Annotated in this window: 98 protein-coding genes, 5 tRNA genes, 4 pseudogenes and 1 other annotated feature (1 of these 108 running past the window's edge); of the genes and pseudogenes, 48 read left to right on the forward strand and 59 right to left on the reverse strand. The window is 56.6% G+C overall.

The features are described 5' to 3' along the window. The 7 genes and pseudogenes from ACLH1U_RS00005 to wbdC form a co-directional block, all read left to right on the forward strand. Positions 1-154 (forward strand): annotated as a pseudogene (locus ACLH1U_RS00005) (phosphomannomutase CpsG); the annotation flags it as partial. A 1-nt stretch (position 155) separates the two neighbouring features. Beyond that, positions 156-950: an O8 family O-antigen export ABC transporter permease subunit gene (gene wzm, locus ACLH1U_RS00010; protein WP_008804106.1), complete on the forward strand. Its 795-nt coding sequence runs from the start codon at positions 156-158 to the stop codon at positions 948-950. Further along, on the forward strand, positions 950-2,164 hold the full coding sequence (wzt, locus tag ACLH1U_RS00015) for an O8 family O-antigen export ABC transporter ATP-binding subunit (protein ID WP_064154355.1): 1,215 nt from the start codon (positions 950-952) through the stop codon (positions 2,162-2,164). Before wzm ends, wzt begins: the two co-directional genes overlap by 1 nt. Continuing rightward, positions 2,164-3,441 carry a class I SAM-dependent methyltransferase gene (locus tag ACLH1U_RS00020; RefSeq protein ID WP_411298966.1) on the forward strand — a complete coding sequence of 426 codons (1,278 nt, stop codon included), beginning with the start codon at positions 2,164-2,166 and terminating at the stop codon, positions 3,439-3,441. Before wzt ends, ACLH1U_RS00020 begins: the two co-directional genes overlap by 1 nt. 2 nt (positions 3,442-3,443) lie before the next feature. Next, positions 3,444-7,085, forward strand: a complete 3,642-nt coding sequence (locus tag ACLH1U_RS00025; protein WP_285202882.1) for a glycosyltransferase — start codon at positions 3,444-3,446, stop codon at positions 7,083-7,085. A 67-nt stretch (positions 7,086-7,152) separates the two neighbouring features. Next, on the forward strand, positions 7,153-8,298 hold the full coding sequence (locus tag ACLH1U_RS00030) for a glycosyltransferase family 4 protein (RefSeq protein ID WP_008804110.1): 1,146 nt from the start codon (positions 7,153-7,155) through the stop codon (positions 8,296-8,298). A 9-nt stretch (positions 8,299-8,307) separates the two neighbouring features. Then, positions 8,308-9,423, forward strand: coding sequence for an N-acetyl-alpha-D-glucosaminyl-diphospho-ditrans,octacis-undecaprenol 3-alpha-mannosyltransferase WbdC (gene wbdC / locus ACLH1U_RS00035; RefSeq protein WP_044524108.1), 1,116 nt, complete (start codon positions 8,308-8,310; stop codon positions 9,421-9,423). Positions 9,424-9,461: 38 nt separating this feature from the next. On the opposite strand, the gene hisIE is transcribed toward wbdC, so the two are convergent. The 9 genes from hisIE to hisL all read right to left on the reverse strand — a co-directional run bounded on the left by hisIE (position 9,462) and on the right by hisL (position 16,698). Continuing rightward, on the reverse strand, positions 9,462-10,058 hold the full coding sequence (hisIE, locus tag ACLH1U_RS00040; protein ID WP_023290360.1) for a bifunctional phosphoribosyl-AMP cyclohydrolase/phosphoribosyl-ATP diphosphatase HisIE: 597 nt from the start codon (positions 10,056-10,058) through the stop codon (positions 9,462-9,464). Continuing rightward, positions 10,052-10,828, reverse strand: coding sequence for an imidazole glycerol phosphate synthase subunit HisF (gene hisF / locus ACLH1U_RS00045; protein WP_032453444.1), 777 nt, complete (start codon positions 10,826-10,828; stop codon positions 10,052-10,054). Before hisF ends, hisIE begins: the two co-directional genes overlap by 7 nt. Beyond that, positions 10,810-11,547: a 1-(5-phosphoribosyl)-5-[(5-phosphoribosylamino)methylideneamino]imidazole-4-carboxamide isomerase gene (hisA, locus tag ACLH1U_RS00050; protein WP_004200373.1), complete on the reverse strand. Its 738-nt coding sequence runs from the start codon at positions 11,545-11,547 to the stop codon at positions 10,810-10,812. Before hisA ends, hisF begins: the two co-directional genes overlap by 19 nt. Next, entirely contained in the window at positions 11,547-12,137 is a 591-nt protein-coding gene (gene hisH / locus ACLH1U_RS00055) for an imidazole glycerol phosphate synthase subunit HisH (protein ID WP_002912227.1), read from the reverse strand. The genes hisA and hisH overlap by 1 nt, the downstream gene beginning before the upstream one ends. Next, positions 12,137-13,204 (reverse strand): bifunctional histidinol-phosphatase/imidazoleglycerol-phosphate dehydratase HisB, encoded by a 1,068-nt coding sequence (gene hisB / locus ACLH1U_RS00060; protein WP_017899706.1) that lies wholly within the window; start codon positions 13,202-13,204, stop codon positions 12,137-12,139. The genes hisH and hisB overlap by 1 nt, the downstream gene beginning before the upstream one ends. Then, positions 13,201-14,262, reverse strand: coding sequence for a histidinol-phosphate transaminase (gene hisC, locus ACLH1U_RS00065; RefSeq protein ID WP_411298967.1), 1,062 nt, complete (start codon positions 14,260-14,262; stop codon positions 13,201-13,203). The genes hisB and hisC overlap by 4 nt, the downstream gene beginning before the upstream one ends. Next, on the reverse strand, positions 14,259-15,563 hold the full coding sequence (gene hisD / locus ACLH1U_RS00070; protein WP_411298968.1) for a histidinol dehydrogenase: 1,305 nt from the start codon (positions 15,561-15,563) through the stop codon (positions 14,259-14,261). The genes hisC and hisD overlap by 4 nt, the downstream gene beginning before the upstream one ends. A 39-nt stretch (positions 15,564-15,602) precedes the next feature. Beyond that, positions 15,603-16,502 (reverse strand): ATP phosphoribosyltransferase, encoded by a 900-nt coding sequence (gene hisG, locus ACLH1U_RS00075; RefSeq protein ID WP_023290356.1) that lies wholly within the window; start codon positions 16,500-16,502, stop codon positions 15,603-15,605. Between the two features lie 47 nt (positions 16,503-16,549). Beyond that, positions 16,550-16,672, reverse strand: a sequence feature (His leader region). Further along, complete coding sequence (gene hisL, locus ACLH1U_RS00080) at positions 16,648-16,698, reverse strand: his operon leader peptide (RefSeq protein WP_004899375.1); 51 nt, start codon at positions 16,696-16,698, stop codon at positions 16,648-16,650. It overlaps the preceding feature by 25 nt. A 176-nt stretch (positions 16,699-16,874) precedes the next feature. Between hisL and ACLH1U_RS00085 the strand changes: the two genes are divergently transcribed. The 4 genes from ACLH1U_RS00085 (at position 16,875) to plaP (ending at position 20,275) form a co-directional block, all read left to right on the forward strand. After that, on the forward strand, positions 16,875-17,699 hold the full coding sequence (locus tag ACLH1U_RS00085) for an SDR family oxidoreductase (protein ID WP_004152513.1): 825 nt from the start codon (positions 16,875-16,877) through the stop codon (positions 17,697-17,699). A gap of 38 nt (positions 17,700-17,737) precedes the next feature. Continuing rightward, positions 17,738-18,628, forward strand: coding sequence for a LysR family transcriptional regulator (locus tag ACLH1U_RS00090; RefSeq protein ID WP_080901755.1), 891 nt, complete (start codon positions 17,738-17,740; stop codon positions 18,626-18,628). A 236-nt stretch (positions 18,629-18,864) separates the two neighbouring features. Then, positions 18,865-18,927 carry a membrane protein YoeI gene (gene yoeI, locus ACLH1U_RS00095; protein WP_096335043.1) on the forward strand — a complete coding sequence of 21 codons (63 nt, stop codon included), beginning with the start codon at positions 18,865-18,867 and terminating at the stop codon, positions 18,925-18,927. Further along, on the forward strand, positions 18,917-20,275 hold the full coding sequence (gene plaP, locus ACLH1U_RS00100) for a putrescine/proton symporter PlaP (RefSeq protein WP_004203583.1): 1,359 nt from the start codon (positions 18,917-18,919) through the stop codon (positions 20,273-20,275). Before yoeI ends, plaP begins: the two co-directional genes overlap by 11 nt. 1,297 nt (positions 20,276-21,572) lie before the next feature. Here the strand turns inward: plaP and ACLH1U_RS00105 are convergent. The 4 genes from ACLH1U_RS00105 to nifL form a co-directional block, all read right to left on the reverse strand. Then, the gene (locus ACLH1U_RS00105; protein WP_023290352.1) at positions 21,573-22,088 is read right to left on the reverse strand and encodes a nitrogen fixation protein NifQ; all 516 of its coding nucleotides are present in this window, start codon (positions 22,086-22,088) and stop codon (positions 21,573-21,575) included. Beyond that, positions 22,088-23,494: a nitrogenase cofactor biosynthesis protein NifB gene (nifB, locus tag ACLH1U_RS00110; protein WP_048297859.1), complete on the reverse strand. Its 1,407-nt coding sequence runs from the start codon at positions 23,492-23,494 to the stop codon at positions 22,088-22,090. Before nifB ends, ACLH1U_RS00105 begins: the two co-directional genes overlap by 1 nt. Positions 23,495-23,658: 164 nt before the next feature. After that, positions 23,659-25,233 carry a nif-specific transcriptional activator NifA gene (gene nifA / locus ACLH1U_RS00115; RefSeq protein ID WP_004203574.1) on the reverse strand — a complete coding sequence of 525 codons (1,575 nt, stop codon included), beginning with the start codon at positions 25,231-25,233 and terminating at the stop codon, positions 23,659-23,661. Then, positions 25,230-26,714: a nitrogen fixation negative regulator NifL gene (gene nifL, locus ACLH1U_RS00120; protein ID WP_411298969.1), complete on the reverse strand. Its 1,485-nt coding sequence runs from the start codon at positions 26,712-26,714 to the stop codon at positions 25,230-25,232. Before nifL ends, nifA begins: the two co-directional genes overlap by 4 nt. A 319-nt stretch (positions 26,715-27,033) precedes the next feature. Between nifL and ACLH1U_RS00125 the strand changes: the two genes are divergently transcribed. Next, complete coding sequence (locus ACLH1U_RS00125; RefSeq protein ID WP_023290349.1) at positions 27,034-27,564, forward strand: flavodoxin; 531 nt, start codon at positions 27,034-27,036, stop codon at positions 27,562-27,564. Between the two features lie 22 nt (positions 27,565-27,586). On the opposite strand, the gene nifM is transcribed toward ACLH1U_RS00125, so the two are convergent. The 14 genes from nifM to nifH form a co-directional block, all read right to left on the reverse strand. Further along, on the reverse strand, positions 27,587-28,387 hold the full coding sequence (gene nifM / locus ACLH1U_RS00130; RefSeq protein WP_048336068.1) for a nitrogen fixation protein NifM: 801 nt from the start codon (positions 28,385-28,387) through the stop codon (positions 27,587-27,589). Further along, on the reverse strand, positions 28,387-28,830 hold the full coding sequence (locus ACLH1U_RS00135) for a nitrogen fixation protein NifZ (protein WP_023290347.1): 444 nt from the start codon (positions 28,828-28,830) through the stop codon (positions 28,387-28,389). The genes nifM and ACLH1U_RS00135 overlap by 1 nt, the downstream gene beginning before the upstream one ends. Next, positions 28,827-29,084, reverse strand: a complete 258-nt coding sequence (locus tag ACLH1U_RS00140) for a nitrogenase-stabilizing/protective protein NifW (protein ID WP_023290346.1) — start codon at positions 29,082-29,084, stop codon at positions 28,827-28,829. Before ACLH1U_RS00140 ends, ACLH1U_RS00135 begins: the two co-directional genes overlap by 4 nt. 2 nt (positions 29,085-29,086) lie before the next feature. Further along, positions 29,087-30,229, reverse strand: coding sequence for a homocitrate synthase (gene nifV / locus ACLH1U_RS00145; RefSeq protein ID WP_105490739.1), 1,143 nt, complete (start codon positions 30,227-30,229; stop codon positions 29,087-29,089). Positions 30,230-30,244: 15 nt separating this feature from the next. Next, entirely contained in the window at positions 30,245-31,447 is a 1,203-nt protein-coding gene (gene nifS / locus ACLH1U_RS00150) for a cysteine desulfurase NifS (protein WP_060590484.1), read from the reverse strand. Between the two features lie 15 nt (positions 31,448-31,462). Continuing rightward, on the reverse strand, positions 31,463-32,302 hold the full coding sequence (gene nifU / locus ACLH1U_RS00155; RefSeq protein ID WP_032454927.1) for a Fe-S cluster assembly protein NifU: 840 nt from the start codon (positions 32,300-32,302) through the stop codon (positions 31,463-31,465). A gap of 194 nt (positions 32,303-32,496) precedes the next feature. Then, positions 32,497-32,967 carry a NifB/NifX family molybdenum-iron cluster-binding protein gene (locus ACLH1U_RS00160; RefSeq protein ID WP_023290342.1) on the reverse strand — a complete coding sequence of 157 codons (471 nt, stop codon included), beginning with the start codon at positions 32,965-32,967 and terminating at the stop codon, positions 32,497-32,499. Then, entirely contained in the window at positions 32,954-34,339 is a 1,386-nt protein-coding gene (gene nifN, locus ACLH1U_RS00165; protein ID WP_411298970.1) for a nitrogenase iron-molybdenum cofactor biosynthesis protein NifN, read from the reverse strand. The genes ACLH1U_RS00160 and nifN overlap by 14 nt, the downstream gene beginning before the upstream one ends. Before the next feature lie 9 nt (positions 34,340-34,348). Next, entirely contained in the window at positions 34,349-35,722 is a 1,374-nt protein-coding gene (gene nifE / locus ACLH1U_RS00170) for a nitrogenase iron-molybdenum cofactor biosynthesis protein NifE (protein WP_032454924.1), read from the reverse strand. Positions 35,723-36,347: 625 nt separating this feature from the next. Next, complete coding sequence (locus ACLH1U_RS00175) at positions 36,348-37,010, reverse strand: NifB/NifX family molybdenum-iron cluster-binding protein (RefSeq protein WP_411298971.1); 663 nt, start codon at positions 37,008-37,010, stop codon at positions 36,348-36,350. Positions 37,011-37,020: 10 nt separating this feature from the next. After that, entirely contained in the window at positions 37,021-37,239 is a 219-nt protein-coding gene (gene nifT, locus ACLH1U_RS00180; RefSeq protein ID WP_004203557.1) for a putative nitrogen fixation protein NifT, read from the reverse strand. Positions 37,240-37,278: 39 nt separating this feature from the next. Beyond that, positions 37,279-38,841 carry a nitrogenase molybdenum-iron protein subunit beta gene (nifK, locus tag ACLH1U_RS00185; RefSeq protein WP_023290338.1) on the reverse strand — a complete coding sequence of 521 codons (1,563 nt, stop codon included), beginning with the start codon at positions 38,839-38,841 and terminating at the stop codon, positions 37,279-37,281. Between the two features lie 55 nt (positions 38,842-38,896). Next, positions 38,897-40,345, reverse strand: a complete 1,449-nt coding sequence (nifD, locus tag ACLH1U_RS00190) for a nitrogenase molybdenum-iron protein alpha chain (RefSeq protein ID WP_023290337.1) — start codon at positions 40,343-40,345, stop codon at positions 38,897-38,899. Between the two features lie 16 nt (positions 40,346-40,361). Further along, positions 40,362-41,243: a nitrogenase iron protein gene (nifH, locus tag ACLH1U_RS00195; RefSeq protein ID WP_004203553.1), complete on the reverse strand. Its 882-nt coding sequence runs from the start codon at positions 41,241-41,243 to the stop codon at positions 40,362-40,364. Positions 41,244-41,646: 403 nt separating this feature from the next. Here nifH and nifJ point away from each other — a divergent pair, with 403 nt between their 5' ends. Continuing rightward, on the forward strand, positions 41,647-45,159 hold the full coding sequence (gene nifJ / locus ACLH1U_RS00200) for a pyruvate:ferredoxin (flavodoxin) oxidoreductase (protein WP_411298972.1): 3,513 nt from the start codon (positions 41,647-41,649) through the stop codon (positions 45,157-45,159). A 19-nt stretch (positions 45,160-45,178) separates the two neighbouring features. On the opposite strand, the gene ACLH1U_RS00205 is transcribed toward nifJ, so the two are convergent. After that, complete coding sequence (locus tag ACLH1U_RS00205; protein WP_023290335.1) at positions 45,179-45,487, reverse strand: ArsR/SmtB family transcription factor; 309 nt, start codon at positions 45,485-45,487, stop codon at positions 45,179-45,181. A gap of 240 nt (positions 45,488-45,727) precedes the next feature. On the opposite strand from ACLH1U_RS00205, the gene fusA reads away from it, so the two are divergent. Next, entirely contained in the window at positions 45,728-47,830 is a 2,103-nt protein-coding gene (gene fusA, locus ACLH1U_RS00210; RefSeq protein ID WP_064154367.1) for an elongation factor G, read from the forward strand. A 105-nt stretch (positions 47,831-47,935) separates the two neighbouring features. On the opposite strand, the gene ACLH1U_RS00215 is transcribed toward fusA, so the two are convergent. Both ACLH1U_RS00215 and sbcB read right to left on the reverse strand, forming a co-directional pair. Continuing rightward, positions 47,936-48,064, reverse strand: coding sequence for a hypothetical protein (locus ACLH1U_RS00215; protein WP_021313317.1), 129 nt, complete (start codon positions 48,062-48,064; stop codon positions 47,936-47,938). After that, positions 48,065-49,489 carry an exodeoxyribonuclease I gene (gene sbcB, locus ACLH1U_RS00220; protein WP_411298973.1) on the reverse strand — a complete coding sequence of 475 codons (1,425 nt, stop codon included), beginning with the start codon at positions 49,487-49,489 and terminating at the stop codon, positions 48,065-48,067. 180 nt (positions 49,490-49,669) lie between these two features. On the opposite strand from sbcB, the gene dacD reads away from it, so the two are divergent. From dacD to cobT, 6 genes are all read left to right on the forward strand, one after another. After that, positions 49,670-50,833 carry a serine-type D-Ala-D-Ala carboxypeptidase DacD gene (dacD, locus tag ACLH1U_RS00225; RefSeq protein WP_023290332.1) on the forward strand — a complete coding sequence of 388 codons (1,164 nt, stop codon included), beginning with the start codon at positions 49,670-49,672 and terminating at the stop codon, positions 50,831-50,833. Between the two features lie 185 nt (positions 50,834-51,018). Beyond that, entirely contained in the window at positions 51,019-51,492 is a 474-nt protein-coding gene (gene sbmC / locus ACLH1U_RS00230) for a DNA gyrase inhibitor SbmC (protein WP_064157356.1), read from the forward strand. Positions 51,493-51,590: 98 nt separating this feature from the next. Beyond that, positions 51,591-52,649, forward strand: coding sequence for an FUSC family protein (locus ACLH1U_RS00235; RefSeq protein WP_004203544.1), 1,059 nt, complete (start codon positions 51,591-51,593; stop codon positions 52,647-52,649). Positions 52,650-52,816: 167 nt separating this feature from the next. Next, complete coding sequence (locus tag ACLH1U_RS00240) at positions 52,817-53,140, forward strand: DUF496 family protein (RefSeq protein ID WP_002911883.1); 324 nt, start codon at positions 52,817-52,819, stop codon at positions 53,138-53,140. A gap of 310 nt (positions 53,141-53,450) precedes the next feature. Then, positions 53,451-54,191 (forward strand): adenosylcobinamide-GDP ribazoletransferase, encoded by a 741-nt coding sequence (gene cobS / locus ACLH1U_RS00245; RefSeq protein ID WP_121935894.1) that lies wholly within the window; start codon positions 53,451-53,453, stop codon positions 54,189-54,191. A 27-nt stretch (positions 54,192-54,218) separates the two neighbouring features. Continuing rightward, entirely contained in the window at positions 54,219-55,286 is a 1,068-nt protein-coding gene (gene cobT, locus ACLH1U_RS00250; RefSeq protein ID WP_048336052.1) for a nicotinate-nucleotide--dimethylbenzimidazole phosphoribosyltransferase, read from the forward strand. 44 nt (positions 55,287-55,330) lie between these two features. On the opposite strand, the gene ACLH1U_RS00255 is transcribed toward cobT, so the two are convergent. Next, positions 55,331-56,440: an adenosylhomocysteinase gene (locus ACLH1U_RS00255; RefSeq protein ID WP_004203536.1), complete on the reverse strand. Its 1,110-nt coding sequence runs from the start codon at positions 56,438-56,440 to the stop codon at positions 55,331-55,333. 199 nt (positions 56,441-56,639) lie between these two features. Between ACLH1U_RS00255 and ACLH1U_RS00260 the strand changes: the two genes are divergently transcribed. Further along, positions 56,640-57,371, forward strand: coding sequence for an HPP family protein (locus ACLH1U_RS00260; RefSeq protein ID WP_023290328.1), 732 nt, complete (start codon positions 56,640-56,642; stop codon positions 57,369-57,371). 21 nt (positions 57,372-57,392) lie between these two features. Here ACLH1U_RS00260 and ACLH1U_RS00265 read toward each other — a convergent pair whose 3' ends face one another. Continuing rightward, positions 57,393-57,782, reverse strand: coding sequence for a tautomerase family protein (locus ACLH1U_RS00265; protein ID WP_023290327.1), 390 nt, complete (start codon positions 57,780-57,782; stop codon positions 57,393-57,395). Between the two features lie 116 nt (positions 57,783-57,898). On the opposite strand from ACLH1U_RS00265, the gene ACLH1U_RS00270 reads away from it, so the two are divergent. Then, the gene (locus ACLH1U_RS00270; RefSeq protein WP_048336048.1) at positions 57,899-58,855 is read left to right on the forward strand and encodes a LysR family transcriptional regulator; all 957 of its coding nucleotides are present in this window, start codon (positions 57,899-57,901) and stop codon (positions 58,853-58,855) included. Here the strand turns inward: ACLH1U_RS00270 and ACLH1U_RS00275 are convergent. Both ACLH1U_RS00275 and shiA read right to left on the reverse strand, forming a co-directional pair. After that, positions 58,815-59,555: a lipoyl protein ligase domain-containing protein gene (locus tag ACLH1U_RS00275; protein WP_085550906.1), complete on the reverse strand. Its 741-nt coding sequence runs from the start codon at positions 59,553-59,555 to the stop codon at positions 58,815-58,817. The genes ACLH1U_RS00270 and ACLH1U_RS00275 overlap by 41 nt on opposite strands. Positions 59,556-59,601: 46 nt before the next feature. After that, positions 59,602-60,921 (reverse strand): shikimate transporter, encoded by a 1,320-nt coding sequence (gene shiA, locus ACLH1U_RS00280; protein ID WP_023290324.1) that lies wholly within the window; start codon positions 60,919-60,921, stop codon positions 59,602-59,604. A gap of 305 nt (positions 60,922-61,226) precedes the next feature. On the opposite strand from shiA, the gene ACLH1U_RS00285 reads away from it, so the two are divergent. Both ACLH1U_RS00285 and ACLH1U_RS00290 read left to right on the forward strand, forming a co-directional pair. Then, positions 61,227-61,724 (forward strand): molybdopterin-dependent oxidoreductase, encoded by a 498-nt coding sequence (locus tag ACLH1U_RS00285; RefSeq protein ID WP_032428930.1) that lies wholly within the window; start codon positions 61,227-61,229, stop codon positions 61,722-61,724. 10 nt (positions 61,725-61,734) lie between these two features. Further along, complete coding sequence (locus tag ACLH1U_RS00290; RefSeq protein WP_032428929.1) at positions 61,735-63,645, forward strand: putative bifunctional diguanylate cyclase/phosphodiesterase; 1,911 nt, start codon at positions 61,735-61,737, stop codon at positions 63,643-63,645. Here ACLH1U_RS00290 and ACLH1U_RS00295 read toward each other — a convergent pair. Then, positions 63,616-63,870: a hypothetical protein gene (locus ACLH1U_RS00295; protein WP_085550907.1), complete on the reverse strand. Its 255-nt coding sequence runs from the start codon at positions 63,868-63,870 to the stop codon at positions 63,616-63,618. The two genes, ACLH1U_RS00290 and ACLH1U_RS00295, sit on opposite strands and share 30 nt — an antisense overlap. Between ACLH1U_RS00295 and ACLH1U_RS00300 the strand changes: the two genes are divergently transcribed. Both ACLH1U_RS00300 and ACLH1U_RS00305 read left to right on the forward strand, forming a co-directional pair. Next, on the forward strand, positions 63,869-64,201 hold the full coding sequence (locus tag ACLH1U_RS00300) for a DUF1971 domain-containing protein (RefSeq protein ID WP_002911866.1): 333 nt from the start codon (positions 63,869-63,871) through the stop codon (positions 64,199-64,201). The two genes, ACLH1U_RS00295 and ACLH1U_RS00300, sit on opposite strands and share 2 nt — an antisense overlap. A 4-nt stretch (positions 64,202-64,205) precedes the next feature. Further along, entirely contained in the window at positions 64,206-64,541 is a 336-nt protein-coding gene (locus tag ACLH1U_RS00305) for a DUF1869 domain-containing protein (RefSeq protein ID WP_023290321.1), read from the forward strand. A 5-nt stretch (positions 64,542-64,546) separates the two neighbouring features. Here ACLH1U_RS00305 and ACLH1U_RS00310 read toward each other — a convergent pair whose 3' ends face one another. Then, positions 64,547-65,461, reverse strand: a complete 915-nt coding sequence (locus ACLH1U_RS00310; RefSeq protein WP_085550908.1) for a LysR substrate-binding domain-containing protein — start codon at positions 65,459-65,461, stop codon at positions 64,547-64,549. A gap of 131 nt (positions 65,462-65,592) precedes the next feature. Here ACLH1U_RS00310 and ACLH1U_RS00315 point away from each other — a divergent pair, with 131 nt between their 5' ends. From ACLH1U_RS00315 to ACLH1U_RS00325, 3 genes are all read left to right on the forward strand, one after another. Beyond that, the gene (locus ACLH1U_RS00315) at positions 65,593-66,168 is read left to right on the forward strand and encodes a hypothetical protein (protein WP_285203118.1); all 576 of its coding nucleotides are present in this window, start codon (positions 65,593-65,595) and stop codon (positions 66,166-66,168) included. Between the two features lie 192 nt (positions 66,169-66,360). Beyond that, on the forward strand, positions 66,361-67,197 hold the full coding sequence (locus ACLH1U_RS00320; RefSeq protein ID WP_023290318.1) for an alpha/beta fold hydrolase: 837 nt from the start codon (positions 66,361-66,363) through the stop codon (positions 67,195-67,197). Between the two features lie 204 nt (positions 67,198-67,401). Continuing rightward, positions 67,402-68,373 (forward strand): sensor domain-containing diguanylate cyclase, encoded by a 972-nt coding sequence (locus ACLH1U_RS00325; protein ID WP_023290317.1) that lies wholly within the window; start codon positions 67,402-67,404, stop codon positions 68,371-68,373. Here ACLH1U_RS00325 and ACLH1U_RS00330 read toward each other — a convergent pair. Together ACLH1U_RS00330 and ACLH1U_RS00335 are read right to left on the reverse strand one after the other, a co-directional pair. After that, the gene (locus tag ACLH1U_RS00330) at positions 68,370-69,473 is read right to left on the reverse strand and encodes an AarF/UbiB family protein (RefSeq protein ID WP_023290316.1); all 1,104 of its coding nucleotides are present in this window, start codon (positions 69,471-69,473) and stop codon (positions 68,370-68,372) included. The genes ACLH1U_RS00325 and ACLH1U_RS00330 overlap by 4 nt on opposite strands. A gap of 253 nt (positions 69,474-69,726) precedes the next feature. Beyond that, positions 69,727-69,802, reverse strand: a tRNA-Asn gene (locus ACLH1U_RS00335). Positions 69,803-69,807: 5 nt separating this feature from the next. Between ACLH1U_RS00335 and ACLH1U_RS00340 the strand changes: the two are divergent. The 4 genes and pseudogenes from ACLH1U_RS00340 to ACLH1U_RS00355 form a co-directional block, all read left to right on the forward strand. Continuing rightward, positions 69,808-69,906: pseudogene (locus ACLH1U_RS00340) on the forward strand (DUF5951 family protein); the annotation flags it as partial. A gap of 89 nt (positions 69,907-69,995) precedes the next feature. Continuing rightward, entirely contained in the window at positions 69,996-71,432 is a 1,437-nt protein-coding gene (locus ACLH1U_RS00345) for an EmmdR/YeeO family multidrug/toxin efflux MATE transporter (RefSeq protein WP_023290315.1), read from the forward strand. A 126-nt stretch (positions 71,433-71,558) separates the two neighbouring features. After that, positions 71,559-71,634 (forward strand) — tRNA-Asn (locus tag ACLH1U_RS00350). 161 nt (positions 71,635-71,795) lie between these two features. After that, positions 71,796-72,727: pseudogene (locus ACLH1U_RS00355) on the forward strand (tyrosine-type recombinase/integrase); the annotation flags it as partial. Positions 72,728-73,161: 434 nt separating this feature from the next. Here ACLH1U_RS00355 and ACLH1U_RS00360 read toward each other — a convergent pair. The 4 genes from ACLH1U_RS00360 to ACLH1U_RS00375 all read right to left on the reverse strand — a co-directional run bounded on the left by ACLH1U_RS00360 (position 73,162) and on the right by ACLH1U_RS00375 (position 74,998). Then, entirely contained in the window at positions 73,162-73,464 is a 303-nt protein-coding gene (locus ACLH1U_RS00360; protein WP_072420726.1) for a helix-turn-helix domain-containing protein, read from the reverse strand. Between the two features lie 4 nt (positions 73,465-73,468). Continuing rightward, the gene (locus tag ACLH1U_RS00365) at positions 73,469-73,822 is read right to left on the reverse strand and encodes a type II toxin-antitoxin system RelE/ParE family toxin (RefSeq protein ID WP_000269841.1); all 354 of its coding nucleotides are present in this window, start codon (positions 73,820-73,822) and stop codon (positions 73,469-73,471) included. Positions 73,823-74,318: 496 nt separating this feature from the next. Next, positions 74,319-74,540: a helix-turn-helix domain-containing protein gene (locus tag ACLH1U_RS00370; protein ID WP_411298975.1), complete on the reverse strand. Its 222-nt coding sequence runs from the start codon at positions 74,538-74,540 to the stop codon at positions 74,319-74,321. After that, complete coding sequence (locus ACLH1U_RS00375; RefSeq protein ID WP_411298976.1) at positions 74,537-74,998, reverse strand: hypothetical protein; 462 nt, start codon at positions 74,996-74,998, stop codon at positions 74,537-74,539. Before ACLH1U_RS00375 ends, ACLH1U_RS00370 begins: the two co-directional genes overlap by 4 nt. Positions 74,999-75,412: 414 nt before the next feature. On the opposite strand from ACLH1U_RS00375, the gene ACLH1U_RS00380 reads away from it, so the two are divergent. The 3 genes from ACLH1U_RS00380 (at position 75,413) to ACLH1U_RS00390 (ending at position 83,907) form a co-directional block, all read left to right on the forward strand. Next, a complete protein-coding gene (locus ACLH1U_RS00380) occupies positions 75,413-79,807 on the forward strand; it encodes a hypothetical protein (protein ID WP_411298977.1) in 4,395 nt (1,464 codons plus the stop codon). Between the two features lie 228 nt (positions 79,808-80,035). Beyond that, a complete protein-coding gene (locus ACLH1U_RS00385; protein WP_411298978.1) occupies positions 80,036-82,006 on the forward strand; it encodes an ATP-dependent nuclease in 1,971 nt (656 codons plus the stop codon). Next, entirely contained in the window at positions 82,003-83,907 is a 1,905-nt protein-coding gene (locus ACLH1U_RS00390) for a UvrD-helicase domain-containing protein (RefSeq protein WP_411298979.1), read from the forward strand. Before ACLH1U_RS00385 ends, ACLH1U_RS00390 begins: the two co-directional genes overlap by 4 nt. 172 nt (positions 83,908-84,079) lie before the next feature. Here the strand turns inward: ACLH1U_RS00390 and ACLH1U_RS00395 are convergent, their stop codons facing one another. The 9 genes from ACLH1U_RS00395 to pmrD all read right to left on the reverse strand — a co-directional run bounded on the left by ACLH1U_RS00395 (position 84,080) and on the right by pmrD (position 97,055). Beyond that, positions 84,080-85,882, reverse strand: a complete 1,803-nt coding sequence (locus tag ACLH1U_RS00395) for a hypothetical protein (protein WP_411298980.1) — start codon at positions 85,880-85,882, stop codon at positions 84,080-84,082. 42 nt (positions 85,883-85,924) lie between these two features. Next, positions 85,925-86,932, reverse strand: coding sequence for a hypothetical protein (locus ACLH1U_RS00400; RefSeq protein ID WP_411298981.1), 1,008 nt, complete (start codon positions 86,930-86,932; stop codon positions 85,925-85,927). A 10-nt stretch (positions 86,933-86,942) separates the two neighbouring features. Beyond that, positions 86,943-91,514, reverse strand: coding sequence for a chromosome partition protein MukB (gene mukB, locus ACLH1U_RS00405; protein ID WP_411298982.1), 4,572 nt, complete (start codon positions 91,512-91,514; stop codon positions 86,943-86,945). Further along, on the reverse strand, positions 91,511-92,284 hold the full coding sequence (locus tag ACLH1U_RS00410; protein ID WP_411298983.1) for a chromosome partition protein MukE: 774 nt from the start codon (positions 92,282-92,284) through the stop codon (positions 91,511-91,513). The genes mukB and ACLH1U_RS00410 overlap by 4 nt, the downstream gene beginning before the upstream one ends. Next, complete coding sequence (locus ACLH1U_RS00415) at positions 92,277-93,677, reverse strand: hypothetical protein (protein ID WP_411298984.1); 1,401 nt, start codon at positions 93,675-93,677, stop codon at positions 92,277-92,279. Before ACLH1U_RS00415 ends, ACLH1U_RS00410 begins: the two co-directional genes overlap by 8 nt. A gap of 139 nt (positions 93,678-93,816) precedes the next feature. Beyond that, the gene (locus tag ACLH1U_RS00420; RefSeq protein WP_411299119.1) at positions 93,817-94,812 is read right to left on the reverse strand and encodes a hypothetical protein; all 996 of its coding nucleotides are present in this window, start codon (positions 94,810-94,812) and stop codon (positions 93,817-93,819) included. Positions 94,813-94,855: 43 nt separating this feature from the next. Beyond that, positions 94,856-95,128, reverse strand: a complete 273-nt coding sequence (locus tag ACLH1U_RS00425; protein WP_411299132.1) for a hypothetical protein — start codon at positions 95,126-95,128, stop codon at positions 94,856-94,858. A 97-nt stretch (positions 95,129-95,225) separates the two neighbouring features. Beyond that, a complete protein-coding gene (locus tag ACLH1U_RS00430; RefSeq protein WP_023290306.1) occupies positions 95,226-96,680 on the reverse strand; it encodes an AMP nucleosidase in 1,455 nt (484 codons plus the stop codon). 129 nt (positions 96,681-96,809) lie between these two features. After that, entirely contained in the window at positions 96,810-97,055 is a 246-nt protein-coding gene (gene pmrD / locus ACLH1U_RS00435; protein ID WP_023290305.1) for a signal transduction protein PmrD, read from the reverse strand. Between the two features lie 272 nt (positions 97,056-97,327). On the opposite strand from pmrD, the gene ACLH1U_RS00440 reads away from it, so the two are divergent. After that, positions 97,328-98,950 carry an alpha/beta hydrolase gene (locus ACLH1U_RS00440; RefSeq protein WP_060590218.1) on the forward strand — a complete coding sequence of 541 codons (1,623 nt, stop codon included), beginning with the start codon at positions 97,328-97,330 and terminating at the stop codon, positions 98,948-98,950. Here the strand turns inward: ACLH1U_RS00440 and ACLH1U_RS00445 are convergent. From ACLH1U_RS00445 to ACLH1U_RS00455, 3 genes and pseudogenes are all read right to left on the reverse strand, one after another. Then, complete coding sequence (locus ACLH1U_RS00445) at positions 98,861-99,793, reverse strand: nucleoside recognition domain-containing protein (protein WP_048336040.1); 933 nt, start codon at positions 99,791-99,793, stop codon at positions 98,861-98,863. The genes ACLH1U_RS00440 and ACLH1U_RS00445 overlap by 90 nt on opposite strands. A gap of 118 nt (positions 99,794-99,911) precedes the next feature. Then, positions 99,912-100,826 (reverse strand): MDR family oxidoreductase, encoded by a 915-nt coding sequence (locus tag ACLH1U_RS00450; RefSeq protein ID WP_411299120.1) that lies wholly within the window; start codon positions 100,824-100,826, stop codon positions 99,912-99,914. Beyond that, positions 100,765-101,590, reverse strand: a pseudogene (locus ACLH1U_RS00455) (TetR/AcrR family transcriptional regulator). The gene ACLH1U_RS00450 and the pseudogene ACLH1U_RS00455 overlap by 62 nt, the downstream one beginning before the upstream one ends. A gap of 217 nt (positions 101,591-101,807) precedes the next feature. Between ACLH1U_RS00455 and ACLH1U_RS00460 the strand changes: the two are divergent. Continuing rightward, a complete protein-coding gene (locus tag ACLH1U_RS00460; protein WP_256562781.1) occupies positions 101,808-101,930 on the forward strand; it encodes a hypothetical protein in 123 nt (40 codons plus the stop codon). 139 nt (positions 101,931-102,069) lie between these two features. Further along, positions 102,070-103,704 carry a Na+/H+ antiporter gene (locus tag ACLH1U_RS00465; protein WP_117132508.1) on the forward strand — a complete coding sequence of 545 codons (1,635 nt, stop codon included), beginning with the start codon at positions 102,070-102,072 and terminating at the stop codon, positions 103,702-103,704. 94 nt (positions 103,705-103,798) lie between these two features. Here the strand turns inward: ACLH1U_RS00465 and ACLH1U_RS00470 are convergent. Then, positions 103,799-103,874 (reverse strand) — tRNA-Asn (locus ACLH1U_RS00470). A gap of 330 nt (positions 103,875-104,204) precedes the next feature. Here ACLH1U_RS00470 and nac point away from each other — a divergent pair. From nac to ldtA, 3 genes are all read left to right on the forward strand, one after another. Continuing rightward, positions 104,205-105,122 carry a nitrogen assimilation transcriptional regulator NAC gene (gene nac / locus ACLH1U_RS00475; RefSeq protein WP_004203498.1) on the forward strand — a complete coding sequence of 306 codons (918 nt, stop codon included), beginning with the start codon at positions 104,205-104,207 and terminating at the stop codon, positions 105,120-105,122. 106 nt (positions 105,123-105,228) lie between these two features. Next, a complete protein-coding gene (gene cbl / locus ACLH1U_RS00480) occupies positions 105,229-106,179 on the forward strand; it encodes an HTH-type transcriptional regulator Cbl (protein WP_004180456.1) in 951 nt (316 codons plus the stop codon). 78 nt (positions 106,180-106,257) lie between these two features. After that, positions 106,258-107,199 carry a L,D-transpeptidase gene (ldtA, locus tag ACLH1U_RS00485; protein ID WP_023290298.1) on the forward strand — a complete coding sequence of 314 codons (942 nt, stop codon included), beginning with the start codon at positions 106,258-106,260 and terminating at the stop codon, positions 107,197-107,199. A gap of 384 nt (positions 107,200-107,583) precedes the next feature. On the opposite strand, the gene ACLH1U_RS00490 is transcribed toward ldtA, so the two are convergent. Then, entirely contained in the window at positions 107,584-108,504 is a 921-nt protein-coding gene (locus ACLH1U_RS00490) for a LysR family transcriptional regulator (protein ID WP_032453414.1), read from the reverse strand. 140 nt (positions 108,505-108,644) lie between these two features. On the opposite strand from ACLH1U_RS00490, the gene ACLH1U_RS00495 reads away from it, so the two are divergent. Next, complete coding sequence (locus ACLH1U_RS00495) at positions 108,645-109,034, forward strand: RidA family protein (RefSeq protein ID WP_023290296.1); 390 nt, start codon at positions 108,645-108,647, stop codon at positions 109,032-109,034. A gap of 279 nt (positions 109,035-109,313) precedes the next feature. Here ACLH1U_RS00495 and ACLH1U_RS00500 read toward each other — a convergent pair. Both ACLH1U_RS00500 and mtfA read right to left on the reverse strand, forming a co-directional pair. Beyond that, positions 109,314-109,389, reverse strand: a tRNA-Asn gene (locus tag ACLH1U_RS00500). A gap of 100 nt (positions 109,390-109,489) precedes the next feature. Continuing rightward, positions 109,490-110,290, reverse strand: a complete 801-nt coding sequence (gene mtfA / locus ACLH1U_RS00505; protein WP_411298985.1) for a DgsA anti-repressor MtfA — start codon at positions 110,288-110,290, stop codon at positions 109,490-109,492. A 90-nt stretch (positions 110,291-110,380) separates the two neighbouring features. Here mtfA and ACLH1U_RS00510 point away from each other — a divergent pair. Continuing rightward, positions 110,381-110,470: transfer RNA gene (locus ACLH1U_RS00510), tRNA-Ser, on the forward strand. Between the two features lie 275 nt (positions 110,471-110,745). Here the strand turns inward: ACLH1U_RS00510 and ompC are convergent. Next, positions 110,746-111,891: a porin OmpC gene (ompC, locus tag ACLH1U_RS00515; RefSeq protein ID WP_101861970.1), complete on the reverse strand. Its 1,146-nt coding sequence runs from the start codon at positions 111,889-111,891 to the stop codon at positions 110,746-110,748. 540 nt (positions 111,892-112,431) lie between these two features. Here ompC and drpB point away from each other — a divergent pair. The 4 genes from drpB to ACLH1U_RS00535 all read left to right on the forward strand — a co-directional run. Beyond that, positions 112,432-112,713, forward strand: a complete 282-nt coding sequence (gene drpB, locus ACLH1U_RS00520) for a cell division protein DrpB (protein ID WP_023290293.1) — start codon at positions 112,432-112,434, stop codon at positions 112,711-112,713. A gap of 42 nt (positions 112,714-112,755) precedes the next feature. Then, the gene (locus ACLH1U_RS00525) at positions 112,756-113,466 is read left to right on the forward strand and encodes a phosphohydrolase (protein WP_411298986.1); all 711 of its coding nucleotides are present in this window, start codon (positions 112,756-112,758) and stop codon (positions 113,464-113,466) included. Positions 113,467-113,542: 76 nt separating this feature from the next. Continuing rightward, positions 113,543-114,943 (forward strand): DNA cytosine methyltransferase, encoded by a 1,401-nt coding sequence (locus ACLH1U_RS00530; RefSeq protein ID WP_411298987.1) that lies wholly within the window; start codon positions 113,543-113,545, stop codon positions 114,941-114,943. After that, a protein-coding gene (locus tag ACLH1U_RS00535; protein ID WP_372588445.1) for a very short patch repair endonuclease crosses the window boundary here: on the forward strand, positions 114,924-115,343 show its 5' portion. 135 nt of this gene lie beyond the right edge of the window; only the first 420 of its 555 coding nucleotides appear in the window; it begins with the start codon at positions 114,924-114,926; its stop codon lies off the right edge, out of view. Before ACLH1U_RS00530 ends, ACLH1U_RS00535 begins: the two co-directional genes overlap by 20 nt.

Genomic DNA, 115,343 nt, shown 5'->3' on the forward strand with positions numbered 1-115,343 from the left:
GGACGGTATCAGTATTGAATACCCTGAGTGGCGCTTTAACCTGCGCACATCCAACACGGAGCCGGTGGTGCGCCTGAACGTTGAGTCCAGAGCGGATACGGCGTTGATGAACGAGAAAACGACCGAGCTGTTACACCTGTTAAGCGGGGAATAAGGTGAGAGATTTACTTACGACGATTTATCGTTATCGGGGATTTATCTGGAGCAGTGTTAAGCGTGATTTTCAGGCACGCTATCAAACCAGTATGCTGGGCGCACTATGGCTCGTTTTACAACCGCTCTCTATGATTCTGGTCTATACTCTGGTTTTTTCCGAGGTGATGAAAGCCAGAATGCCCGATAATACCGGGCCGTTTGCCTACAGTATTTATCTCTGCTCCGGGGTGCTGACCTGGGGATTATTTACAGAGATGCTGGATAAAGGGCAGAGCGTATTTATTAACAATGCCAATCTGATCAAAAAGCTGAGTTTTCCGAAAATTTGTCTGCCGATCATCGTGACATTATCGGCAGTGCTTAATTTTGCGATTATCTTCAGCCTGTTCCTTATTTTTATCATTGTCACAGGTAACTTCCCTGGCTGGCTGTTTTTCTCGGTGATACCGGTTCTGCTTTTGCAGATCCTGTTTGCCGGTGGGCTGGGTATGATCCTCGGTGTGATGAACGTCTTTTTCCGGGATGTGGGGCAACTGGTTGGGGTTGCACTGCAATTTTGGTTTTGGTTCACTCCCATTGTTTACGTACTGAATTCATTACCAGCATGGGCAAAAAATCTGCTGCTCTATAACCCAATGACGCGGGTGATGCAATCTTATCAGTCCATCTTCGCCTACCATCAGGCGCCCAACTGGTATTCGCTATGGCCAGTATTGGCTCTTGCCATTATTTTCTGCGTCATCGGTTTCAGGATGTTCCGCAAGCATGCGGCGGATATGGTGGATGAATTATAATGAGTTACATCAGAGTAAAGAATGTCGGTAAGGCATATCGCCAGTATCACTCAAAGACCGGGAGACTGATCGAATGGTTATCCCCTCTGAATACTAAACGCCATAATCTTAAATGGATCCTCAGCGACATTAATTTCGAAGTCGCTCCGGGAGAGGCGGTTGGTATTATTGGTATCAACGGTGCGGGCAAGAGTACCCTGCTTAAACTCATTACCGGTACGTCCAGACCAACGACTGGAGAGATTGAAATCTCAGGCCGTGTCGCTGCATTACTCGAACTGGGTATGGGGTTTCATTCTGATTTCACTGGCCGACAGAACGTCTATATGTCTGGGCAACTGCTGGGGTTATCCTCAGAGAAAATTACTGAGTTGATGCCGCAAATTGAAGAATTTGCGGAGATTGGGGACTATATCGATCAACCTGTGCGCGTCTATTCCAGTGGTATGCAGGTTCGATTAGCTTTTAGCGTAGCGACCGCTATCCGCCCTGATGTGCTGATTATTGATGAAGCGTTATCCGTTGGGGATGCTTATTTCCAGCATAAAAGCTTTGAGCGTATCCGCAAATTTCGTCAGGAAGGGACCACGTTGTTGCTGGTATCCCACGATAAACAGGCGATCCAAAGCATTTGTGACCGGGCCATTTTGTTGAATAAAGGCCACATTGAGATGGAAGGCGAGCCGGAAGCAGTGATGGATTATTACAATGCGCTTCTGGCCGATAAGCAAAATCAGTCCATTAAACAAGTTGAGCACAATGGTAAAACGCAAACTGTTTCAGGCACTGGTGAAGTGACTATCGCTGAGGTTCATCTTCTCGATGAACAGGGCAGTGTGACTGAATTTGCCTCAGTTGGACATCGTGTTAGCTTGCAGGTCAACGTTGAGGTCAAGGACGATATTCCTGAGCTAGTCGTCGGATATATGATTAAGGATCGACTAGGGCAGCCGATTTTTGGGACCAATACGCATCATCTTAAACAGACACTCACCTCCCTGAAAAAAGGAGAAAAGCGCTCGTTCTTATTCTCTTTCGATGCGAGATTGGGGGTTGGCTCCTATTCTGTCGCTGTCGCGTTGCATACTTCCAGTACGCACCTCGGCAAAAACTATGAATGGCGCGATCTGGCCGTGGTATTCAACGTCGTTAACACGGAACAACAAGAGTTTGTCGGCGTGTCCTGGTTGCCACCTGAACTGGAGATTTCTTAATGGGTTCGTCGTTTTATCGTTCATTTGAAGAACGACACAGAGGTTCGGTTGAAGATATCAAGAGCCGCCTGAGTTTTTATTTACCTTTTCTGTCACGTCTGAAGGAAATTTATCCTGATGGCGTGATTGCGGACATTGGTTGCGGGCGTGGCGAATGGCTGGAGATCCTGACGGAAAATGGCATTGCGAACATCGGCGTCGATCTCGATGATGGCATGCTGGCGCGCGCCAAGGAAGCCGGACTGAACGTGCAGAAAATGGATTGTCTGCAGTTTCTGCAAAATCAGGCGGATCAGAGCCTGATAGCGTTGACTGGTTTTCATATTGCTGAGCATTTACCTTTTGAGGTACTGCAGCAGCTCGTCATGCATACCTTGCGGGTGCTGAAACCTGGCGGTTTGCTGATCCTCGAAACGCCGAATCCTGAGAATGTGAGCGTCGGGACCTGTTCATTTTATATGGATCCAACGCATAATCACCCTCTGCCGCCACCACTGCTTGAGTTTTTACCTATTCATTATGGTTTTAACCGGGCAATTACTGTTCGTCTGCAGGAAAAAGAGGCTCTTAAATCCCCGGATGCTGCCGTCAATTTGATCGATGTACTAAAAGGGGTTAGCCCAGACTACAGCATCATTGCTCAGAAAGCCGCGCCTGAAGATATTCTTGAACGCTTTGAACCCCTGTTTACCCAACAGTACGGCCTGACGCTAGATGCCCTGAGCAACCGTTACGATGCGATTTTGCGCCAACAGTTTTCGTCCTTTGCCTCACAGCTGGAGACGTTAAACCGTACCTATACGCGTCAGATAAGCAAAATGTCGGAGACTATTCAGACGTTGCAAGGTCAGGTTGACGAACTGAATCATGTCATCGGTCAGAATCATCAGCTTCATCAGCAAATGGCGGACTTACATAACAGTCGTTCATGGCGTATCACTCAACCACTACGCTGGCTGTCTTTGCAACGTCAATTATTACGTCAGGAAGGGGCAAAGGTGAGAGCCCGTAGGGCGGCGAAAAAAATACTGCGCAAAGGGATGGCGCTCTCGCTGGTCTTTTTCCACCGCTATCCTAAGTCTAAGGTTTATCTGTTTAAGTTTCTGAGAAAAACTGGCTGCTACACACTGCTACAACGCTTGTTCCAGCGTGTCATGCTGGTGCACTCTGACACGATGATGATGCAGTCCAGAAGATATGATGTGGGTACTGAAGAAATGACAAGTCGCTCGTTGAGTATTTATAACGAATTAAAAAATAAAAATACGGAGAAATAACGATGCGTATTGTCATTGATTTACAAGGCGCGCAGACCGAAAGCCGCTTTCGTGGCATCGGTCGTTATAGTATCGCAATCGCCAGAGCCATAATCAGAAATAACAGCCAGCATGATATTTTCATCGCGCTATCGGCCATGCTGTATGAGTCGATTGCGGATGTTAAGGCGCATTTTGCCGATCTCCTGCCGGCTGAAAATATAGTCGTCTGGCATGCCGCAGGCCCGGTGCGTGCGATGGACCAAGGTAATGAATGGCGTCGGGAGAGTGCGGAACTGATTCGGGAAGCTTTTCTTGAATCATTGCGTCCAGATGTCGTTTTCATTACGAGCTTATTTGAAGGTCATGTCGACGATGCGGCCACATCGGTACACAAATTTAGTCGGCAGTATAAAGTAGCCGTACTGCACCACGATCTTATCCCCCTGGTGCAGGCGGAGACCTATCTCCTGGACGATGTATTCAAACCCTACTATTTACAGAAAGTTGAATGGTTAAAAAACGCTGACCTTTTATTGACCAACTCTGCGTATACTGCCCAGGAAGCGATCGAGCATCTGCATTTGCAGGGCGATCATGTACAGAATATTGCAGCCGCAGCCGATCCTCAGTTTTGTATGGCGGAGGTGACTACGAGCGAAAAAGAGACGGTCCTTGGCCATTACGGTATTCAGCGCGAGTTCGTGTTGTATGCGCCTGGAGGATTTGACTCAAGGAAAAACTTTAAGCGGTTAATTGAGGCTTATGCCGGGCTCAGTGATGCCTTACGTCGCACTCATCAACTGGTTATCGTCAGTAAGCTTTCCATTGGTGATCGTCAGTATCTGGAATCCCTGGCGTCAGGTAATGGTTTACAGCAGGGCGAACTGGTACTGACTGGTTATGTGCCGGAACATGAGCTGATCCAGCTCTATCGCCTGTGTAAACTGTTCATCTTTGCTTCGCTACATGAAGGTTTTGGGCTACCTGTTCTGGAAGCAATGTCGTGCGGTGCGCCGGCCATTGGCTCAAATGTCACCAGTATTCCTGAAGTCATCGGTAATCCTGAAGCATTATTCGACCCGTATTCTGTTTCTTCCATTCGGGATAAGATCGCGCAATGTTTGACTGATAATGTATTCCTGGCGCATCTGAAAGAAATGGCGCAGCAGCAAGCGCGTAATTTCTCTTGGGATAAAGCAGCGGTGACTGCTCTGGAAGCTTTCGAGAAGATTGCGACAGAAGACTCCGGCATCGCGCAGGCTTTGCCTGAGGCATTGATTCAGAAGATCCTTGCTATCTCTCATGGGCAACCAGATGAGCGCGATCTACGCTTGTGCGCAACGGCCATTGATTACAATCTGAAGACGGCAGAACTTTATCAAATTGACGATAAGGCGCTGACCTGGCGAGTGGAAGGTCCATTCGATAGCTCATATAGTCTGGCGCTGGTCAACCGGGAATTTGCCCGGGCACTCTCAGCCGATGGCGTAGAGGTGTTATTGCACTCCACTGAAGGACCGGGTGATTTTGCGCCGGATGCCTCGTTTATGGCACAGCCGGAAAATAGCGATCTCTTGGCATTTTATAATCAATGCCGTACTCGCAAGAGTAACGAAAAGATAGATATTCTTAGCAGAAATATCTATCCACCGCGGGTTTCCGAAATGGATGCCAAAGTAAAACTCCTTCACTGTTATGCCTGGGAAGAAACGGGCTTTCCACAACCATGGATCAATGAATTTAACCGGGAACTTGACGGAGTGCTGTGTACTTCGGAACATGTTCGGAAAGTATTGATTGATAACGGGCTGAATGTGCCCGCATTCGTTGTTGGCAATGGCTGCGACCATTGGCTCAATACCCCAGCCGAAACGACAAAAAATGTGGATGACGGAACCTTCCGTTTCCTCCATGTCTCTTCTTGTTTCCCACGCAAAGGGGTACAGGCAATGCTCCAGGCCTGGGGGAGGGCATTCACTCGTCGTGACAATGTCATCTTGATCATTAAGACGTTTAACAATCCGCATAATGAAATTGACGCATGGCTGGCTCACGCTCAGGCTCAATTCGCGGAATATCCCAAAGTTGAAGTGATCAAAGAGGATATGTCTGCCAGCCAGCTTAAGGGGCTTTATGAAAGCTGCGATGTTCTGGTTGCTCCAGGTTGCGCCGAAGGCTTTGGCTTACCTATCGCTGAAGCAATGCTGAGTGGGCTACCGGCCATCGTCACCAACTGGAGCGGGCAACTTGATTTTGTTAATTCACAAAATTCATGGCTGGTTGATTATCAGTTTACCCGGGTAAAAACGCACTTTGGTCTGTTTTCCTCAACCTGGGCCAGTGTGGACATTGACAACTTAACGGATGCGTTAAAAGCGGCAGCCTCGATGGATAAATCAGTGCTGCGTGGCATGGCCGATTCTGGGCGCGAGCTTATTCTGAAGCAGTTTACCTGGAAAGCAGTGGCCGATCGTTCTTGTCAGGCGGTCAAGACTCTGCGTGCGCATATTGATATTGCTCAGCATCGGGCGCGCATTGGCTGGTTGACAACATGGAACACAAAATGTGGAATCGCAACCTATTCCCAGCATCTGGTGGAGAGTGCACCGCATGGCGCGGATGTTGTTTTTGCTCCCCAGGTCAGTGCTGAAGATCTTGTATGTGCAGACGAAGAGTTTGTACTGCGCAACTGGATTGTAGGTAAAGAGAGCAACTATCTGGAAAACCTCCAGCCACAAATTGATGCTCTGCGACTCAATGTCATCGTGATCCAGTTCAATTATGGATTCTTTAATCATCGCGAACTGTCGGCCTTTATTCGTCGCCAGCATGACGCCGGTCGTTCAGTTGTCATGACGATGCACTCAACTGTGGATCCGCTGGAAAAAGAGCCGACCTGGAATTTCCGGCTTGCCGAAATGGCGGAGGCGCTGGCGCTTTGCGACCGGTTGTTGGTGCATTCGATTGCCGATATGAACCGCCTTAAAGATTTAGGCTTAACTGAGAATGTTGCTTTATTCCCGCACGGCGTAATCAACTACTCCGCAGCGAGCGTCGCGCGTCAACCGCAGGCTTTACCGTTAATTGCGAGCTATGGCTTCTGCTTACCGCATAAGGGCCTGATGGAGCTGGTCGAATCCGTCCATCGTCTCAAGCAAGCCGGCAAGCCGGTTCGTTTACGACTGGTTAACGCGGAGTATCCGGTTGGAGAGTCACGCGATCTGGTGGCAGAGCTTAAATCGGCAGCTCAGCGGTTAGGTGTTACCGACCTCATTGAGATGCATAATGATTTCCTTCCGGATGCGGAAAGTTTGCGGCTGCTCTCAGAAGCCGATCTTCTGATTTTTGCTTATCAAAATACCGGGGAGTCAGCTAGCGGGGCGGTACGTTATGGTATGGCGACGCAAAAACCTGTCGCGGTAACGCCTCTGGCGATATTTGATGACTTGGACGATGCAGTCTTTAAATTTGATGGATGCAGCGTCGATGATATCAGTCAGGGGATTGACCGGATCCTGAATGCCATCCGTGAACAGGATGCCTGGGCGACCAGGACTCAACAACGTGCCGATGCATGGCGGGAACAACATGATTATCATGCTGTTTCACGTCGCCTGGTTAATATGTGTCAAGGCTTAGCTAAAGCTAAATATTTTAAATAAAAATATTCCCCCTTGTATTTTTTGCCTTTGAATACAAGGGGAGCTAGATGATGATGTGTCATTTATTATGAAAATTATTTTTGCTACTGAGCCAATTAAATACCCATTAACGGGCATCGGTCGGTATTCCCTGGAGCTGGTTAAGCGGCTGGCGGTCGCTCGCGAAATCGAAGAGCTGAAGCTGTTTCACGGCGCGTCGTTTATCGATCAGATCCCCCAGGTTGAGAATAAAAGCGATACCAAAGCCAGCAATCATGGTCGTCTGTCAGCGTTTCTGCGCCGCCAGCCGCTGCTGATTGAGGCGTATCGCCTGCTGCACCCGCGGCGCCAGGCATGGGCATTGCGCGACTATAAAGATTACATCTACCATGGTCCCAATTTTTATCTGCCGCATCGCCTGGAACGCGCCGTGACCACGTTTCATGACATCTCCATTTTTACCTGCCCGGAATATCATCCAAAAGATCGGGTTCGCTATATGGAGAAGTCCCTGCACGAGAGCCTGGATTCGGCAAAGCTGATCCTGACCGTCTCTGACTTCTCGCGCAGTGAAATCATCCGCCTGTTCAACTATCCGGCGGATCGGATCGTCACCACCAAGCTGGCCTGCAGCAGCGACTATATTCCGCGCAGCCCGGCGGAGTGCCTGCCGGTCCTGCAGAAATATCAGCTGGCGTGGCAGGGCTACGCGTTGTATATCGGCACCATGGAGCCGCGTAAAAATATCCGCGGTTTGCTGCAGGCCTATCAGCTGCTGCCGATGGAGACCCGCATGCGCTACCCGCTGATCCTCAGCGGTTATCGCGGCTGGGAAGACGATGTGCTGTGGCAGTTAGTCGAGCGCGGTACGCGGGAAGGGTGGATCCGTTACCTGGGCTATGTCCCGGATGAAGACCTGCCTTATCTGTACGCGGCGGCCAGAACCTTTGTTTATCCCTCCTTCTATGAGGGATTCGGTTTACCTATTCTTGAAGCGATGTCTTGCGGTGTGCCGGTAGTATGTTCCAATGTCACTTCTTTGCCTGAGGTGGTTGGCGATGCCGGCCTCGTTGCCGATCCTAATGATGTAGACGCGATTAGCGCGCATATTTTGCAGAGCCTGCAGGATGATAGCTGGCGGGAAATCGCCACCGCGCGCGGTCTTGCCCAGGCGAAACAGTTTTCGTGGGAGAACTGTACGACCCAGACCATTAACGCCTATAAATTACTCTAAGGGTGTCAGTTGAGAGTTCTACACGTCTATAAGACCTACTATCCCGATACCTACGGCGGTATTGAGCAGGTCATTTATCAGCTCAGTCAGGGCTGCGCCCGCCGGGGAATCGCAGCCGATGTATTTACTTTTAGCCCGGACAAAGAGACAGGACCTGTCGCCTACGAAGACCATCGGGTCATTTATAATAAGCAGCTTTTTGAAATTGCCTCCACGCCGTTTTCGCTGAGAGCGTTAAAGCGTTTTAAGCAGATTAAAGATGATTACGACATCATCAACTACCATTTTCCGTTTCCATTCATGGACATGTTGCATCTCTCGGCGCGGCCTGACGCCAGAACGGTGGTGACCTATCACTCTGATATTGTGAAACAAAAACGGTTGATGAAGCTGTACCAGCCGCTGCAGGAGCGATTCCTCGCCAGCGTAGACTGCATTGTCGCCTCGTCTCCCAACTACGTGGCCTCCAGCCAGACCCTGAAAAAATATCAGGATAAAACCGTGGTGATCCCGTTTGGTCTGGAGCAGCACGACGTGCAGCACGATCCGCAGCGGGTGGCGCACTGGCGGGAAACCGTCGGCGATAACTTCTTCCTCTTCGTCGGCGCTTTCCGCTACTACAAAGGGTTGCACATTCTGCTGGATGCCGCCGAGCGTAGCCGGCTGCCGGTGGTGATCGTCGGGGGCGGGCCGCTGGAGGCGGAAGTGCGTCGTGAAGCGCAGCAGCGCGGGCTGAGCAATGTGGTATTTACCGGCATGCTCAACGACGAAGATAAATACATTCTCTTCCAGCTCTGCCGTGGCGTGGTCTTCCCCTCGCATCTGCGCTCCGAGGCGTTTGGCATTACGTTACTGGAAGGCGCGCGCTTCGCCAGGCCGCTGATCTCCTGCGAGATCGGCACCGGGACCTCGTTCATTAACCAGGACAAAGTGAATGGCTGCGTGATCCCGCCGAATGACAGCCAGGCGCTGGTGGAGGCGATGAATGAGCTCTGGCATAACGATGAAACCGCCAGCCGCTATGGCGAAAACTCGCGTCGTCGTTTTGAAGAGATGTTTACTGCCGACCATATGATTGACGCTTACGTCAATCTCTACACTACGCTGCTGGAAAGCAAATCCTGAGGCCAGCTACCCCCGCCGTTGCGGCGGGGGTCAACGCGTTAGTGCCGACTTTTCAGATTATCAATCACTTCCCCGAGATCCAGCCCCTGGTCCTGCAGCAGCACCAGCAGGTGATACATCAAATCCGACGCCTCATTCTTCAGCTCGAAGCGGTCGTTCACCGTGGCGGCCAGCGCGGTCTCCACGCCTTCTTCGCCCACTTTCTGCGCAATACGCTTGGTGCCGCTGGCATACAGCTTCGCCGTGTAGGAGCTCTCCGGGTCGGCGTGCTTACGCTCGGCCAGCAGCTGCTCCAGCTGATAGAGGAACAGCCACTGGTGGCCGGCGTCGCCGAAGCAGCTGGTGGTGCCTTTGTGGCAGGTCGGCCCGATCGGATTCACCAGCACCAGCAGCGTATCGTTGTCGCAGTCCGGCGTGATGCTCACTACGTTGAGGACATGGCCCGAGGTTTCACCCTTGGTCCACAGCCGCTGTTTGGTGCGTGAGTAAAAGGTGACCTTGCCGGTGGCTTCGGTTTTCTCCAGCGCCTCCTTGTTCATGTAGCCCAGCATCAGCACTTCGCCGGATACGGCGTGCTGCACGATGGCCGGCATCATGCCGTCCGTTTTTTCCCAGTCCAGCTGTTCAGTCAACATACCCTTATCTCCACGCCCTGTGCCGCCAGGTACGCTTTCAGTTCGCCAATATTAATAATCTGTTTGTGGAATACCGAGGCCGCCAGCGCGCCGTCAACGTTGGCGTCGCGGAAGGCTTCGAGGAAGTGTTCCATGGTGCCCGCGCCGCCGGAGGCGATCAGCGGCACATGACACACCGCGCGAACCTTCGCCAGCTGCTGCAGATCGTAGCCGTTGCGCACCCCGTCCTGGTTCATCATATTGAGGACGATCTCGCCCGCGCCGCGCTTCTGCACTTCCTCCACCCAGTCGAGGGTTTCCCACTGCGTCACCCGGGTGCGGCTCTCGTCGCCGGTGTACTGATTGACGTGATATTTGCCGGTCTCTGCATCAAACCAGGTATCAATCCCCACCACAATGCACTGCACGCCAAAGCGGTCGGCAAGGCGGGTGATCAGCGTCGGGTCGGCGAGGGCAGGGGAGTTAATCGAGATCTTATCGGCGCCAAAGGAGAGGATCTGCGCCGCGTCTTCCAGCGACTTGATCCCGCCCGCCACGCAGAAAGGAATATCAATCACTTCCGCCACCCGCGACACCCAGCTCTTGTCGACCACCCGGCCGTCGCTGGAGGCGGTGATATCATAGAACACCAGCTCGTCGGCGCCTTCGTCGGCATAGCGCTTGGCCAGCGGGACGATATCGCCGATGATCTCGTGATTACGGAACTGCACGCCTTTCACTACCTGGCCGTCGCGGACGTCGAGGCAGGGGATTATCCGTTTTGCCAGCATTGAATGGCCTCCGTTACGTTGAATTTACCTTCCAGCAGCGCGCGACCGACAATCACGCCGCGCACCCCGGTGCCGCGCAGGGCGGCAATATCATTGAGATCGCCGATGCCGCCGGATGACTGAAACGCCACCTGCGGGTAGCGGGCGCAGACTTCCTCATACAGCGAGACGTTGGAGCCCGCCAGCGTGCCGTCACGGGAGATATCGGTGCACAGCACATGCTGCAGGCCGACCGGCAGATAGCTCTCCACCAGCTCCTCCAGGGTCACGCCGGAGTTCTCCTGCCAGCCGCTGACCGCCACCTGCTTATTGCCGTCGGCGTCGATACGCACGTCGAGCGCCAGCACCAGTCGTTCAGGGCCAAAGCGTTTAAACCAGCCTTTCACTTCCTCCGGGGATTTCACCGCGGTGGAGCCGACCACCACGCGGGCGACGCCGGCTTCAAGCAGGGCCGCGACATCCGCCTCGGTCCGCACGCCGCCGCCGACCTGCACCGGGACGTCAACGCCGGCGACCAGCGATTTCAGCAGCGGGATCTGGCGCTTCGCCGGATCCTTCGCCCCGGTCAGGTCGACCAGGTGCAGGACTTCCGCCCCCTGAGCGGCATAGGACTGCAGGCGCGGCAGCGGATCGCTGCCGTAGTCGCGCTGCTGGCCGTAATCGCCCTGGTGGAGACGAACGACGGTGCCGTCGATTAAATCTAACGCAGGAATAATCATCACATCTCCAGGAAGTTTTTCAGCAGCTGCGCCCCGGCGCTCCCGGAGCGCTCCGGGTGGAACTGCACGCCAAAGAAGTTATCTTTCTGCACCGCGGCGGTAAACGCCTCGCCGTAATTGCACTGGGCGATGGTGTACGGGTTGACCGGCATGGCGTAGCTGTGGACGAAGTAGAAATACGCGCCTTCTTCAATGCCGCGGAACAGACGATCGCCCGCTTTGGCATACACCCGGTTCCAGCCCATGTGCGGCAGCGGCAGGCCGTGGTCGGTCATCTTCGGCACCTCTTCCTCGATAATACCCAGCAGATCGACGCCGTTGTTCTCTTCGCTGCGCTTGCCGAGCAGCTGCATGCCCAGGCAGATACCCAGCACCGGCTGGGTACAGGCTTTGATCAGGTCGATCAGCTCGCGGTCGCGCAGCTGGTCCATCGCCGCCTGGGCGGTGCCGACGCCCGGAAGAAACAGTTTATCGGCACGCAATACCACCTCCGGGTCGCGGCTGACCACCGGCTCATAGCCGTGGCGGCCAATCGCCGATTTCACCGAATTGAGGTTGGCGCACCCGGTATCAAGGATCACCACATTCATTACAGCACCCCTTTGGAAGACGGCAGGGCATCGCCCTGGACGCGGATCGCCTGGCGCAGCGTACGGCCAAAGGCTTTGAACAGGCTCTCCACGCGGTGGTGATCGTTCTTGCCCTTGGTTTTCAGGTGCAGCGTCACCGCCATAGTGTAAGAGAGCGAGCGGAAGAAGTGTTCCACCATCTCGGTGCTCAGATCGCCGACGCGCTGGTAGGTGAAGTCCGCCTTATACTCCAGGTGCGGACGGCCGGAGATATCCAGCGCGCAGCGGGCGAGACACTCGTCCATCGGCAGCACGAAGCCGAAGCGGTTGATGCCGCGCTTGTCGCCGAGCGCCAGCTTCAGGGCTTCGCCGAGGGCCAGGCCGGTATCTTCCACCGTGTGGTGATCGTCGATGTACAGATCGCCGCCGACGTTGACCTCCATGCGGAAGCCGCCATGGGTGGCGATTTGGTCGAGCATATGGTCAAAAAAGCCGACGCCGGTGTGGATCTTGCTGCCGCCTTCGCGGTCCAGCCACACTTTCACATCCACCTGGGTCTCTTTGGTGATGCGCTCGACGTGGGCATAGCGGTCGCGGCGGGTCAGCTGCTCGCAGATGGTCGGCCAGTTCAGGGTCTCGCGGTCATAGCGCAGACCGATAATCCCCATGTTATCCGCCAGCTCAAGGTCGGTGGCACGGTCGCCAATCACGTAGCTGTGGGCTTTATCCAGCACGCCTTCTTCCAGCCACGGCAGTACCAGCTGGGTTTTCGGCTTGCGGCAGGCGCAGTTGTCGCCCGGGAAGTGCGGACAAATCAGCACTTCCTCAAAGTTAACGCCCTGCGAGGCGAAGATCTGCATCATCAGGTTGTGTGGGCCATCAAACGCCTCCTGCGGCAGGCTGTCGGTACCCAGACCGTCCTGGTTGGTGATCATCACCAGCTTATAGCCTTCCTGCTGCAGCTTCAGCAGCGCCGGGATCACCTGCGGCTCAAACGCCAGCTTGTCGAAACGGTCCACCTGGAAATCTACCGGCGGTTCGGAAATCAGGGTGCCGTCACGGTCAATAAAGAGATACTTCTGGGTCATACTTTCTCCGCAGTCAAGGCGTCAATCACGCGCTGGCTCTCGGCACGGGTACCGATAGTGATACGCAAACAGCCGCTCAATGAAGGTTGTTTATTCTGGTCACGTAAGATAATGCCCTGATCCCACAAAGATTTAAACACTGCGCTGGAGGCGGTTATTCGCGCCAGGACGTAGTTGGTCTCGGAATCGAAGATCTGCTCCACGCAGGCGATGCCGCGCAGCTGTTCCACCAGGTAGCGGCGCTCGTCGAGGGTCTTCGCCACGCGCTGACGCATCGCGGCGATCCCTTCCGCGCTCAGCGCCTGGGCGGCGATATCGGCCACCGGCGTGGAGAGCGGGTACGGCGCGATCACTTTCAGCAGCACGTTAATCACCTCGGCGTTGGCGAGGGTGAAGCCGCAGCGCAGGCCGGCGAGGGCAAAGGCTTTGGACAGCGTGCGCAGCACCACCAGGTGCGGGTAGTCGCTGAGCCAGCCGGCGAGCGTCGCCTGCGGGCAGAATTCAATATAGGCTTCGTCGGCCACCACGATGGCTTTGCCGCGGGTCATCTCCAGCAGGTCGCGCATCGACTGCGGGTCGATAATCTGCCCGGTCGGGTTGTTCGGGCTGCAGACGAAGACCACTTTCACCCCGTCCAGCTTTGCCTCAATGCCCGGCAGGTCGAGCTGCCAGTCGGCCAGCGTCGGCACGGTGCGGCATTCGACGCCGATGGTCTCGGCGCTGACGCTGTACATGCCGTAGGTGGGCGGGCAGTAGAGCACCGCGTCTTCGCCTGGCTCGCAGAAGGCGCGGATCAGCAGCTCAATGCCTTCGTCGGCGCCGCGGCTGACCAGCACCTGCTCCGGTTTAACCCCGGCGTAGCGGGCGTAGTTCTCAATCACCGCCTTCGGCTGCGGCTCCGGGTAGCGGTTCAGCGTCTGCTCGGTCAGCTGGAAGGCCACGGCGGTGGGGAATTCGTTAGCGTTCAGCCAGACGTCGCCTTTCCCGCCCAGGCGGCGAGCGGATTGATACGGGGTCAGCGCGCGGACGTTGGCGCGGGCTAAATCTTCAATGCTCATGCTTGCTCCTTCAGGGCGGCAACGCGCAGCGTTACGGCGTTTTTGTGGGCGTCAAGGCGCTCGGCGGCGGCCAGAATCTCAATCGTCGAAGCGAGGGCGGCAAAGCCGTCGCGCGACAGCTCCTGCACGGTCATCCGCTTCTGGAAGTCGGCCAGGCCGAGGCTCGAACAGGTGGCGGTATAGCCATAGGTCGGCAGGACGTGGTTGGTGCCCGAGGCGTAGTCGCCCGCGGATTCCGGCGACCAGTCGCCAAGAAAAACCGAACCGGCGCTGGTGATGCTGTCCACCAGCTCACGGGCCTGGCGGGTCTGAATGATCAGGTGCTCCGGGCCGTACTGGTTGGAGATAGCCACGCACTGCGCCAGGTCGCGGGCCACGATGATCCGGCTGGCGGAGAGCGCCACGCGGGCGGTTTCGGCGCGAGGCAGGGCGGCCAGCTGGCGCTCCACGGCCTCGGCGACGCGGCTGCCGAGGTCGGCGTCCGGGGTCAGGAGGATCACCTGCGAGTCCGGGCCGTGTTCCGCCTGGGACAGCAGGTCAGAGGCGACAAAGTCCGGGTTGGCGCCGCTGTCGGCGATCACCAGCACTTCCGACGGGCCGGCCGGCATGTCGATGGCCGCGCCGTCCAGACGCTGGCTGACCTGGCGTTTGGCTTCCGTGACGTAAGCGTTACCCGGGCCAAAGATTTTATCCACCTTCGGCACCGACTCGGTACCGAGGGCGAGGGCGGCGATGGCCTGCGCGCCGCCGACGTTAAAGATGGTTTTCACGCCGCACAGCTGCGCGGCGTAGAGGATCTCATCGGCGATCGGCGGCGGCGAGCAGAGCACCACCTGCTGACAGCCGGCGATGCGCGCCGGCGTCGCCAGCATCAGTACGGTGGAGAACAGCGGCGCCGAGCCGCCCGGAATATACAGCCCGACGGAGGCGATAGGGCGGGTGACCTGCTGGCAGCGCACCCCCGGCAGCGTTTCGACATCCACCGCCTGCAGCTGTTGCGCGTTGTGGAAGGTCTCGATGTTTTGCACCGCCACCGCCATCGCCTGCTTCAGCTCGTCGCTGAGGCGCTCGCCGGCGGCGGCGATCTCCGCCTCGCTCATCTGCAGCGCGGCGACGGTGGTTTTATCAAACTTCGCGCTGTATTCGCGCAGCGCCGCGTCGCCGTTGGCTTTGACGTTATCGAGGATCGCCGCCACCGTTTTACTGATGCTGTCGGAGGCGGAAATCGCCGGGCGCGTTAAGAGTTGTTGCTGTTGGTCTGCGCTACAGCCGTTCCAGTCGATGATTGTGTTGAAGCTCATGATTGTTTTCCCCTGTGTGTCCCGTGACCGGCTGGCCGATTACTCCATCATCTTCTCAATCGGCAGCACCAGAATGGAGCTGGCGCCCAGCGCCTTCAGTTTTTCCATGGTCTCCCAGAACAGGGTTTCGCTGCTGACCATGTGCATCGCCACGCGCTGCTTGTCGCCCGCCAGCGGCAGAATGGTTGGCCGTTCGGCGCCCGGCAGCAGGGCAACCACTTCTTCCAGACGTTCGGTCGGGGCGTGCATCATGATGTATTTCGACTCGCGGGCCTGGATCACGCCCTGAATACGGGTCAGCAGGCGGTCAATCAGCTGCTGTTTGGCGTCGTCCATTTCGCCGTCGCGCTGGATCAGGCAGGCTTTGGAGCGGTAGATCACTTCCACTTCGCGCAGGCCGTTGGCTTCCAGGGTGGCGCCGGTGGAGACGAGGTCGCAGATGGCGTCGGCGAGGCCGGCGCGCGGCGCCACTTCCACGGAGCCGTTCAGCAGACAGGATTTAAAGGAGATACCTTTTTGATCGAGGTAGCGCTTCAGCAGGTGCGGGTAAGAGGTGGCGATACGTTTGCCGTCCAGCGCCGCCGGGCCGTTCCAGGCTTCATCCACCGGGGTCGCCAGCGACAGGCGGCAGCCGCCGAAGTCCAGACGACGCAGGGTGAAATAGCGCGGGTCTTCGCCCTGGGCGCGGCGGCTGAGCAGCTCTTCTTCCAGCACGTTTTCGCCGATAATGCCGAGGTCGACAACACCGTCCATCACCAGGCCCGGGATATCGTCATCACGCACGCGCAGAATGTCGATTGGCATATTTTCCGCCAGCGCAATCAGACGCTGGGTGTGCAAATTGACTTTAATGCCGCAGCGGCTGAGTAATTCGCGTGAATCTTCGCTTAAACGGCCTGATTTCTGAATAGCTATGCGTAAACGGGTGTTGTCTAACATTGTTCTTTTCCTCTGAATACCTGTCTGAATCTGTCCGAATTTGGTCCAAAAAAAAGCCCCCGGAAGTGAATCTTCCGGGGGCTCTCTGCGCGTTCATGCACCACTGGAAGATCCAAATGTCTTCCAGCACACATCGCCTGAAAGACTAGTCAGGATGATGGTGATGATGGTGGTGTTTAAATTGAACGCGGTTCATAAAAATTCTCTGTGAATGACTATGCATTTGATGTCCTTTAACCTAAACCACTTTCGCCGCAGAAAGCAAGGGCTTTTTTCTATCATTAATTCATTTCACATTGAGCGAAGAAATTGTCAGTTGCCGCTGGCTGGCGTAGCCTGTAATCAGCACAGCGAAAGAGTCAGGAGCCTGGGATGAAAAAGGTCGCGATAGTCGGTTTGGGATGGCTGGGGATGCCGCTGGCGCTGTCGTTGACGGCGCGAGGCTGGCAGGTCACCGGCAGTAAAACCACGCAGGATGGTGTGGAGGCGGCGCGGATGTGCGGGATCGACAGCTATCCGCTGCGCCTGGAGCCGCAGCTGGTCTGTGATACCGAGGACCTCGACGCGCTGATGAACGTCGATGCGCTGGTGATCACGCTGCCGGCCCGGCGGACCGGGGCGGGGGAAGGGTTTTATCTGCAGGCGGTGCAAGAGATTGTCGATACCGCGCTGGCGTACCATATTCCGCGGATCGTCTTCACCAGCTCCACCTCGGTGTATGGCAACGTCAACGGTACGGTGAAAGAGAACTCCCCGCGCCTGCCGCAAACCGCCAGCGGGCAGGTGCTCAAGGAGCTGGAGGACTGGCTGCACAATCTGCCGGGGACCTCGGTGGATATTCTGCGCCTGGCCGGGCTGGTGGGGCCGTCCCGCCATCCGGGGCGTTTTTTCGCCGGCAAGTCGGCGCCGGATGGCCAGCACGTGGTCAACCTGGTGCATTTGCAGGATGTGGTGGCCGCCATCGAACTGCTGCTGCAGGCTCCGAAGGGCGGGCACATCTATAATCTATGTGCGCCCCGCCATCCGGCGCGCGGCCTCTTTTATCCGCAGATGGCCCGCGAGCTGGGGCTGCCGCCGCCGGTCTTCAGCGACAGCCCGGACGGCGGCCAGGGTAAGATTGTGGATGGCAATCGTATCTGCAATGAGCTGGGGTTTGAGTACCAGTACCCCGATCCGCTGGTGATGCCGATGGAGTGATCCGCCAGCGGTGATTCGCATACCGTAAGGGGGTAGCGATGAAACCACTGCTGGATGTCCTCGTGATCCTCGACGCGCTGGAAAAAGAGGGGAGCTTTGCCGCGGCGTCGGCAAAGCTCTTTAAAACGCCCTCGGCGCTGAGCTACACCATTCACCGGCTGGAAAGCGATCTCAATATTCAGCTGCTCGACCGCAGCGGCCACCGCGCGCGCTTTACCCCCACCGGACAGATGCTGCTGGAGAAAGGGCGGGAAGTGTTGCACATCGCCCGCGAACTGGAGATCCGGGCGGTTAAGCTGCAGCAGGGGTGGGAACATACCCTCCGCCTGGCGGTGGACAGCACCTTTCCCGTGGCGCAACTCTCGCCGTTGATCGCCGCCTTTTATCAACAGCAGCCACTCACCCGGCTGCGCTTCACGCTGACCCCCTCGCTGCTGGACTGGCGGCCCTTGACGGAAGGGCAGGCCGATCTCCTGCTGGGGGCGCTCGGCGAGCCGCCGCCGCTGAGCGGCTATGATTATCTTCCGCTTGGCGAGCTGGAGCTGCTGCTGGTGGTCTCCCCGCAGCATCCTCTGGCGGCGCGCCGCGCCCCGTTGAGCTGGCGAACCCTGCGGCGTTACCGCGCGGTGGCCACCGGCGAGGGTGGGGCGCTGCTCGCCGATCAGGAGACCCTGACGGTGTGTGACGCCGCGGGGCAGCTGGCGCTGCTGCGCATGGGGCTGGGGTGGGGTTGCCTGCCGCGTTATCAGGTGCAGGGGCTGCTGGAGAGCGGCGAACTGGTCAGCCTGGCCGTGCGCGGGCTGTCGCCTTGTCAGCGCGCGTGGATCGCCTGGAATGACGCCGCCTGCGGTTTGGCCGGGAAATGGTGGCGCGAAGCGCTATTAGCAAATAGTGCTATTTTTACAATTTATCATACGGAAATCGTATAGATATTAGCATCTTAAAAATTATGCTCACGCAATGAACTTCATAACATCTTGTCAACGCCGTTGATATTGTTGCAAAATATGCGGCCTGAAAACCAGAGACTAGCCGACGCTTTTTTTAAAGTGTCGGTTATTTTTTTGGTCGAAAGACACATCATTCAATACCAAGAGGCCGGGCTTCGTACCGGATAGATATTTACTAAAAACCGACAGTCGTTGTCGCTGAGGAATAGAAAGAAATGGGGCAATTTTTTGCTTACGCGCTGGCGTTCACCGTAAAAGGGGATAACTATGTCGCATAACGCTACTCCAAATACCTCTCGCGTGGAATTACGTAAAACACTTACGCTAGTTCCGGTTGTAATGATGGGCCTGGCCTATATGCAGCCGATGACGCTGTTCGATACGTTTGGTATCGTCTCTGGTATGACCGACGGTCACGTGCCGACGGCCTACGCCTTTGCGTTAATCGCTATCCTGTTTACTGCCCTGAGCTATGGCAAGCTGGTACGTCGTTACCCGTCCGCCGGCTCGGCGTATACCTATGCGCAGAAATCCATCAGCCCGACCGTTGGCTTTATGGTGGGTTGGTCCTCGCTGCTCGACTACCTGTTCGCGCCGATGATCAACATTCTGCTGGCGAAAATCTATTTTGAAGCGCTGGTGCCTTCGATTCCGTCGTGGGTGTTTGTTATCGCGCTGGTCGCCTTTATGACCGCCTTTAACCTGCGCAGCATTAAATCCGTAGCCAACTTCAACACCGTGATCGTGGTGCTGCAGGTGGTGCTGATTGCCGTTATCCTCGGCATGGTGATTTATGGCGTGTTTGGCGGCGAAGGCGCCGGTACGCTGGCCAGCAGCCGTCCGTTCTGGTCCGGTGACGCGCACGTGATCCCAATGATTACCGGGGCGACGATCCTGTGCTTCTCGTTTACCGGCTTCGACGGCATCAGCAACCTGTCTGAAGAGACCAAAGATGCAGAGCGCGTCATTCCGCGCGCGATCTTCCTGACCGCGCTGATCGGCGGCCTGATCTTCATCTTTGCCACCTACTTCCTGCAGCTGTACTTCCCGGATATCTCGCGCTTTAAAGATCCGGATGCGTCACAGCCGGAAATTATGCTCTACGTGGCAGGTAAAGCCTTCCAGGTTGGCGCGCTGATCTTCTCCACCATTACCGTACTGGCGTCCGGTATGGCGGCGCACGCTGGCGTGGCGCGTCTGATGTACGTGATGGGCCGTGACGGCGTGTTCCCGAAAAGCTTCTTCGGCTATGTGCACCCGACCTGGCGCACCCCGGCGATGAACATCATCCTGGTCGGCGCTATCGCCCTGCTGGCGATTAACTTCGACCTGGTGATGGCGACGGCGCTGATTAACTTTGGTGCGCTGGTGGCGTTTACCTTCGTTAACCTGTCGGTGATTTCGCAGTTCTGGATCCGTGAGAAACGCAACAAGACGCTGAAAGACCACTTCCAGTATCTGTTCCTGCCGATGTGCGGCGCCCTGACCGTCGGCGCGCTGTGGGTCAACCTGGAAGAGAGCTCGATGATTCTGGGCCTGATCTGGGCCGGTATCGGTCTGGTCTATCTGGCCTGCGTGACCAAAAGCTTCCGCAACCCGGTGCCGCAGTACGAAGACGTGGCGTAAGGCGTAGCGTGATGTGAATGAGAAAAGCCGGAGGGAAACCTCCGGTTTTTTTTCGTCTGCTGTCTGCGTCTGGGGCTGCTTTTTTGCCCGGCGGCGCTGCGCTTGCGCGGGCCTACGGTGATGGTTAACCTTCTGAAATTAAATGGTTATGTAGGCCGGGTAAGCGAAGCGCCACCCGGCAACATATTGGGCTCGGAGCCTGATGTATTGCCCGGCGGCGGTGGAGACTGTTATCGGTTTACCACGTTTTCAGACTCCGTAGGCCGGGTCAGGCGCAGCCGCCACCCGGCAATATGTTGGCCACGGAAACGATGGCCGGACAGTTCCGTCTCCCTTGGGGAGAGGGCCAGGGTGAGGGGAAGCAACGCCGTGTGGTCATTTATGTTATCTGTGGCTTCAGCGCACATTGCGCTCCCGGTTAATTTTTCTGCACTCTGTTTTTTGTGGCGCAGGGAGCGCACAGGGGGCGGCCAGTCGCCGCCGCCCCCTGTACCCCCGGGCTCCGGCCAGCAAAATCGCCGCTACGCGGTCCCTTCGACTTATCTCTGCAGGCTGCGGGTCGGGCCGAGGCAGCGTCCGTGCAAAACACGGCCCTCAGCCCGCATCCATGCGGGCTGCCCCGGCCTTCCGGGAACGTCTCAGCGATTTTGAGGCCGCCAGCACCGGCAGTTTCAGCAAGGCTGGTGAATAAATTAACGACAGGTCGCACGAACTCCAGGCCGGGTAAGGCGTAGCCGCCACCCGGCACACAAGCGGCTCCGCGCCTGCTGCGCTTGCCGGGCGGCGCGGCGCTTGCCGGGTCTGGGGTGTTGAGCAGCCTTCTGATAGGTAAATGGCGTTGTAGGCCGGGTAAGCGAAGCGCCACCCGGCACACAAGCGGCTCCGCGCCCGCTGTCCTTGCCCGGCGGCGCGGCGCTTGCCGGACCTGGGGTGTTGAGTAACCTTCTGATAGGTAGATGGTTTTGTAGGCCGGGTAAGCGAAGCGCCACCCGGCACACAAGCGGCTCCGCGCCCGCTGTCCTTGCCCGGCGGCGCGGCGCTTGCCGGGCCTGGGGTGTAGAGTAACCTTCTGATAGGTAGATGGCGTTGTAGGCCGGGTAAGCGTAGCGCCACCCGGCACACAAGCGGCACTGCGCCCGCTGTCCTTGCCCGGCGGCGCGGCGCTTGCCGGGCCTGGGGTGTTGAGTAACCTTCTGATAGGTAGATGGTTTTGTAGGCCGGGTAAGCGAAGCGCCACCCGGCAGAAATCCGCGTAAAGCGGTAAAACAGGGGCATTTTTGGGGCACCTGCGGGGTGTTTATTGAGGCGGCGGTTCGAAGCAGAGGCTACGCTCCAGACATTCGTCGCAGCTCGGCGAGCGGCAGACGATCTCCCCCTGCGACTGCAGGCAGCGCTGGCGATAAAAGAACTTCTTCCAGCGCATATGGTGGACATTCTGCGCCACCAGCTGCGGAAAGCAGTCGCTCATCAGCCGGCCCAGTTCCGCGCGCGAATCCAGACCCAGATCCTCCCATAGATGATTAAACGCCAGCGCCGCCCCGGCGACGATCGGCGCCATTGGTTCGGCTCCCGGCGCGATCCACTCCGCCAGCCATCGCGCCAGCTGGCGGCGCTCTTCGTCGCGGGTGGCATTCAGCTCCGTCATCAGCCGGCGGCGGCTCAGCGCCTCGCTGTCCAGCGGCGTCGCCACCTCGCCCAGCCGCTGCTGCAGGGCCAGCCACGCCTCGACGCTTAGCCCCATTCGCAGCGGAAAGCAGCCTTTTCCGGCGTGATACCGACGCCACAGGCGGGTCAACCAGTCGACCGGCGCCATCAGGCGACCCCCTGACGCAGGCGCGATGCCGCCAGGCTCTGTCGCCGCCGCTGCCACCAGGCGGGCAGCACCTCGGCGACCGACCGCCACGCGCCGTCCACCTGCGGCTCAATGCCCTGTCGCTCGAGCTGTTGCCATGGCGTATGGCCGATACGCACGCAGAACACCGCTTTCACGTCGGCGAGCAGCGCGAGGAGCGCCGCCAGTCTGGCTTCGTTCTCCTGCGGCTCGCACTCCTCCGCGCCGCGGCAATATTTCGGCGTAAAGCGCTCGCCCACCAGCACCATGCCGGCGGCAGACAGGCTGTAGATCGAGAAGCGGTCGGCATGGCCAAAATGACAATCAATCACCTCGCCGCGGCTGGAGGCCACGGCCACCAGACAGGCATCATCGGCCTCCGACTCTCCCCGGGTGGCGAGGCTGGCATGAAGTTCGGCGCGCTGATGGAGGATTGGCAGCCAGTCGGGGAGGCTGTCCGGGTCCGGCAGCTGGGTAAACTGCTGGCTGCGGTCTTCGCCCAGCATGCCGATGGCGTCGGCGCGGCACTGGTGGCAATGCGTCATCTGCGGCATCGCGGCCCCGCACTGGCTGCGGATCGCGGCGAGCATCCCGGCGTCCGGCTCTGGCTGGCCGTTGAGGCCAAAGACCGTGCCGTGCTCCGGTCTGGCAATCAGCGGCATAATATTGTGAATAAACGCGCCGCTTTCCCGCAAACAACGGCTGACCTCGGCCATGCCGCTGTCGTTGATCCCCGGGATCAGCACCGAGTTTATCTTGACCAGCACCCCGGCGTTGGTCAGCCTGCGGACCCCCTCCAGCTGGCGGGCTATCAGGATCTCCCCGGCTTCCCGCCCGCGGTAGCGTTCGCCGTCGAGCCACAGCCAGGCGTAGATTTGTCCGGCGATGCCGGCATCCAGCGTATTGATGGTCACCGTAACGTGATCCACACCGACCTCCAGCAGGCGATCCACCGCGTCGGGCAGCATCAGCCCGTTGGTCGACAGGCATAATTTCAGGTCCGGAAGCTGATCGCGGACCAGCTCCAGGGTGCGGAAGGTGCGGGTCATATTGGCCAGCGGATCGCCGGGCCCGGCAATGCCGACCACCGACAGCTGCGGGATGGCCTGGGCCACCTGGCGCACTTTCAGCACCGCCTGCTCGGGGGTCAGCAGCGTCGAAGACACCCCGGGGCGGGATTCATTGCTGCAGTCGAATTTACGGTTGCAGTAGTTGCACTGCAGATTGCAGGCCGGAGCGACCGGGAGATGCATCCGGGCGAAACGGTGGTGCCCGCTGCGGGAATAGCAGGGGTGCGCGGCGACCTTATCGGCCACCCGCGGCGCTAACGCGCTGGCGTCCGCCGACTGACAGGCGTTGCCGCCGGAAAAAGAAGAGCAGGAAGTCATGGTCGTACCTTCTTGGTTGGGCGATACCTTCCTGATGCAAAGGGCATACCAGAGAGGGATTTTTTATCATGCTGAAAAGAAAGGTGTTATTCCGCATCCCTGCGGCAAAATATTGTCGCGTTCCCGCCGCGCAGGCGACAATGTCCTGAACCTGACACCGTGGCTTACAGACGCGGCAGGGTGATATCCATGATCTGGATCCGGTAGGCGACCTGGCGCGGCGTCATCCCCAGCAGCCGCGCCGCCTTGGCCTGCACCCAGCCGGCTTTTTCCAGCGCGGCGATCAGCCGCTGGCGTTCGTCCAGGCTGTTGTCCAGCCAGCTGTCTTCCGCCGGCCCGCTGGCGGGCAGGGCTTTGGCCGGACGTTCCTGGTGGGTGAAGAGGATCACGTCGCGATCGATCAGGCCGCTCTCGGACATCACCGCCGATCGTTCGAGGCAGTTCTCCAGTTCGCGAACATTGCCCGGCCAGCTGTACTCCATCAGCAGACGGATCGCCCCCTCGCTGATCCGCAGCGTGCGCCCCTGATGCTGGCCAATTTTGCGCACCAGAAAGTGCGCCAGCTCGGCGATGTCCTCCTGACGTTCGCGCAGGGGGGGCAGGGCGATGGGCATCACGTTCAGGCGATAGTAAAGATCCTCGCGGAAGTGGCCCAACCGGACCTCCTCCTCCAGGTGGCGGTTGGTGGCGGCGATGATGCGGACATTCACCCGCAGGGTCTCATCGCCGCCGACCCGCTCCATCTCTCCCTCCTGCAGGATGCGCAGCAGCTTAGCCTGGAACGAGGCGCTGCTTTCGCCAATCTCGTCGAGGAACAGGGTGCCGCCATCCGCCAGCTCAAAACGCCCCTTACGCTGGCGCACCGCGCCGGTAAAGGCGCCTTTTTCATGGCCGAACAGTTCGCTTTCCAGCAGGTTGTCCGGCAGCGCCGCGCAGTTAAATTTGACGAAGGCGGCGCCAGCCCGCGGGGAATGGTGGTGGATGGCATTGGCGATCAGCTCTTTCCCGGTGCCGCTTTCGCCGCGTACCAGCACAGTGGTGTCCCAGCGCGAAACCTGGCGGATCACCTCCACGATCTGGCGCATCGCCGGGCTCTTGCCGACCATATTGTCAAGGCCCACCCCGCGCGACGACGAGCAGGCAGGCGGCCGTTCCACCTTCGGCGGCTGGCGGCCCGGCAGGGTGGCTGAGGCCGGGAGGATCATCAGCCGGATGGTCTGGGCGATGAGGTTGGCGACGGTTTCGAGAAAGCGGGTGCAGGCCGGCAGCCGCTCTTCCTGGCGCGCCATCGGCTGGGCCGCCAGCACTCCCATGGGCCGGGCGTTGGGCCCCATTAGCGGCACGGCGATAAACGGCAGATCGTAATCGTAGAGGCTCAGGCGGTCGAGAAAACGCTGATCGTCGGCGACCCGGGGCAGCACCAGCGATTGCCCCTGGGCCAGCACCGTCCCCACCAGCCCCTCGCCGGGACGATAGCGGATCTGCGCGCTGCCGGGGAGAGTCTGCTGCTCGGTTTGCTGCAGCGCTTCGATACTGAGGATCTCCTGCTCGCTGTCGTACAGACAGATCATCCCGTGCTGCATAAAGGCATCGTTGTGCAATACGCTGAGCACCTCCTGCAGCGTTTTGCTGGCCTCGGTGGCGCGGCTCAGCACCACGCTTATCCGCTGCATGGCGGTGAACTGCTGAGAGAGGTCGAAGCGTCTGACGGTGGTGTCCGGGTCGGATTCGGGGATCATGCTTCACCTCCGGTCAGGGTGTTAAACAGCGGGAAACGCAGGGTCAGGCAGGTGCCGCCCTGCGGCCGGGAAGTCAGCTCGATGGCCCCGCGATGGTGCGCCACCAGGGTCTGGATCAGCCGCAGCTCCATGCCTTTGCCCGGCGAATTCAGCGCGTCGGGGGAGTGGGCGTAGCGCACCTGCAGCAGCGGCACGTTGTCGGTCAGGTACAGCGCCAGCCAGCCGTCGTTTTCCTCGGCATAGAGCTGCATCGCCAGCGGGACGGAAGGCAGCTCGGCGGCGAGGGCCAGGGTGCGGTCGAACCACAGGCTTAAGCACGCCAGCAGCTGAGTGCGCTGGCCAAAGCCGATCAGATGCGGCGAGGCCATGTCCAGCTGCAGCCCCTCGGCATCGAAGCGGGTGCGGTAGAGGGCGCACAGGTCGTCGAAAAAGGGCTGCAGCGGCCAGACGGCGGGGTTTTCGAGATCCAGCGACGGGCGACAGCGCTGGAGCCGGGCCATCGCCTCTTCCCCTTCGCGCCAGGCGGCCTCCAGCGCCACGTTGCCGCTGCTTTCGCCGTTCAGCCGACGGGCCGCCGCCAGCATGTTAATCGGGCAGTTCAGCTGGATCAGCGCGGCGTCCAGCGACTCGCGGATCGCCGCCAGCAGCTTGCCGGCGGTCATTTGCTGCTTCAGCCGGTCGAGGCGGCCCTGCTCCTGCTGCTGGCGCTGCTGGGTACAGTCGGCGATCACCACCAGGGTTCGCGCCAGGGCGCTGTCGATAAAGTAGCGGCTGGCCTCTTCGCTGACACCGGGCAGCGGCCAGCAGGTCACCGACAGCCAGCGCACGGCCCCGCGGATCGCCACCGGCAGGATCTGCTCCACGCCGGGCGTCATCCGGCCTGGGGAGACCTGCAGCTCGGTGAGCAGCTCCCGGCCGCCGCAGTCGGCGCAGAAGGTTTTATAGGCAAGGTTGTCCATCACCACCCGATCCTGCTCGTCCACTACCACCACGGCGGCGGGAATATTATTCAGCACCGCCTCCATCAGGGTCATATGGTTGCGCAGCCGCTGCTCCAGGGTATAGCTGACGCTGATATCCCGCTGCATTGCCAGATAATGCTCCAGTTCCCCTTGCGGACTGAGCACCGGAGTGATGTCAATCTCCACCAGGTACAGGCCGCCGTCCCGCCGCTGGTTAATCAGCTGGCCGCGCCACGGCTGACGCTGGAGCAGGGTATGCCACATCTCCTGATAGATCTCGCGCGGCGTCTGGCTGCTGGCCAGCAGGCGCGGGTTCTGATTTAACAATTGCGCCAGCGAATAGCCGGTCTGGCGGCAAAACGCCGGGTTGGCGTAGATGATCCTGGCGCTGGCGTCGGTGAGGGAAATCGCCACTGAGGCCTGTTCCACCATGGTAAAAAACAGCCCCGGATGTTGTTGAGTCAGCGCGCCGGCGATGGCTTCCGGCGCGGCGTTATCGAGCATCATATTCAGGGTCATCGCAAACTCCTGTGTCGCAGTTATGACAAATTGTCCGACACCCTGCGCGGATCGCGGCGGGCTGAGCCGAACCCGGATAACCATGCAAACGGTGCGCCCTTATCGAAACGACCGAACGAAACATTGATCCGACAGGGGGAAAATCCGCTGATTTTTACCTTTCGGTCCGCCGGGGGCGCCTTGCGCGGGCGCTGCGGCGGCGGGAAGCGATCCTGATGGGGCAGGGATGAGCCGTCACGGTGCAGGGCAACCTGGCACAGCCTTCGCAATACCCCTGCGGTAATCCCTATTTCCGACACCATTCCGACAGGAGCGTACTATGGCGAACATTGGCATTTTCTTTGGCACCGATACCGGTAAAACCCGCAAGATCGCGAAACTGATCCACAAGCAGCTGGGGGAGGCCGCCGCCGCCCCGGTCAATATTAACCGCGCCACGCTGGCGGACCTGCTGGCCTACCCGGCCCTGCTGCTGGGCACGCCGACGCTGGGCGACGGCCAGCTGCCGGGCCTTGAGGCCGGGGGCGAGAGCGAGTCGTGGGCCGAGTTTATCCGCAACCTCGGCGACGTCAGCCTGCAGGGAAAAACGGTGGCGCTGTTTGGCCTCGGCGATCAGCGCGGCTATCCCGATAACTTCGCCAGCGGGCTGCGACCGCTGTACGACGCCCTGCGCGCCCGCGGGGCGACGATGATCGGCAGCTGGCCGAACGAGGGGTATGAGTTCAGCGCCTCATCGGCGCTGGAGGGGGAGCGGTTTGTCGGGCTGGTGCTGGACCAGGATAACCAGTTCGACGAGACCGAAACGCGTCTGGCGACCTGGCTTGAGGAGATCAAACCGCACCTGCTGTAGACGCTGGCGGGTGGCCTGTCGGCTACCCGCACAGCCCCGGCTGGCGCGCTAACATCTCAGCCAGCCACTGGCGCTGGTGGCGGCGCTGGCTCTGTTGAATGAGGTATTCACGGGCGCTTTCCAGCGCCTGTTCAGGCGTCATCGGCGCGGCGGGGCGGATGGCTTCGCACCATACCAGGTGCCAGCCCAGCTCGCTGGCCACCGGCGCGCTCAGCGCATTTTCCGTCAGCGCAAACAGGGCCTCCTCCAGCTGCGGATAGAGCAACCCCCGCCCGATCCACCCTAGTCGCCCGCCGTCCAGCGCGCTCGGGCAGTGGGAGTGTCGCTGGGCCAGCGGCGCAAACGCCTCGCGGGAGGCCGCGATTTGCCCATGAAGCGCCTGGATGCGCGAGTAAACCGCCTGCTCATCGCCATCGACGGTGAGCAGCAGATGGCGGGTCAACCGCTGTTCCGGGCGCATAAACTGCGCCTGATGCCGCAGATACCACGCCTGCACCGCGGTAGGATCCGGCAGCGGCGCCTGGCTGGCAATCCCGGCGAAGGCGGTTTCCAGCCGGGCATGGTGCAGGACGATCGCCGCCCGCTCCGGCGGCGTAAATCCGCCCTCATCCAGCCAGAGGCGCAGCGAAGCGGCGAGGCCTTCCCGTAGCGCGGCGGGGATCGCCTCCGCCGCGACCTCGGCGACCAGCGCCTGCTCCACGCGGGCCTGACGCTGCCAGGCCGCCTCGAAGGCCTCCCGGTCCGCCGCGGCGATGGCCGCCGGTTCGCAGTTCCAGCGGCTCTGCGCCAGCCGCCGCCGGCCAAATCGTTGCCATGGCTGCATTATTCTTCCTCCTCTGCCAGGGCCAGCGCGGTCACCGGAACCTGGAACCAGCGGCCGCCGAAGTCGACGATATAGCCGTCCCCGCGCTCGCCCCGATCGGTGGCCTCAATACGCCCCTGCTGACCGACGTTGACCACCACTTCGCCCTGCAACGTCAGCGCCGTCTGGCAGGTGACGTTATCGCCATACTGCAGATTCCCCGCCAGCCAGGGACGATCGCCGGCAATCAGCTCCTGTTCGCGGCAGCCGACGATCCGGTCGCTCTCCGGGAAGTGGACCTGGTAGATGACCTGGTCCTGCAAGAATACCCCCCAGTCGCGGACATAGCCGATGCTGCCCCGGCGCACCAGCAGGGCGCCGGACGGCAGGCCCGCATAGGTGCCATCGTTACGGATGGCGCGCACGACGCGGACCGCTTCGCTAAAGGTAAATGTGGGTCTCATGGCGTGTTCTCCTCGAACTGCTGCTGATAACTCTCCGCCAGCAGCCGGCGCGCCAGCAGCCAGTGCGCGCGCGGGTTCTCCTCCAGCTGGTTGAGCAGGGGCACTTCCGCCCGCAGCTTGCGGTGAAAGGCGGCCAGCACCGGCAGGCTGCAATGGGCCAGACGCTCGGGCTGGTAGGGAACGGCGAAAAACTGAAAGAAGGCGTCGGCGGAGCGCAGGTCGTCTACGCCGGGGATCTGATAAAACCACTCCATGCTTACCCCCTGGCCTGCAGCGTTTCGGCGCCGCAGAGCGCGTGATAGATTGCCGCCAGCTCATCATCCCGCGGGCTGCGTTTGCCGGTTTCCGCAAAGTGGCGGAGCGCCGGCAGCAGCTGGTCAATTTGCGCTGACGTCAGGTGATAGCCCATCCGGTCGAAGACGCCGTTAACCGCCTGGCGACCGGAGTGTTTGCCCAGCACCAGCCGATAGCCGCGGCCCAGCAGGCCGGGGTCGATCGCCTGATAGCTCTCGCTGTCGCGCAGTAGCGCCGCGACGTGCACGCCGGACTCATGGGTAAAAACCAGCTCGCCCACCAGCGGCTGCTGGGGATCGACAGGGCGGCGGGTGGCGAGGGCCACCTGTTCGCACAGCGCCGGCAGGGCGGTGAAACGCACCCCGGTCTCGACGCCCAGGCAGCGCTCCAGCCCGAGCGCCACCGTTTCCAGCGCCGCGTTGCCCGCCCGTTCGCCCAGGCCCAGCACGGTGGTGTTTACGCTGGTGGCTCCGGCGCGTACCGCCGCGAGGGTGTTGGCGGTGGCCAGCCCGAGATCGTTATGGGCGTGCATCTCAAGTTCGCCGGGCCAGACGTTACGCAGGGCGGCGATCTGCGCCGCGGTGGTAAACGGGTCGAGGATACCGACGGTGTCGGCATAGCGCAGACGGGCAGCCCCCGCCTCGCCGGCCTGCCGGGCAATATCCCGTAGCGTCGCGTCGCTGGCCCGCGAGGCGTCCTCACAGCCAATGCAGACCTTCAGGCCAAGGGTATGGGCGAGGTGGATCAGACCCGTCAGCCGCTCCAGCAGCAGCGGTAAGCTCTCGCGCAGTTTGTACTGCCGCAGCTTGTCGGAGGCGGGGATGGAGATATCCACCCAGTCCATGCCCAGCTCGGCGCTCAGGCGAATTTCGCCGGCCTGCATCCGGCACCAGGTCATCAGCGTGGCGCCAGGGAGCTGACGGCGCACCAGCCGGATACGGGCGCACTCCTCCTCGCCCATCGCCGGGGTGCCGACCTCCAGCGCCTCTATCCCCGCCGCGTACAGCGCCTCGGCGATGGCGATTTTTTCGCTGGCCTGGAAGGCCACGCCGGGACTCTGTTCGCCATCGCGCAGGGTGGTGTCATTGATCAGTACGCGTCCCATTTTCGTCTCTCCGTCTTAACCGAAGACCGGCGCGAAGGCGCCATCCTGCAGGAGCGGCTGGCCGTTTCGCCAGTAGGGCGACAGGGCGCGCAGCCGGTCGATAACAGGAGGCAGGGCGGCGATGACGTAGTCGATCTCTTTTTCCCGGGTGTAGCGCGAGAGGGAGAAGCGAACGGTGCCGTGGGCCGCGGTGTAAGGAATATTCATCGCCCGCATGACGTGCGACGGCTCCAGCGAGCCGGAGGTGCAGGCGCTGCCGCTGGAGGCGGCGATCCCGGCCTGATTCATCAGCAGCAGGATCGCCTCGCCTTCAATGCACTCGAAGGCCAGATTAAGCGTGCCGGGCACCCGCGGCTGGCTGCCGCCCATCACCGTTACCGCCGGAATGGCGCTCCGGAGTTGATGTTCAAGGCGATCGCGCAGCTGGCTAATCTGCGCCATGCCCGGGAGGTGGACCTGCGCCAGCTCGCTGGCGGCGCCCATGCCGACAATGCCGCTGATATTTTCCGTCCCGGCCCGCCGGCCATGCGCCTGGTGGCCGCCGCGCAGCAGCGGGCGAAAACGCGTTCCCCGCCGCAGCCAGAGGCAGCCCACCCCTTTGGGGCCGTGGAATTTATGCGCCGAGCAGGAGAGCATATCGATCCGCGTCTGGCTGAGCGCCATCGGGATTTTGCCCACCACCTGCACGGCGTCGCAGTGAAACAGCGCGCCCTGCTCATGGGCCAGCTCCGCCAGCTCGGGCACCGGGAACATGACGCCGGTTTCGTTATTGGCCCACATGATGCTGACCAGCGCCACGCGTGGGCTAAGCGCCGCCCGAAACTGCGCCATATCCAGAGCGCCCTGCCGATCCACGGCGATACGGTGGATCAGGTATCCCTGGCGCTCCAGCTGTTCGCACACCGCCAGGGTGGCGGGATGTTCGACCGCGCTGGTGATGATCTCGCGCCGCTCCGGCATCAGGGCCACCGCTGAGGCGATGGCGGTGGTCGTGGCCTCGGTGGCGCAGGAGGTAAAAATGATCTCGCTGGGGTAGTCGGCCCCGAGCAGGGCGGCCACCTGCTGGTGCGCCCGTTCAAGGGCGGCCTGCGCTGGCAGACCAAAATCGTGAATCGACGAGGGATTGCCGTAAAAGTCGGTCAAAAAGGGCATCATCGCGTCGAGAACCATCGGGTCGAGACGGGTGGTGGCGTTGTTATCGAGATAAACAGGTTTCATTGTGTCCCCCTGGGGTTAGTTAACCGCGGCCGGGGCCGCCACCACATCCATGTAACTTCCGGTGCGCTCCATCAGCTTTTGCTGCAGCCAGGCGAGGGTCATGTCGGTCATCATGCAGCCGCTGCAGCTGCCGGAGAGGCTGACGGTGACCTGGCGCGGGGTGACGCTCACCAGCGTCATGTCGCCGCCGTCGGCCTGAATGTGCGGGCGCAGCTCGTTGATGGTATCGACCACGCTTTGCCACTGCGCATCGTGGGCCGTCTCCGCCGGCAGGGGGGCGGGCGGCTGTTGGGCGAGGATCGCCGCCAGCGCCAGCTCTATTTTTTCATGGCAGGCGGTACAGCCCCCGCCGGCCTTGGTGTAGTTGATCACCTCCTCGAGGGTGGTCAGGCCGTTGTTCACCACGGCCCGGCGAATATGTCCTTCGTCGACGCCGAAGCATTTACAGATCAGCTTGCCCTCCTCATGCTCCTCCTCAAGGCTTTCGCCGCGAAAATGGGCGATAGCCGCACGCAGCGCCTCCTGGCCCATCACCGAGCAATGCATTTTCTCCGGCGGCAGGCCGTCGAGGTAGTCGGCGATCTGCTGGTTGGTGATCTGCCCGGCTTCGGTCAGGGTGTGGCCGATAATCAGCTCCGTCAGCGCGGAAGAGGAGGCGATGGCGCTGCCGCAGCCGAAGGTCTGGAAGCCGGCCTCCTCGATGATCTCGGTGTGCGGATCAACCCGCAGCATCAGGCGCAGCGCATCGCCGCAGCTTAATGAACCCACATCGCCCACCGCGTTGGCGTTGTCGACCACGCGCGCGTTGCGGGGATGAAAAAAATGGTCTTTCACTTTCTCGGAGTAGTTCCACATGCTGTCAGCTCCAGGGATGATGACGAAAACGCCGGGGCGCGGTGCACCGCAGACTGGCGGTGGTACTGTTCCCCAAGCAATTGCGGTACCAACGCATAAAAACCTTATTTGTTAATGACCTGGCGGGTTAACCGCCCCCGACAGAGCCGACACTGTTGTGGCGTTTTGTGGGCTTTGTCACATAAACGACAGGCTCAGGGCTGCGGGTCGGGCTCCTCCCGCCACGTCTGCTCCTCCAGCAGGCGGTTAAAGCGCTGCGGATCGCGTTGCCGCGCGCTGCGGCGCTGCGCTTTTTCATACCAGGAGAGCTGGATCTCCTGCAGTAAGCCGAGGATGGTGGTCTGATCGGGAACCCGTTCGGCGCGGACGCCCACCTGCAGCAGCTGGCGAAAAACCGCCTCGCCAATCGCCACGCAGAACAGGGTGACGCAATCCTCCAGGGCGTGGATGCGCTCGGCAATTTTCTCGGTCTGATGGCCGCTGACGACCGGGAACTCCACCACCCGCAGCAGGGTGACCCGATCCGCCTTGACACCGTAGACCACCAGCCGCGGCGTGGCGCCAAAATGCTGATCGACATGGCGGTAATCGGAGCTGGCGAAGGCGACTTTCATCGACCACTCGTCGGCGTGGACCATCTCAAACTGACGGTTAATGGGCGGCATAATCGTCTCCTGAAGCTTGCTGGGGGTCGGCGCCCTGGCGAAGCGGCGATCGGTAGAGGGCGGTGTGGTGATGGCGGTCGCGCAGCAGATTGGCCAGCTCAAACAGCGTGTCGCGCATGCCGGCGTACCCCTGGCGGACCCGGCGAAACTCGCCGAGCCGATCGAAAAGGGGAAAGCCGACGCGGATCAGCGGCAGGGCAAACTGCTCCGCCAGATCGCGGGCGTGAGAGTTAGCCACCAGCAGATCGGCGGGTTGGCGACTCAGCAGCTGCTGGAGATCCTCCAGATCCCCCGGCACCACCCGCTCGACCGGCAGCTGGCGCAGGCTGGGGTGGCTGGTGGGGGCGACCAGCGGGCCGGGCTGTATCCCCTGGCTGCGGGCGAAATCACACCAGGCCGCCAGCAGGTCGCCCTCCGCGGCCATCGCCATGCGCTGGCCCTGCAGCCACATATGGCAGTCGATCATCGCGTCCTGCAGCTGGCCGCGCTGGCGCTCAATCCAGGCCGGTACGCGGCGCCCGGACAGCTTCGCCAGCTGATGAATAAAGGTATCGCAGTGGCCGAGGGTCATCAGGTGCGGCAGGGCGATCACCTCTCCGCGGCTGCGCTGGCTCAGCAGCGATGCCGCCCGCTGCAGCGACACGCCGATGGCGAAGCTGCCCAGACTCTGGCCCATCTGCGCAATCTGGCGCAGCGAGGCGCCGCCCTGGGTCAGGGGCGTAAAATCCCCCTGACCCAGGTGGCCATCCATCGACAGGGAGAGGTCCGGCAGGACCACCGGCTGCAGGCCAAAGGCCTCCACGCAGCGGCTCAGCCATTCGATATCCCCTGGCGAACAGAGGTGGCTGACCAGCAGGTTGACCCGCCGGGGCCGCTGCCCCGGACGCGGCGTCGGCGCCACCCACTGCTCGATGATGCTCTCGATCACCGCGCTGTAGCCGTTCTCCATGGAGCCAAAAAAATCCGGAGTGTTGACGGTGAGGATCGCCACGCCGTTATGGCGGGGATGCGCCTCGCGAAACTGGCGTACCACCCGGGCGATATCGCTGCCCTGCGCCTCCGCCAGCCCGGTGCTGAGCAGCACAATGGCCTGCGGACTGTGGCGCTGGCAGAGGGTGTCGAGCGCGGTGAAGATATTGCCGTCGGCGCCCATGATCGTGGCGGTCGGATCCATGGCCGTCGACTGCAGGGGTACCGGGTCATGAAAATGCTGAATAAAGAAAACTTTGGCGAAGGCGCTGCAGCCCTGGGCGCCGTGGACCAGCGGGATGGCCTGGGCCAGCCCAAGGCTGGCGAGGATCGCCCCGAGCGGTTGCCCGGTTTTAATCGGGCTCACCGCCAGCGGTTTTTCGCTACGGATAAGGTCTGCCATGGTGTTCTCCTAGCGCCACGGGGCGCGGGCATGCGTTTGCGGCCAGACGGGGCTGGCGAGGGTCAGACAGAGCTGGCGGGCGAGGGTGATGATGCCCTGGTAGCCAGCGTAGGCGTGCTCCCGCTCCTGATTGATATCGAGGAACGGCAGCCGGGCTTTCCAGGCGGTGTACATATTGCGTCCGCCGGCGATCATCAGATCCGCCTGATAGCGGTACACCACGTCGAGCAGGGTGCGGGCGTTGCCCTCCTCAAGCATCACCGCCTCGTCGCCCATCAGCTCCCGGATCCGCTGTTTGTCCTCCTCGGTGGATTTCCGCGTGCCGGTGGCCACCACGGTCATGCCGAGATCCTGCAGGGCCGAGACCACCGACCAGGATTTCACGCCGCCGGTGTAGAGCAGCACTTTGCGCCCGCGGAGCTGCTCGCGCCACGGCGCTAGCGCCTGCTCCGCTGCTCGCTCCTCGCGGGCGATCAGTGCCTCGGTGCGGCGGCACAGGTCGTCATCCCCCAGCAGCGCCGCCAGCTGGCGCAAGGCGTCGGAGGTGGCGCGGATCCCGTAGAAGCTGCCTTCAAACCACGGCGTGCCGTAGCGTAGCTCCAGCCCCCGGGCGACGTTGATCAGCGCTCGCGAGCACACCAGCATATTGGCCTGCGCCCGGTGCAGGGTCTGGATCTCGGCAAAGCGGCCGTCGCCGGAGAGGCTGCCGAGGACGCGGATCCCCAGCTCGTCGAGCAGCGGCTGGACCTGCCAGAACTCGCCGGCGATATTGAATTCGCCAATCAGGCCGATATCGTGGCGCTGGGCCGGGGCAAAGGGCGTGTTGTCCGGCCATGGGGCGGGTTCGCGCTGGCCAATCACCTGCCTGAGCATTACGTCGCCCGCCATCCGGTTGCCAAGATTTTTGCTGCCGTAGAAGCCGGCGGCGTCAATGGCGATGACCGGGACGCCGGTGGCGGTCTGCGCGGCCTGGCACACCGCCTCAATGTCATCGCCTTCCATCGCTGGTACGCAGGTGTTGTAGATAAAGACCGCCGCCGGGCGATAGCGGTCGACGATGTGACGCACGGCATGGAACAGGCGGCGTTCGCCGCGGCCCATAATCACATCCTGTTCGTTGAGATCGGTGGTAAAGCCGAGCCGGTTGAGGGCCGGGCCGGCGCTGACGCTGCCGCGGTTATCCCACGAGCTTCCCGCGCAGCCGATAGGGCCGTGCACCAGGTGCGCGACGTCGGCGATGGGCAGGAGCGTTATCTGCGCGCCGTCGAAGGCGCAGCCGCCGGCGGTGGCGCCGGGCTTAGGGGCGCTGCAGCCGGATTTTTGCTTCTGGTTGTGCTCGCAGGCGGGTTCGTCCAGCAGCGCCAGAATTTCCTTTCCCTTCATAGTGACCTCGTTGACGGTGGGAGACCGGGGAGGTGATGCAATTCGCGCTCCAGGGAGAGGGGGGTTGATTTTTAAGGAAAAAGGGTTGTGGGCTTTGCGACAAAGGCAACAATCAGACAGGGGTAAGGCATGATTTATCGCGCTGATAACTGGATTTACCGCGACAGTATTGCCGCATATTGGCGAATGACGGGAAGCGTCGATAAGGTGGAATATTCCGTTCACCAACCTTCCTCTCTATTTCATCGCGCCCTCTGCGGGTGAACGGCATGGGGGGCGTTTCGCCCGCCCCCCATGACCCCCCGCATGGCGCTGAAAATTGCCGCTGCGCGGTCCGCTCCACTCCGGCTTCATCTGGCGGAACGGGCGGACTCGACATCCCTGTCTCGACCGCCCTCTGGCCGCCGTCCTGGCGGCCAGTCCTGGATGCGCGCCTGCGTTCTCGCCAATTTTCCTGATGCGCCTAACCCCCCGCTGTCACTTTTGTCCCTGTCCTGCGGCGCTTGCCTTGCTGAAAGAAAGGATGTCCCTGTCCTCAGGCGCTTGCCTGGCTGAAAGAAAGGATGTCACCTGCAGGGGCAAAAAAAGCCCGCGGGGTCGGCGGGCAACAAGCACAACACAACGATTAAAAAACACGTTCCTCCAGAGGGTTATCCCGGTTGAGGCGCTTCGCCAGCCACGGCGGCAGCCGACCGGCCAGCATCGCGCTCACCGCGGCGCACTGGGCCTGAATCGTCGTGCCCGGCGGCGCTTTCATCGGATGGATCTGATGGCGGATCAACCTCGCGGCGGCAGGCCCGCCAATCTCCTGGCAAAACAGCAAATGGCAATCCTCCAGCAGCCTGGCGCGCATCTCGCTGGCGTCAGACGTCGCCGAAGGGGAGGCATAGCGGCGCAGATCCGCCAGCCAGCCGCCCTGGTCATCGAAGGCATAGATAAAAAACAGCCGGTTCTGGCCAAAATGACCATTGATGACCAGGCCATCCTGTGAACAGAAGGCGATCCGCAGCTGCGGCGTCCGCTGGGGTGACCGGGCGATGCGCAAATGGCCGGGCAGCACCCCCTGCAGGCAGGCGATGACCCGCGCCCAGCGGGCCGGGGACATCACCGCCGTCGCCGAAGGAAAGCTGGCGGCCAGCTGAGGCTGCGTCAGGGTGGTTAACCGTGCCGGGGTCAAGGTTTCGCCGCACTCCTGCGCCAGCCAGTCGACGACTTGCACCGGCTGCAGCTCCGGCAGCGTCTGGAACAGCGCCAGCAGACGCCAGAAAAGGGTATCGTTATCGGACATTTCCAGCTCCTTATAGCAGCGTGCTGCGGGTGGCGCGCAGGCTTATCGGAAAGACCGGCCGCCCCGGCTGCGGATTGACGTAGTAGCGACGTCCCCCTTCAAGGGCAATCGCGCCGCCCCAGCGGTCCGTCTCGTCATGTTCGACCTGAAGCACCCGGGCCTCCAGATCCTGTTTGGCGATATAGGCATACAGCGCCTCGCCGCGCTCACGGAAAATCACGATGGGCATACTCCCTCCTGGCCCCGCCTGCGGCGGGGCGCCTGATGGTTAACGAACGAGGTCGAAGCTGTAATCGGTTTTGCCCAGCTGGCTGGTGTCGTGGTCCAGTTTTTCCAGCACGGCGTTCACCAGCGTCGTGACGATGTTCATCGCGCCTTCATAGCCCCAGGTGGTCTGGCGGTGCAGATGATGGCGGTCGAACAGCGGAAAGCCGAGACGGATCAGCGGCACTTCGAAGGCTTTGCCCTTCGCCAGGGTATCGCGCTGGATAAACTTGCCGTAGGAGTTACCGATCATAAAGTCCGGCTGACGGGTGAACATCAGCGACCGGAAGTGCCACAGGTCGCAGTTGATGAATACTTCGCTGTCCTGGCCGTAGGGCGAGGCGTCGAGCATTTTCTTCATCGCCTTTTGCCAGCGTTTATTGGCGTTATGGCTGAGGATCACCGTCGGCTCGCAGCCCAGCTCCAGCAGGAAGCGCGTCAGGCCCATCACGAAATCCGGATCGCCGTAGAGGCCGAATTTTTTGCCGTGCAGCCAGGTGTGGGAGTCCAGCATCATGTCCACCAGCCGGCCGCGCTCAAGGGTCAGGGCGTCAGCGATCGGTTTGCCGGTCAGTTGACTGACGGTCATCAGCAGCGCGTCGGTAGCGGCCAGACCCAACGGAACGGCCACCTCCGTGGCGGGCTGATTCCACATCTCCTGAACCACCTTTTTGCTTTTCACCAGCTGCCATGGCTGCAGCAGCAGGGTGTCAATGGCGTCCGGCGCGGTTTTGATCTCCTGCTGGCTGGTGCCGCCGGCGTACATCCGGTAATGGCCGTCGGCGGGGGTGTCGAGCACCTCTGAAGGGTCGGAGAGCAGGCTGCAGGGGACATCCATCTGCGCCATCATCCGCTTCAGCACGCGGAAGTTGCCGAGATAGGTCTCAAATCCGGTCACCAGATTGAGCTTTTGCAGTTTGCCCGGCTGCCCGGCGTAGTCAGCGGTAAAGGTCTTCGCGAACCCTTCGAACATATTGTCCCAGCCGGTGACATGGCTGCCGATAAAGCTGGGGGTATGGGCGTAAGGAATGGCGATACTGTCGTCAACAAATCCCTCTTTTTTGGCGTTGGCGATAAACGCCTGCAGATCGTCGCCGATCACCTCGGCCATGCAGGTGGTGGAGACGGCGATAATCTCGGGTTTATACAGCGCGCTGGCATTCTGCAGGCCCAGATTCATGTTGTTGTTGCCGCCGAATACCGCCGCGTCCTCGGTCATCGAGTCGGAGACGCAAGCCACCGGCTCCTTAAAATGGCGGTTAAAGTAGGTGCGGAAATAGGCGACGCAGCCCTGAGAGCCGTGGACGTAGGGCAGGGTGCCGGCGAACCCCAGCGCGCAGAGCACCGCCCCGAGCGGCTGGCAGGCTTTGGCCGGGTCGACGGTCAAAGCCTCGCGCTGGAAGTTGAGCGCTTCATACTCGGCGGTGGTGGTCCAGGCAAATACCTCCTGGACGCGCTGCGCGTCGTGCGCCTCTTCAAGGCTCTTTTTGTTCTGGAACAGGGTCTGGTATTCATCCTGTTCAAACAGCGGATAACAGCTGTGAATTTTATCGATCGTTTGGCTCATGGTGTTCTCCTCCCGCGCCACAAATCGGTGGACTGACGGGACAGTGAAGGGGCAATCACGCAGACTTCAGCCACGGGGCAGTCAGTTCGTTCCACGCCGGATTGTTCAGGGTCATATCCATATCGCGAGCAAAGATGGCGAAGCCGTCATAGCCGTGATAGGGGCCGGAATAGTCCCAGGAGTGCATCTGGCGGAACGGCACCCCCATTTTCTGGAAGATATATTTCTCTTTGATCCCGGAGCCGATGAGGTCGGGTTTCAGCGCTTTGACGAAGGCCTCCAGCTCATAGCTGCTGGCATCGTCAAACAGCAGAGTGCCCTCTTTCAGGTCCGGCAGGGTGCGGTCGTAATCATCGTTATGGGCAAACTCGTAGCCGGCGGCGATGATCTCCATCCCGAGATCCTCATAGGCGCCGATGACGTGGCGCGGCCGCAGCCCCCCCATGTACAGCAGCACTTTGCGCCCCTCCAACCGCGGGCGATATTTGGCGATGATGGCCGCCATCTGCCCCTCATATTTGGCGATCACCGCTTCCGCATTGGCGCGAATGGCGTCATCAAATTGATCGGCGATCTTGCGCAGCGATTCGGCGATTTTGGTCGGGCCGAAGAAGTTATATTCCATCCACGGGATCTGATGTTTCTCCTCCATATGGCGGGCGATATAGTTCATCGAACGGTAGCAGTGGACGAGGTTTAGCTTAACGAACGGGGTGTTCTCCATCTCCACCAGGGTGCCGTCGCCGGACCACTGCGCCACTACGCGCAGCCCCATCTCTTCCAGCAGAATGCGCGAGGCCCAGGCGTCGCCGCCGATGTTGTAATCGCCAATGATGGCGACATCATACGGGGTGCTGGCAAACGGCTGCCCTTCGCGGTTGTTCAGCACCCAGTCGCGCACCACGTCGTTGGCGATATGGTGGCCCAGCGACTGCGAGACGCCGCGAAAGCCTTCGCAGCGCACCGGGATCACCGGTTTATCCAGCGCCTTGCTGCTGGCGTTGGCCACGGCGCTGATGTCATCGCCGATCAGGCCCACCGGGCACTCCGACTGAATAGTGATCCCTTTGGTCAGCGGGAACAGTAGCTCCATCTCTTCAATCAGTTTGCTCAGCTTTTTATCGCCGCCGAAGACAATATCGCGCTCCTGAAAATCAGAGGTGAAGTTCAGGGTGCCGAAGCTGTCGACGCCGCTGACGCCGGTATAGTAATTGCGCCGTCCGGCGCGCGAATACTGGCCGCAGCCGATGGGGCCGTGCGAGATATGGGCCATGTCTTTAATCGGCCCAAACACCACCCCTTTCGAGCCGGCGTAGGCGCAGCCGCGCACGGTCATCACCCCGGGCTGCGATTTACGGTTCGAGATAATGCACTTGCCGACGCTCTCCATCTGCGGATCGCTGATCATCATGTGCTTTCTGCGCTCTTTGCGCGCGGTTTCGGGAAACACCTCCAGGACTTCCTGGATGAGCGCAAGGTTACGTTCGCCTGTTGCGTTGGTCATGGTGAGGATCCTGTGCTCAGGCCGCGTTTTCTTCAGCGGCGGTTTTACCAATGATGCTGGTGTCTTCTTCTTCCATGATGCCGAACTCCATCAGCAGCGACTCCAGCTCGTCCATGGTGCAGGGGGTCGGCACCACTTTTTTGGTGTTATTGACGATCTTCTGCGCCAGCTGACGATATTCGTTGGCCTGCTGACAGGTCGGGTCGTACTCGATCACCGTCATCCGGCGGATCTCTGCGCGCTGCACAATATTGTCGCGGGGAACAAAGTGGATCATCTGGGTGCCGAGCTTCTCCGCCAGGGCGATGATCAGCTCGTCTTCGCGGTCGGTTTTGCGCGAGTTACAGATCAGGCCGCCGAGGCGTACCTTGCCGGATTTGGCGTACTTCACGATCCCCTTGGAGATATTGTTGGCGGCATACATCGCCATCATCTCCCCGGAGCAGACGATGTAGATCTCCTGGGCTTTGTTTTCGCGGATCGGCATGGCGAAGCCGCCGCAGACCACGTCGCCGAGGACGTCATAGAAGACGAAATCCAGATCTTCTTCATAGGCGCCTTCTTCTTCGAGGAAGTTGATGGCGGTGATCACCCCGCGTCCGGCGCAGCCAACGCCTGGCTCCGGGCCGCCGGATTCGGCGCAACGTACATCGCCATAGCCGATTTGCAGTACGTCTTCGAGCTCCAGATCCTCGACCGAGCCCACTTCCGCCGCCATCTCCATAATGGTGTTCTGGGCTTTCGCGTGGAGGATCAGACGGGTGGAGTCCGCCTTCGGATCGCAGCCGACGATCATCACTTTCTTACCCATCTCGGCGAGGGCCGCGACGAGATTCTGGGTGGTGGTGGATTTACCGATACCGCCTTTACCGTAGATAGCGCATTGACGCATGGTCATGGTGACTTCTCCTGTTGTTGAGTGTTTGCCAGCAGAGAAGTGCAGGGAACATACCAGCTGTGATTTTTTATGCAGTTATTTGATAAATAAGTATTTTCCGTAAACCGGCCGCGCCGGGGGCCTGCGCAAACGGCACAATAACGCCACCAAATGTGCGAAACAGAACAATTTCCCGCCACCGGCCCGGCGCGGCGCTTTGTCGCCTGTTCAACAGCTTGTCGCGCCCTGTGTCTTATTCCCCGCAATTCCGCCGGACGGACCTGCGCCTCTCTTCCCTTAACCTGTTGAATTAATAAGCGACAGGCGGCAATCCGCGAGCTGGCACAGGCTGTGCTTGAAGAGGAAACAGGGTTTGCCGCGGGCTGTCGCGGTAAAGAGAACGCTCACCTTCGAGGATTGAACGATGTCCGAAAACATGAAAACAATGGATGGCAACGCGGCGGCGGCCTGGATCTCCTACGCCTTTACCGACGTGGCGGCCATCTATCCCATTACCCCCTCCACGCCGATGGCGGAGAATGTCGATGAATGGGCCGCTAAGGGGAAAAAGAACCTCTTTGGTCGGCCGGTGCGTCTGATGGAGATGCAGTCTGAAGCCGGCGCCGCCGGGGCGGTGCATGGCGCGCTGCAGGCGGGGGCGCTCACCACCACCTACACCGCGTCGCAGGGGCTGCTGCTGATGATCCCCAATTTGTACAAAATTGCCGGGGAGCTGCTGCCGGGCGTCTTTCACGTTAGCGCCCGGGCGCTGGCGACCAATTCGCTGAATATTTTTGGCGACCATCAGGATGTGATGGCGGTGCGCCAGACCGGCTGCGCCATGCTGGTGGAGAATAATGTTCAGCAGGTGATGGACCTGTCGGCGGTGGCGCATCTGGCGGCGATCGCCGGGCGGATACCCTTTATCAACTTCTTCGACGGCTTTCGCACTTCGCACGAAATACAGAAGATCGAGGTGCTGGAGTATGAGCAACTGGCGGCGCTGCTGGACCGCCCGGCGCTGGAGCGCTTTCGTCGTCAGGCGCTGCATCCGGATCACCCGGTGATCCGCGGCACCGCGCAAAACCCGGATATCTACTTCCAGGAGCGGGAGGCCGGTAACCGCTTCTACCTCGCGCTGCCCGATCTGGTGGAAAGCTATATGGCGAAGATCACCGCGCTCACCGGGCGGGAATATCACCTGTTTAATTACCACGGCGCGCCGGACGCCGAGCGGGTGATTATTGCCATGGGCTCAGTGTGCGACACCGTCCAGGAGGTGGTGGATGCGCTGAATGCGGCGGGGGAGAAGGTGGGGCTGCTCAGCGTTCATCTCTATCGGCCGTTCTCGCTGGCGCACTTTTTCGCGCAACTGCCCGCCAGCGTGCAGCGCATTGCCGTCCTTGACCGCACCAAAGAGCCGGGGGCGCAGGCGGAACCGCTGTGCCTCGACGTCAAAAACGCTTTCTATCAACGCGACGATGCGCCGCTGATTGTCGGCGGCCGCTACGCCCTCGGCGGTAAGGATGTACTGCCCAACGATATCGCCGCGGTGTTTGACAATCTTCGGCAGCCGCTGCCGAAGGACGGGTTTACCCTGGGCATTGTCGATGACGTCACCTTTACCTCGCTGCCCGCCCGGCAGGTGCCGCTGGCGGTCTCCCACGCCGGGATCACCGCCTGCAAATTCTGGGGCATGGGCTCGGATGGCACCGTCGGGGCGAACAAAAGCGCCATTAAGATCATCGGCGATAACACGCCGCTCTATGCTCAGGCCTACTTTTCCTACGACTCGAAAAAGTCCGGGGGGATCACCGTCTCGCACCTGCGCTTTGGCGACCGGCCAATCACCTCGCCCTACCTGATCCACCGGGCCGATTTTATCGCCTGCTCTCAGCAATCCTATGTCGACCGCTACGACCTGCTGGAGGGGCTGAAGCCGGGAGGCACCTTTTTGCTCAACTGCAGCTGGTCCGAGGCGGAGCTGGAGCAGCACCTGCCGGTCAGCGTCCGGCACTATCTGGCGCAGGAAAAGATCGACTTTTATACCCTCAACGCTGTGGACATCGCCCGCGAGCTGGGCCTCGGCGGGCGCTTTAACATGCTGATGCAGGCGGCGTTCTTTAAGCTGACGGCGATTATCGATCCGCAAACTGCGGCGGACTATCTCAAGCAGGCGGTGGAGAAAAGCTATGGCAGCAAAGGGGCGAGCGTCATTGAGATGAACCAGCGGGCGATCGAGCTGGGGATGGTGGCGCTGCGTCGGGTGACGGTTCCCGCCCACTGGGCGACCCTCGAGGCGCCGGCGCCGCAGGCGACAACCCTGATGCCGGACTTCATCCGCAATATTCTGCAGCCCATGAACCGCCAGCGTGGCGACCTGCTGCCGGTGAGCGCCTTCGCCGGGATGGAAGACGGCACCTTTCCCTCCGGCACCGCCGCCTGGGAGAAGCGCGGCATTGCCCTGGAGGTGCCGGTCTGGCAGCCCGACGGCTGCACCCAGTGTAACCAGTGCGCCTTCGTCTGCCCGCATGCGGCGATCCGCCCGGCGTTGCTGAACGCGGAAGAGCAGGATACGGCGCCCGCCGGGCTGCTGAGCAAACCGGCCCAGGGGGCCAAAGACTACCACTATCATCTGGCTATCTCGCCGCTGGACTGCTCCGGCTGCGGCAACTGCGTGGAGAGCTGCCCGTCGCGCGGCAAGGCGCTGCAGATGGCCTCCCTCGACAGCCAGCGCGCGATGGCCCCGGTCTGGGACTACGCGCTGGGGCTGGCGCCAAAAGACAACCCGTTTCGCAAAACCACGGTCAAAGGCAGCCAGTTCGAAACGCCGCTGCTGGAGTTTTCCGGCGCCTGCGCGGGCTGTGGCGAAACGCCCTATGCCCGGCTGATCACCCAGCTGTTTGGCGACCGGATGCTGATCGCCAACGCCACCGGCTGCTCTTCGATCTGGGGCGCCAGCGCGCCTTCGATGCCCTATACCACCAACCACCGCGGCCACGGGCCGGCCTGGGCAAACTCGCTGTTTGAGGACAACGCCGAGTTCGGGCTGGGCATGATGCTCGGCGGCCAGGCGATCCGCCAACAGATCGCCGGGGAGATGACTCGCGCCCTGGCGCTGCCGGTCAGCGACGCGCTTCACGCCGCGATGCGGCAATGGCTGGCGCAGCAGGACGAGGGGGAGGGGACCCGCGAACGTGCAGACCGCCTCAGTGCGTTGCTGGCGGCGGAAAAAGAGGGGTTTCCGCTGCTGGAGCAGCTCTGGCAGAACCGTGACTATTTCGTCCGGCGTTCGCAGTGGATCTTCGGCGGCGACGGCTGGGCCTACGATATTGGCTTCGGCGGTCTCGATCATGTGCTGGCCAGCGGGGAAGACGTCAATATTCTGGTGTTCGATACCGAGGTCTACTCCAACACCGGCGGCCAGTCGTCCAAATCGACCCCGGTGGCGGCGATCGCCAAGTTTGCCGCCCAGGGGAAACGCACGCGGAAAAAAGATCTCGGCATGATGGCGATGAGCTACGGTAATGTTTACGTTGCGCAGATCGCCATGGGCGCTGATAAAGATCAGACCCTGCGGGCCATCGCCGAGGCTGAAGCCTGGCCGGGACCGTCGCTGGTGATCGCCTACGCCGCCTGTATCAACCACGGCCTGAAAGCCGGGATGCGCTGCAGTCAGCGCGAGGCGAAGCGGGCGGTGGAGGCGGGATACTGGCACCTGTGGCGCTACCATCCACAGCGCGAAGCCGAGGGCAAAACGCCGTTTATACTGGACTCCGAAGAGCCGGAAGAGAGCTTCCGCGACTTTCTGCTTGGCGAGGTGCGCTATGCCGCGCTGCACAAAACCACCCCGGATCTGGCGGACGCGCTGTTCCGGCAAACGGAGGAGGATGCCCGGGCCCGTTTCAGGCAGTACCAGCGGCTGGCGGGGGAGTAGCAGGCAGCAGGTTAGCGATTCACGACTGCTGCATCACGTTCAGCAGCGTATCCAGCAGGCCGGGAAAACGGGCGTCCAGATCTTCCCGGCGCAGCGAAATCATATTCTCCCGTCCCTGAGGCCGCTGCCAGATCACACCGCTGTCGCGCAGGACGCGCCAGTGGTGGGTCATGGTGGACTTGGCCACCTCTTCCTGACGCAGAGCGTTACAGCTCTGCTCGCTGCCGTCGGCCAGCGTGCGGATGATCTCCAGTCGCAGCGGGTTGCCGAGCGCGGAAAGGACATTTTCCAGGCGAATTTGTTCTCGTTCAGGGTGATTGGCGATCATAATAATCCTGTGTCGGCGGTGGCGCGGCGCATGGCGGTCGCAGTCCGTATCGGCGGCTGGCGGCTACTATACCCAAACTCCTGTTCTCATGCCACGCGCGCCGCCGCATCCTGACCAATCATAATAATAGTGAAAATAGTTCGAATATACTCGTACAATTGTACTATCATAAGCGGCAGTGAAATGAACTGCGGATCATTCCGACCGCAGACTGACAGTCAAAACGACTAAGGACGCATCATGCCCCGACCCATCCCCCTCGAACGTTATCGCAACATCGGTATCTCCGCGCATATCGATGCCGGTAAAACCACCACCACCGAGCGCATCCTGTTTTACACCGGGATGAGCCATAAGCTGGGTGAAGTACACGATGGCGCGGCAACCACCGACTGGATGGCCCAGGAGCAAGAGCGCGGGATCACCATTACCTCGGCGGCGGTGAGCTGCTTCTGGCCGGGTATGGACCGCAGCTTCGAGCCGCACCGGATCAATATCATCGACACCCCGGGGCACGTGGATTTCACCATTGAGGTGGAACGTTCCATGCGCGTGCTCGACGGCGCGGTGATGGTGTATGACTCCGTCGGCGGGGTGCAGCCCCAGTCGGAGACCGTCTGGCGCCAGGCGAATAAATACCATGTCCCGCGGCTGGCCTTCGTCAACAAGATGGACCGCCCCGGCGCGGACTTCTTCCGCGTGGTGCAGATGATGATCGACCGCCTGAAGGCCAACCCGGTGCCGATTGTCATCCCCATTGGCGCCGAAGAGCATTTCACCGGCGTCGTCGACCTGGTGAAAATGCGCGCCATCCTGTGGGATGACGCCACCCAGGGCATGACCTTCAGCTACGGGCCGGTCCCTGACGATCTGCTGGCGACAGCCCACGAGTGGCGGGAGAAAATGGTCTCGGCAGCGGCGGAGGCCAGCGACGCGCTGATGGATAAATACCTCGAAACCGGCGAGCTGGACGAGGCGGAGATCGTCGCCGGTCTGCGCCAGCGCACGGTGAAGGGTGAAATCCAGGCGGTGCTCTGCGGTAGCGCCTTTAAAAACAAAGGCGTGCAGCGCATGCTCGACGCGGTGGTGGAGCTGATGCCGTCGCCGCTGGATATTCCGGCGATACAGGGCGTGGATGAGAAAGGCCAGCCGGCGGAACGCCATCCGAGCGACGATGAGCCGCTGTCGGCGCTGGCGTTCAAACTGATGACCGACCCCTACGTCGGCCAGTTGACCTTTATCCGCGTCTACTCCGGGACGCTGAAGAAAGGCGATGCGGTGTGGAATCCGGTGAAGGGCAAGAAAGAGCGCATCGGGCGTATCGTCCTGATGCAGGCCAACGATCGCCACGAAGTGGACGAACTGCACGCCGGGGATATCGCGGCCTGCGTTGGGCTGAAGGATGTCACTACCGGCGATACGTTATGCGACCCGGATGCGGTGATTACCCTTGAGCGGATGGAGTTTCCGGAGCCGGTGATTTCGCTGGCGATTGAGCCGAAGACCAAAGCGGACCAGGAGAAAATGGGCATCGCGCTGCAGCGGCTGGCGGCGGAAGATCCGTCGTTCCGTCTGCATACCGATGAAGAGTCCGGCCAGACGATTATCTCCGGCATGGGCGAGCTGCATCTGGAGATCATTGTCGACCGGATGAAGCGCGAGTTTAACGTCGAGGCCAACATTGGTCGTCCGCAGGTCACCTACCGCGAAACCCTGCGCAAGAAAGTGACGGACGTGGAGGGCAAATTTGTGCGCCAGTCCGGCGGTAAAGGACAGTACGGGCACGTCGTGCTGACCCTTGAGCCGCTGGAGCCGGGCAGCGGTTTCGTCTTCGAGGACGCCACCAAAGGCGGGGTAGTGCCGCGCGAGTACATCCCTTCCGTGGAGAAAGGGCTGCGCGAAGCGATGGGCACCGGCGTGCTGGCGGGCTATCCGGTGGTTGACGTGAAAGCGACCCTGACCTTCGGATCGTACCACGACGTGGACTCCTCGGAGATGGCGTTCCGCATGGCGGCGATCTTCGGCTTCCGGGAAGGGGCGCGCAAAGCGGACCCGGTGATCCTTGAGCCGGTGATGCACGTGGAGGTGGAAACGCCGGAAGAGTACGCCGGGAATATTATGGGCGATCTCTCTTCCCGTCGCGGGATGGTGCAGGGGATGGAAGAGCGCTTCGGCAGCCAGATCATCCGCGCCGATGTGCCGCTGGCGGAGATGTTTGGTTATTCCACCACGCTGCGCTCGATGTCTCAGGGACGAGCAACCTATAGCATGGAGTTCCACCACTACGCGGAAGCGCCGCGCAACGTAGCGGATGAAATCATCGCCAGCCGCGCGAAAAGTTAAGCAACGTTCCCGGGTGCGACGCGAGGCGTCTTACCCGGGCTACGAGTCCAGCCATCGTTTGTAGCCCGGGTAAGGCGTTAGCCGCAACCCGGGAATTTTAGCCAATCAGACAATATCCTGTGCGTACTGCCACAGCGCCTTCAGCTGCGCCAGCTTCTCTTTATCATCCGCATACTGCTGATACAGTTTGTAGCCCGGGTAAGGCGTTAGCCGCAACCCGGGAATTTCAGCCAATCAGACAATATCCTGCGCGTACTGCCACAGCGCCTTCAGCTGCGCCAGCTTCTCTTTATCATCCGCATACTGCTGATACAGCATCTGCAGTTCATCGGCATAGGCCTGCAAAAACTCAGGCGTAAATACCTGACGACGGTGCTCTAACCAGCGCTGCTGCTCGGCTTCATCGAGCGTGCCGGGGAAGTTGCGCGCCCGGTAGTTAAACAGCAGGCGTTCGATACGCTTGTCGGCGAAGGTGATATCCAGCGCCGGCAGATTGCGCGGTTCCGTTTCCAGCACGATTTTCATCGCCGCGCGGTCGGCATCGCTAAAGAACCCATTGTAAAGCTGGGCGTCGACGTTTTCGGACGGCACGAACGGCTCGGCTTCGGCATACACCGCCACCACTTTCTCCCGCACCTGCGGATTCGCCCGCAGCAGCTGGGCATTCTCCAGACAGCGCTGAATGGAGATCCCCAGCCGGTCGGCATCCTGCGGGCGCAGGGTATTGGCCTGGGCCAGCACCGGACACTTGTTCAAATGCACCAGCTTAATCGGCGCCGCCGGCAGATCGCCAAGCTCGGCGCGCGGGGTGTAAAGCCGCTCGCGCAGGGCGTCCGCATCCAGCTCCAGCAGCGGCGCCATATCCCCCGCCAGATCGACCATAATCACCGCATTGCGGTTTTCCGGATGCCAGGCCAGGGGCGCCACCAGGCTGGTGTTGCCCCGCGCGGCGCCGAACATGCCGGAGACATGCACCAGCGGCTTCATCTGCGGCACGTCGATGAGCGTCGCCAGCTTGCGCTTATTGCGGTGGCTGTAGAGATAGTCAAACAGCCGCGGCTGCCGGGTTTTCACCAGCTTCGCCATGGCCATGGTGGCGTACACGTCGGCCATCGCGTCATGGGCGTTCTGGTGTTCAATACCGTTGGCGGCGGTCAGATGTTCAAGGCGGAAGCTCGGCAGACCCTCGTCATTTTCCGGCCAGGCGATCCCTTCCGGACGCAGGGCATAGCAGGCGCGCATCACGTCGAGCAGATCCCAGCGCGAGTTATCGTGCTGCCAGCTCCAGGCATAAGGGTCATAGAAGTTGCGATAGAAGATATTCCGCGTCACTTCGTCATCAAAGCGCACGTTGTTATAGCCGACGATGCAGGTTTGCGGCACCGTGAACAGATCGTGGATGCGGCGGGCAAACGCGGCCTCGTTATCCCCTTTGGCCAGCGCTTCCTGCGGGGTGATCCCGGTGATCATTACCGCCTGCGGCTGCGGCAGGTAATCGTCAGCGGGCTTGCAGTAAAACACCTCGGGCTCGCCCAGCACGTTCAGCTCCGCGTCGGTACGGATGGCGGCGAACTGCGCCGGCCGGTCAAGGGAAGGGCTGGTGCCGAAGGTTTCATAATCGTGGAATAAAAATCCGGGCTGGTTGACGCTGTCTTGCATAGTCTGTTCATTATCCGTGGTGGCGTGCGACCGGTATGGTAAACGATTTGCCCGGTCATCAGAAGGGTAACGGCAAGCAACATCCTCCGCCGTGTCATATTTTCTTGCAATTAAACCCTGATATGAAACGCGAAGTTCCGTAAAAAGGACGGCGGATCTGTAAATCTAGAGGATATGCCGTTGAAAGGCCGTTTGTTTATTGCTGTATCTTTGCTCGCTTCGAGCGTTTCCTGCGCATTTGCCGTCGACTTACCTGCTACGGTCGCGCCGCCTTCCATTCAGGCTGGCTCCTGGGTGCTGATGGATTACACCACCGGTCAGGTACTGACCGCGGGTAACGAACATCAGCAGCGCAATCCTGCCAGCCTGACCAAATTAATGACCGGCTACGTGGTCGATCGCGCCATCGACAGCCATCGTATCACCTTTGACGATATCGTCACCGTGGGGAAAGACGCCTGGGCGAAGGGCAACCCGGTGTTCGACGGGTCATCCCTGATGTTCTTAAAGCCAGGGGATCGCGTCAGCGTCCGCGACCTCAGCCGCGGGCTGATTGTCGACTCCGGCAACGACGCCTGCGTCGCGCTGGCCGACTATGTCGCCGGCGGTCAGCCGCAGTTTGTCGCCCTGATGAATCAGTATGTCGAAAAACTGCATCTGCAGGATACCCATTTCGAAACCGTCCACGGCCTCGATGCCCCGGGCCAGCACAGTTCGGCCTATGACCTGGCGGTGCTGTCGCGGGCGATAATCCATGGCGAGCCTGACGTCTACCACATGTACAGCCAGAAAAGCCTGACGTGGAACGGCATTACCCAGCAAAACCGTAACGGTCTGCTGTGGGATAAAACCCTGAACGTCGATGGCCTGAAAACCGGACACACGTCGGGCGCCGGGTTCAACCTGATCGCCTCGGCGGTAGATGGCCAGCGTCGGCTGATCGCCGTGGTGATGGGGGCCGACAGCCCGAAAGGCCGCGAGCAGCAGGCCGCGAAACTGCTGCACTGGGGGCAGCAAAACTTCGACACCGTGCAGGTGCTGCAGAAGGGGCAGAAGGTCGGCAGCGAGCGCATCTGGTACGGCGATAAAGAGCAGATTAAGCTCGGCACCGATCAGGATTTCTGGTTAGCGCTGCCGAAGGCGGAAGTGTCGCGCATTAAAGCGAAATATGTGCTGGATAAGAAGGACCTTGAGGCGCCGATCGCCGCCAACCAGCGGGTCGGCGAGATTTCGCTGTATGACGGCGACAAGGTCGTGGGCCACTATCCGTTGGTCACCCTCGAAAGCATTAATAAAGGCGGGGTGTTCTCGCGAATGAGCGATTACCTGCACCACGAGCTGTAACCACGCCAACCGCCTCTTTGCAGGCGGTTTTTTTTCGCCTGCCGCCCGGCAGACGCGGTGACAACATCGCCGTTTTTTTCATCAGCCGCAATGGCGACTCTGTGAATTCGCGCACATACTGAGGGGGGATCTCCTGCTAGATTGGCTGTACATTTATACAGTAATTTGTTCGCGAAGGAGGCAAGATGAACTACAGCGTCACCCCCCTCGGCAAGAAAACCATTGCCGGTTTCCATCTGGTCGGGCCCTGGGATCAAACCGTCAGGCAGGGGTTTGAGCAACTGATGATGTGGGTTGAGGGCCGGCAGGTGCCCGCCCGCGAGTGGCTTGCCGTCTACTACGATAACCCGGAGGACGTGCCGGCGGAAAAACTGCGCTGTGCCACCGTGGTCGCCGTTGACGAGGATTACGTCATTCCCGCCAACAGCGAAGGGGTGATCATAACGGCGATTGCCGGCGGGGATTACGCCTGCGCCCGCGCGCGGGTGTTAGATCACGACTTCGCCACCCCGTGGAGGCAGTTTTTCGACAGCCTGCTGCAGAGCACGGCGTATCGCATCGCCCCCCAGCCCTGCTTTGAGGTCTATCTTAACGACGGCAACCACGACGGCTACTGGGATATCGACATGTATGTTCCTGTCGCCCGCGTCGCGTCGTAGCGATTTACCCCTGTTCCGGACAAGGATTTTTACATTCCCGGCACGCTCCGGGCGAAAAAGCAGTTACAATTGGCCTTTTCGTTTTGCCGGAGAGGGTTGTGCGCGCTGATAAATCACTCAAGCCATTTGAGATCCGCTTGTATCGCCATTATCGGGTGGTGCATGGTGTGCGGATTGCGCTGGCCTTTGTGCTCACCTTTTTGCTGGTGCGGCTGCTGAACGTGCCTGAGGGGACCTGGCCTCTCATCACCCTGGTGGTGGTAATGGGGCCGATCTCCTTCTGGGGCAACGTCGTGCCGCGGGCGTTTCAGCGCATCGGCGGCACGATCCTCGGCTCGGCGCTGGGGCTGGTGGCGCTCAAGCTTGAGCTTATCTCCCTGCCGCTGATGGTCCTCTGGTGCGCGGCGGCGATGTTCCTCTGCGGCTGGCTGGCGCTGGGCAAGAAACCCTATCAGGCGCTGCTGATCGGCATCACGCTGTCGGTGGTAGTCGGGGCGCCGCCGGGCGATATGCATACCGCCCTGTGGCGAAGCGGCGACGTGATCTTCGGCTCGCTGCTGGCGATGCTGTTTACCGGTATCTGGCCGCAGCGGGCGTTTATCCACTGGCGCATCCAGATGGCCAGCTATGTCACTAACTTCAACCGCCTCTACCAGGCCGGCTTCTCGCCAAATCTGGTGGATCGGCCGCGGCTGGAAAAGCATCTCCAACAGGCGCTCAACGACGTCGTCAAAATGCGCGGGCTAATCACCCCCGCCAGCAAAGAGACACACATCCAGAAGGCGATCTTCGAGGCTATCCAGACCGTCAGCCGCAACCTCGTGTGCATGCTGGAGCTGCAGATCAACGCCTGGTGGGCAACCCGTCCGGGCCACTTCGTCATGCTCAATGCGCACACCCTGCGGGAGACGCAGCAGATGACCCAGCAGACGCTGTTGGCCATCGCCCACGCCTTGTATGAAGGGAACCCTCAGCCTGTGCGCGCCAACAATGAAAAGCTGAATGAGATCGTCCTCGAACTGCGCCAGCTGATGAAAGAGCAGGGTGACGATAGCCTGGCGGAAACCCCGATCCATGGCTATGTTTGGCTCTCTATTGAACTGGCGCGCCAGCTGGAGCTGCTGTCGCATCTGATCTGCCGCGCGTTGCGCAAATAAGCACCAGATGCACCGGGTAACTGCATGGGTTGTTTCGATTCAGCAGCGTTTAGGGTTATGATAAACGCAAAGGAAAAAACATTGTCATCAGCGACTGCTAGCAGTTATGTTAGCCCTATAACGCAGTCGCTTTACGAATCCGAATCTCAATTATTAGGGGTGTAAAAATGGAAACAACTAAGCCTTCTTTCCAGGACGTACTGGAGTTTGTTCGTCTGTACCGTCGTAAGAACAAACTGCAGCGTGAAATTCAGGACGTTGAGAAAAAGATCCGTGATAACCAGAAGCGCGTTCTGCTGCTGGACAACCTCAGCGACTACATCAAACCGGGCATGAGCGTGGAAGCTATCCAGGGCATCATCGCCAGCATGAAGAGCGATTACGAAGACCGCGTTGATGACTACATCATCAAGAATGCCGAGCTGTCCAAAGAGCGCCGCGACATCTCTAAAAAACTGAAAGTGATGGGTGAAGCCAAAGTCGAAGGCTAATCCCAGCTGTCCGGCGGCGGTCAGCGTCGCCGGGCTGTTCTGCACCACCCCCTCCCGTCTCTTTTTCTGCGAAAACTTTGTCCCGGCAACTGCCTCTCTGCATCGACTCTTTGCTATACTGCCCCGCGAAAACATATTGATATCGGAAAGGTTTCTCTCATCCTGGCCGGGCATCTGACGCAGCGGCGTCAGGGCGATATCTCAACACCTCTCACCTCTCCGACGATCGATTCGCCAGAAGACAAACTCAGGTGCTGACCGGGCGCGACAGAACTCTTCCGCTGCTTTCGCCGACAGGAGTCAACCCCACGTGATTAAGTCATTCTTTGCCGCACTCTCGTTTATCAGCCGTCTGCCGGTCCCGGCGCGGTTATCTCAGGGCCTGGAGATCGAACAGTACCAGCGCAGTATCGTCACCTTCCCGCTGGTCGGTTTATTGCTCGGCGCCATCGCCGGCGCGGTGGTGTACCTCCTGCAGCCGTGGTGCGGCGTCCCGCTGGCGGCGCTGTTCGGCGCGCTGGCGCTGGCGCTGCTCACCGGCGGATTTCACCTTGACGGGCTGGCCGATACCTGCGACGGCATCTTCTCCGCCCGCACCCGCGATCGAATGCTGGAGATCATGCGCGACAGCCGTCTGGGTACCCACGGCGGGCTGGCGCTGATTTTTGTGCTGGTGGCGAAGGTGCTGGTGGTCGGCGAACTGCTGCTGCGCGATGTCAACCCCATCGCGGCGCTGGCGGCGGCCTGCGCCGTCGGTCGCGGAATGGCGGTGCTGCTGATGTATCGCCATCGCTATGCGCGGGAAAAAGGGCTGGGCAATCTGTTTATTGGCAAAATTAGCCTGCAGCAGACGCTGGTGACGATGGTGCTGGCGATCGCGCTGGCCACCGCCCTGCTGGGGCTGCAGGGGCTGCGCGCCGCGCTGATCGCCCTGGTGCTGATCTGGGGTCTGGGGTGGGCGCTGAAGCGAACCCTCGGCGGGCAGACCGGGGATACCCTCGGAGCGGCGATCGAGCTGGGTGAATTACTCTTTTTACTGGCGCTACTGTAAGGCCTGGCATCAACGGTGAGGAACAGAATGGAAACACTTTCGGCGTTACTGGCTGCCATTCCGCAGCCCGATGTGACGGGCATGGCGCGCGCGCAGCAGCATATTGATGGCCTGTTAAAGCCGCCCGGCAGCCTTGGCCGTCTGGAGAGCCTGGCGGTACAGCTGGCCGGTCTGCCGGGGCTGCAGGGGCAGCTGGCGCTGACTGAAAAAGCCATCGTGGTCATGTGCGCCGACCACGGCGTCTGGCATGAAGGCGTGACCCCTTCCCCGCAGGCGGTGACGGCCATTCATGCCGGCAATATGGTGCGGGGCAACACCGGCGTCTGCGTGCTGGCGGCGCAGGCTGGCGTGAGAGTGGAGGTGGTGGATGTCGGCATCGACGCCGAGCCGCTGCCGGGCCTGATCAACCTCAAGGTGGCCCGCGGTAGCGGGAATATCGCCCGGACGGCGGCGATGAGCCGTCAGCAGGCGGAGACGGTGCTGCTGGCCAGCATGCGTTTCACCCGCCAGCTCGCCGCCGACGGGGTGAACGTCTTTGGCGTGGGGGAGCTGGGGATGGCCAATACCACCCCGGCCGCTGCGACGATCAGCGTCCTGACCGGCAGCGACCCCGACGCGGTGGTGGGCTGCGGGGCCAATCTGCCGCTGGCGCAGCGGGGCCATAAGGTGGCGGTGGTGCGCCAGGCGATCGCTCATAACCAGCCGAACCCGGCGGACGGGCTGGACGTGCTGGCGAAGGTGGGCGGTTTTGATCTGGTGGGTATGACCGGGGTGATCCTCGGGGCGGCCTCCTGCGGCCTGCCGGTGGTGCTGGATGGCTTCCTCTCCTACGCTTCGGCTCTGGCGGCCTGCCGCATGGCCCCGGCGGCGCACCCGTATCTTATCCCTTCGCACCTGTCGGCGGAGAAAGGGGCGCGGATCGCCCTCGATGCGCTGGGTCTGCGCCCGTATCTCGATATGGACATGCGCCTGGGGGAGGGCAGCGGCGCCGCGCTGGCCATGCACCTGCTGGATGCTGCCAGCGCGATGTACCACCAGATGGGGACCCTGGCGCAGAGCAACATTGTGCTGCCCGACAGCGCGCCAGCGTCCTGATGATAAAGCGCATCGTCTCGAGGAAGGGGGACGTTGCGCCGGGTTTACAGCGCCTGCTGCCAGACCGCCTGCGGCAGCAGGTAAACCTGCGCCGGGGCGCGCATACCGTCGCTGACAATATGGCCGATACCGCTGGCCATCACCGCCAGGGTGACGTCAAAGGCGTTAAGGCTGTCGCCGAAGCCGGCGGTCAGGTTGAGCATCGAGCCATTGGCCATCAGGTAGACGGTTTTGTCAGCCATGCGGTAGGCGTTGATATACGGCATCACCTCTTCCTGAGGGTACTGGCGCAGGTACTCGCCGTCGATCTCTTCCGCCACGTGGCCGACGTTAAGGATAAACACGCCCGCTTTCGCCCGGTCCAGCGCCTGGCGATTAACCACGTTTTTACCGCCTGTCGCGGTGGCTACCACGTCCGCCGAGGCGATAGCCTCCTGGAGATCGACCACGTGCCAGCCGTCATAGGCCGCCTGCAGCCGACGGGCAGGATCGATCTCCGCCACCATCACCTGGCCGCCAAAGGCTTTTGCCGCCGCCGCGACGCCCTGGCCAACCAGGCCGTAGCCGATCACCAGCACTTTTTTCTCATGCAGGGTGAGATGAGTGGTCTGGAAGAAGGTGTGCCAGGCGGTGAGTCCGACCATATGGCGGTTATGCAGCCCCTCTTTGACCGGCAGATCGTCCCAGTTAAAGATCGGATAGCCGGGCTGAATATCCCCCAGTCGATTGACGCCGGAGCCGGTGGCTTCCAGACCCGCCACGATGTTGCCGAACTCGCCGCGCTGGTGAAGGAGGGTGGTGATATCGGCCCCCATTTCGCACAGGTGAGTGGGCTGCCAGGCGATCGCTTTTTCCCATGACTGTTGCCAGTCGGCATCGCTCATATTGCGCCAGGCGCAGGCCTCGGCGCCGCGCTCCACCAGCCAGGCCACCACGTCGTCCTGCACGGTGGTGGGGTTACAGGTGGTTAAAAAGACCTGAGCGCCCTTGTCGAGGATCCCCTGCACCAGCGGGATCATTTTCATGTCGAGGTGCATACAGCAGGCAAGGCGGACGCCGCTGAGGTCGGGCAGGGCGGCGACCTGACGCAGGGTACGCGGCATATTCTGGCTGGCCCATGCCACTTCTTTCGCTAAAGAGATTTTATTATTCACTGGGTTATGACCTTCAGTTCGCAAAAGGGGTATCCCCCTGACAGAAAAGGGATTCTATCAGCCCGGGCGAGAATTCACAGCCCTGCGCCGCCCGGAAATCGCCGCCCGCGCGATCCCCTGCTAAATACAGGGTTGTTAATGTAAGGTTAAAAAAAGAAAATAAAATATAAGTAATTCCTATGATCTGAGCGATAAAGCGATGTTGAGTGTTATTCCCGCAGGCCTGTTTTCGCGGCTGCGGATTTTCCTTGGGCGGCTGAAGCCGCACGCGCTGCCGGTGGCTCGTCGGCATATTGTGCTGGGCTCTATCGGCGCCGGTACCGGGCTGGCGGTGACCAGCATGTTCAGCCACTGGCTGCTCGGCGAAGTCAACCTGTGGTTTATTGCCCCCATGGGCGCATCGGCGGTACTCCTGTTTGGCGTGCCGAGCAGTCCGCTGGCGCAGCCGTGGTCGATTGTCGGCGGCAATGTGCTGTCGGCGCTGATCGGCGTCACGGTGGGTATGCTGGTGCCCGACCCGGCGCTGGCCTGCGGGCTGGCGGCGGCGCTGGCCATCGCCGGGATGTATTTTCTGCGCTGCCTGCATCCTCCCGGCGGCGCGGTGGCCCTGACGGCGATCCTCGGCGGCGCCGGGGTGCACAGCGAAGGCTATCACTTTGTGCTGACGCCGGTGCTGCTCAACTCGCTGATGTTGGCGCTGCTGGCCATCGTGTTTAACAATCTGGTTGGCCGCCGCTACCCCCATCCGCTGGCGGCGGAGGAGGTCAAATCCCGTGCGGTGCCGCTGGGCATTTCGGTTACCCGGGAAGATATTCACGCCGCGCTGCTGGAAGGCCAGTTCCTCGACATTGACGAAGACGATGTCCAGGAACTGCTGGAAAATATCGAACAGCAGGCGCGCCAGCGCATCGCGGCGGCTGGCCGCCGCTGACAGCGCCCTCCCGGCCGCGGGTTAGAGATCGCCGGTAAGATACTGCGCGACCCCGCGGCCAAAACTCCAGTCGCCTTTCTGGTTGCTGATAATCGACACCATCACATCATCGCCGCTCAGGCCGCAATGCTCCGCCAGCTCCTCCTGCAGAATGGCGAAGAAACGCTGCTTCTGCGCGTCGCTGCGCGGGCTGGTATAGACCCGCACCACCACCTGATCCCGCGTGCGGGTCAGTCCGAGGCCGGTGTCTTCAATCACCATATGGTGGGCTTTGTTTTCGTGAACAATCTGGTAGCGGTCGCGTTCCGGTACCTCGAAGGCGCGCAGCACGGCGCGATGAGCGGCATCCAGCAGGGTTCTGATCTCCTGTTCCGTACGGCCTTCAATCAGGTCAAATGTCAGTAATGGCATGCAGGTGGTCCTTATCGTTAGGGAATAATCGCTGTCTGATATGGATGCTAGCCGATGCCGTCGCGGGCAAAAACCGCTATAGTTGAATACATTGTTTTTACTGGTGAACAATCAATATGAGCGAGAGTCGTCCGGAGAGTTACTGGGCCCATCTTTACTGGCTGACGGTGCTGGAAGAGCAGAAAAGCTATACCCGGGCCGCGGAAAAGCTGGGGATCAGCAAGTCGGCCATCAGCCAGAAAATCAGCGAGCTGGAGCGGGTGACCGGTAAAACGCTGGTCCATCGCACCACCCGCAGCGTCAGCCTCAGCGACGACGGGCTGCGGCTGGTGGCGGAGCTCAGTGAGCCGTTTGGCCAGCTGCGGGATATTTTCACCGGCGCCTGCGATGAGGGCGGACCGCTGCGGGGGACGTTGCGCCTGACCGCGCCGGTGGCCTTTTCCCGTCAGCAGCTGGTGCCGGCGATCGCGCCCTTTTTACATCAACATCCCCAGCTGCATCTGCAGCTGGAGGTGACCGACCGGCTGGTCTCTCTCGGCAGCGAAGGGTTCGACCTCGCCATCCGCCACTGTCGGCGCGAGGCGCTCCCGGACACCCACGTCGCCTGGCCGCTATGCCACACGGCCACGCTGATCGTCGCATCCGCCGACTATATTCGCCGCCATGGCCGCCCGGAGACGCCCGACGATCTGCGTCAACACCAGTGCCTGACCTATCCCCGTGGGCCCCAGCGCCCGCACTGGACGTTCGCCTCCCGCCAGACGCCCGATGAGCGGGTGACCATCAACGTGCAGGGGCCGTTCGCCACCAACAACAGCGAGTCGCTGCGCGATGCGGTGCTGGCGGGGTTGGGGGTGGCGCTGCTGCCGGATTTTAGCGCCCGGGAGGCTATCGGCCGCGGGCTGGTGCAGGAGCTGCTGCCGGCGTGGCAGCCGGTGGAGGTGTTCGCCGATCGGCTGTACGTCATCCGGCCCTATACTCCGCGGGTGTCGCGCGCGGTGGAGACCTTTAGCCGCTACCTGAAAGCGACCTTCAGCGAGCCGCGTCCAGCTCCCGGGCCAGCGCCTCGCTGAAGCGGGGGAGTAGATGGCGCTCGCCGGGAAGCAACTGCGCCAGGGTGACGGTTTTGTCGGCGCGGTAGACCCGCCCGCTGCCGAGCTGCGCTTCGAAGGCGTTCGCCGCCTGATGCGCCGCGCTAAGGTCGGCGTCAATAAGGATCACCGCATGGGCCAGCACCACATGGCCGCCGCTCGCCGTCTGCGGCCGCCAGTACTGGGCGGTACCGACAATCTTGCGCGCCTCCTCTCCCTCTCCGCAGGCGAGGTTATACCGGCCATCGCAAAAGGAACCGCTCACCGCCCTGGCGTGGCTGGCAACGCCGAAGCGCGCGAGGGTGCGCTGCAGCACAACGCACAGCGAGTGATAGATGGGTTCGGCGGCCTCGCCGAGCGGCTGCTGCACCGGCCAGGCGAGGCTGAGGTTGATAATCCCCGGCCCCTGGGGCACCAGACCGCCCCCGGAGCGGCGGAGCCATACCGGCCAGCCCCGCGCGGCAAAACGCGCACTGACCGCCGGCAGGTCCGCAAACTGACGATAGCTCCCCGGCACCACGAATCCCTGCGGCGCCTGCCAGAGCTGGGCGACGGCCTCGCCGGCGCCGGCTTTGGCAAACAGCGGTTGTTCCGCCTGGGTGGGGTCCTCGCAAAACTGCAGCGCCAGCGAGGCGGGGGTAAAGCGGCGTGGCCAGCAGTCGGCCAGGGGCAACAGAGACATGCGTTCTCCTTACCGGAGGGCGCGGGTCGCGCCCTCCGAAGGCTGGTCAGTCGACGGTATGCTTTTTCATCAACAGCGCGGTGAGCGCTGACAGCAGGCATCCCGCGGTCAGATAGAGGGCCACGCTGTGCCAGGAGCCCCCGGAGAAGGTGACCAGCGCCGCGGCGATAAAGGGCGTAAAGCCGCCGCCGACCACGCTCGCCACCTGGTAGCCGACGCCGGCGCCGCTGTAGCGATAGCTGGCGCCGAACAGCTCGGTAAACATCGGCTGCTGGACGCAGACCACCATATCATGGGCGATATTGGCCAGCATCAGGGCGAAGAACAGGATCCAGAAAACGGACTGACTCTCCAGCGCCATAAAGAACGGAAAACCGCTCAGCGTGCCGATCAGCGCCCCGGTAATATAGATCCGCCGGCGGCCAAAGCGGTCTGCCAGCCAGGCGAAGCAGGGGATAGTCAGACAGCTGAGGCCGCCCACCAGCAGGCCGATGTTGAGGAACAGCTCGCGCGGCAGGCCGAGGTTTTGCGTCGAGTAGTTGAGGGCGAAGGCGGTGACGATGTACATGGTCAGCAGTTCGCACAACCGCAGGGCAATAATCAGTAAAAACGCCCCGGGATGGCGAAGCAGGGCTTCCACCACCGGCAGTCGCTTTTTCACCTGCGGCGCGTTGGCCTGGCTCTGCTGGGCTTCAAACTCCTGCGATTCGGCCATACCGTTACGGATCCACAGCGCAATCAGGACCAGCGCCACGCTGAACAGGAAGGGTAAGCGCCAGCCCCAGCTGAGGAACTGCTCGTCGGTGGTCAGGCTGCTGATCAGCGATACCAGCCCGGTGGAGAGCAGCAGGCCGACGCCGTAGCCCACCTGCACCCCGCTGCTGTAAAAGGCTTTTTTTCCCTTCGGCGCGTTCTCCACCGAGAGCAGCGCCGCGCCGCCCCATTCGCCGCCGACGGCAAAGCCCTGAACCGCCCGCAGAAACACCAGCAGCACCGGCGCCCACCAGCCGATCTGGCTGAATGAGGGGAGCAGGCCGATGCAGGCGGTGGCGATACCCATCATCCAGACGGTCATCATCAGCATCCGCTTGCGCCCGAGACGGTCGCCGAAGTGGCCAAAGATAATCCCGCCCAGCGGGCGAAAAAGAAACCCGACGCCGAAGGTGGCAAACGCGGCAAGGGTGCCCATCGCCGGGCTGATTTGCGGGAAAAATTCGCGGTTGAACACCAGCGCGGCGGTAATGCCATAGAGAAGAAAATCGTACCAGTCGACCACGGCGCCGGCAAAGCTGCCCCATGCCGCCCGCCGGGCCCGATGCAGCGAATCCGGCGCCTCGCCGGGCTGCACGCTTATTGTTGAATCCATACCCTGTCCTGTCAGTCACGTAATTCGTTGTTATTGGAATGAGACGCTTTTAGCGTAGCGTCTGCACTGAGACTACCGCGCAGCGGCCGTGGAGGAAAGTAGTTTGCCTGCTAAGCGGCGAGCTGGTGCAAAAATAAGCGACCGGAAAGGCGGGCGAAATCACACCCTTTACTCAACATTCTGGCAATTTGCCAGCAAGCTTATACTTTTAATTAAATCAACGGATAACAAAGAGGAGCACCTTTTAAGAATTGACGTAAATGGTTTACACTTAACATGTCTCCTTCTCTGGAATGGTGAGTTAAATGCGTCTACTTCTTGCAGTTTTATTTTGTTCTGTCATGTTGCCTTCTGCTTATGCTGAAAAACTGCCTGCGCCGACAGGAAAACCTGTACTGACCATTTCCGGCAAAATCGGAAATACGAACGTCGGTGACAAGGCGGTTTTTGATCTCGCGATGCTGGAAAAGCTGGGCATGAAGACGGTGGAAACCACCACCCCCTGGTACACCGGCAAGGTCCGTTTTGACGGCATTCCCCTTAATAAACTCATGGATTTAGTCGGCGCTAAAGGTCAATCCGTCCGCGTGCTGGCGCTCAACGACTACACCACTATTATCCCGATGGACGATTTTTATAAATTCCCGGTCATTATGGCGCTAAAAATGAACGGCCAATATATGCGCGTTCGGGATAAAGGCCCGTTATTTATCGTCTACCCTTACGACAGCAGCGCTGAATTACAGAACCAGATCTATTATTCCCGATCGGCCTGGCAAGTTTCTAAGATTATAATAGAGTAAGGGTCGGATCTTGAATCGAATACTCACGGCTATTATTTTGTCGTTGTTTATTGTGACTGGATATATTACTTATCTGGTGCATGAGCGACAAAGTGAGTTGCAAAAATTTACCCGCTATACGGACTCGTGGTCAATGTCGCAGATGGTATCGGAATATATGCGACTGGAGTCTCGTCTGGCGGGAATGGCGATTGGGGCCGAAGGGGCGGACCACGATGAGGTGCGCCTGCGCCTCGAGATCATGATGAGCCAGATCGAACTCCTGCAGGAGGGCGATCTGGGTCGCTTTATTAATAAAAGCGAACAGCGGAAGGCGGTGGTCGCCACGCTGATCCGCAATCTCCATTTGCTTGATAAACAAGTTGATACCATGACGCCGGCGCAGGTTAAAGCGATCCTGCCGGTGTTAAGCGAACTGGATGGCCCCCTGACCTCAATGGCGGCCGCCACGCTGACGCAAGATATTAATATCGTTAATATCACCCATGATAAAATTCAGCATCTCTATTATATCTACTCGGTGATCTCCATTCTGCTGATCGCCATGTGTATTTCCCTCGGCCTGCTGATGCTGCGGCAGAATAATAACCTGCGGCGCGCCCACGTTCGTATGAAAACCCTGGCCAACGATCTGCAGGCCTCGAAAGAGAAGCTGCAGGTGCAGAACCGTCGACTGCAGTACGATGCCTACCATGATTCGCTGACCGGTATGCCAAACCGTCTCTCTTTCTGGCAGCGTCTGCAGGAGATCGTCAATCAGGTGCGCCCCTATAATGGCTGCGCCGTGGTGATGCTTTTCGACCTCGACAGCTTTAAGGATGTAAACGATACCCTCGGGCATGACGCCGGCGATAAGCTGCTGCAGGATCTGGCCAGCCGCCTCTCTTTTTTCCGTAAAACCTCAGAGACGCTGTATCGTCTCGGCGGCGATGAGTTCGCGATGCTCTCTTACGATCTGACCGAAGAGATGGCGCTCGAGCGGGCCAATGTTATCCGGGAGAAGATCAGCCAGCCCTATCAGATCTACGATGCGCAGATTAATATCGACGCCTGCATCGGGATCGTGATCTCTGATGGCGAAAGCCGGACCGATTATCTTTACAAGTGCGCCGACCTCGCCCTGTATGAGGCGAAAAAAGAGGGCAGCGGCCATGTACAAATCTTCCGGCCCGGAATGCTGCAGCGTCTGCAGGAGAATAAATCGTTTGAAGACGATCTGCTGCAGGCCCTGGCCCATGACGAATTCAAAGTCTACTACCAGCCGATCGCCGATACCGTTACGCGCGAAATCTACGGTTATGAAGCGCTGGTTCGCTGGTTCCATCCGGTGCGCGGCGCCGTGCCGCCGACGGTGTTTATCCCGGTGGCAGAGAAAATCGGCCTTATCAATGCCCTCGGCGAGTGGGTGCTGAAAACCGCCTGTGCCGAAGCGGCCAGCTGGGCGACGCCGCTCAAGGTCTCGGTCAACGTTTCACCGATTCAGCTGATGAACACCTCGCTGACCGACACCATTATCAGCGTATTGCAGCAGACTGGCCTCGACCCGCGACGGCTGGATCTGGAGATCACCGAGTCGGATGTGTTCAATGAGAACACCCGTTCGCTGGAAATTCTCAGCCAGCTGCGCGAGCAGGGCATTCAAATCTCCATCGATGACTTTGGTACCGGCTATTCTTCGTTGTCGCGTTTAAGCTACTTCCCGTTCGATAAAATCAAAATCGACCGCTCGTTTGTTATCAATATTCCGGAGCAAAAAGACGATCTGGATATCGTGCGCCTGATTATCAGCATGGGAAAGAGCCTGCATATGCGCATTGTGGCTGAAGGCGTGGAGACCGAAGAGCAGTTGGCCTCGCTGCAGGCGCTGGGCTGCGACCTGGTGCAGGGCTATTTAATCGGCAAACCGAGTCCGCTGCGCTAAATGAAATATGAAGGCCCTTAAAGATATTATTCCGGGCGATTTCAGAAAGCTGGAATCGCCTTTTTTATTTTCTCTTAGCGCTAATCCCAGAGGGGTATAAAAAGGAGTAGAGGTAAAATTCGCCAGGAAAATAATATCCTTCACCTTTGAAAGAGGTATATGATATGCATCATATAGGCTATTTCTGACCGTATCCTTTGCGACGGTAAAGTGAGGCGCAATCATGCAGCGAATTATTATTCCCACCCATTACGTTCATACCCGCAGCACGCCGCTGTGGACTAAGGAGACCGCTCCGGCCTCTATCTGGCGCCGCCATCTGGACGCTGGCACCCGCCAGGGGGTCTATCCCCGGCTGTCGGTGATGCAGGGGGCGATCCGCTATCTCGGCTATGCCGATGAAACCAGCCCCGAACCGGTTGAAACGCTGACCATTGAAGCCGGCCAGTTTGGCGTTTTTCCGCCGGAAAAATGGCACTGCATTGAGGCCCTCTCGGAGGATACGGTATTTAATGTCGACTTCTATGTTGATCCGAAAATTCTCATCGAGGGATAAAATTATGAACAGTGAAAATAAAGGTTATACCTTAGCGGTAGAGAATGGCCGGCTTCAGCGGAAACAAGAAAAAATATTCCTCAAACCGATGGTCTTGTATATTCCGCAGCAGGCGGTAGAGGCCGTTAATGGGCTGCTGAGCGCTCTGCCGGACGACAATTTAGAGGGGGAGTTTGTGCTGACGGTCACCAATAACAATAACGGCGTCTCGGTCGATAAAAGCTTTTCCTCGCTGGCGGCGCTGCGCGACCCGCTTACCGCGGCCGATGCGGTGAAGGAGCTGATCAATATCGTCCGCGGCTATGAGTCCGACGAAGAGACCAACGTTTGCGGCTGGTAAGGCCGCTATCCCGCTGCCGGCTGGCCGCTGTCGCCCTGGGCCATCTGACCCACCAGCCACTCCCGCAGCGCGATAATATCCGCCCGCTGCGCTGCCGCTTCGGTGGTGACCAGATAGTAGCTGGCGCCCGGCAATGCGCCGCTGAATGGCGCGGATAACACCCCGCGCTGCAGCAGATCCCGCGCCAGCAGTTCGCTGGCGATCACCGCCCCCTGGCCGGCCACCGCCGCCTGCAGGGCATGGGTTTCATCGCTAAAGGTTAACCCCGCGTCAATATTCAGCGTCGGCGGTCCATAGCGGCGACGCCAGTTCTCCCAGCTCGGCGAATCGGCCGGTACGTGCCGGTTGGCGACGTGAAACAGCGTCACCTGCGCCAGATCGTCAGGCCGGCTGAGGGCCAGCGTCGGGCTGGCGACCACGATAAAGCGATCCTCATGCAGCAGCGTACAGCACAGATCCGGCTCGGGCGTTTCGCGATAGCGAATCGCGGCGTCCACCGTGCCCAGTTGCAGATCCACCCGTTCGACGCTGGTGTGCAGACGCAGGTCGATAGCCGGAAAGCGGGCGGTGAAGTCCGCCAGCCGTGGCACCAGCCAGTGGGTGAGAAAATTGGAGGTGGTGGTGACGGTTAAGGATGGCGGCTGGCGGGCCTGGGCTATCTGGACGACGGCCTGCTCCAGGGCGCTGAAGGCGCGCTGGGTAGCGGCGTAGAGGATCTCGCCATCGGCGGTCAGGCTGACGCCCTGCGCGCTGCGTTCGCAGACCCGGCACTCCAGGACCGATTCCAGCAGTTTAATCTGATGGCTGACCGCCGTCGCGCTGACGCCGAGCGCCCCGGCGGCCAGTTTAAAACTACGCTGGCGGGCGACGGCGTGAAAGGCGCGCAGGGCGCCCAGCGGCGGCAGGCGGGGGGGTCTCATGGCTGAGTTTTTCTCATCTATGGCTGAAAACTATGCGTTTGTGTGTCCCTGTATAGTGGCGATAGGCTACGGGCATGTAAAGACGATGACATGAGTTATTTTCATGCCGTTTAATGTGTCAGGAGCTGAATATGCACGTTTTACACCACCATGCCGCCGCGAACGCTGCGGGAACCATCGACCCGCGCGGTCGCGCCATCGCCCTCAGCGTAGTCTTCGCCGCCGGGGCCTTGCTGTTCATCATGGCCCCCGTTATCGGGGCGAGCGGCACGCTGGGTCTGCTGGCGCTCCTGATCGCGGCCTTCGGCGCCGGATGGGGATTCGCGCGCGCGCAGCCCTGGCTATATCGGGCGCCCCTGACGGCGACGCGCTGGGCCTTCCTGGTGTCGGCGGCCGGCTGGCTGCTGGCGCTGGTGGCCTGGTATGGCGGCCAGGCCTGGCCGGCGCTGCTCCCCGGTGTGACGTTCGGCAGCGCGGGGGCGGCTGTCGCCTGGCGCGTTGCCGCGGGAAGGGCGGCACTGTCGGGTCGCCGCGTCAGCGGCGCCACGACGCTGAGCGTGGCTGTCGCTATCGCGGCGACGCTGCTGACCTGGCACACCGCCGGGGCAGGACGCGGCGGCGTGAACTTTGCCTTCGCCGTGCTGCTGGACTGGGCGCTGCTCGGCGCGCTGATTGTGCGCATCCGCCAGCAGGAGAGTGCGGCGTAGTAGCCGCCGCTTGCCGGGTTCAGGCGAGCCGATCAAGCGAAACGGGATAAGTCGTCCGGCGGGGTGATAAATTTCTTCTACACTGTTACTGGCATCACATTCCTGCGCGGCTGGCATCTCCGCCGGCCGCCGTCGGCATTCAGTCCAGGCACGGGCCTGCAGGCTGGTTATCCTGAAAGAGGAGTCTGTAACATGGCATTTGTCACCACCCAAGACGGCGTCAATATTTACTTCAAAGACTGGGGTCCAAAGGAAGCTCAGCCGATTGTTTTTCATCACGGCTGGCCGTTAAGCGCCGACGACTGGGATAACCAGATGTTGTTTTTCCTTGCCGAAGGCTTTCGGGTCATCGCCATCGACCGCCGGGGCCATGGCCGCTCCGATCAGGTCAGCGAGGGGCATGATATGGACCATTATGCGGCAGACGTCTCGGCGGTAGTGGAGCATCTGGATCTGCACAATGCGGTCCACGTCGGGCACTCCACCGGCGGCGGCCAGGTCGCCCGCTACGTGGCCCGCTACGGCCAGCCGCAGGGGCGGGTGGCGAAGGCGGTGCTCATCAGCGCCGTTCCGCCGCTGATGGTCAAAACCGAACAGAATCCTGGCGGCACGCCGATCGAGGTGTTTGACGGTTTCCGCAAAGCGCTGGCGGCTAACCGCGCCCAGTTCTATCTCGACGTCGCCTCTGGCCCGTTCTATGGCTTTAATCGTGACGGAGCGGAGGTGTCGCAGGGGACGATCCAGAACTGGTGGCGACAGGGGATGATCGGCAGCGCCAAAGCCCATTATGAAGGTATTAAGGCGTTTTCAGAAACGGATCAGACCGAAGATCTTAAGTCGATTACGCTGCCGGTGCTGGTCATGCAGGGCGATGACGATCAGGTGGTTCCCTATAAAAATGCCGCTATCCTGCAGGACCAGCTGCTGCCCAACAGCCAGCTGATCGTTTACCCTGGCTTCCCGCACGGGATGCACACTTCCCACGCCGATACCATCAACGCCGATCTGTTGGCGTTTATCCGCGCCTGATCTTCCCTTTCGCCGGGCGGAATGCCGCAATGGTCTTCCGCCAACGCCCCGGCCGCCCGTCGCCGGGGCGCGCCGGTTGACGAGCAGGGGAAATCTGCTTAACTCATGGGATACCTGACGACTATTTTCCCCCTGGCAGGATAAAACGCCGGGTTTCCCGCGGGAAGCCCGGTGGAATTCTGCGCAAGAGACAAGAGAGAGACAATGAAATTAGCCGGACTTCATCCCGACGAGCAGCGTCGCCTGCAATCGCTTCGCTCTTCCGGGCTGTTGAATAGCGGAAAAGAAGAACGCTTTGATCGCCTGACCAGGCTTGCCCGTTCGCTGTATAACCTGCCGGTGGCGTCCATCAGCCTGGTAGGAGAAGATCTGCTGCATATCAAATCCTGTGCCGGTCTGGATGTGGACACGGTGCCGAGAGATATTTCATTTTGCGCCCATACCATTTTGCAAACCGACCCGCTTATCGTTAACGACATGCAGCAGGACGAGCGTTTTCACGACAACCCGCTGGTGATCCAGGCGCCGTTTATCCGCTTTTACGCCGGGTACCCGGTGCAGCTGCCGGATGGCGCGACGGTGGGGTCTTTTTGCCTGATGGACCATCAGCCGCGTTCGTTTTCCGCGCATGAAATGCAGATCTTAAGCGATCTGGCGGCGATCGTGGAGGATGAGTTCAAGGTGCTGGATGCGGCAACCTCTGATGAGCTGACGGGACTGTTTAACCGCCGGGGATTCCTCACCCTGGCCGAGTATGCCCTGCTGACGGCCCAGCGCCGTCATGAGCCGGTGAGCCTGGCGTTTGTCGACCTCGATCGCTTTAAGCACATCAACGATACCTGGGGGCATGAAGAGGGCGATCGCGCGCTGATCGCCATCGCCGATTTGATGAAAGCCGCCTTCCGTGAATCCGATATCCTCGCCAGGCAGGGGGGCGATGAGTTTATTATTCTGTTCGCCAATACCAGCCGCCACGATGCCGCGGCGGCGATGGAGACGCTCAGCCACAACGTGGCGCGTTTCAACCAGCAGGCGGCTCACCCCTGGCAGCTGGCCTTCTCCTGGGGCTGCGTGGAGTACGATCCCGCCAGCCACCCCAGTCTCAACGCGCTGGTGGCCACTGCCGACCGCCTGATGTATCAGGCGAAGCAGAAACAGGGGCGCGAGCGTCGTTAATCCTTTGCGGCGGCGGCATTCAGCAGGTACTCCTGCGCCTGCTGCCGCTTCTGCGCATAGTCACCGAGCAGCGCCTGCTGCGATTTCCCCGCGTTGTCATAAAACAGGCCGCCCTGATCGGCGATAAAGTCATAATGCTGTTCCAGCTGGCCTATCACCCAGTCGATACGTTGCAGGGTGAGCAAGGTGCAGGACTGGCCATGCAGGTCGTCTTCAATATCCAGCACGTGTGAGCGGAAGGCCTCCAGGGCAAACAACCGGCTCAGCGCGGCAGGGTCCGCCAGCGCCGTCTCCCAGCGCGCCGTTATCTGCTGAAAATGAGCCTGCACCTGCGGGGATGCCCGCCGGGCGCGAAGCCAGACCAGCTTGCGCCGGTAGCTTTCGACCGCCAGCCGCTTCATCTCGCGATACTGCGCCAGCTGCTGTTCGGCATCGGGCACCCGGGTCATCAGCCAGCTAAAAAAGAAGCGGGTCTCAAAGCGCTCGACAAAGTGAAACAGGGGATCGGCCAGACCGTTGCTGTTGAATTCTCTCAGCGGGTCGAAGGGATACATATAGCCAAAATCGAACAGCCACAGCTGCTCCTCCCGGTCCACCAGCAGGTTCCCGCTACAGAGATCCCACTCCATCAGCCCCTGCTCCTCACAGGCTTCCAGCGTGGTGAACAGCTGAGCGATCAGCGGCGGGGTCAACTGGTGAATCGGCTCGCCATCGATCCAGGGGGAGAGGAGGATGCCGAGGCGATAATCGGCATACAGCGTCGGGACGATGTGGGTGAAGCGCGGCGCGGTATTTGGGTCATCCTTCAGCCGTTGCAGCGCCTGCCGGCGCTGTACCTCGTTTAAAAACGACAGCTGCCCGTTAAGGTTGGCAACGCCGGCCACGGCGCGTCTTTTCTTTAAATTGTACTCCTTGCCGGCGATGCGCAGCCGGTAAACCTCGCCGGTCAGCCCCGAACCGTATACCTGCACCACATAGGGTGAATCCGCAGCCAGCGCGGCGAGGGTCTCCGGCGGCAGTGGACAGTGATTGACGTCGCCGACGATAAGAGGTTCTCCGCTGCGATCGAACGCCTGCTGCTGCTGTTGTCTGAGGTTCATGGCGCCTCCTTAAAAGACATGGGACAGAGTGATTTATCCACGCTATCTCACCCGCAAGCGTCAGCAAAATCATCCTACCGCCGGGCGCTTTTTCAGGCTGAGCGGTGGCGCGTTCACGGAGGATACCTGGGGCGTAGGGCGGCGGCCCTGACGCCGTTGTCAATGAGGTGTTTGCCAGGCTGGGTGCGATTCAGAGTTAACGCCAGAGACGCAAGAAAGCAAAAAGCCTGCTCGAAAGCAGGCTTTTTAAATTTGGCTCCTCTGACTGGACTCGAACCAGTGACATACGGATTAACAGTCCGCCGTTCTACCGACTGAACTACAGAGGAATCGTGTGGAGTCGTATCTTAGCGGCGAAAAATCTTTTGTCAAACATCAATTCGCCCGTTCAGGTGCAACTGCCGCTTCCATCAACAATTTGTTGTCATTTCCGACAATGATTACGGAAAAATACTTTGCAGGATATCCATTTCTCGATCATCATTTGAAATGTTGTTTCAACATCTCTCACTAAGGTCTCTCTTGAACGTCACCTCCGCCGTACGCCAGGCCGTCGAACGGACATCCTGGTTTAAAAAACGTCAGCGTTATCGTGTGCTGTACTGGCGCGAAATCAGCCCTCTCGCTGTGCCCATTCTGCTGGAAAATGCCTGTGTGCTGTTGATGGGGGTGTTGAGCACCTTCCTTGTCAGCTGGCTGGGCAAAGAGGCCATGGCCGGGGTGGGCCTGGCCGATAGCTTTAACATGGTGATCATGTCGTTTTTTGCCGCTATCGATCTGGGTACCACGGTGGTGGTGGCCTTTAGCCTCGGCAAGCGAGATCGGCGGCGGGCGAGAGCGGCCGCGCGCCAGTCGCTGGCCATTATGACCCTGTTTTCCATTGTGCTGGCGGGAGTGATCCACGCTTTTGGTCAGGAGATTATTAATTTTGTCGCCGGCGATGCCACCCCGCAGGTGAAGGACCTGGCGCTGACCTATCTCGAGCTGACGGTGCTGAGCTATCCGGCGGCGGCGATTGCGCTGATCGGCAGCGGGGCGCTGCGCGGCGCCGGGACCACCAAAATCCCGCTGTTGATCAACGGCGGGATGAACATCCTCAATATCCTAATCAGCAGCGTGCTCATCTATGGCCTCTTCTCCTGGCCGGGGCTGGGCTTTGTCGGCGCCGGTCTCGGGCTGACCATTGCCCGCTATATTGGCGCCATCGCCACTATCTGGGTGCTGATGGTGGGCCTCAATCCCGCGCTGCGGCTGTCGCTGAAGGGCTACTTCAAACCCTTTAACTTCGCCATTATCTGGGAGGTGATGGGGATCGGCATCCCGGCCAGTATCGAATCGGTACTGTTCAATGGCGGTAAGCTGCTGACCCAGATGTTTGTCGCCGGGATGGGCACCAACGTTATCGCCGGCAATTTCATTGCTTTTTCGGTGGCCTCGCTGATTAACCTGCCGGGCAACGCCCTCGGCTCCGCCTCGACGATCATTACCGGCAAGCGGCTGGGGAAAGGGCAGATTGGCCAGGCGGAATTCCAGGCCTGGCATGTGTTCTGGCTGTCGACCATTATTCTGACGCTGATTGCCTGGGGCAGCGCCCCGTTCGCGGGCTTTATCGCCTCGTTCTATACCCATGAAGAAGACGTAAAAGAGGTGGTGAAGCAGCTGCTGTGGCTCAACGCCCTGTTTATGCCGATCTGGTCGCTGTCGTGGACTTTACCCTGCGCCTTCAAAGGCGCCCGTGACGTACGTTATACCATGTGGGTGTCGATGCTCGGCATGTGGGGCTGCCGGGTGGTGGCGGGCTATACGCTGGGTATCGTGCTGGGGATGGGGGTGATCGGCGTTTGGTTAGGGATGGTGCTCGACTGGGCAGTGCGCGGCGCGCTGTTTTACTTCCGCATGGTGAGCGGCCGCTGGCTATGGAAGTACCCGCGGGTGAAGGCCTCAACGCCGGATACCTGATCCGTTTGCCGGATAAACGCCATTTTTTGCGCAAAGTGAGGAATAATTCGGCAAACGATTCATTTTATTAAAAACAGGCTTTACAGCGTCCGGCGTCATCGTTAATATGCGCCCCGTTCACACGATTCCTCTGTAGTTCAGTCGGTAGAACGGCGGACTGTTAATCCGTATGTCACTGGTTCGAGTCCAGTCAGAGGAGCCAAATTCCTGCTTTCAGGCGTGCTTATAAATTCCTATTCAATTAGGTTTCAATAAGTTAGCGTGAAAATCCTTCCCGATGCATATCTGGTTTTCCCTCCGCATCCGGCGAAATTGGTGGTCTGATTTGGGGTCATTTCAGTTCGATAATGGAATGACCACCATATGTCCCTTTCCGACGCGAAAATCCGCACTATCAAGCCTTTTGATAAACCCTTTAAACTGACCGACTCTCAAGGTCTGTATCTGCTTGTCAATCCGGGCGGTTCACGCCTCTGGTATCTCAAATATCGCTTCAACCGAAAAGAATCCCGTATAGCATTAGGTGCCTATCCGCAGGTCTCGCTTTCTGACCCCCGTCAACAGCGCGACGGTATCCGTAAACTACTGGCGCAGAATATCAACCCAGCGCAACAACGTGTTGCCGAAAAAGCCGCCGCTTCACCGGAAAAATGCTTTGAGGCCGTTGCGGTGGCATGGCACAAAACCAACAAAAAGTGGTCGGCTGACTATGCAGAGCGCATCCTTGCCAGCATGAAAATCATATCTTTCCGGCGATTGGTCATCTGCCCGTCACGTTGTTAAAAACACAGCATTTCACGGCGTTGCTGAAAGTTATCGAGGACAAAGGCTTTCTTGAAGTCGCGTCCCGAACCCGGCAGCAACTCTGCAACATCATGCGTTACGCCGTTCAGCAGGGGCTGACTGAAAACAATCCGGCGCTGCATCTGGAAGGCGTCACCGCGCCGCCGGTTAAAAATCACTATCCCGCCCTGCCGCTGGAGCGGTTACCTGAATTGTTTGAGCGCATTGGTGATTATCAGCAGGGGCGACAGCTTACAAGGCTGGCGGTGGTGCTGACCCTGCATCTGTTTATCCGTTCCAGTGAGCTGCGCTTCGCCCGCTGGAGCGAGATTGATTTCAGACACAAAATCTGGACCATTCCCGCCACACGGGAAACGATTGAGAAAGTTCGTTTCTCTGGCCGAGGCGCATAAATGCGTACTCCGCACATTGTGCCGCTTTCCCGACAGGCAATTGCTATTCTGAAGCAGATACAAGAGATTTCCGGCCATCTGGAACTGGTGTTCCCCGGCGCACAGGCCAATAGCCCTTGTTTTTTGTTGGTCTGCGAACGATACCTGAGCGCAGGGGCGGCAGCCGTTGAGGTGTGGTGGGGCTTCGGTTGTGCTCTCTGAGCAACCGCCCGCTTGCGCAGGTTATCCCCCGGATCGTCCAGATCCTCCTCGGTATCGGTTCATGTTCTCCTTATGGGTTAAATGGCCTGAAAAGGCAGTGTCAGAATCCAGCCATGAGCTGGCGCAGTTGAGTTATCTGGTGCAAGTCGAAAGGACTGCGTGCGTCACTTTCTCGCGACTTTGCGGTTAAAGTGACTCACTGGTACTGGTGCAGCATCTGAAAATTTTTCGTCTGGTGCAGTTTTACGGTCACGCGGCAGCAAAGCCTTCGGCAATGCAGACCACTGCCCGTCATGAAGGAATTGACGCTCCGGTTCAGGGAGCGTCAGTGTTTACAGTACAAATCCGTAGTGAGAACCATCCGGCAGTTCAACATCAAGACGTAGCTTGCCGCCAGTCGCTTCAACGTAGCGTTTGAGAGTGGAAAGCTTCAGATCGCGCCCTGGTTTTTCCATTCCTGCAACGGTAGGTTGCCTGATGCCCAGCGCCTGTGCCATCTCCACCTGCGTTTTCTGTACTTTCTCACGCAGTTCGGCAAGGTGAATGTTGAGCATTATGTCCGTTGCCATCGCCTGAGCTTCGGCCACGACTTCAGGTTTTTCATCCGCAATAAGCTGTTCCAGCGTTCTGCCCATCGCGTTACTCCTTCTCTTTTAATGTGTTCAGCCAGTTCGTGAATTCCCTGTCAGCAACAGGGAGCATCTCATCGTAAAAACGTTTTTCATTGCCGACCTTATTTCCGGCACAAAGCACAATGCCGGTACGGGTCGGATCAAAAGCGAAAAACGCTCGTATCGGCTCGCCCCGACTCTGAATACGTAGCTCTTTCATGTTGCTGTAACGGGAACCTCTGACCGTATCAGCATAAGGTCTGGACAAACCCGGTCCCTTTTCCCGCAGGACCAGCAGTGCTGCAAGCACGCTGACCCTGTCGGTATCGTTGAGCGAGGCAAACCAGCGATCAAACGTATCCGTTGTTTTAATTGTCCACACGGGACCTCCCAATTAATATAGGTTAAATACTATATAGATGTAAAGCTATAAAGCGGATTATGAAGTGATGGGATGAGGGATTCATGCGTCATTACTTCAAAGATGAAGACGCATTCGGGTATTTCAGTGAATAACCTGCAAGACATTCACTGTTTTACGACCTGTACCGAAAAACCAGTTCAGGTATTAACGCAGTCTGAAGAGTGACCTTAACTGCAAAGCAGTCCGACATTTTCAAAGGTATTGTCGGTAACGGGACGACCAGCCTGAAATCAGGCCGCTTCTTGCAGGTCATAAAGCGTAAGGGCAGCCCGGAGGGCCATTCGTTGCATGGGGGAAATTATACGAATGCAACTGGCGCAGAAAGAGCAAACTGTTTTTGCCTGAAAAACATTTCCCGTTGATTTGATTAGATGCTGAGTTGCCGCGCGTCACTGGCGTTCTCTCGATCTCCCACCCGCAAGGGCAGGCAGAAGATCGGGAGGATCTGTTTACCTTATCGATACTCTGATTTACGGTAGCGCGATGGCCAGATGTTCTCAGGCGCAACATCTAACGCTTCGGCAATCAATCTTTCGCCTTTGGGCCAGCGGCGGGTAAGCGCATTTGCCAGCGTAGAGGATGCCAGCCCCGCCTGACGGGAAAGCGCTGACAGCGAAGTGCCACGTTTTTTCAGCCCGGCGATAATGTCGGCGGAATGCCAGTCCTGTTGCATCATGCGGCCACCTCGTCGATAAACTTCACGCCGTCGGCTGTGCGGAGCCAGCGCGGGGCTTTCATTTCCGCAGCGAAATAGTTGATCAGGTCATACAGCAGGCAGCTAAGGTGCTTCTCCATTTCAGAGTAAAAACCTTGCCCTGCCAGCATCTGTGTCAGGGAGAGACAGTAGCGACAAAGCTCTGTGCATTCAGGCTCGAAACGGGGGAAATTTGCAGGGAGGGTGTCAACGATCAGGCTTTCAATAAGATGGGGAGGAACAGGTTCTAACAGCGTGGGCTGGAGCAGCGTCAGACAGGCGTTGAGTCTGCCGCAGAGCGCCATTTTGAGTGTGGGATCGTTGCTTTCAATCAGGGTTTCAGCGAAGTTTTCGCAGTGGTCGGCAAGGACGGTGAAATCCGTGGCAGCATTGAAGGGAACAGCAAGTAACGGATGTGTTTGGATTGGGGTAGTAGCCATAGTGGCAGCCTCCTGTAACGGGTTTAAAACCCACCACCAGAGGTTCCAATCTCATGGTGGTGGACTGAACGGGGTTGGAACTACCGGCGTTACAGGCAACCGGCGCACCTTGCGGTGCCCCCGCCCAGCCCACCATTGAGGTATAGCCGAGCGCACGACATAAAAAAAGACGCGGGGCGCGTCATATGTCGCCTGTAACATTTCGGGGTTCCAATCCCGGCACCTGAATTTGCAGGTGCCGGGTAAGGATACTGCGTTAAGTAATCAGCAGCAAGAAAATTCATCCGTAATGGAAAGAGACAAAAATTCTTCAGTGTTTCAATCTGTTATTGAACAGAATGTTCCACTGGGATTACACTTGTAGATGCTCCAGCGGAATCCATTTATGGATGTAATATTTCAGCAAGGAAAACCATGGCTAATTATATCAACGTAAACCGACGTTTCTATAAATCCAGTAATCCGCAGGAAGAAATTCCCACACAGATTTACGCTGACTGGTTTGAAGATAGTAACACTATCAGCTGGGATGAATTGCTGAAATATTCACGCATCATTATTCTGGCGGAAGCTGGAGCAGGAAAAACGCGGGAGATGAAGGAGCAATCAACAAAGTTAAATCAGGCCGGCCAGTTTTCATTCTTTATTCCGACAGAAGCGCTGGCTGAAGATCTCATTGTAGATATACTCCATCCTGATGAAAAGGCCAGGTTCCAACAATGGGAAAATAGTTCTGATTATGCTTATTTATTTCTGGATGCTGTTGATGAATTAAAACTAAAAGGTGATGAGTTTAATAAATTATTGCGAAAACTTCGTCAACAATTAGAAAAACATCTTTCCAGAATCAATATTATTATGTCCTGTCGTCCCAGTGACTGGAATAGTTACGATTTTACCATCCTTGATGAATGGTTACCTGATAATCAACTTTCAGAAGAAAATATAATACCCATTTCACAAAAATCTGGTCGTGAGTTTTTTAAAGATATGGTTTCCGACTGGTTTAATCAGCCCGCTTTCAGTAATCCTCTGGAAGAACTGGAAAAGGAAACCGAACAGCAGTCTGATGATTATCATCGGCTTCACTGTTTTTATATGCGACCAATGACAAACAAGCAAATAAGAAAATTTACTTGTGAATCTGCTGTATCTGATCCGGAGCGTTTTCTGCAACAGCTTTATACTCTAGATGCCGAAGTCTTTGCCAGTCGGCCACAGGACTTGCTCTCACTGATCACATACTGGAACACACACCAGAAGTTTGATTCGGCATTAATACTACATGAATCAGATATTCAACACAGGCTGACAGAAAATTATAGCCGATGTGAAAAGGTACTAAAATCTCCGCAAGAGATAAGGAATGCCGTAGAAAAATTAGCTCTGGCAATGAGCCTGACGCGTAAATTCACAATCGGTATTTCTGAATCGTTCAAATCAGATAACCATTCATTAAATCCCCAAAAAATATTAACTGACTGGTTACCCAAAGATATTAACACACTCCTAAGGCTGGCCATTTTTGAGCCTGCGACCTATGAACGAGTCCGTTTTCATCACCGCTCAGTACTGGAATATCTGGCCGCTCGTCGGTTGCAGCATTTAATTAAGAAGGGAATGCCCATCAGCGCATGTTTCAATTTGTTATTTTCAGAACGTTGTAATTTCCCTGTCGTTATTCCTTCAATGCGTTCTGTTACTGCATGGCTATCTCTCTGGGATCCATATGTTTGCAAAGAACTAATGAACAGAGCACCAGAAATATTGCTTTCTGGGGGCGATCCTGGATCCTTGCCAATCGAAGTCCGCTCAGAACTGCTGAGAAATTTCGTCTTGCATTATAAACATGGAACATCAAGAGACATCAATATTCCGCTAGTGCAAGTAAAACGGTTTTCGCATCCAGAACTTCAGCCAGTAATCAAAAAATTATGGGTTGAAGGATACCAGAACGATGACATCAGAGAGTTATTGTTGGAGATTATCTGGACAGGAAAATTTCAGGATTGTAATGCGTTACTGGAACAGGCCGTGTACGATCCGGGTATTGAAACAACCGATCGGCTCAGGGCAATAAAAGCTATCGCCACAACCGATGATTCTGTACTTCAACAAAAAATAGTACATGACGTTATAAACTCACCTGAGTTATGGCCTGAAAAGTTCATTTTTCATTTCGCCGAAGAGTTGTTCCCTCAGTTGCTCTCTGTAGATAATTTGTTGATTCTGATAAAGAGAACAATGGAACCAAAAAGCTCAACTAGTGGATTTAAATGGACATTATATAATGTGGCAACAGAAATAGCGCCTGAATCTGATGCTGCTATTGCATTTCGGGATCAGGTAACGAAACTCATCCTCGATAATAACATTCAAGAAACCAGGCATTATTATCCTACAAGTCGCTATGGTTATTTAACATGTGCACTGGCTAAGATCTGCGCCAGACAATTAGTCAGTGGATTCCACACCGAAAATGAAAGTCTGATTTTTTCATGTTTGGTTTGTCATTTTTTTAACGAAATCGATTTCAGTTATGTTAATGATGACTTATCGGTGATCAAAAACGCCCTAAATAATATAACAATCACAACAATCCGAAAATTCATTTTCATGACAGAATGGAGTTTATTATCTCAAATCGTCAAACATGATATTGATGCTTTTCTTCTTCAGGAACGCATTATTATATCCAACTTTAATAACAATGACTTACCATGGTTGATTGCACTACTTTTCGATAAGTCATCCCCTGAGCGACGTTCTGTATTACTGGAATTCTTATTCCGTTTCACTCCGCTAGCCGATAATACTCCAGAATTTCACGATTCATTAATCAATGTGGTTAGTGATGATGAAACATTATTATCCTCAGTGCACCAATGGTTAAGACCAAAACCAATCAACATAGAATCTATTCGCAGGCAAGAGATTCGTAAGGAAAAAGAAAAAAATAGACAGGAAGCTGAAAAAATTCAGCAGGATGAAGAAATAAACAAGTGGTTAATCTGGTACGATAAAACCACAACAGACAGTACATGGATGCTTTCTGATGACACCCAGTTTTCTGTGCTAAATCATGTCGTTGTTATATTGCAAAAAACACATCGACGCTATTCACCTGAAGAATTCTGGAGCAGAGAGATACTAAAAAAGACTTTTAGCGATGATGATATAGAACGGATTGAAATAGCCCTTCGGGAATATTGGCGGAAAAGCCCTATTCAGCTTCAATTTGAGCAGGACCGGATAAATAGAAGTTCACCAGAGCGGAGTGAAACCATTGCGATAATGGGATTACTTGCCGAAAGTGATTCTCAGGGGTGGCAAAAGAGGCTCAATCACAGTGAGGCATTACTGGCTATAAAATATGCTACACTCCTGCAAAATAACTTTACGCCTTTCATTAATGAGTTAGCCACAACCTTTCCAAGTATAGTTAAAGAGATCATTGGTTCCGAACTTCAGTATGCCATTAATCATATAAACAATGGTAATCATTGCCCGATAATCGGTCAGGTTGCCAATGCCGACATCAGGTTGCGCAACTTATTATCAGATAACATCTTCAATGACGTTAATAGTTATCTTTTGGCCATAAATGAAGCGACGATTAACAGCGGAGGCTCTCCTGTTGAAAAAATTTTAATGTCACTAATTGATGTAATCTCTGACGATAAAAAGAAAATTATTGCCCAGAACTGTGTGTCTGCCTATAAAATTTCACCTTATAACCCAGAATATTATGCGTTTCTGAGATACGCACTCATTTTTTCACCAGATATTGGCATGGAAACCTTTCAACACGCGTTCAGAAAATGCCCAGACAAAGATTCGTATATTGAAAGTCTCTATGCAACCCTGTTTTCACATCAGGCATCAAGAAGACATCAGTCCCCATTTTACAATAGTGACATTTCTCAACAGATTTCTATGACCGGAAAACTATTGGATATTGCATACCAGCATATTAGACGTGAAGATGATCGAGAGCATGACGATATTTTTACTCCTGACCTCAGAGACAGAGCAGAAGAAGCACGCGGTGCGCTGCTCGACAGACTCCTGAATATTAGTAACGACAAGACAGTCATCGAAATTATACGACTCGCTAAACAGCCACACTTTTATTTATCAAAGGCGCGTTTTGAATATTTAGCCAGAGAAAGAGCAGCGCTGAACTCAGATAATTTCTCGCTGACAGAGGAAGCCGTACTAAAACTCGATAACTATTTAGAACAACCACCACATCATCAGGAAGCTCTGTATCAGATAATGATTAACCGATTGCAAGATTTGCAGTATGCATTATCTCATAGTGATTTCACCGATCGGGATATTCTTCGCACCGTAACACTCGAAGCACATATGCAACCCACGCTGGCATGGCGTTTAGAAGCCGCCGCCAACTCAGCTTACTCTGTGGTTAGAGAAAGTGAGGTTGCCGATGGTAAAAAGACAGATATCCGTCTTCTAAGCATGTGTGGAAAACATAAAGCCGTAATTGAGGTGAAATTGGCAGATAAAAGATGGAGCATCGCTGATTTTGAGCGGGCGCTTGAACATCAACTGGTTGGGCAATACTTAAGATATGACGCTTGTAAAACTGGCTGTTTATTACTCACCTATAATGGTGATAAAAAATACTGGCGAAACCCCATCACCAGAGAGCGACTATATTTTAATGGGTTGATTGAGTATCTTAACGTTAAAGCAAATAGAATAATGTCTGAAAATAGCTCACTGAAGTTAACTGTCATCGGCCTTGATTTAACTTCTCCTTATCTTGTTCCAGCACACAAATAGCCGTTTCCCTATTCTGAGTGACTCAATTTTGAATGAGAGGCTGTTCTTTATGAATAATATTGTCTTAAGAACAATTGAATATATGAATGTTATATTGAAATAATGTGAGCCTTTTCAAATTTTGAACGTTAACAATGCCTATTAGCCTATAATCCATGAAAAATATATGCCTGTTTTCATATGGTTATGTATCATATCGTCACCACGACTCACCACAGGAAAGCGGGTATGTTGATTGAATCAGTGAAACTGACCAATTTTCGAAGTTTTGGCTCCGATGGCCAAAAAATTACACTCGATCACAAGTTAACTACATTAATTGGTGCAAATGGTACGGGCAAAACGGCAGTGCTACAAGCACTACAACGGCTGTTCGGCGTGACAAGTGAACAGAGGATAATCTCTCGTCAAGACTTCCATATCCCCACTTCAGAAACCCATGCACCAGACATTCGTACCTTATCCTTAGAAGCTATCATTGCTTTCCCGGAACTGGATGATGAACAAGGAGACCATTCGGCCATACCGGAGTTTTTCAGAAGTATGAGCATTGCAGATGAGAACGGGAGGCTTAAATGTCGCTTACGGTTAGACGCCCAATGGGATGATGATGGAAGCATTGACGGCTATGTAACCAGCCAGTTTCACGCTGTAACGTGCTGGGGTAATGATGAACCTGATGATTCGGATTTCCACAAGGTGCGCCCTGGCGATCGCGCAAAAATCCAGCTTATTTATATCCCAGCCACCCGTTCGGCAACTGCGCAGGTCTCCTCGTTTCTTAAAGGACGGTTATGGAAGGCCATTAACTGGTCATCACAAGTTCGGGCATCATTCGCTGAAAAAGCGCATGAGCTTAACAGTGCTTTCGAAGGTGAGTCAGCAATCGATACTATCACGGGAAAGTTGACGCAACGCTGGCAACAGCTTCATTCCGCCGGTACCGACAGCACACCTAAATTTCGACCAGTTGACGTCCGTTTTGAGGAGTTTGTCAGGAAAGTAGATGTTCTGTTACATCCTGATGAAAGCGGCAGAGATCGCAGCGTTGAAGAGTTAAGCGACGGCCAAAGTTCTCTTTTTCATATCGCCATGACCTCGGCAACGCTCGATGTCGAAAGAGAAATCCGATTAAATTCAAGACGCTCTGCGTTTCTCTACGATGACTTGCCATTACCCTCACTCACTTTATTGGCGCTTGAGGAACCTGAAAATAATCTTTCACCTCATTATTTGTCCCGCATCGTCAGTCAACTTAATGAGCTGACAGGAAATATTCATGCGCAAGCCATTATCTCAAGTCATTCATCCAGTATTCTGGCTCGTATAGATCCAACCCAGATAAGGCATTTCCGGTTGGATGTAGCTTCAAAGAACACTATTGTAAAAGTGCTAACATTACCTAAAGAGGATAATGATGCCGCAAAATATATTCAGCAGGCGGTACGCGCCTGGCCTGAACTCTATTTTGCTAAAGTGGTGGTTTTGGGTGAAGGCGCTTCAGAGGAGGTTATCCTGCCAGCAGTGGCGGGGGCTATGGGGATCCCTATTGACCGATCTTTTGTCGCGATGGTTCCACTCGGCGGGCGGCATGTCAACCATATGTGGCGATTGCTATATGATTTGCAAATCCCTTTTATCACGCTGCTTGATCTGGATTGGGGACGACACGGTGGTGGCTGGGGAAGAATTAAAAATATTATTGCTCAAATGATTGACTTTGGAGTTGCACCTCAAAATATATTTAATGAAGTTAATCCGAGTGGATATGAGCAAAATTTATTAACATTTGATTCATTTCCTCACGACAACAGAACACATATCGATAGTTGGGTCGATTTTCTGAGACGCTTTAATATATTCTTTTCAAGCCCATTAGATATCGATTACTCAATGCTAAAAGCGTTTTCTGGTTACTATCAGGTACCGCCAGAGGAAAACGCTAGTGGACCTTCACTGACTGGAGATCCTAGAGATGCCGTCTTAGGAAGCGAAGGAATCCATATGCTTTACGCCGATGATATTCATATTCTTCGCTGGTATCGCTATTTATTTCTGGGGCGAGGAAAGCCTAGTACGCACATTAGGGTATTAAGCCAGATTCCATCGGATCAACTCGCACAAAATGCGCCTGATGAGCTAAAGGCCCTTGTACAAACTCTTCAACACCACTTAGAAAATCAGGGTAGCCAGCAATGAAATTCATTTCCCCCGAGCAATGGTGTCCGAAAGAGATCGATGATCTGGAACCTAGCGCATGGAATGCTTTAAGAACACCAGATTCTGTAAGCGTTATCGCCGGTCCTGGTGCAGGAAAAACAGAATTTCTGGCCCAAAAAGCAGTCTATTTATTGGAAACCGGGATTTGCCCACCAAACCAAAAAATTTTAGCTATTTCTTTTAAAACTGACGCAGCAAAAAATCTCGCTGATCGGGTTAAGTTACGTTGCTCAGAGGAACTGAGTCACCGCCTGGTTTCGATAACATTCGATGCTTTCACCAAAAGTCTGGTTGATCGTTTCCGATTAGCTCTTCCGCAGGAATGGAGACCATCAAAAAAGTACAGCATCAGTTATCCCAATAAGAAAGATGTTGCCCAATTCTGGGCGCGACGACAGCATCGCGTATCATCCAGTGATGCCAGAGCGATTGAATACGAAACCCGCCATATGGACACCGCTTCATTTGAGTCTCATGTTGTTGGTTCATATCGAATTCCGGAAAATACGTCTCCACCACAATCAATCAAACATTATCTGGTGTACTGGTGGCTTCGTGAGCAAATAACAAATGAAAACGAAGAAGAATCAACACTGTCATTTATGACTATCAATCGGTTAGCTGAGTATATTGTTCGCTCTAATATCCATATCTTGCGGGCGTTAAGGGCAACTTACCCTTTTGTTTTTGTCGACGAATTTCAGGATACAACATATGGTCAGTACGATTTCCTGCTGTCTGCTTTTGGTCAGACAAAGACCACGATAACCACTGTTGGGGACTATAAACAGCGGATCATGGGGTGGGCTGGTGCCAAAACAGATGCGTTTCATCAATTTGAGTATGATTTTTCTGCTACCCGATATCAGTTACAGTTAAACCATCGCTCATCGCCAGAATTAGTCAGACTCCAGCATATTGTTGCAAGAGAAATTGAACACGGCGCTTGTATGGCCCAAACAAAAGTTCCCCAAAAGATAGATAAAGGATGCACTTTCATTCTGAACAGTCGCTCCGTTACCTCAGAGGTGGATTATATTGCTAAATGGATAAGTCGAAATATGCAATCCAGAGGATTAAGGCCTCGTGACTATGCTATTTTAGCACGACAAAAACCAGAAAATTATTACGACCAACTAAATCAATCGTTGATTAGTTATCATTTAAAATTAAGAAATGAAAGCGTTAAAATTGGTAACACAACACTCCAGGATTTGCTGGCAGAAGAATTCACTATTCTCTTTTCAAATTTACTTAGGTTTGTAATCGGGAAAAAAGAACCACAAATCTGGAGTCAGCTATACTCAAGCATTGAACAATTAAGAGGCATTTCACCGGATGATATCCGCGCGCACAAGGCAGTTGAAAATCAGCTGGTTAATTTAAAACATTCTATTCAAACACTTCTTGAGCCGCCATACAGTACTACTACTACTGCCCAGCCCATCATGGAGCGCATTATTTCATTTATATCTCCTTCCGATATGCGTAAAGCGTTTAGCCGATATAATGCTGGCGATCTTTTGAATATTACACTAGAAGCGTTGGAAATTCATTTTCTACAATGTGTCAGCAATACCAGTAACTGGCAAGACGCTGTGGATGAGTTTGATGGAGTAGAACATATACCGCTCATGACTATTCATAAAAGTAAAGGGCTTGAATTCGATACCGTTATTTTTATTGGACTGGACGACAATGCATGGTGGTCTCACCAGCCGGGTAATCCAGAAAGCATGTCGACATTTTTTGTCGCTTTATCCCGTGCAAAGCAAAGGGCTGTGTTCTCTTTCTGTTCTGAGCGGGGTGAACGCCAAAAACTATCAGATATTTATGCATTATTGGAAAAATCAGGAGTCAAAGAGTATAATATCAATTAACTTCTGGTGCCTTATATTCTGAATAATAATAGCCATACTACAATAAGTGTTATTCCGTTTGCTTATTTCTGAATTACATTAATTAAAAAAATAAAATATTATGGAAACTTTATTGCTCAGTTATAAATAAGATGTATAACTGAGCATTATCGTATTTGTAGTGACATAAAAATCATTTTTCACAATATATTACAGGCACTGCATTAACTTCTTTAACCGCATGAGAAAAGGAAGATAATATCCATAAGAGTTGTATCACATGCGGCTTTACTGGCTGATTACGTCGTAATTTACCAAACTCACGCTTAACTTCTTTTTTTGAAATAAATGAGCAGCTCAAAATACATTTCCTGTGCAATTTAACATCTTTTGATAATTCATCAAGATACTTTTTGAGCTTTCTTGTATCACCTTTCCTTATTTTATTGATCTTTGTAGCAGTATTATTGTTTACATAGTGTTTCTTTAATTTATTTTTAATTTTGTCCAAAAGATCTGGTGTACTAAAATACATATACCCCAGATTTTTAATTGCTTGTCCGACAACATCATGTAACTTGCTTGCTGACGTCGTCTTCGAGCCATGTTTTGAATGAATGAAACTGATGCAGGAATCTTGTTTATTAAACGTTATGTGGTCAGCCCATTCGTTCCCCAGATCGTCGCAAAATATATAGTCATCTTTTTTATGAATTTCTTCAACTAAATCAAACATTGATCCCGTAGAGAATTTAGTACTCAGTTTTGTAAAAGTACCCTTTTCACTTAGCACCTTATCCATATTGTCAACAGGTATAAGAATTTCTAGAATACTATTTATCTCTGAAATTCCAGACGCATCTTCGAAGCAATTCCCCATAAAATACATATAACGAGGATCCTGGAATGTTATACTATAAAATCCATTTTTAAATATGAAACTCTGGAGCGTAGACTCTTTACCATTCGATACAACTTTTAACCGTCTAAGGATAGTAGACTCTATTGTAAGCGTTTTATTATTCCTTTTTATTTTTGCACTGCCAATAGCTGAATCAAGCGTCAAGTCATTTCTGATTTCATAAACTTTTTCGAGTTTTTGGAAAAGCTTATTGAGCTTTTTCTCAGATAGATAGCAATCTTCACCATCAGGAAGTTTATATTTGATCCTTAGCCCCTCAGACTCTATTTTTTCATACAACGCAGTACTTTCAATGAGGAGTGCATTCGGCTGAGTTAATGCCATAACTTCATTTAACTCTTTCTGTTGTGCAAAGTAATTTAAAAAGTCTTTGACACCGCCACCTTGCCTGACAAGGCATAATTGATTGTAAGACCATGAGGCAATATCATCGAAACTAATCCTCTGTGATGCTTCAACTAATCTACCACTGCCTGAAATTGTCTTAATTGTTGGACCTTGTCGAAGTTTCAAATAGTAAGGTATAGATCTGCCAGCGGCATGTGTAGAAAAAGCCCCCTTAAGATCTGATGATTCAAATGAACGACTCCTGATAGCTTTATCCGAATTCGTCATGCTTCGCGTGGATATTTTCTGAAATGAAACATCAGAATCATTAAATGTTCCTGCCAATGAGTGGCTTGTGATTAAATTAAAATCCTTCTCTAACTTATCAGATATATTTGCACAGCTCTTTTTTATTATGGCTATACTGTTATCAAATTCCAGAATCAATATGAACGCATATATTGTATCGTAAAAATTCTCACCACCTTCAAGTTCGCCCATAAAATAGACAGGCCTTAGTGTAGGGAAGACGCGAAGAGAATAAATAAAATTAACATCAGCATCAATCAAATTCCTTTCCACCCTGAAATCATTTATCAGATAATCAGAGTCTGGTTCAATGTTATCATCGGCAGAATTCAGGATGCTCAGAATTTCGTTATTTGTGATTTGTCTTTCCTCATTATCGAGAGGAATTTTAAGGTCATAGAACTGGACGTTTTTTGTAAGCTCTAATCTGTCAATCATTAAATTGTCACTTATGAATTTTACAAGTCTAATTTCTTTTTTCTACACATCTTGTTCAATTGAGCTTTCCGTCGATTCGATAAGTACTATTTCATCACCAGAATGATTAACCAACCTCTGCATCGCTGCATTAAAACGATAGTCCACAACCAGCACCTCCTGTTCAATCCAACGCTGTTCCTGCTTTAATTGCCTGAGTTGAGGGCAATCCGGCGCGGTATCCCAGGCATGTTTTCCGACCCCAATTATGTCATTAACCTGATGCGCCGACGGCCAAAAGTCCGGTAACCAGATCCGGAAGGGTCGGGACAATGAGTGGGATAGTTGCCGGGCAATCGTCAAACCATTCGGATCGAGATCGGGAAAATGTACCCAGGGTATATCCTGTCCGTATTGAGAAATCCATCGGCAGGCGGGTTGATAATTCAGACCGGGGGCAAAGATCAGTATCAAACCATCGACAAGCGGCATATCAACATAAGCACCTAAATTCTCAACGGTCATGATCAGTTGCGCCGATGACATGTCCACAGAGAGTAAATCAAGTAGCATTCGTTCTGGCAAACAACACTCCGAACGCCATCGACTTTCATCATCAGCAAACAAAACGTTTTCCCTATTATTGCCGGTAAACGTTAGCCGCAGCTCCGTCCCTTGGCTACGAAGTCGCAAGACATCATCATAGGTAACGGTTTGCCCTTTGACTATGGGTTGGCTCAGACCTGCTTTACTGTTACCTCGCCATGCCGACGCTGATTTATGATGGATCCTCTGCATTCGCCGAGGGATAGCCGGACGATGCTCTTTTCTGCCAATGATCTGTTGTTGTATCTGTTGCTGCACCTGAGCGAGCAGAATTTCCAAGCGTTCACTTTCCACCAGCCGCCAGCGATTGCGCGTGGAAGGGATGATAATACCCAGTTCAGCCAGAAAATTTCGCAGCGACTTTTCCTTAGCATTTTCGAACATCATTTGCCGTTCTTTCAGTTGCTGCAGAATATCGCCAAGTTCACTGACAGGGAAACCTAACTGAAACAGTTCCTTATGCATTAAATTGTTTTCACCTCGTCACTTTCAGCATATCTGCTGTAGCCAGATAGCTATCAACGTCAAATGGCAACTGCTGGGCGTCGCGGACACCGGTAATTTTCACCTGATGGCGCGTAACACTTTGCCCGTTGGCTCCCGTGTTATCTGTCCTGACTATGCGCACCAACTGGTAGCCGGTTCCGGTAATTTTCCCTAACGTTTCCGGGGCCGCAACCAACATCTGGCACCCGGTTCTTACCGCCAGTTCGTGGACTGTCGCCTGAGAGGCGGCATCCAGACGGGAAACCTCGTCCATCACCAGCGGCAAAGTGAAAGGCTCTTTATTACCGTGAGAGCTACGTCCCCAGTGCCTGAGCACGGCAATCAGCACCGCCAGCCCGGAGCCGATTCGTTCCCCGGTTGACAGGCTGGAAGCGTTCAGTGGTTCAAACTGCTCTGCACCACGACGCTGTATTAGCGTTTTTACATCCAGATAATTACGGTGATCCAGCAAATGTGAACCATCAATTTCATGTTGATTGATTTTTTTATACAGGCCAGCCAGCGCTTCGGTAACGGTTCCTGCCGTGGAAAAGAGATCGTCCATACCATATCCGCCTGATTTCAGGGCGTTCAGGGTATCCTGAAAATGCTTAACCGTCCTGGCTTCCAGACGCACACTGGCAACCTGCCCAAAGCCAATTCCGGTAAGTTCAGCGCTTAACCGGCTTATCGCCCTTTTTTCATCGTTAATCCGGCGCGATAGAGCGTCGGCCAGTTCATCCCGGCGCATCTGGAACGCAGCCTCGGTTTCAGCCAACATGATCTGTGCGTCTTTCGCCGCCTTAGATAACGCCTGCAACATTTCTCTTGGCTGTGTAGTGCGCTGGATATCCTGCCGTGCACGGCGGCGAAACAGCGCCACTGCGCGGCTGTAAAGCGTGGCACAGACTTCAGCGATGTCAGATGTATCCTGACCGCAGGACGCTAATTGCTGCATAAAGGGGTCGGCTGAAGAAATAGAATATTCAATAGTTAACCGGGTCAGTTGAGTCAGCAATGATTGATCAACTAGCAAAAGCGCTCCCGGTGATGGTACTTTGCCATTGATCAGCATTTCGCGCATTACAGGTTCCAGCTCACCATAAGAGCCATCGGCTTTTAATGCACTTATAATTCCGTTGCGCTGCTTAGTTATCTGTTCAATTTTTTCTGTCAGGGCAGTAAGTTTGTTATTTTGATTTGTCAGGTTTAATTCTTCTTTTGAGCGTTGCTGATGCAACGCAGCCGTTTTTGTATAGCACTCTCTTAAATTGTTATTCAGTTTTTCAAGTTGGCTCTGTAAATGCGCGAGCTGTGAGGCAAGTTTAATTTCCAGACCGAATGTGTAGGGAAATGGCAAATTATCCAGATCATTTTTAGCCTCATCACGATTCTGGCGGTAGCGAGTAATCGCGGATATCAGATCTGAGTAAAACTTATCTTTTTCAGCTAACTCATTTTTTGCAGTTGTGAGTTCTTGTTTAATTCGGTCACCGTCCTGTTCCAGCCGTTTTTGATCGCCAGATAAGAGGATTTGTGCTTGTGCTTCATCTTCCAGTATTTTCTGAGCATTAGCATATTCCTGGTTAAGGTGAGCACGCACACTGTCTAACTCTTTCACCAGTCGAACTCGCATTGCAGAGGTTTGCCAGGTTTTCTCGTTCTGCTCAACCTGCTGGCGTACTTGCGCTATATTTTCCGGGTATTCTTCCCGTAGTAATGGATACTCTTTTTCTATCTGATTAATTAACGGCTGATAGCGTTTAATATCACGCCCGGCAGCTTCAGCCCGCTTTATCTGATCAGCAATCTCGGCCAGTTCCTGAGGAAAATCCCGAAACAGGATTTTACTGTCTGGTTCACATTCCTGTAGCGCCAGTAAGAGATTCCGGCTTTTTTTCCACTGACTGGACACGCTTCTGTGTTTTTCTTCAATATCTGTCAGAGCGGTATGACGATGGCTTCGCTGTCGGCGAGTATCTTCCAGCGGCGGTTCATCATCCCAAATAAATGAGGGAGCCGCGCTAACGGCCTTAAGATGTTCGTTGTTACGTTCAACGTCTTCAATCTCACGTTCCAGCGTCTCGCTCTTTTCTTCTACCAGTTGAATCTGTTGGTCCAATTGAAGGATAAGCGCCTCGCGGGCTTTATCACCTAATACGGGCTCTGAACGTATCTGGCTGATGCGGCGGTATCGCGGTTCATCTATAACACACCAGGGCGGGAGGATACTCTCCACCGTGTTATATTCGTCGGTGATATCTTTAAAAAGTAATTCCGACTCGAACGACCCGTTGCGTAAAACGTCTATAGGTTGGGTTACACTGATCAACAAAATATCGGGAAGCGGCCATTGCTCATCGTATTGTGTAAGCAATTGTCTGGCGGCATCATCGACATCACCATTGACAAGTATGGCGAACATTAACGGCCCTAACGCCGCCTCAAAATATCCGGCGTCCTGTACTTCGATATCTGCGTACAGTTCAGCAACAGATATTCCCGATACGTCAGCGGCAAGAGTCCGCAAATACTCAAGACTTCCTGCTTCTCTTCCACTCAGTTTGTCACGGCGCCCCTGGCATTGTTTGATTTCCGTTTCGTAGCCAATGACTACCTGCCGAAGTGATTTAACGTGTAACGCATGGTCAAGAATTAGTTGTTCGCAGCGTTGCGGTGTCAAATCATCATCAGGAAAAATAGTACGTAAATAGCTAACCGATGGCTGATATTGGTGCCACTGCTGACTCTGTTGCTCATAGCGTGCAATATCGATATCAAGCTGCTTAATTTGATCTTGTACTTCGGTCTGACGTTGCGCTAATTGTTCCTTTTGTTCATTTAAGTGCAATTCTTGCTCTTGTTGTATCGCCAGTTGCTGCGCAAAGTCCTCATCGTTAAATGGCAACGATAGCATGCCTGCATCACGAAGCCGTTGCTGAAGACGTCGCTGTTTTTGATGATCTCCCTGTAACGTCTTATGATGCTGTTGTCGCCCCCCCAGTTGAGCGTCTTCGATACGCCATTTTTCTAGTTGACCACATTTTTCCCTAAACCAGCGCTGAGCGTCTGGAGGAGAGATATCATCCCCCAATTTTCGCGCACTGTTTGCGGCAACAGTATAAGCATCCAGGATTTCCTGATGAGATCGTAATTGGCGCTCCGCATGGTTGAGGGCATTTCCCGCCTCTTTTTCCTGGTTCACGAGTTGTTCAATGAATGCGCTTAATCCTGACAGAGTAAAAGCCATATTCCATTGGTTAATCTCATCATAGAGCTGTTTTGCGTGGTTATATTGCGATGCCATTTTCTGAGCGATGTCATAACGCGTAACGACATTAGACAGCTGTTTGGCTGTGCGTAGCTGGCTCTCTTCATTTTCACTTTTTTTTCTTTCCAGCTCATCAACAATACCTTGCTGGAGTTTGCTTGCTTCTTCCGCACTCTCTAACTGTGGTTCAAGTTTATTCAGTTCACCAATTGCTTTTTGCTCTTGATTAAAGTAAATCCTACCGGCATTAGCGCATTGCTGTCGGGGATCAATATCGCTTATCTGTTGTTGCGTTATTGACAGTTCCGATTTTATGGCGTCTTCCTTGCGCCTTAGTGAACCCAGAGTTTCCTCAATTTTTTCCAGCTCACGTTCAATCCGATATTTTTCTTTCTGAATAGTCGTGCGCTCTTCATCATTCATCGCCAGAGCTTTCTCAATGACTGACCACGTATTGGCTGAAAATGATAAGCTCAACGTAAGTAATGAATTAAAAAATTGATAATCCTTTTGATAATTTTGCAGGTCTTGCTGCGTAAGTCTGACTTTGATCATGGACTCATGCACCATATTCACTACGGAATGTATATTCCCGCGAGTATGGGCCATTAAATAAGCGCTGAGATGTTTTTCTATCGATTTATCCAGACGCCCGGCCATTGCTGAATGAAGGATCTGGGCCAGACGATATTTATCATCGGGTGACTGACAGGCTCGGGGTAAAATGCCATGCTGAAACAGTGCCAACATGTAGGCATTTGGGTCTTTAAATGACTGAATTGCGCATCCTAATAGTGCTGCTTTATCGCGTAACTGATCTGTCGTAACCGGATGAGCCACCTGTCCTTTACGATCAAGTAAGCAATCCAGTGGGTTAACGCTATCGGGAAGTTTCAAACAAAATAGCTGGATTTCTAATGTTGTTCCTGTCTTTTTTTCAGCCCTAACGACGTACAGATGCCGGTGGCCTGTCCCTCGGGCCTCAATCTCCAGAGCAACAATACTGGGCTGCCCTAAGCGTGGAAACATTTCGCTGTCTTTTATTGATGTTGAAACTTTGAAATCATCCTTAGTCCCTAAGCTAATGTAGCGAATATCAGGGATCTGGCTGAACATAAACGCGCCCAACAAAGACGTTTTTCCCGCACCATTATTGCCCAACAATGAAACGGTACCACCATACTGTCGCGATGTACGCAGTGCGTGAGGGTTCACCAGATTTAACGTTCGGGCCATAATGCCATTAATGTTGACAATACTAAGGCTACGTATCAGAGGGTAGTGGCTCACAATTGTTCCCCTTCATGAGTCCCGGAAGCAAATAAATCGCCCGTTGTATCCATGTCTTCTTCGGCAGAGAAACGATCGCTCTCTGCCAAATCTTCATCTACACTATCCCGCGCGGCCTCATCAATATTGACCAGATACCCCTCCTGGATCAGTTCAGCCAGACGTTGTGGAATTTCTGACTCTTGCTGTAATCCTCGCAGCGGTTCAATAAAACGATAAATAGCGGGTGTTGTCTGGAAGGATTGTCGATCCTTAGAGAGTTGAATAAAAGCATAGCGATCGAATACTATGAGCGACTTTCTGATTTCATCCTGGATTTTAGATAAATCGTATTGGGTTTGTTGGCCTGGACGACGACGAAATAATTCCAGCAGTCTGGTTTCAGATAATTGATTGCTCATTCGCTCAAGCAGTTGGTTCGTTGTGAACCACTCTTTTTGGCTAATTTGCTTTTCGAGTTCCATTGCAACAATAATCAAACCAGTGACCATCTGCAACTCATTAAATCGCTCTAATGGTATTTTTCCACGGCGCTGAGGCAGTAAGTAATAAACAGATTCATTGGAAAAGCATAAAGATAAAGACAAGCAGTCGTAATATTCACAAAGCGGATTAAATGCCTGATTAACAAATGAATACAGCATATAATCCGCAGGTAATATGTTAATCCCTCTACGTAATTTATAATCTACAACGGGGAATAGAGGTGATTTCATCACATCCAGAAATGTATTAAATTGATCACCCTGTGTAGATTCAAGCTCAGTCATTGAGATCACCTTGTGAAATTAGCCATTGCTCTTCGATTTCGTAATTTGCTGTCTCATCCATTAAAACCCATTCCGGGGAGATATCATCCTGAATATTGTCACTCTGTTTCATCAGTTCTTTTATTGTACACTGTACCAGGCGAAAGCGATCCGTTTCATTGAATGGGAATTTACTTAGAATATTTCTGATAACAGAAACGTTACTCACCGGTTTATTATCACTTAATGCCTTTTCAACAAACTCCCTTGCGAAACTCTCTAACTGAAACGCAGGCATCTCCCGCACCAATTCTTCATCATCATTATCATCGAGGAACAACGCATTATCCGCCGGAGGCGGCGGTGTGTCCCATTCACGTAATTGCATTAGCTTAATGGTCGAAGGTAATGCTAACGACCATGATGACCGACCAAACAACTCGATAGTACGATCGATTAAATATCCCAGATTAGCATTGGGATCTAACGCGATACGGATGCGTATACGGTCCAGCACGCTGCTAAAGAATCCGGATAAATCCCTTAAGGAATGATTAGCGAATTCTCGAACATCCATTAATGAACCAAACAAAGAGGATAATGTATTTTTTAATCGCTGAGCCCCACCTTTTTGTACGACTGTATTTTGCAAAATTTCCAGTTGCATTAATACCGCATCGGCACGGTTCATTACTAACATTCTCAAATCGTTGATCTGACCAGCCAGCGTGCGTATTATTTCCAGAAGTTGCTGAATTTCCGTTTCCAGAGAAATACCAATTTCGGTTTGTATCTCGGAGCGCATTGAATGAAATTTAGAGATAAGGAATTCCTGATTTTTAAAAACACCTGTCAGCAGATCCTTCAGGCTCGGTAAAAAAAGTTCTACCTTCACCAACCATTCACTATCAGTAATATTGTCTCCATCGCTGGCAGCATTTAAACTGGACAGTTCCTGATCAATTCTCAGATAACGTTGGCTTAATGTTTCTTTATCCTCTAATTCATCAGATTGTTGAAAAGGTTTTAACAAATCATGTGCCAACTGAGTCAGACGATATGCTCCCCCCACATCAGCGACAGACATTCCGGCCAGTGACAACAATCCCTGTTCCAGCGCTCGTTTCAGAAAGTTATTAACCCGAACATCTGAGGTATTAGGATCTTCATTAATTCTTTCATCCACATAACGGATGATGCTGTGACATGTCGTCTCATCGTAGCCGGATTGTACAAAGTAATGCTCACTATTTGCTTCGACACCTGACTCCTCCATACCCCACATCGCCATTGCCGCCAAATAGCTAAACTCATTAGGGGTAAGATGTAAATTCGGCTGGTATTTACTGATTTTTAACAGTATGCAGCTTAGTGGGCTAGTAAACTGCTGCGGTGTAGGTGCGACATTGTCCATGATAAAGCTCACCTCGGCTTTTCTCGTTCAGTATCCATGCTGTTATATCAGATTAATAGCTGGAGATCCTTTTTTCTCGCTGAAACAGGGACATAAATTTAGCCTCCACCTCAAAACCGCTGTAGAAATTGGTAACGACTTAAACTTCACTGCTATCCCGGTAAATCTCTCCGCATAAGCGCAACTCCGGCGGCTTTGCCGGTGTAATAACCCCAATCCTGAGTGGCAAAGAACTCTCATTTTGGCATCGTTTTTTGATAAGTTGCCAGTTTTCGGTTTCAGACTCCATGTGGGTAATCAGGGAATCAAAGGCACCATCGGCAACTTCTATTTTTAGCTGTTTATCTTCTCCAATGTCAGCGAGATTAGGTTCAGTCCCCTTCGATACCTCGCTTTCCAGTCCATTGAGACTATTTTTTAATCCGTCAAAGCAGCTCGTAGCAGCACTTGGGGTATAGAAGAACAAACCGCTAATGAAAATGGCTTCCATCACTTCATAGAAGGAAAAAGAGGTATCCCCATAAACGAAACGGCTACGATCGGTACTATTCACCCCAGAGACACTTTCTCTTAGCAACTCATCCTTCTGCAAGGATATCAGCGTTTGCTTGTTGTAAAGGATTACAGGTAGGTTTTTAATTTCGTGGACATTTTCGCTAAGACTCCAGCGTTCTTTATTACCTTTGATAAAACCGGAAGCATCGCAGCTACTTTCTATATCAAACTCGTCGGTGGGGATCCGCTCACGATTGAACCAAGCTGTAAAATCCTCACCGTCTCCCATATCCTGATGCTGATATGCGCGGTAAACAGAGCTTCGGCGATCAATGCCAATCCACTCCAGATTCCATGTGGTGGGTTTGGATGGTTTTCTTACTTCGTCAATATAGGCCCCAACATCCCGATCCAAATAAGCGGTTAGCAGTTCCTTCCAAGGCTCAATGGCAAAAAAGATATTCGCCAGTGTTGTTCCTTCTTCAATCATCACGGTATGACGAAAGAACCTGAGAAGAAAAAAGGGATCGGTATCTGAAATAGTTTTCTGGATTGATAGCAACGGAAGTGCTGTTGTTTCATCATAGTCAGAGCGAAAGCGCAGGATCGAATCCGAACAGAAAATTAGTTGACCTTCCATCATTTATCTGGCTCCTGATGTTATGTAGCAATCTTTGGCTTATCTACCGCAGCTTTTTGCGCTTTATCTGGTTTGAAGGAAAACATAGATGAGGTGGTGTACCAACCATAATACGCGGCTTGCGTTCAGAAAGGAAAAACCAGAAAAAAATGGTGGGCATTCTGGTGGTTTTGACACCCCCACTTTTTAGGTTTAGCTTGTCAATCAGCCAGTTAATGGCAAAGGCGATCCCAGTCAGAGGAGCCAAATTTAAAAAGCCTGCTTTCGAGCAGGCTTTTTGCTTTTCTGTCTGTCCGTTTCCTTGCGGACTCAACATCCGCAGCCACCGCCGGGACGTTTGTTTCGCTCACCCGGGCACTGACGCTCCCCTGCGGGGAACGCCAGCGTTTTCCTCTCTCTTCCCCCGTCGCCGGTTAGCGGAACGGCGGTTCGTTGAAGGTGCGTAGCTTACGCGAATGCATGTGATCCCCCTCGGCGCGCAGCAGGTCGATGGCCCGAATGCCGATCTGCAGATGCTCAGAGATGGCCCCCTCATAAAAGCGGTTGGCCTGACCGGGGAGCTTGATCTCACCGTGCAGCGGCTTGTCCGAGACGCAGAGCAGCGTGCCGTAGGGGACGCGGAAGCGATAGCCCTGGGCGGCGATGGTCGCGCTCTCCATATCGATAGCCACCGCGCGGCTGAGATTAAAGCGCAGCGCGGAAGCGGAATAGCGCAGCTCCCAGTTACGGTCGTCGGTGGTGACCACCGTCCCGGTACGCAGCCGCTGCTTCACTTCCTCGCCCGGCATCCCGCTCACCTGCTTGGTGGCGTCGTACAGGGCGCGCTGCACTTCGGCAATGCTGGGGATGGGAATATCCGGCGGTAGCACCGCATCCAGTACATGGTCGTCGCGCAGATAGGCGTGGGCCAGCACATAGTCGCCGATGGCCTGGCTTTCACGCAGGCCACCGCAGTGGCCGATCATCAGCCAGACATCCGGGCGCAGCACCGCCAGGTGGTCGCAGATGGTTTTGGCGTTGGCCGGGCCGACGCCAATGTTAATCAGGGTGATCCCTTTGCCGTCGTGGGTGATCAGATGCCAGGCCGGCATCTGGTGCTTCTTCCACGCCAGATCGGAAATGGCCTGCTCCGGCGCTTCGGTTTCGGCGGTGATCCAGATCCCGCCGGCGCAGGAGAGGGCGATATAGGGGCTGTCAGGATCGAGGATCTGGCTGCAGCCCCAGCTGACAAACTCATCCACGTAGCGGGTATAGTTGGTGAACAGCACGTAGGGCTGGAAGTGTTCCGCCGGGGTGCCGGTATAGTGCCGCAGACGCGCCAGCGAAAAATCGACGCGGCGGGCGTCAAAGTGCGACAGCGGATAGAACTCGGTAGGATGGAACAGGCCGTCCGCGGTCTCATCGCCAATCTGCGACAGCTCGGTGGTCGGGAAATAGCGCGTCAGACCGGCGCTCATCGAACGGTCAAGGGTCAGGGTGGAACCGTCTATCACGTAAGGGTAGGGGATTTCATGCTGCGACAGCTCGACGCTAATATGGGCGCCATAGTCCTGATACAGCAGGGTCAGCTGTTCGAGCAAATAGTGGCGGAACAGTTTCGGGTTGGTGATGGTAGTGGTATAGCACCCTGCATGGGTGAAACGTCCCCAGGCGCGCGTTTTAAGGGCTTTATGATCGGCGCCGTCCCAGGAGACCGACAGCTGCGGATAGACAAAAAGGCCTTCCGCGCGGGCTTCGGTATCAGGGAGCGTATGATGGTCAATATAGTCGCCGATGGCTTTGCGCAACGCCGTGACCGAGGCTTCATAACGCGCTTCCAGCTCGGCAAGCGCTTGTTCCGGGGTCAGACTGGCGGCCTTGTTATTCATGATTCGCTCCTTGTTTCAGGTCTGCTGACATTCCCGATAGTATGTCACAGCGGGAAAAGGGCGAAGGGGAATTTATCTGTCAGTTGCGAAGATACTCAGATCAATACCGGCACAGGGGCCGGACTCGATTTATTTACCGGCGTTTGCCCAGCGCGCGCTGCTATAATGGCTGGCGTTGCGGATCTTCAATGTCTGCGCCGGATTATTATTCAGACAATAGCGCGCATCGGCCAGCGGTGTGAGTTTATCCCCTTCCCGCAGGCGGAGGCGACAGGCTTCAATCTCAGCGATCATCTCCAGTGCGCCGCTCTGGAGCACGACGCGGCAGGGGCTGGACGGAGAATTATCCTGGACTTTTTTTACCCACCACTCCATCTGTTTTTTTCCTCTCCTGGTGATACATCCGCCGATAATTCATGTTTCTTAAAAATCTGACAATAAGATTATCCCGCTGGTTTATGCAGTGTTTAAAAATAGGCGACCAAACGTTGATCTCAGCGGTAGGTTTTTTTTCGCCGGCAGGGAATGATCTGCCGGGTTTAATTTGCCGGAAGCGATGACTATGCTGAAAAGCAGACCGTGAGAAGCGCCTGTCAGGAATAGGGCAGAACGCGTTCGGCTACGCGATAAATATCAGAGAGAGCGTTATGAAGCATCTATTACGACACTGGCGAACGTCGGGCGCCGTTATCGGCTCACTGCTGAAAAAAGGGAGCATTGCGGTGCTGGCGCTGCTGGTAGTGTTTCTCGCCGGACGGATCTATGAGTCGCAGCGCGGCCCGGCGCTGCATCGCTGGCATACCTGGCGCGGCAACGAGATGGCGGCCAAAGAGATCGACCAGGCGACCTTTGCCCAATATCTGGCGCGGGAGAAGACCATTTTCGCCGATCTCCAGCGCGAGGTGACGGATGCTTTACCGGAGGAAGATAAAACCCCCGTCAACCGTTTTTATCGCCACAGCCGGGTGTGGCCGGGACAGTTTACGCAGGACTGGAACCGTTCTTTTATACTGTTGCCGCAGGGCAAGCCGCGCGGCAGCGTGGTGCTGCTCCATGGCCTGACCGATTCGCCCTACAGCGTGCGCTATCTGGCGCAACTCTGGCGGCAGCGGGGCTATGTGGCGGTGGCGCCGCGTTTGCCGGGCCATGGCACCGCGCCGGGGGCGTTAACCGCCGTTGACTGGGAGACCTGGCTGGCGGCAACGCGTCTGGCGGTGCGGGAAGCGACGCGCCTGGCAGGGGCGGACGTGCCGCTGCATCTGGTCGGCTACTCTAACGGCGGCGCGCTGGCGCTGAAGTATGCCCTCGATAGCCTGGAGGACAGCCACTTGCGCCAGCCGCAGCAGATTATCCTGTTGTCGCCGATGATCGGCGTGACGGCGTTTGCCCGTTTCGCCGGTCTCGCCGGGCTGCCGTCCATCTTCCCGGCGTTTGCCCGCGCGGCCTGGCTGAACGTGGCGCCTGAGTTTAATCCGTTCAAGTACAACTCGTTTCCGGTAAAAGCGGCGAGACAGTCCTGGCTGTTGAGCCAGGCGCTGCAGCAGCAGATTATTCGCGCGTCCCGTCAGGGGGCGCTGAAAGCGCTGCCGCCGGTCCTCACCTTTCAGTCGGTAATGGATTCCACCGTCAGCACCCGGGCGGTGGTGGAGTCCCTGTATCGCTACCTGCCGGACAACGGCAGCGAGCTGGTGGTGTTCGACATAAATCAGGCGGCGGATCTCCGGGTCCTGTTCCGTCCCGCGCTCTATGCGGCGGTGAATACGCTGTTGCCGCCGGCGCCGCGGGCCTATACCACGACGGTGGTGACCAACGCGACGGCGCACACCCTGCAGACCATCGCCCGTACCACGCTGGCGCAGGAACGGGAAGAGCATCGTTATCCTTTACACCTTGCCTGGCCGGCGGATATGTACTCCCTGTCGCATGTGGCAGTGCCGTTTCCCCTGAGCGACTCGCTGTATGGTCGTGAGCCGGACGAGAAGAACCGCTACGGCATTAGCCTGGGCACCATTTCACTGCGCGGAGAGACCGGGACGCTGAGCGTGGGGCTGGAGACGTTAATGCGCGTCACCTCCAATCCTTTCTTTCCGTGGATGCTGGCCCGCGTCGATGAGCATATCGCCTGCGGCGAGCAGGCGGCGGTGGTGGCCTGCCTGAAGGCGCAGGCCAGCGCGGAGGCGTTAAAAGAGGATCAGGTGCAGGACGGTGCGCAGCAGAATGCCGACGATCGCCGCGGGAGCCACGAAGCGAAACAGGCGGACAAACCGTGAGCTGATGCCGAGGAAAATACCGATCCCGGGCAGATCGAAGGTCTGGATCAGCAGGCCTGCCGAGGCGTTGACCTGGCTGACGGTGACTTTGCCCTGCTGGATCAGCTCGGAAATGACGCCAAAATAAGCGGTGCCCCCGGCGACGCACTTCACCAGCGCCGGCAGGACAAAGTTCTGCGGAATATGCAGCCAGCCGAGCACCGGTTTCAGCAGCTGCTGCAGCAGGTCGATGACGCCTGCGCCCTGCAGCAGTCCGACGATGGTTAACGACAGGATCAGCATCGGCACCGCGCCGAGCGCCAGGCGGATGGCGTCGGAGCCGGCGCTGTTGATCACCGCCAGAATGCCCTGACTGTTCTGCTCGGCGTTGGGCAGCGCTTCCGCGCGAGGGTTCTCGGCGACCGATAGGCGCCGTCCGGTGACGTGCCAGGCGACCGCCGCCGCGCACAGGCCGCCGACCACTGAGATAACGATCGAGGCCAGCCAGTGCAGGCCGAAAGGGGTGAGGGGATAAAAGACGTTGCCTTGCCCCATGGCGAAGACCATGGCCAGGGTGGCGGCCATTTGCCGGTCAGAAACGCCGCGTTTGTCCATAATCGACAGCGTGGCCAGCGGGGCGGCGAAGCTGACAAAGTTAATCTGGATCAGGGCGAAGGCGCTCATTCCGGTTAAGCCGAAGGGCTTCAGCAATGGCGCAACCCAGCGCACAATCACATCGAGGATGCCGCGGACCTCCAGATATTTCATGATAATCAGCATGATCACCATGATCGGCAACAGCGTATACAGCGCGACGTCAACGGACGATTTGCCCGCCGCCATAATGATGCTTATGACATCCATTTACGTTCTTTACCACTCGCAAAGCCATTCGTTCGCGTCATCATAATCCCGTGGGGAAGGAAATGATATGTCAGGATCGCCCCGGGGACCGGCGCCGTGGGGCGCCGGGAGGAGAGGATTACTGGCCGATGTTGACCAGCGTGCGGCCATGAATATTGTTGCTGAGGAAATCTGCGGCATACGCTGGCGCCTGCTCCAGCGTGATTTCTGTGGCTGCCTGTTGGTAGTAGCTTTCCGGCAGCAGCTGGGCCAGACGCTGCCACACCGCGTCGCGTTCTGCGGTGGGCACCATCACCGAATCCACCCCCTGCAGACGCACATTGCGCAGAATAAACGGCATCACGGTGGTTGGCAGATCGAAGCCCCCGGCCAGACCGCAGGCGGCGACGCAGCCGCGATAGTGCGTTTGCGCCAGCACTTTGGCCAGCATCGTGCCGCCAACGGTATCCACCGCGCCCGCCCACAGCTGTTTCTCCAGCGGGCGGGTCTCTGCAAAGTCGCTGCGCGGCAGGATGGCGTCGGCCCCGAGCTGGCGAAGGTAGTCGTGCGTCGACTCGCGGCCCGATACGGCCGTCACCCGGTAGCCGAGCGCTTTCATCAGGACCACCGCGGTGCTGCCGACCCCGCCGCTGGCGCCGGTGACCAGGATATCACCGCTTTCCGGGGTGATGCCCGCGCTGACGAGGGCATCAACGCACAGCATCGCGGTGAAGCCGGCGGTGCCGATGATCATCGCCTGGCGCGCGCTGAGCGCCTCCGGCAGGGCTACCAGCCAGTCGCCTTTGACACAGGCCTCGGTGGCCAGACCGCCCCAGTGGTTTTCGCCCACGCCCCAGCCGGTGAGGATCACGTCCTGGCCGGGAACAAAGCGCGGGTCGCGGCTTTCACTTACCCGGCCGGCAAAATCAATCCCCGGCACCATCGGGAACTGGCGGATGATTTTGCCTTTGCCGGTGATCGCCAGGGCATCTTTATAGTTGAGACTCGACCAGTCGATGGCGACCCGCACGTCGCCTTCGGTGAGGGCGGGCAGGTCAATCGCTTTGACGTCGGCCACGGTGCGGTTGTCAATCTGGTCCAGAACTAATGCTTTCATGACTGAGTATTCCTCGTCTGAAGGGAGTTATCGGCGCTATCGCCGTCCTGTGCAGGTGTTATTGTCATCATAGTGTGCGCAAAGAAATCCCAGTACTGGTTAAGGGGAGCGGCGGACTGGACCAGCCTGGCGCGCATCACCGCGCCTTCCCAGCCGATCCAGAACACCTGGGCCAGCGCCTCCGGCGAGGTGTCGCTGGCGATCGTCCCGGCAGCCCGCGCCTCGTGCAGGCAGCGGGCCACGCGCGCCTCCCATGCCGCCAGGATGGTCTGCAACCGCTGGGGAAATGCCTCGGGCAACAGGGGAGCTTCCTGCAGCAGGTTGCCTACCAGGCAGCCGCGACGAAACTGGTATTTCTCCATTCCCTGACCGGCATCACGCACGAAGGCCGCCATCCGTTCCAGCGGCGGCACGGCGTCGTCCAGCAGGAATTTATCTAATTTATGCGCAAAGTAGTCGCCATAGGCGGCAAGCACGGCGAGGCCAAAGGCCTCCTTGCTTTTGAAACAGTGGTAAAACGACCCCTTCGGCACGGCGATGTTCTTGATCACCGCATCAATACCCGCCGCGAGATAGCCCGTTTCGGTCAGCACCTCCAGGCCCGAGCGAATCAGCGCCTGTCGCGTGTCGACAAACTGGCGATCGGCCTTTGGCGGTCGGCCGCGGCGGGGCTTCTGGTTGGCGGAGGTAGCGGGATTCATCATTTAGACCGTATGGTTTAATTGTTTGTCAGGGTACCCCCAATCCCGGTGGGGGGCAAGTCATGTATGGCAGAGAAGGGCGGGAATTCGGGGCAGTCGGCTTATGAAGGCGACGCGGATTATCATCAATTATTAATGCGTGGTTCTCCGCGCGGCTGCCGCAGAGAATATCAATCCACTGACCATATATCTCTCTGGTCGACACGGAATGATAAGGATGAATGGTAGCGATTATATTGCCGGGCTGGCGATGATTGGCAGACCCTGGCGGATTGACAACTCCGGCATGATAAAACACATTGTCCCCCCTGAAGGGGCGCCGGTTGCCACCTCAGTTTAAATAAAAACGCCGCAAGACAGGAAAGCCTGTCCTTTATTATCGGCGTCTGGATAAATAACCCGCCGCCGAAACCACACCTGCGAAAAAGGAATAACAGCCTGATGTACAGAATGAATATTGCCGTCAAAGGAGGGGATGAATGTCGCTAATCGCTATTGTGCTGGTCTTTATGATGGCCATCGTGGTGACGGTGTTCATTTCCCATCTTCTGCCCGTTAAAGTGCCGCTGCCGCTGATCCAGATCGCCGCGGGCGCCGCGCTGGCCGCCGGTGGTTTTCAGGTCGATTTCGATCCGCACATCTTTTTGCTGTTGTTTATCCCGCCGCTGCTTTTCCTTGATGGCTGGCGGATCCCGAAAGACGCGTTTTTCCGCGATATGAAGCCGATTCTGTCGCTGGCGATAGGCCTGGTGATGGTCACTATCCTCGGCATTGGCCTGTTTATTCACTGGCTTATTCCGGCGATCACCGTGGCGGCGGGGTTTGCCCTGGCGGCGATTCTGTCACCCACCGATCCGGTGGCGGTATCGGCAATGACCGCCAGCTCGCCGCTGCCTTCCCGGATGGCGCATATCCTCGAAGGGGAATCGCTGTTAAACGATGCTTCGGGCCTCGTCGCTTTTAATTTCGCCATCGCCGCGGTGCTGACCGGCAGCTTCTCCCCGGGAGAGGCGGTGATGAAGTTTTTCCTGATGGCGTTCGGGGGCATCCTCAGTGGGCTCGTGGTGGTGTGGGTCACCGGCAAATGTAATAACTTTCTGGTGCGGCGCACCCGCGAGGAGCCGGCCATCCAGATCCTGATCAGCCTGCTTATCCCCTTCGCCGCCTACCTGCTGGCCGAGGCGTTCCGTGTCTCCGGCATTCTTGCCGCCGTCGCCGCCGGCATTGCGATGCACTATGAACAGCTGTCGGGGCCTCGGCTACCCGCGACGCGCATGAAAAGCAGCGCGGTGTGGTCCATGCTGCAGACTACCCTCAACGGGATGATCTTCCTGATGCTGGGCGAGCAGTTGCCCCGCATGCTCAGGACGTTGCCGGCGGTAGCCAGCCAGGCCGGCGTCCCTTCGCCCTGGTATCTGCTGCTGTACGCCGTGGCCATCACCCTCGCGCTCGGTCTGATGCGTTTCGCCTGGGTATGGCTGTCGATGACGCTGACCATTTTTCGCCGCAAACGGCGGGGCAAAGCCATCACCGTCCGTCCGCGATTCAGCATCCTCGCCGTCATGGCGCTGGCGGGGGTCAAAGGCTCCGTGACGCTCGCCGGTATTCTGACGCTGCCGGCGGTGCTGGCGGATGGTTCACCCTTCCCGGGCCGCGAACTGCTGATCTTTCTCTCAATGGCGGTGATCCTGATGTCGCTGGTGGTGGCGGCTATCGGTCTGCCGTTTATGACCCGCTATCTTGCCGATGATTTACCCCATGACACAGGCAAAGACGATATTGGCGCCGTCATGACCGAAGTGGCTATCAACCGGCTGAATGCGCTACTCGACGAGCCGGTGGAGGATCCGACTGAGCAGGCCCTGCGGGCTGATGCCGGCAATATGCTGCTGGAAACCTACCAGCGGCGGCTGCACTATAACGACAATGACGAAGGGCAGGACGTCGGGCTGGAGCTGGCTAAGCGCGCCAGGCTGGAGAAATATATGCAAAGAGAGGTCATTATCGCCCAGCGTCAGGAGCTGTTCCGGCTGCGTCGCGCCCACAACATTAGCGATATCACCTTTTATGAGGTGCTGCGAGAGATAGACCTGAAGGAAGAGAGCTTGCGCTAGGGGCGCCATCGCCGGAGGGGGGATCCTTCGCCTTCCGGCAGCGCGGCTGGCGCGGAAAAGCAAAAAGCCTGCTCGAAAGCAGGCTTTTTAAATTTGGCTCCTCTGACTGGACTCGAACCAGTGACATACGGATTAACAGTCCGCCGTTCTACCGACTGAACTACAGAGGAATCGTGTGAACGGGGCGCATATTAACGATGCCACCCGGCCTTGTCAAAGCCTGATTCAAAGAATTGCGTTCGACTGCTGACAATTTCAGCAACCCCCGCCCGCGCGCTGTTTTTTTCACCAGATTGCACCGTTGTAGTGCGAATGTACCCCTAATGGGGCATACCACAATCTGCTTACCGGGCAAATAAAAACCGGATTGCTATCACTATCCCTTATAACACCGCCTGTGGCGGGCAACGGCAGCGGAAATGAAAAGCTGGCAAGCAAATTGCAAAACCAGTTTCATCATACTTCCAGCGTTGACGCTGGCGTTCCTTACAGGAGGCAAAATGAACTTAAGACGACTGAAATATTTTGTGAAAATCGTCGATATCGGCAGTCTGACCCAGGCCGCTGAAGTCTTGCACATCGCCCAACCGGCCCTCAGCCAGCAGGTCGCGACCCTGGAAGGTGAAATGGACCAGCAGCTGCTGATACGCACCAAGCGAGGGGTCACGCCAACGGAAGCCGGTAAAATCCTTTATACCCATGCGCGGACCATTCTGCGCCAGTGTGAGCAGGCGCAGCTGGCGGTCAATAACGTCGGCCAGACGCTGCGTGGCCAGGTCTCGATCGGCCTGGCGCCGGGCACAGCGGCCTCCGCCATTACCATGCCGTTGCTGCAGACGGTGCGTAATGAGCTGCCCGAGGTGATGGTCTATCTGCAGGAAAGCAGCGGCACTGCGCTGAATGACAAGCTGCTGGCGGGCCAGCTCGATATGGCGGTGCTGTATGAGCGTTCGCCGGTGGCCGGCATCGTCAGTCAGCCGCTGCTGAAAGAAGACCTCTACCTGGTCGGCACCCGCGACTGCCCGGGGCAGAGCGTGGACCTCACGGCGGTGGCGGAGATGAACCTGTTCCTGCCGCGGGATTACAGCGCGGTACGGGCGCGGGTCACCGAGGCGTTCACCCTGCGTCGTCTGTCGGCGAAAATTATCGGCGAGATCGAATCCATTACCACCCTGACCGCGGCCATCGCCAGCGGCATGGGGGCGACGGTCCTGCCGGAATCCGCTGCCCGCTCCCTGTGCGGCGCGGCGAACGGCTGGATGGCGCGGATTAGCACGCCGTCAATGAGCCTGTCGCTGTCGCTGAACATGTCGGCGCGCGGCGGTTTGTCGCCGCAGGCGCAGGCGGTGAAGGAGATCCTGCTGTCTCTGGTGAGCCGTCCGTCGCTGGAGAACCGCGAACTGCAGCTGGTTAGTTAAGCTATATTCTCTTAAGGAATAAGTTGCTGGTTTTTATTATTTGTTACCCGGGACAACAGACTTTAACAATAGCAGATACGTTAAGTCCATTGGCCCGGAGGAAAGGGTGAACTTCCAGCAACTGAAAATTATCCGTGAGGCGGCCCGTCAGGATTACAACCTGACGGAAGTCGCGAATATGCTCTATACCTCGCAGTCAGGCGTCAGCCGCCATATCCGGGAACTGGAAGAGGAGCTGGGGATTGAGATCTTTATCCGTCGCGGCAAACGCCTGTTAGGCATGACCGAGCCGGGTAAAGCGCTGTTATCCATTGCTGAGCGGATCCTCAATGAAGCCAGCAACGTCCGGCGGCTGGCGGATCTCTTCACTAACGATGCCTCCGGCGTCTTAACCATCGCCACCACCCATACCCAGGCGCGCTACAGCCTGCCCCCGGTGATTAAAGCTTTCCGCGAGCTGTTCTCCGACGTTCGCGTCGAGCTGGTGCAGGGCACCCCGCAGGAAATCGAAGCGCTGCTGCATAACGGCGGAGCGGATATCGGCATCGCCAGCGAGCGTCTGAGCAACGACCCGACGCTGGCGGCTTTCCCCTGGTTCCGCTGGCATCACAGCCTGCTGGTACCCAAAGACCATCCCCTGACCCAGGTGTCTCCTCTGACGCTGGAGGCGATTGCCCGTTGGCCGTTAATCACCTATCGCCAGGGGATCACCGGCCGTTCGCGGATCGATGAGGCCTTCAACCGCAAAGGGTTGATGCCGGATATTGTGCTGAGCGCCCAGGATTCCGATGTGATCAAGACCTACGTCGAGCTGGGGCTGGGCGTCGGGCTGGTTGCCGAGCAGTCCGGGGATGCCCGCGAAGCGGATACCTTTACGCGGCTCGATACCCGCCATCTGTTTGATGCCAATACCGTATGGCTGGGACTGAAGCGGGGTCAGCTGCAGCGTAATTACGTCTGGCGCTTTATCGAATTGTGCAATGCCGGACTGTCGCTGGATGAGATCAAGCGCCAGGCGATGGAGCCGGAAGAGGCCGCTATCGACTATCAGATTTAAGGAAATGCTGGCCAGCGGATCGGGGAGAAGAAATGCCGCTATAATTCACACACGAGAGTCGCGACTGAGGAAGGGAAAATGACGATGCGGCGTGTGACATTACTCTGTTCGGCGCTGATGCTGTTCGCCAGCCACAGCGCGCTGGCCGTCAGCTATCCGCTGCCGCCGGAGGGGAGCCGTCTGGTGGGCAGCGCTTTTACCATTGCCGTGCCGGAGAACAACACTCAACCACTGGAAAGCTTTGCCGCCCAGTACGGCCAGGGGTTGAGCAATATGCTGGAGGCGAACCCCGGCGTCGATGTTTATTTGCCGCACTCCGGTTCGACGCTGACTATTCCGCAGCAGCTGATCCTGCCTGACACCGTGCGTGAGGGGATCGTTATCAACGTCGCCGAGATGCGCCTCTATTATTACCCGCCGCTGGGCAATAGCGTTGAAGTCCTGCCAATCGGCATTGGTCAGGCGGGACGCGAAACGCCGCGTAACTGGGTGACGGCGGTAGAGCGCAAGCAGGAAGGGCCCACCTGGGTACCGACCGCCAATACCCGCCGTGAATATGCGAAAGAGGGCAAAACCCTGCCGGCGATGGTGCCGCCCGGCCCCGATAATCCGATGGGGCTGTATGCGATCTATATCGGCAGGCTGTACGCCATCCACGGCACCAATGCCAACTTTGGCATCGGGCTGCGTGTCAGCCAGGGATGCATCCGCCTGCGCAATGACGACATTAAATTCCTGTTTGATAACGTACCGGTGGGGACGCGCGTCCAGCTGATCGATCAGCCGGTGAAGTACACCGTGGAACCGGATGGCAGCCACTGGCTGGAGGTGCACGAGCCGCTGTCGCGCAACCGGGCGGAATTTGAATCCGACAGAAAAGTCCCCTTGCCGATGACCTCGGCGCTGCGCGAATTTACTCAGGGACCGGGAGTGAGTCCTTCGCAGGCCGAGCAAACCCTGCAGCGCCGCTCCGGCATGCCGGTGAATATCAGCGCCACAGCGGCGCAGGGGAGTTTGTAGCGGGTCGTTTAGCCTCATTAACGGCTATTGTAAGAAGGCTCTTGTGCTGTCGATGCATTCAACGTTGTTGGGGATAAGGATCGGGAAACCGATCCTTAACTTATCAACAGTGGCGGTGATGGCGTGTTAATGAGGGCGCCAGGAGAGGCTCAGGCGGAGATGATAAAGTCTGCAAATATATCTATGGACTTAATATTGTTACTGAGGATCTTTTTTTTGGCTGCCATTGTCCATGAAAGCGAAGATCCCCGTTATGATAGCCAATATCCAGAATATAATACTGATGAGTGCTGCAGAATCCCTATTGTCAAAACACGCCTGACCACAGTCACTACTACTGACCCCCATCGTTGTTGATAAGCGAATCAGGGGGCTGGGATGTCGTTATTTATTGTTGGCAATCGGGACATGCTGCTGCATCACTTCAACGATCCAGTCAATAAAAACGCGCAGCTTGGCGTTGACATGGCGGTTCGGTGGAAACGCCAGGTACAGAGGCATTGGGCTAATCCGCCATTGTGTAAATAATGGAATCAAAGCGCCAACGGCCTGATGCGCTGCCGCCATATAGTTGGGCAGCGCAATCACGCCTAAGCCAGCTAACCCAGCTTCGAGGTAAGCATTGCCATCATCCACGGCAAGGACGTAGTTGCCCGTGATTTCAATACGTTCATTCTCACTGCGCAGTACCAAAGGATCAATCTTACTGGTGCGTGAGGACAAGAATCCCACTATGCAATGGTCAGTATTTTGCAGCTCTCGCGGGTGTGCGGGAGCGCCAAGGCGTTCCACATAACGGGGGGCGACGTAGACGCCGATTGGCAAATCGCCGACATGGCGTGCGATTAGGGACTGGTCGGTGATTTCGCCACCGCGCAGGACGCAATCCACGTTGTCGCCGATCAGATCTACCTTCCGGTCGCTCACGCCCATGTCGAACTGGATATCAGGGTAGCGGGCGTGGAAAGCCGGTAGCGCCGGCACCAGGATGAGGCGGGCTAGCGGACTGGGCACATCCACCCGTAGCCTTCCCCTGGGCGTCATCGCCGCACTGGACAGGCTGTTTTCAGCATCCTCCATGTCCGCCAGCAGGCGGATGACGCGCTCGTAGTAGACCGCGCCATCGGGAGTCACCCCAAGCTTGCGGGTGGTGCGATGGAGCAATTTGACGCGCAGTCGCGCTTCCAGTTGCTGAATGAGTTGCGTCACCGTGGTTTTGCTCATATGAAGCGTTTGGGCAGCCTTCGTGAAGCTCCCTGCCTCCACCACCCGAGCAAAGGCGCGCATCGCATCGAAACGATCCATTTCTTATCCTGTCTTTCATCGATTGTTTGGATATTACAAACAATGAGGGACAAAGTCGCTTGTTTATCCGCCCGATCTGGCCGTTGTACAGTGTCTTTACATTCACCGGGCTGAATTCGCCCCAGCATAAAGGTACAAATATGACAGCACGCGAAGCCGTTTTTCCCCTCGGTCGGCAGGCGCTCTATGAGCGCAATCGTTATTCACCGGCCATCAAATCCAATGGTTTCTTGTTTGTTTCTGGGCAGGTGGGTAGCCACGAGGATGGTTCGCCTGAGCACGATCTGGAAGCACAGGTCAGGCTGGCGTTCAAAAATCTTAATGCTGTGCTCGCAGCGGCGGGCTGCACGTTTAGGGACGTGGTTGACGTTACCCTCTTTGTCGTCGATCCTGAGTCAAATCTCGACGCTATCTGGAGTATCCTGCCAGAATATTGGGGAGAAGCGCCTTACCCTACGCTGACCGGGATCGGCGTGACGTGGCTTTATGGATTTAAGTTCGAGATTAAGGTTATTGCCAGGCTACCCTAAGCGTTACGGGTCTTTCCGCCAGTTGGGCAGTCCGCGCTGTCTGCAGCGGTAACTGCCGAATCGGGATCGTCTGCTACCCAGCAGTAGACCCAATGGTTACCGTCGGATCGAAAGTCTGTAGCCATAAGGTTGGGAGCAGCGGCGCTGCTTTTCACCTGCGGGGATCGCATACGGAACGTTGGACGGTACCAACGGTACGATGCTGCTTATACCCGCTGGCGTGGGGCTCACGGAAAGCAAAAGGCCCGCTCAGGTTTCCCTGAGCGGGCTTTTTAAATTTGGCTCCTCTGACTGGACTCGAACCAGTGACATACGGATTAACAGTCCGCCGTTCTACCGACTGAACTACAGAGGAATCGTGTGAACGAGGCGCATACTACTGGCCCGGCATTTTTGTGTCAACACTAAAATTAACTTGCTGATTCAACTGGCTAAATTTAGCTCAACACGTTGTTTTAGTGAACAATGCGCCGATCGTCTTCGTCCTGCAGGCCATTTTCACGTATGCGCGCCAGCGGATCCTGGCGGTAAAAATGGCAAAAACGCTGCCACAGGGCCGGGAAGCGGGGCGCGAACAGTTCAGGCGCGCTGAAAAAATATTCCGAAAGGACGGCGAAGCATTCCGCGGGATCGGTGGCGGCATAGGCGTCAATGCTGGCGGCGCTTTCCCCTACCAGATCTATCTCATCCTGAATGTTGTTCATCGCCGCGTGGAGATCGTGCTCCCAGCCGGCGACTTCGCGCAGTGGGATCAGCGGCACCCCGCTGGCCCGATCGCCATTCCGCGCATCAAGCTTATGCGCCACCTCATGCACCACAAGGTTAAAGCCTGACGCATCAAAGGAGTCCTGAATATCCAGCCAGTTCAGCACTACGGGACCCTGCTGCCAGCTTTGCCCCGACTGCACCACCCGCTGGTTGTGGACCAGACCAATATCATCCTCCCATTCATCATCCACAACAAAGGGGGCAGGGTAGATCAGCACTTCATGAAAACCGTCCAGCCACTCAATCCCCAGCTCAAGTACCGGCAGGCAAAAGAGCATAGCTATCCGCGCCTGGTGCAACGGAGTCAGCTCCAGCCCCTGAAGCGCCACCAGACGTTTTTGCTGTAAGAAACGGGCAGCCATCTGCGTCAGCTTGTGCTGCTCAGCGGGCGAAAGGTGGGCTAAAACCGGAATGGCAAGCGCTTGCTCCCAGGGCATCTCTGCGTTGCCGGACTCATCATCTGCTTTCCAGGGCCATTTAAACATCATATTGCTCGCAAAGTCGTCACTTGAACACGATTACCGAAACGGGAGCTATTAAAATGCCAAAGATCCTGGCATTATAGCAACCACAACAGCGGAGAGATGCCGGAGCGGCTGAACGGACCGGTCTCGAAAACCGGAGTAGGGGCAACTCTACCGGGGGTTCAAATCCCCCTCTCTCCGCCAACTATTCTTTCTCTGACCATTCCCCTTCAATAACACCGTTAGCTTCAGGTATAACGCCTGCGCTGGGGTATCGCCATCATCATCGTCCTGGTTTCAGCGTAAAGACGCGGTAGTGCGCCTTGTCCTTTTGTGGTCTTACCGCCGCAATTTGCCCGAACGAGCTTAAACGCATCATAAAGAGGGAAGGTACGCCTGGAAAGCGGCAATGTTGAAAAGAGTGATCTCAACGGAGCGGGAACAAGAAAAAGCCCGCTGAGCGCGGGCTTTGATGGGGATCAGAACTGGTAAACCAGACCGAGGGCCACGATATCATCGGTCGAGATACCGTTGTTGCGGTAGAAGCGGTCGTCTTCATCCAGCAGGTTGATTTTGTAATCCACATAGGTGGACATATTCTTATTGAAGTAGTAGGTCATGCCGATGTCGACATACTTGACCAGATCCTTGTCGCTATAGCGAGAGTAGTTGTAAAGATCTTTCCCCTTCGATTGCAGATAGGCCACGGATGGACGCAGCGGTAAATTATACTCATCGAACTGGTACTGGGCGACGACTTCAAAGTTCTGCGTCTTGTTGGCAATAGCGCCGTTGCCGTAGAAGGTCATGTTGCGGGTTTCCGCATACATGGCGGCCAGATAGATGTTGTTGGCGTCATATTTTGCGCCGACGGTCCAGGCCTCGGCTTTATCACCGTTAGCGTAAATATGGCTGCTGCGTGCTGCCGCCAGCTGGTTATGGGTACGGTCGGAAGCCGAGTAGGCGGCCCCGAAGCTGATGCCCATATCGAGATCGTAGTAGCTGGAAATACCAAACCCGTCGCCATTTTCCCGCGCCAGTTTACGAGCGCCACCGTTGTTTGTGCCTTCGCCAGAACCGGCGTTTTCATTATTCCCCTGATACTGCAGGGCGAAATGCAGGCCGTCGACGAGGCCGAAGAAATCGCTGTTACGGTAGGTGGCCACCCCGTTGGTGCGGCCGGTCATGTAAACGTCGGTCTGGGTGTAGGTATCGCCGCCGAATTCCGGCAGCATATCAGTCCAGGATTCGATGTCGTACACCACGCCGTAGTTACGGCCATAGTCCAGTGAGCCATAGTCAGCAAACTTCAGACCGGCGAAGGCCAGACGGGTCCAGGAGTTTGCGCCTTCCCCTTCGCTGGTATTGGCCTTGACATTGTATTCCCACTGACCGTAGCCGGTTAACTCGGAAGCGATCTGCGTTTCGCCTTTGATGCCTAAGCGAGCATAGGTCTGGTCACCGTCCTCGCTGGTGTCGTCAGAGAAGTAACGCAGGCCGTCGACTTTCCCATAAAGGTCCAGTTTGTTGGCGTTATTGTTATAAATTTCCGCGGCATTAACGGCATTAACGGCATTGACCATGAGTAATGCCGGTACCATGAGTGCCAGTACTTTTCTCTTCATTATATATTCCCTTTTAATAATAATTTCTGTGAATTATGACAATCCCTCCGGAATGCCTGTCAGATACTAACGACTAAGTTCATTTTTATTTAAAATAAAATATGTAAATAAATAATGTAAGATATTGCAAGATATTTCTATGTGGTTCATTATATTAAATTTAAATAAATCTGTTTTAATAATTATTTTGTTGTATAGCAATAGGTTATGTTGCTTCGTTGCGATCGTGGTTAACTGAATGAAATTATTTATATTAATTTACAGTGAGTTGATTATTCAGCCTTTAAATATAATTTATTAGTCAATGCCGCCGGCGGAGGTATAATTGCAATACACGGCATGGCTGGGTGTCGTTAATGTTTAAGTCTGTGGGTAAAGAATAAAAAAACAACCCTGCGTATTTCCGTTGGCAGAATAAGTAATAAGTATGTGCAGAAGACAAGGATGAAACTGCTGCCTGTGGCGCAGTATGGCGGTATAATGTGATGAATGTCACGTTTTTGAGTGGCGGTAGTATGATTTGTCACGGAGAGGAATGAGATGGAAGAGCAGGCAAAACGCAGCCCGGGCGGCAAACTTGCGCTATGGGCGTTGTATGCCTTTTGCGGATATTGTGTCTGGGTCATTGTGCGTTACTGGTGGGTGGTGGGAAAAATTCACAGTGTCCCCGGCGCCAGTGCGGAGGGCGATTTTGGCACCATGGCAGGGAAATGGCTTGGCGCCCTGCTGGGAATGCTGGTGCTCGCCGGCATTGGCGCGATCCTCGGCGCTGTCGTCTGGTATACACGGCCCTCCGGAAGCGGGCGGGATCATCGGTCGTAAAGTTGCTATGCTCGAGGCTGACCTACAGATAAAGGAACGCCTATGAACCTGGTTGACTGGCAGCAGCGATTTGAGCACTGGATACTGACGCACCACGCCCGGGAGGATGCGGCGCACGATCTGTCCCATTTTCGTCGCGTCTGGGCCACCGCCACCCGGCTGGCCGCCGGGGAGGAGGAGGTCGACGGGCTGGTGCTTCTCACGGCCTGCTATTTTCATGACATTGTCAGTCTGCCTAAAAATCATCCGGAGCGAAGCCGCTCCTCAATGATGGCGGCCGAGAAAACCCTGGCTATTTTGCAGTCGTCGTTTGCCGATTTTCCCGCAGACCGGTATGCGGCGGTCAGCCACGCTATTGAGGCGCACAGCTTCAGCGCGGCGATCCCGCCGCGCACGCTGGAGGCGAAAATCGTCCAGGACGCCGACCGTCTCGAGTCGCTGGGGGCGATAGGCCTGGCGCGGGTCTTCGCCGTCGCCGGCGCCCTGAACACCATTCTGTTTGATGCCGACGATCCTTTCGCCGACCGGCGAGCGCTGGATGACAGAAAATATGCCCTCGACCATTTCCAGTACAAGCTCCTGCGCCTGCCGGAAACCATGCAGACCGCCGGAGGAAGGGCTATGGCGCAGCATAATGCGCGCTTCCTCGTCGAGTTTATGGCCAAGATCAGCGCGGAGCTGAAGGGGGAACCCCTGGCGCTGGATGAGGCGGTTTTACGCCGCTTTGCACCGCAGCCGTCAACCGACCAGTGATTTATGGTACTCTCTGCAAAAATCGTCCGCGCTGGTTGAGGATATGCCACAAAAGTTAAGCAAGGAAAACAGGTCGTTGTCATTGACGGAACAGGCCGGTGAAGAGGCTCAGGCGCTGCTGCGCCAGCTGATGACGATCTACGATGTGAAAACGCTGGTCGCCGAACTGGTGAGCGTCGGGGAGCAGCACTGGAGCGCGGCGATCCTCAAGCGCGTGGCGGCCGTCAGCCGCGCGGCAGCGCGTTTGCGTCCGCAGGAGGTCGCTCATCTGGCGACGCTGCTGCCGTCGCCGCCGGCCCATCATCCGCACTATGGATTCCGCTTTGTCGATCTGTTTGCCGGTATCGGCGGGATCCGCAGCGGTTTTGAAGCTATCGGCGGGCAGTGCGTCTTTACCAGCGAGTGGAACAAGCATGCGGTGCGCACCTATAAGGCCAACTGGTATTGTGATCCGCAGCAACACCGTTTCAATGAAGATATTCGCGATATCACCCTCAGCCATCGCCCCGACGTTAGCGATGACGAGGCGGCGCAGCATATCCGCGAGACTATCCCGCAGCATGATGTGCTGCTGGCCGGCTTTCCCTGCCAGCCTTTCTCACTTGCCGGCGTGTCGAAAAAAAATGCCATGGGCCGCGCCCACGGCTTTGCCTGCGAAACCCAGGGGACGCTGTTTTTTGATGTAGTGAGAATTATCGCTGCCCGTCAGCCGGCGATCTTTGTGCTGGAGAATGTTAAAAATCTCAAAAGCCACGATCAGGGGCGGACCTTCCGCATCATCATGCAGACGCTGGATGAGCTGGGGTATGAGGTCGCTGACGCCGGGCATAGCGGGCCGGACGATCCGAAGGTGATCGACGGGCGCCATTTCTTACCGCAGCACCGGGAGCGCATCGTGCTGGTGGGCTTCCGTCGCGATCTGCAGCTGCACGAGGGGTTTACGCTGCGCGATATCGCGGCGCTATACCCGACGGTTCGGCCAACATTTGGCGAGCTGCTGGAGCCGACGGTGGATGCCAAATTTATCCTCACGCCGGTACTGTGGAAATATCTTTATCGATATGCCCGCAAACATCAGGCGCGGGGCAATGGCTTTGGTTATGGCCTGGTGGACCCCGCCAATCCCCACAGCGTGGCCCGGACGCTCTCCGCCCGCTACTATAAAGATGGCGCCGAAATTCTCGTCGATCGCGGCTGGGATCGGCCGCTGGGCGAGACGCATTTTGACGATCCGCAGAATCAACAGCGGCGTCCTCGTCGGTTGACGCCGCGGGAGTGCGCCCGGTTGATGGGTTTCGAATCGCCTCAGGGGGCGCGTTTCCGCATCCCGGTGTCGGATACCCAGGCCTATCGTCAGTTCGGCAACTCGGTGGTGGTTCCGGTCTTCGCCGCGGTGGCGAAGCTCCTGGCCCCGCGCATCGCTCAGGCGGTGGCGCGTCGCGAAGCGGGTGATAACGATGGCGGATGTTCACGATAAAGCCACGCGCAGTAAAAATATGCGGGCTATCGCCACGCGCGATACGGCGATCGAGAAGCGGATAGCGGCGCTGTTGACTCAGGCGGGATTCACCTTTGTTGCCCAGGAGCGCGAGCTGCCGGGACGCCCTGATTTCGCTTTACCCGATTACCGTTGCGTCATCTTTACCCACGGCTGTTTCTGGCATCACCATGACTGTTACCTGTTTAAGGTGCCGGCCACCCGGACGGCGTTCTGGCTGGACAAGATCGCCGGCAACGTGGCGCGCGATGCCCGTGACCGGCAAAAGCTGGCCGAGCAGGGCTGGCGGGTGCTTATCGTCTGGGAATGCGCCCTGCGCGGTCGGCTGAAGCTGAATGACGAGGCGCTCACCGAGCGTCTGGAAGAGTGGATCTGCGGC

Source organism: Klebsiella sp. 1SOBk5mer (assembly GCF_046603115.1).
GTDB classification, from domain to species: domain Bacteria; phylum Pseudomonadota; class Gammaproteobacteria; order Enterobacterales; family Enterobacteriaceae; genus Klebsiella; species Klebsiella quasipneumoniae.

Excerpts from the sequence above, each read along its gene's own strand:
- wzt (WP_064154355.1), top strand. The coding sequence starts at position 950 with ATGAGTTACATCAGAGTAAAGAATGTCGGTAAGGCATATCGCCAGTAT.
- ACLH1U_RS00020 (WP_411298966.1), top strand. The coding sequence starts at position 2,164 with ATGGGTTCGTCGTTTTATCGTTCATTTGAAGAACGACACAGAGGTTCG.
- ACLH1U_RS00025 (WP_285202882.1), top strand. The coding sequence starts at position 3,444 with ATGCGTATTGTCATTGATTTACAAGGCGCGCAGACCGAAAGCCGCTTT.
- ACLH1U_RS00030 (WP_008804110.1), top strand. The coding sequence starts at position 7,153 with ATGAAAATTATTTTTGCTACTGAGCCAATTAAATACCCATTAACGGGC.
- hisIE (WP_023290360.1), bottom strand. The coding sequence starts at position 10,058 with ATGTTGACTGAACAGCTGGACTGGGAAAAAACGGACGGCATGATGCCG.
- hisF (WP_032453444.1), bottom strand. The coding sequence starts at position 10,828 with ATGCTGGCAAAACGGATAATCCCCTGCCTCGACGTCCGCGACGGCCAG.
- hisA (WP_004200373.1), bottom strand. The coding sequence starts at position 11,547 with ATGATTATTCCTGCGTTAGATTTAATCGACGGCACCGTCGTTCGTCTC.
- hisH (WP_002912227.1), bottom strand. The coding sequence starts at position 12,137 with ATGAATGTGGTGATCCTTGATACCGGGTGCGCCAACCTCAATTCGGTG.
- hisB (WP_017899706.1), bottom strand. The coding sequence starts at position 13,204 with ATGACCCAGAAGTATCTCTTTATTGACCGTGACGGCACCCTGATTTCC.
- hisC (WP_411298967.1), bottom strand. The coding sequence starts at position 14,262 with ATGAGCATTGAAGATTTAGCCCGCGCCAACGTCCGCGCGCTGACCCCG.
- hisD (WP_411298968.1), bottom strand. The coding sequence starts at position 15,563 with ATGAGCTTCAACACAATCATCGACTGGAACGGCTGTAGCGCAGACCAA.
- hisG (WP_023290356.1), bottom strand. The coding sequence starts at position 16,502 with ATGTTAGACAACACCCGTTTACGCATAGCTATTCAGAAATCAGGCCGT.
- ACLH1U_RS00085 (WP_004152513.1), top strand. The coding sequence starts at position 16,875 with ATGAAAAAGGTCGCGATAGTCGGTTTGGGATGGCTGGGGATGCCGCTG.
- ACLH1U_RS00090 (WP_080901755.1), top strand. The coding sequence starts at position 17,738 with ATGAAACCACTGCTGGATGTCCTCGTGATCCTCGACGCGCTGGAAAAA.
- plaP (WP_004203583.1), top strand. The coding sequence starts at position 18,917 with ATGTCGCATAACGCTACTCCAAATACCTCTCGCGTGGAATTACGTAAA.
- ACLH1U_RS00105 (WP_023290352.1), bottom strand. The coding sequence starts at position 22,088 with ATGGCGCCGGTCGACTGGTTGACCCGCCTGTGGCGTCGGTATCACGCC.
- nifB (WP_048297859.1), bottom strand. The coding sequence starts at position 23,494 with ATGACTTCCTGCTCTTCTTTTTCCGGCGGCAACGCCTGTCAGTCGGCG.
- nifA (WP_004203574.1), bottom strand. The coding sequence starts at position 25,233 with ATGATCCCCGAATCCGACCCGGACACCACCGTCAGACGCTTCGACCTC.
- nifL (WP_411298969.1), bottom strand. The coding sequence starts at position 26,714 with ATGACCCTGAATATGATGCTCGATAACGCCGCGCCGGAAGCCATCGCC.
- ACLH1U_RS00125 (WP_023290349.1), top strand. The coding sequence starts at position 27,034 with ATGGCGAACATTGGCATTTTCTTTGGCACCGATACCGGTAAAACCCGC.
- nifM (WP_048336068.1), bottom strand. The coding sequence starts at position 28,387 with ATGCAGCCATGGCAACGATTTGGCCGGCGGCGGCTGGCGCAGAGCCGC.
- ACLH1U_RS00135 (WP_023290347.1), bottom strand. The coding sequence starts at position 28,830 with ATGAGACCCACATTTACCTTTAGCGAAGCGGTCCGCGTCGTGCGCGCC.
- ACLH1U_RS00140 (WP_023290346.1), bottom strand. The coding sequence starts at position 29,084 with ATGGAGTGGTTTTATCAGATCCCCGGCGTAGACGACCTGCGCTCCGCC.
- nifV (WP_105490739.1), bottom strand. The coding sequence starts at position 30,229 with ATGGGACGCGTACTGATCAATGACACCACCCTGCGCGATGGCGAACAG.
- nifS (WP_060590484.1), bottom strand. The coding sequence starts at position 31,447 with ATGAAACCTGTTTATCTCGATAACAACGCCACCACCCGTCTCGACCCG.
- nifU (WP_032454927.1), bottom strand. The coding sequence starts at position 32,302 with ATGTGGAACTACTCCGAGAAAGTGAAAGACCATTTTTTTCATCCCCGC.
- ACLH1U_RS00160 (WP_023290342.1), bottom strand. The coding sequence starts at position 32,967 with ATGCCGCCCATTAACCGTCAGTTTGAGATGGTCCACGCCGACGAGTGG.
- nifN (WP_411298970.1), bottom strand. The coding sequence starts at position 34,339 with ATGGCAGACCTTATCCGTAGCGAAAAACCGCTGGCGGTGAGCCCGATT.
- nifE (WP_032454924.1), bottom strand. The coding sequence starts at position 35,722 with ATGAAGGGAAAGGAAATTCTGGCGCTGCTGGACGAACCCGCCTGCGAG.
- ACLH1U_RS00175 (WP_411298971.1), bottom strand. The coding sequence starts at position 37,010 with ATGTCCGATAACGATACCCTTTTCTGGCGTCTGCTGGCGCTGTTCCAG.
- nifT (WP_004203557.1), bottom strand. The coding sequence starts at position 37,239 with ATGCCCATCGTGATTTTCCGTGAGCGCGGCGAGGCGCTGTATGCCTAT.
- nifK (WP_023290338.1), bottom strand. The coding sequence starts at position 38,841 with ATGAGCCAAACGATCGATAAAATTCACAGCTGTTATCCGCTGTTTGAA.
- nifD (WP_023290337.1), bottom strand. The coding sequence starts at position 40,345 with ATGACCAACGCAACAGGCGAACGTAACCTTGCGCTCATCCAGGAAGTC.
- nifH (WP_004203553.1), bottom strand. The coding sequence starts at position 41,243 with ATGACCATGCGTCAATGCGCTATCTACGGTAAAGGCGGTATCGGTAAA.
- nifJ (WP_411298972.1), top strand. The coding sequence starts at position 41,647 with ATGTCCGAAAACATGAAAACAATGGATGGCAACGCGGCGGCGGCCTGG.
- ACLH1U_RS00205 (WP_023290335.1), bottom strand. The coding sequence starts at position 45,487 with ATGATCGCCAATCACCCTGAACGAGAACAAATTCGCCTGGAAAATGTC.
- fusA (WP_064154367.1), top strand. The coding sequence starts at position 45,728 with ATGCCCCGACCCATCCCCCTCGAACGTTATCGCAACATCGGTATCTCC.
- sbcB (WP_411298973.1), bottom strand. The coding sequence starts at position 49,489 with ATGCAAGACAGCGTCAACCAGCCCGGATTTTTATTCCACGATTATGAA.
- sbmC (WP_064157356.1), top strand. The coding sequence starts at position 51,019 with ATGAACTACAGCGTCACCCCCCTCGGCAAGAAAACCATTGCCGGTTTC.
- ACLH1U_RS00240 (WP_002911883.1), top strand. The coding sequence starts at position 52,817 with ATGGAAACAACTAAGCCTTCTTTCCAGGACGTACTGGAGTTTGTTCGT.
- cobT (WP_048336052.1), top strand. The coding sequence starts at position 54,219 with ATGGAAACACTTTCGGCGTTACTGGCTGCCATTCCGCAGCCCGATGTG.
- ACLH1U_RS00260 (WP_023290328.1), top strand. The coding sequence starts at position 56,640 with ATGTTGAGTGTTATTCCCGCAGGCCTGTTTTCGCGGCTGCGGATTTTC.
- ACLH1U_RS00265 (WP_023290327.1), bottom strand. The coding sequence starts at position 57,782 with ATGCCATTACTGACATTTGACCTGATTGAAGGCCGTACGGAACAGGAG.
- ACLH1U_RS00270 (WP_048336048.1), top strand. The coding sequence starts at position 57,899 with ATGAGCGAGAGTCGTCCGGAGAGTTACTGGGCCCATCTTTACTGGCTG.
- ACLH1U_RS00275 (WP_085550906.1), bottom strand. The coding sequence starts at position 59,555 with ATGTCTCTGTTGCCCCTGGCCGACTGCTGGCCACGCCGCTTTACCCCC.
- shiA (WP_023290324.1), bottom strand. The coding sequence starts at position 60,921 with ATGGATTCAACAATAAGCGTGCAGCCCGGCGAGGCGCCGGATTCGCTG.
- ACLH1U_RS00285 (WP_032428930.1), top strand. The coding sequence starts at position 61,227 with ATGCGTCTACTTCTTGCAGTTTTATTTTGTTCTGTCATGTTGCCTTCT.
- ACLH1U_RS00300 (WP_002911866.1), top strand. The coding sequence starts at position 63,869 with ATGCAGCGAATTATTATTCCCACCCATTACGTTCATACCCGCAGCACG.
- ACLH1U_RS00295 (WP_085550907.1), bottom strand. The coding sequence starts at position 63,870 with ATGATTGCGCCTCACTTTACCGTCGCAAAGGATACGGTCAGAAATAGC.
- ACLH1U_RS00305 (WP_023290321.1), top strand. The coding sequence starts at position 64,206 with ATGAACAGTGAAAATAAAGGTTATACCTTAGCGGTAGAGAATGGCCGG.
- ACLH1U_RS00310 (WP_085550908.1), bottom strand. The coding sequence starts at position 65,461 with ATGAGACCCCCCCGCCTGCCGCCGCTGGGCGCCCTGCGCGCCTTTCAC.
- ACLH1U_RS00315 (WP_285203118.1), top strand. The coding sequence starts at position 65,593 with ATGCACGTTTTACACCACCATGCCGCCGCGAACGCTGCGGGAACCATC.
- ACLH1U_RS00320 (WP_023290318.1), top strand. The coding sequence starts at position 66,361 with ATGGCATTTGTCACCACCCAAGACGGCGTCAATATTTACTTCAAAGAC.
- ACLH1U_RS00325 (WP_023290317.1), top strand. The coding sequence starts at position 67,402 with ATGAAATTAGCCGGACTTCATCCCGACGAGCAGCGTCGCCTGCAATCG.
- ACLH1U_RS00330 (WP_023290316.1), bottom strand. The coding sequence starts at position 69,473 with ATGAACCTCAGACAACAGCAGCAGCAGGCGTTCGATCGCAGCGGAGAA.
- ACLH1U_RS00360 (WP_072420726.1), bottom strand. The coding sequence starts at position 73,464 with ATGGGCAGAACGCTGGAACAGCTTATTGCGGATGAAAAACCTGAAGTC.
- ACLH1U_RS00370 (WP_411298975.1), bottom strand. The coding sequence starts at position 74,540 with ATGATGCAACAGGACTGGCATTCCGCCGACATTATCGCCGGGCTGAAA.
- ACLH1U_RS00375 (WP_411298976.1), bottom strand. The coding sequence starts at position 74,998 with ATGGCTACTACCCCAATCCAAACACATCCGTTACTTGCTGTTCCCTTC.
- ACLH1U_RS00380 (WP_411298977.1), top strand. The coding sequence starts at position 75,413 with ATGGCTAATTATATCAACGTAAACCGACGTTTCTATAAATCCAGTAAT.
- ACLH1U_RS00385 (WP_411298978.1), top strand. The coding sequence starts at position 80,036 with ATGTTGATTGAATCAGTGAAACTGACCAATTTTCGAAGTTTTGGCTCC.
- ACLH1U_RS00390 (WP_411298979.1), top strand. The coding sequence starts at position 82,003 with ATGAAATTCATTTCCCCCGAGCAATGGTGTCCGAAAGAGATCGATGAT.
- ACLH1U_RS00395 (WP_411298980.1), bottom strand. The coding sequence starts at position 85,882 with ATGATTGACAGATTAGAGCTTACAAAAAACGTCCAGTTCTATGACCTT.
- ACLH1U_RS00400 (WP_411298981.1), bottom strand. The coding sequence starts at position 86,932 with ATGCATAAGGAACTGTTTCAGTTAGGTTTCCCTGTCAGTGAACTTGGC.
- ACLH1U_RS00410 (WP_411298983.1), bottom strand. The coding sequence starts at position 92,284 with ATGACTGAGCTTGAATCTACACAGGGTGATCAATTTAATACATTTCTG.
- ACLH1U_RS00415 (WP_411298984.1), bottom strand. The coding sequence starts at position 93,677 with ATGGACAATGTCGCACCTACACCGCAGCAGTTTACTAGCCCACTAAGC.
- ACLH1U_RS00420 (WP_411299119.1), bottom strand. The coding sequence starts at position 94,812 with ATGGAAGGTCAACTAATTTTCTGTTCGGATTCGATCCTGCGCTTTCGC.
- ACLH1U_RS00425 (WP_411299132.1), bottom strand. The coding sequence starts at position 95,128 with ATGTTGAGTCCGCAAGGAAACGGACAGACAGAAAAGCAAAAAGCCTGC.
- ACLH1U_RS00430 (WP_023290306.1), bottom strand. The coding sequence starts at position 96,680 with ATGAATAACAAGGCCGCCAGTCTGACCCCGGAACAAGCGCTTGCCGAG.
- pmrD (WP_023290305.1), bottom strand. The coding sequence starts at position 97,055 with ATGGAGTGGTGGGTAAAAAAAGTCCAGGATAATTCTCCGTCCAGCCCC.
- ACLH1U_RS00440 (WP_060590218.1), top strand. The coding sequence starts at position 97,328 with ATGAAGCATCTATTACGACACTGGCGAACGTCGGGCGCCGTTATCGGC.
- ACLH1U_RS00445 (WP_048336040.1), bottom strand. The coding sequence starts at position 99,793 with ATGGATGTCATAAGCATCATTATGGCGGCGGGCAAATCGTCCGTTGAC.
- ACLH1U_RS00460 (WP_256562781.1), top strand. The coding sequence starts at position 101,808 with ATGAATGGTAGCGATTATATTGCCGGGCTGGCGATGATTGGCAGACCC.
- ACLH1U_RS00465 (WP_117132508.1), top strand. The coding sequence starts at position 102,070 with ATGTCGCTAATCGCTATTGTGCTGGTCTTTATGATGGCCATCGTGGTG.
- nac (WP_004203498.1), top strand. The coding sequence starts at position 104,205 with ATGAACTTAAGACGACTGAAATATTTTGTGAAAATCGTCGATATCGGC.
- ldtA (WP_023290298.1), top strand. The coding sequence starts at position 106,258 with ATGACGATGCGGCGTGTGACATTACTCTGTTCGGCGCTGATGCTGTTC.
- ACLH1U_RS00490 (WP_032453414.1), bottom strand. The coding sequence starts at position 108,504 with ATGGATCGTTTCGATGCGATGCGCGCCTTTGCTCGGGTGGTGGAGGCA.
- ACLH1U_RS00495 (WP_023290296.1), top strand. The coding sequence starts at position 108,645 with ATGACAGCACGCGAAGCCGTTTTTCCCCTCGGTCGGCAGGCGCTCTAT.
- mtfA (WP_411298985.1), bottom strand. The coding sequence starts at position 110,290 with ATGATGTTTAAATGGCCCTGGAAAGCAGATGATGAGTCCGGCAACGCA.
- ompC (WP_101861970.1), bottom strand. The coding sequence starts at position 111,891 with ATGAAGAGAAAAGTACTGGCACTCATGGTACCGGCATTACTCATGGTC.
- drpB (WP_023290293.1), top strand. The coding sequence starts at position 112,432 with ATGGAAGAGCAGGCAAAACGCAGCCCGGGCGGCAAACTTGCGCTATGG.
- ACLH1U_RS00525 (WP_411298986.1), top strand. The coding sequence starts at position 112,756 with ATGAACCTGGTTGACTGGCAGCAGCGATTTGAGCACTGGATACTGACG.